The organism is Citrobacter sp. Cc139 (assembly GCF_030334645.1).
GTDB classification, from domain to species: Bacteria; Pseudomonadota; Gammaproteobacteria; order Enterobacterales; family Enterobacteriaceae; genus Citrobacter; species Citrobacter werkmanii.
The window spans coordinates 232,809-348,151 of the sequence record NZ_JAOWDM010000092.1; the positions used below are offsets into that span (position 1 = coordinate 232,809).

At 52.8% G+C, this 115,343-nt stretch carries 100 protein-coding genes, 1 tRNA gene and 1 pseudogene (2 of these 102 cut by a window edge); 51 read left to right on the top strand and 51 right to left on the bottom strand.

Features of this window, described 5'->3' with window-relative positions:
* The 5 genes from rpsA to OGV69_RS20315 all read right to left on the bottom strand — a co-directional run.
* Window positions 1-1,402: the 5' portion of a 30S ribosomal protein S1 gene (gene rpsA, locus OGV69_RS20295; protein WP_003035776.1), read on the bottom strand. Its footprint begins 272 nt before the window's first position; 1,402 of the gene's 1,674 nt are visible here — the first part of the coding sequence; the start codon lies at window positions 1,400-1,402; the stop codon falls past the left edge of the window.
* A gap of 113 nt (window positions 1,403-1,515) precedes the next feature.
* Complete coding sequence (cmk, locus tag OGV69_RS20300) at window positions 1,516-2,199, bottom strand: (d)CMP kinase (RefSeq protein ID WP_032939922.1); 684 nt, start codon at window positions 2,197-2,199, stop codon at window positions 1,516-1,518.
* 171 nt (window positions 2,200-2,370) lie between these two features.
* Entirely contained in the window at window positions 2,371-3,654 is a 1,284-nt protein-coding gene (aroA, locus tag OGV69_RS20305) for a 3-phosphoshikimate 1-carboxyvinyltransferase (RefSeq protein WP_069323247.1), read from the bottom strand.
* Window positions 3,655-3,722: 68 nt separating this feature from the next.
* Window positions 3,723-4,811: a 3-phosphoserine/phosphohydroxythreonine transaminase gene (gene serC / locus OGV69_RS20310; RefSeq protein ID WP_061381866.1), complete on the bottom strand. Its 1,089-nt coding sequence runs from the start codon at window positions 4,809-4,811 to the stop codon at window positions 3,723-3,725.
* Window positions 4,812-5,024: 213 nt separating this feature from the next.
* Window positions 5,025-5,717, bottom strand: coding sequence for a DUF421 domain-containing protein (locus OGV69_RS20315; protein ID WP_038639302.1), 693 nt, complete (start codon window positions 5,715-5,717; stop codon window positions 5,025-5,027).
* Between the two features lie 135 nt (window positions 5,718-5,852).
* Between OGV69_RS20315 and ycaO the strand changes: the two genes are divergently transcribed.
* From ycaO to pflA, 4 genes are all read left to right on the top strand, one after another.
* Window positions 5,853-7,613 (top strand): 30S ribosomal protein S12 methylthiotransferase accessory factor YcaO, encoded by a 1,761-nt coding sequence (gene ycaO, locus OGV69_RS20320; protein ID WP_069323361.1) that lies wholly within the window; start codon window positions 5,853-5,855, stop codon window positions 7,611-7,613.
* A 404-nt stretch (window positions 7,614-8,017) separates the two neighbouring features.
* Complete coding sequence (gene focA, locus OGV69_RS20325; RefSeq protein WP_032939923.1) at window positions 8,018-8,875, top strand: formate transporter FocA; 858 nt, start codon at window positions 8,018-8,020, stop codon at window positions 8,873-8,875.
* A gap of 59 nt (window positions 8,876-8,934) precedes the next feature.
* The gene (gene pflB / locus OGV69_RS20330) at window positions 8,935-11,217 is read left to right on the top strand and encodes a formate C-acetyltransferase (protein ID WP_006685273.1); all 2,283 of its coding nucleotides are present in this window, start codon (window positions 8,935-8,937) and stop codon (window positions 11,215-11,217) included.
* Window positions 11,218-11,402: 185 nt separating this feature from the next.
* Window positions 11,403-12,143: a pyruvate formate lyase 1-activating protein gene (pflA, locus tag OGV69_RS20335; protein ID WP_003035751.1), complete on the top strand. Its 741-nt coding sequence runs from the start codon at window positions 11,403-11,405 to the stop codon at window positions 12,141-12,143.
* Between the two features lie 123 nt (window positions 12,144-12,266).
* On the opposite strand, the gene OGV69_RS20340 is transcribed toward pflA, so the two are convergent.
* The gene (locus OGV69_RS20340; protein WP_038639295.1) at window positions 12,267-13,415 is read right to left on the bottom strand and encodes an MFS transporter; all 1,149 of its coding nucleotides are present in this window, start codon (window positions 13,413-13,415) and stop codon (window positions 12,267-12,269) included.
* A gap of 385 nt (window positions 13,416-13,800) precedes the next feature.
* On the opposite strand from OGV69_RS20340, the gene ycaC reads away from it, so the two are divergent.
* Entirely contained in the window at window positions 13,801-14,427 is a 627-nt protein-coding gene (gene ycaC, locus OGV69_RS20345; RefSeq protein ID WP_016152433.1) for an isochorismate family cysteine hydrolase YcaC, read from the top strand.
* Window positions 14,428-14,535: 108 nt separating this feature from the next.
* Here the strand turns inward: ycaC and OGV69_RS20350 are convergent, their stop codons facing one another.
* The 8 genes from OGV69_RS20350 to lrp form a co-directional block, all read right to left on the bottom strand.
* Window positions 14,536-15,399, bottom strand: a complete 864-nt coding sequence (locus OGV69_RS20350) for a dimethyl sulfoxide reductase anchor subunit family protein (protein ID WP_038639293.1) — start codon at window positions 15,397-15,399, stop codon at window positions 14,536-14,538.
* Between the two features lies 1 nt (window position 15,400).
* Window positions 15,401-16,018 carry a DMSO/selenate family reductase complex B subunit gene (locus OGV69_RS20355; protein WP_038639290.1) on the bottom strand — a complete coding sequence of 206 codons (618 nt, stop codon included), beginning with the start codon at window positions 16,016-16,018 and terminating at the stop codon, window positions 15,401-15,403.
* A 10-nt stretch (window positions 16,019-16,028) separates the two neighbouring features.
* Window positions 16,029-18,473: a dimethylsulfoxide reductase subunit A gene (gene dmsA / locus OGV69_RS20360; RefSeq protein ID WP_069323246.1), complete on the bottom strand. Its 2,445-nt coding sequence runs from the start codon at window positions 18,471-18,473 to the stop codon at window positions 16,029-16,031.
* Window positions 18,474-18,679: 206 nt separating this feature from the next.
* The gene (serS, locus tag OGV69_RS20365) at window positions 18,680-19,972 is read right to left on the bottom strand and encodes a serine--tRNA ligase (RefSeq protein WP_003836908.1); all 1,293 of its coding nucleotides are present in this window, start codon (window positions 19,970-19,972) and stop codon (window positions 18,680-18,682) included.
* 91 nt (window positions 19,973-20,063) lie between these two features.
* The gene (gene rarA / locus OGV69_RS20370; protein ID WP_038639284.1) at window positions 20,064-21,407 is read right to left on the bottom strand and encodes a replication-associated recombination protein RarA; all 1,344 of its coding nucleotides are present in this window, start codon (window positions 21,405-21,407) and stop codon (window positions 20,064-20,066) included.
* Between the two features lie 10 nt (window positions 21,408-21,417).
* Window positions 21,418-22,029: an outer membrane lipoprotein periplasmic chaperone LolA gene (gene lolA, locus OGV69_RS20375; RefSeq protein WP_085049191.1), complete on the bottom strand. Its 612-nt coding sequence runs from the start codon at window positions 22,027-22,029 to the stop codon at window positions 21,418-21,420.
* Between the two features lie 111 nt (window positions 22,030-22,140).
* Complete coding sequence (gene ftsK, locus OGV69_RS20380; RefSeq protein ID WP_069323244.1) at window positions 22,141-26,118, bottom strand: DNA translocase FtsK; 3,978 nt, start codon at window positions 26,116-26,118, stop codon at window positions 22,141-22,143.
* Between the two features lie 134 nt (window positions 26,119-26,252).
* Entirely contained in the window at window positions 26,253-26,747 is a 495-nt protein-coding gene (lrp, locus tag OGV69_RS20385; protein WP_002439523.1) for a leucine-responsive transcriptional regulator Lrp, read from the bottom strand.
* A 547-nt stretch (window positions 26,748-27,294) separates the two neighbouring features.
* Between lrp and trxB the strand changes: the two genes are divergently transcribed.
* The 5 genes from trxB (at window position 27,295) to infA (ending at window position 33,119) form a co-directional block, all read left to right on the top strand.
* Window positions 27,295-28,263, top strand: a complete 969-nt coding sequence (gene trxB / locus OGV69_RS20390; RefSeq protein ID WP_003831889.1) for a thioredoxin-disulfide reductase — start codon at window positions 27,295-27,297, stop codon at window positions 28,261-28,263.
* 114 nt (window positions 28,264-28,377) lie between these two features.
* Window positions 28,378-30,144, top strand: a complete 1,767-nt coding sequence (gene cydD / locus OGV69_RS20395; protein WP_150344853.1) for a heme ABC transporter permease/ATP-binding protein CydD — start codon at window positions 28,378-28,380, stop codon at window positions 30,142-30,144.
* Window positions 30,145-31,866: a heme ABC transporter ATP-binding protein/permease CydC gene (gene cydC / locus OGV69_RS20400; protein ID WP_069323242.1), complete on the top strand. Its 1,722-nt coding sequence runs from the start codon at window positions 30,145-30,147 to the stop codon at window positions 31,864-31,866. It begins immediately after the preceding gene.
* 44 nt (window positions 31,867-31,910) lie between these two features.
* A complete protein-coding gene (aat, locus tag OGV69_RS20405) occupies window positions 31,911-32,615 on the top strand; it encodes a leucyl/phenylalanyl-tRNA--protein transferase (protein ID WP_038639268.1) in 705 nt (234 codons plus the stop codon).
* Window positions 32,616-32,900: 285 nt separating this feature from the next.
* A complete protein-coding gene (gene infA, locus OGV69_RS20415) occupies window positions 32,901-33,119 on the top strand; it encodes a translation initiation factor IF-1 (protein ID WP_002211347.1) in 219 nt (72 codons plus the stop codon).
* Window positions 33,120-33,200: 81 nt separating this feature from the next.
* On the opposite strand, the gene OGV69_RS20420 is transcribed toward infA, so the two are convergent.
* On the bottom strand, window positions 33,201-34,112 hold the full coding sequence (locus OGV69_RS20420) for a LysR family transcriptional regulator (protein ID WP_069323241.1): 912 nt from the start codon (window positions 34,110-34,112) through the stop codon (window positions 33,201-33,203).
* Window positions 34,113-34,220: 108 nt separating this feature from the next.
* On the opposite strand from OGV69_RS20420, the gene OGV69_RS20425 reads away from it, so the two are divergent.
* The 3 genes from OGV69_RS20425 to OGV69_RS20435 all read left to right on the top strand — a co-directional run bounded on the left by OGV69_RS20425 (window position 34,221) and on the right by OGV69_RS20435 (window position 36,011).
* Window positions 34,221-35,081, top strand: coding sequence for a pirin family protein (locus OGV69_RS20425; protein ID WP_038639258.1), 861 nt, complete (start codon window positions 34,221-34,223; stop codon window positions 35,079-35,081).
* A gap of 16 nt (window positions 35,082-35,097) precedes the next feature.
* Entirely contained in the window at window positions 35,098-35,775 is a 678-nt protein-coding gene (locus OGV69_RS20430) for an isochorismatase family protein (protein WP_032939929.1), read from the top strand.
* A gap of 148 nt (window positions 35,776-35,923) precedes the next feature.
* Window positions 35,924-36,011: transfer RNA gene (locus tag OGV69_RS20435), tRNA-Ser, on the top strand.
* A 142-nt stretch (window positions 36,012-36,153) separates the two neighbouring features.
* On the opposite strand, the pseudogene rlmC reads toward OGV69_RS20435, so the two are convergent.
* From rlmC to OGV69_RS20485, 10 genes and pseudogenes are all read right to left on the bottom strand, one after another.
* Window positions 36,154-37,299: pseudogene (gene rlmC, locus OGV69_RS20440) on the bottom strand (23S rRNA (uracil(747)-C(5))-methyltransferase RlmC); the annotation flags it as partial.
* Window positions 37,300-37,465: 166 nt separating this feature from the next.
* Complete coding sequence (locus tag OGV69_RS20445; protein WP_038639250.1) at window positions 37,466-37,954, bottom strand: YbjO family protein; 489 nt, start codon at window positions 37,952-37,954, stop codon at window positions 37,466-37,468.
* A 59-nt stretch (window positions 37,955-38,013) separates the two neighbouring features.
* Entirely contained in the window at window positions 38,014-38,859 is an 846-nt protein-coding gene (gene potI / locus OGV69_RS20450) for a putrescine ABC transporter permease PotI (protein WP_038639247.1), read from the bottom strand.
* A complete protein-coding gene (gene potH, locus OGV69_RS20455; RefSeq protein ID WP_069323239.1) occupies window positions 38,856-39,809 on the bottom strand; it encodes a putrescine ABC transporter permease PotH in 954 nt (317 codons plus the stop codon). Before potH ends, potI begins: the two co-directional genes overlap by 4 nt.
* Window positions 39,810-39,818: 9 nt before the next feature.
* Entirely contained in the window at window positions 39,819-40,952 is a 1,134-nt protein-coding gene (potG, locus tag OGV69_RS20460; protein WP_069323238.1) for a putrescine ABC transporter ATP-binding subunit PotG, read from the bottom strand.
* A gap of 138 nt (window positions 40,953-41,090) precedes the next feature.
* On the bottom strand, window positions 41,091-42,203 hold the full coding sequence (gene potF, locus OGV69_RS20465) for a spermidine/putrescine ABC transporter substrate-binding protein PotF (RefSeq protein WP_038639239.1): 1,113 nt from the start codon (window positions 42,201-42,203) through the stop codon (window positions 41,091-41,093).
* Between the two features lie 433 nt (window positions 42,204-42,636).
* Window positions 42,637-43,113 (bottom strand): type III secretion system chaperone family protein, encoded by a 477-nt coding sequence (locus OGV69_RS20470; RefSeq protein WP_038639236.1) that lies wholly within the window; start codon window positions 43,111-43,113, stop codon window positions 42,637-42,639.
* Window positions 43,114-43,203: 90 nt separating this feature from the next.
* Window positions 43,204-44,106, bottom strand: a complete 903-nt coding sequence (gene rimK / locus OGV69_RS20475) for a 30S ribosomal protein S6--L-glutamate ligase (protein ID WP_038639233.1) — start codon at window positions 44,104-44,106, stop codon at window positions 43,204-43,206.
* A gap of 57 nt (window positions 44,107-44,163) precedes the next feature.
* Window positions 44,164-44,886: a nitroreductase NfsA gene (gene nfsA, locus OGV69_RS20480; protein ID WP_069323237.1), complete on the bottom strand. Its 723-nt coding sequence runs from the start codon at window positions 44,884-44,886 to the stop codon at window positions 44,164-44,166.
* Window positions 44,870-45,160, bottom strand: coding sequence for a YbjC family protein (locus tag OGV69_RS20485; RefSeq protein WP_069323236.1), 291 nt, complete (start codon window positions 45,158-45,160; stop codon window positions 44,870-44,872). Before OGV69_RS20485 ends, nfsA begins: the two co-directional genes overlap by 17 nt.
* Window positions 45,161-45,333: 173 nt before the next feature.
* Here OGV69_RS20485 and OGV69_RS20490 point away from each other — a divergent pair, with 173 nt between their 5' ends.
* Complete coding sequence (locus tag OGV69_RS20490; RefSeq protein WP_016152408.1) at window positions 45,334-45,597, top strand: GrxA family glutaredoxin; 264 nt, start codon at window positions 45,334-45,336, stop codon at window positions 45,595-45,597.
* A gap of 34 nt (window positions 45,598-45,631) precedes the next feature.
* On the opposite strand, the gene OGV69_RS20495 is transcribed toward OGV69_RS20490, so the two are convergent.
* Window positions 45,632-46,012, bottom strand: coding sequence for an inner membrane protein YbjM (locus OGV69_RS20495; RefSeq protein ID WP_061388467.1), 381 nt, complete (start codon window positions 46,010-46,012; stop codon window positions 45,632-45,634).
* 269 nt (window positions 46,013-46,281) lie between these two features.
* Between OGV69_RS20495 and OGV69_RS20500 the strand changes: the two genes are divergently transcribed.
* Together OGV69_RS20500 and OGV69_RS20505 are read left to right on the top strand one after the other, a co-directional pair.
* Complete coding sequence (locus OGV69_RS20500; protein ID WP_038639225.1) at window positions 46,282-47,967, top strand: aspartate:alanine antiporter; 1,686 nt, start codon at window positions 46,282-46,284, stop codon at window positions 47,965-47,967.
* A gap of 267 nt (window positions 47,968-48,234) precedes the next feature.
* Complete coding sequence (locus tag OGV69_RS20505; RefSeq protein WP_069323235.1) at window positions 48,235-49,032, top strand: SDR family NAD(P)-dependent oxidoreductase; 798 nt, start codon at window positions 48,235-48,237, stop codon at window positions 49,030-49,032.
* A 13-nt stretch (window positions 49,033-49,045) separates the two neighbouring features.
* Here OGV69_RS20505 and OGV69_RS20510 read toward each other — a convergent pair whose 3' ends face one another.
* On the bottom strand, window positions 49,046-49,960 hold the full coding sequence (locus OGV69_RS20510; RefSeq protein ID WP_069323234.1) for a DMT family transporter: 915 nt from the start codon (window positions 49,958-49,960) through the stop codon (window positions 49,046-49,048).
* A 102-nt stretch (window positions 49,961-50,062) separates the two neighbouring features.
* On the opposite strand from OGV69_RS20510, the gene OGV69_RS20515 reads away from it, so the two are divergent.
* Complete coding sequence (locus OGV69_RS20515) at window positions 50,063-50,977, top strand: LysR family transcriptional regulator (RefSeq protein ID WP_038639218.1); 915 nt, start codon at window positions 50,063-50,065, stop codon at window positions 50,975-50,977.
* Between the two features lie 5 nt (window positions 50,978-50,982).
* Here OGV69_RS20515 and OGV69_RS20520 read toward each other — a convergent pair whose 3' ends face one another.
* The gene (locus tag OGV69_RS20520) at window positions 50,983-51,531 is read right to left on the bottom strand and encodes a TetR/AcrR family transcriptional regulator (RefSeq protein WP_069323233.1); all 549 of its coding nucleotides are present in this window, start codon (window positions 51,529-51,531) and stop codon (window positions 50,983-50,985) included.
* An 85-nt stretch (window positions 51,532-51,616) separates the two neighbouring features.
* On the opposite strand from OGV69_RS20520, the gene OGV69_RS20525 reads away from it, so the two are divergent.
* From OGV69_RS20525 to OGV69_RS20535, 3 genes are all read left to right on the top strand, one after another.
* Window positions 51,617-52,825, top strand: coding sequence for an MFS transporter (locus OGV69_RS20525; RefSeq protein WP_069323232.1), 1,209 nt, complete (start codon window positions 51,617-51,619; stop codon window positions 52,823-52,825).
* Entirely contained in the window at window positions 52,825-53,640 is an 816-nt protein-coding gene (locus OGV69_RS20530; RefSeq protein WP_069323231.1) for a Cof-type HAD-IIB family hydrolase, read from the top strand. The genes OGV69_RS20525 and OGV69_RS20530 overlap by 1 nt, the downstream gene beginning before the upstream one ends.
* Before the next feature lie 108 nt (window positions 53,641-53,748).
* Complete coding sequence (locus OGV69_RS20535) at window positions 53,749-54,030, top strand: hypothetical protein (RefSeq protein WP_038639207.1); 282 nt, start codon at window positions 53,749-53,751, stop codon at window positions 54,028-54,030.
* Window positions 54,031-54,057: 27 nt separating this feature from the next.
* On the opposite strand, the gene OGV69_RS20540 is transcribed toward OGV69_RS20535, so the two are convergent.
* Window positions 54,058-55,290 carry an MFS transporter gene (locus OGV69_RS20540; RefSeq protein ID WP_038639204.1) on the bottom strand — a complete coding sequence of 411 codons (1,233 nt, stop codon included), beginning with the start codon at window positions 55,288-55,290 and terminating at the stop codon, window positions 54,058-54,060.
* A gap of 296 nt (window positions 55,291-55,586) precedes the next feature.
* On the opposite strand from OGV69_RS20540, the gene ybjG reads away from it, so the two are divergent.
* Window positions 55,587-56,195: an undecaprenyl-diphosphate phosphatase gene (gene ybjG, locus OGV69_RS20545; RefSeq protein WP_038639201.1), complete on the top strand. Its 609-nt coding sequence runs from the start codon at window positions 55,587-55,589 to the stop codon at window positions 56,193-56,195.
* A gap of 63 nt (window positions 56,196-56,258) precedes the next feature.
* Complete coding sequence (deoR, locus tag OGV69_RS20550) at window positions 56,259-57,017, top strand: DNA-binding transcriptional repressor DeoR (RefSeq protein WP_038639198.1); 759 nt, start codon at window positions 56,259-56,261, stop codon at window positions 57,015-57,017.
* A 48-nt stretch (window positions 57,018-57,065) separates the two neighbouring features.
* On the opposite strand, the gene dacC is transcribed toward deoR, so the two are convergent.
* On the bottom strand, window positions 57,066-58,268 hold the full coding sequence (gene dacC / locus OGV69_RS20555) for a serine-type D-Ala-D-Ala carboxypeptidase (protein WP_032940149.1): 1,203 nt from the start codon (window positions 58,266-58,268) through the stop codon (window positions 57,066-57,068).
* 329 nt (window positions 58,269-58,597) lie between these two features.
* On the opposite strand from dacC, the gene OGV69_RS20560 reads away from it, so the two are divergent.
* Window positions 58,598-59,224, top strand: a complete 627-nt coding sequence (locus tag OGV69_RS20560) for a glutathione S-transferase family protein (protein ID WP_069323230.1) — start codon at window positions 58,598-58,600, stop codon at window positions 59,222-59,224.
* A 5-nt stretch (window positions 59,225-59,229) separates the two neighbouring features.
* Here OGV69_RS20560 and OGV69_RS20565 read toward each other — a convergent pair whose 3' ends face one another.
* Entirely contained in the window at window positions 59,230-60,327 is a 1,098-nt protein-coding gene (locus OGV69_RS20565) for a PQQ-dependent sugar dehydrogenase (RefSeq protein ID WP_069323229.1), read from the bottom strand.
* 102 nt (window positions 60,328-60,429) lie between these two features.
* Complete coding sequence (gene bssR / locus OGV69_RS20570) at window positions 60,430-60,813, bottom strand: biofilm formation regulator BssR (RefSeq protein WP_069323228.1); 384 nt, start codon at window positions 60,811-60,813, stop codon at window positions 60,430-60,432.
* A gap of 278 nt (window positions 60,814-61,091) precedes the next feature.
* On the opposite strand from bssR, the gene rimO reads away from it, so the two are divergent.
* Complete coding sequence (gene rimO / locus OGV69_RS20575; protein WP_069323227.1) at window positions 61,092-62,399, top strand: 30S ribosomal protein S12 methylthiotransferase RimO; 1,308 nt, start codon at window positions 61,092-61,094, stop codon at window positions 62,397-62,399.
* Window positions 62,400-62,453: 54 nt separating this feature from the next.
* Here the strand turns inward: rimO and gsiD are convergent, their stop codons facing one another.
* The 6 genes from gsiD to OGV69_RS20605 all read right to left on the bottom strand — a co-directional run bounded on the left by gsiD (window position 62,454) and on the right by OGV69_RS20605 (window position 69,703).
* Complete coding sequence (gene gsiD / locus OGV69_RS20580) at window positions 62,454-63,365, bottom strand: glutathione ABC transporter permease GsiD (protein ID WP_069323226.1); 912 nt, start codon at window positions 63,363-63,365, stop codon at window positions 62,454-62,456.
* 2 nt (window positions 63,366-63,367) lie between these two features.
* Entirely contained in the window at window positions 63,368-64,288 is a 921-nt protein-coding gene (gene gsiC, locus OGV69_RS20585; RefSeq protein ID WP_069323225.1) for a glutathione ABC transporter permease GsiC, read from the bottom strand.
* A gap of 46 nt (window positions 64,289-64,334) precedes the next feature.
* Complete coding sequence (gene gsiB / locus OGV69_RS20590) at window positions 64,335-65,873, bottom strand: glutathione ABC transporter substrate-binding protein GsiB (protein WP_038639178.1); 1,539 nt, start codon at window positions 65,871-65,873, stop codon at window positions 64,335-64,337.
* Between the two features lie 28 nt (window positions 65,874-65,901).
* Window positions 65,902-67,773, bottom strand: a complete 1,872-nt coding sequence (gene gsiA, locus OGV69_RS20595; protein WP_286469455.1) for a glutathione ABC transporter ATP-binding protein GsiA — start codon at window positions 67,771-67,773, stop codon at window positions 65,902-65,904.
* Window positions 67,760-68,725, bottom strand: a complete 966-nt coding sequence (iaaA, locus tag OGV69_RS20600) for a beta-aspartyl-peptidase (RefSeq protein WP_069323360.1) — start codon at window positions 68,723-68,725, stop codon at window positions 67,760-67,762. Before iaaA ends, gsiA begins: the two co-directional genes overlap by 14 nt.
* A 189-nt stretch (window positions 68,726-68,914) precedes the next feature.
* Window positions 68,915-69,703, bottom strand: coding sequence for an aminoglycoside adenylyltransferase family protein (locus OGV69_RS20605; RefSeq protein ID WP_174331241.1), 789 nt, complete (start codon window positions 69,701-69,703; stop codon window positions 68,915-68,917).
* A gap of 176 nt (window positions 69,704-69,879) precedes the next feature.
* Between OGV69_RS20605 and moeA the strand changes: the two genes are divergently transcribed.
* Both moeA and moeB read left to right on the top strand, forming a co-directional pair.
* Window positions 69,880-71,115: a molybdopterin molybdotransferase MoeA gene (gene moeA / locus OGV69_RS20610; RefSeq protein WP_069323223.1), complete on the top strand. Its 1,236-nt coding sequence runs from the start codon at window positions 69,880-69,882 to the stop codon at window positions 71,113-71,115.
* Window positions 71,115-71,864, top strand: coding sequence for a molybdopterin-synthase adenylyltransferase MoeB (gene moeB / locus OGV69_RS20615; protein WP_069323222.1), 750 nt, complete (start codon window positions 71,115-71,117; stop codon window positions 71,862-71,864). The genes moeA and moeB overlap by 1 nt, the downstream gene beginning before the upstream one ends.
* Before the next feature lie 48 nt (window positions 71,865-71,912).
* On the opposite strand, the gene OGV69_RS20620 is transcribed toward moeB, so the two are convergent.
* Window positions 71,913-72,854 carry an Rpn family recombination-promoting nuclease/putative transposase gene (locus OGV69_RS20620; RefSeq protein ID WP_069323221.1) on the bottom strand — a complete coding sequence of 314 codons (942 nt, stop codon included), beginning with the start codon at window positions 72,852-72,854 and terminating at the stop codon, window positions 71,913-71,915.
* Window positions 72,855-73,028: 174 nt separating this feature from the next.
* Window positions 73,029-73,691: a fructose-6-phosphate aldolase gene (gene fsa, locus OGV69_RS20625; RefSeq protein WP_069323220.1), complete on the bottom strand. Its 663-nt coding sequence runs from the start codon at window positions 73,689-73,691 to the stop codon at window positions 73,029-73,031.
* A 132-nt stretch (window positions 73,692-73,823) separates the two neighbouring features.
* Between fsa and OGV69_RS20630 the strand changes: the two genes are divergently transcribed.
* The 4 genes from OGV69_RS20630 (at window position 73,824) to OGV69_RS20645 (ending at window position 79,613) form a co-directional block, all read left to right on the top strand.
* Entirely contained in the window at window positions 73,824-74,723 is a 900-nt protein-coding gene (locus OGV69_RS20630) for a glycyl-radical enzyme activating protein (RefSeq protein WP_204563356.1), read from the top strand.
* A gap of 5 nt (window positions 74,724-74,728) precedes the next feature.
* Entirely contained in the window at window positions 74,729-77,161 is a 2,433-nt protein-coding gene (locus OGV69_RS20635) for a glycyl radical protein (RefSeq protein WP_069323218.1), read from the top strand.
* Window positions 77,162-77,383: 222 nt separating this feature from the next.
* Complete coding sequence (locus tag OGV69_RS20640) at window positions 77,384-78,196, top strand: Cof-type HAD-IIB family hydrolase (RefSeq protein WP_069323217.1); 813 nt, start codon at window positions 77,384-77,386, stop codon at window positions 78,194-78,196.
* A gap of 154 nt (window positions 78,197-78,350) precedes the next feature.
* Complete coding sequence (locus OGV69_RS20645) at window positions 78,351-79,613, top strand: DUF1479 domain-containing protein (RefSeq protein ID WP_069323216.1); 1,263 nt, start codon at window positions 78,351-78,353, stop codon at window positions 79,611-79,613.
* Here OGV69_RS20645 and OGV69_RS20650 read toward each other — a convergent pair.
* Window positions 79,610-80,683 carry a LacI family DNA-binding transcriptional regulator gene (locus OGV69_RS20650; RefSeq protein WP_038643091.1) on the bottom strand — a complete coding sequence of 358 codons (1,074 nt, stop codon included), beginning with the start codon at window positions 80,681-80,683 and terminating at the stop codon, window positions 79,610-79,612. The two genes, OGV69_RS20645 and OGV69_RS20650, sit on opposite strands and share 4 nt — an antisense overlap.
* Before the next feature lie 288 nt (window positions 80,684-80,971).
* On the opposite strand from OGV69_RS20650, the gene OGV69_RS20655 reads away from it, so the two are divergent.
* A complete protein-coding gene (locus OGV69_RS20655; protein ID WP_069323215.1) occupies window positions 80,972-82,273 on the top strand; it encodes an MFS transporter in 1,302 nt (433 codons plus the stop codon).
* Window positions 82,274-82,290: 17 nt separating this feature from the next.
* Entirely contained in the window at window positions 82,291-84,654 is a 2,364-nt protein-coding gene (locus OGV69_RS20660; protein ID WP_069323214.1) for a glycoside hydrolase family 31 protein, read from the top strand.
* A 187-nt stretch (window positions 84,655-84,841) separates the two neighbouring features.
* Here OGV69_RS20660 and OGV69_RS20665 read toward each other — a convergent pair whose 3' ends face one another.
* Complete coding sequence (locus tag OGV69_RS20665) at window positions 84,842-86,437, bottom strand: ABC-F family ATPase (RefSeq protein ID WP_038639134.1); 1,596 nt, start codon at window positions 86,435-86,437, stop codon at window positions 84,842-84,844.
* Between the two features lie 232 nt (window positions 86,438-86,669).
* Between OGV69_RS20665 and ldtB the strand changes: the two genes are divergently transcribed.
* Entirely contained in the window at window positions 86,670-87,590 is a 921-nt protein-coding gene (gene ldtB, locus OGV69_RS20670) for a L,D-transpeptidase (protein ID WP_038643088.1), read from the top strand.
* Between the two features lie 94 nt (window positions 87,591-87,684).
* Here ldtB and OGV69_RS20675 read toward each other — a convergent pair whose 3' ends face one another.
* Both OGV69_RS20675 and mntR read right to left on the bottom strand, forming a co-directional pair.
* Window positions 87,685-88,794 (bottom strand): anion transporter, encoded by a 1,110-nt coding sequence (locus OGV69_RS20675; RefSeq protein WP_069323213.1) that lies wholly within the window; start codon window positions 88,792-88,794, stop codon window positions 87,685-87,687.
* Complete coding sequence (gene mntR, locus OGV69_RS20680; protein WP_038639127.1) at window positions 88,791-89,264, bottom strand: manganese-binding transcriptional regulator MntR; 474 nt, start codon at window positions 89,262-89,264, stop codon at window positions 88,791-88,793. The genes OGV69_RS20675 and mntR overlap by 4 nt, the downstream gene beginning before the upstream one ends.
* A 186-nt stretch (window positions 89,265-89,450) precedes the next feature.
* Here mntR and mntS point away from each other — a divergent pair, with 186 nt between their 5' ends.
* Together mntS and OGV69_RS20690 are read left to right on the top strand one after the other, a co-directional pair.
* Window positions 89,451-89,579 (top strand): manganase accumulation protein MntS, encoded by a 129-nt coding sequence (gene mntS / locus OGV69_RS20685; protein ID WP_003831584.1) that lies wholly within the window; start codon window positions 89,451-89,453, stop codon window positions 89,577-89,579.
* Between the two features lie 276 nt (window positions 89,580-89,855).
* On the top strand, window positions 89,856-91,442 hold the full coding sequence (locus OGV69_RS20690; RefSeq protein WP_069323212.1) for a phosphoethanolamine transferase: 1,587 nt from the start codon (window positions 89,856-89,858) through the stop codon (window positions 91,440-91,442).
* Window positions 91,443-91,505: 63 nt separating this feature from the next.
* On the opposite strand, the gene ompX is transcribed toward OGV69_RS20690, so the two are convergent.
* Window positions 91,506-92,021, bottom strand: a complete 516-nt coding sequence (gene ompX, locus OGV69_RS20695) for an outer membrane protein OmpX (RefSeq protein WP_003035257.1) — start codon at window positions 92,019-92,021, stop codon at window positions 91,506-91,508.
* Window positions 92,022-92,421: 400 nt separating this feature from the next.
* Here ompX and rhtA point away from each other — a divergent pair, with 400 nt between their 5' ends.
* The 6 genes from rhtA (at window position 92,422) to ybiO (ending at window position 99,098) form a co-directional block, all read left to right on the top strand.
* Complete coding sequence (rhtA, locus tag OGV69_RS20700; RefSeq protein WP_038639121.1) at window positions 92,422-93,309, top strand: threonine/homoserine exporter RhtA; 888 nt, start codon at window positions 92,422-92,424, stop codon at window positions 93,307-93,309.
* Window positions 93,310-93,612: 303 nt separating this feature from the next.
* Complete coding sequence (gene dps, locus OGV69_RS20705; protein WP_038639118.1) at window positions 93,613-94,116, top strand: DNA starvation/stationary phase protection protein Dps; 504 nt, start codon at window positions 93,613-93,615, stop codon at window positions 94,114-94,116.
* 365 nt (window positions 94,117-94,481) lie between these two features.
* A complete protein-coding gene (gene glnH / locus OGV69_RS20710; protein WP_038639115.1) occupies window positions 94,482-95,228 on the top strand; it encodes a glutamine ABC transporter substrate-binding protein GlnH in 747 nt (248 codons plus the stop codon).
* 136 nt (window positions 95,229-95,364) lie between these two features.
* Window positions 95,365-96,024: a glutamine ABC transporter permease GlnP gene (gene glnP, locus OGV69_RS20715; protein WP_006685364.1), complete on the top strand. Its 660-nt coding sequence runs from the start codon at window positions 95,365-95,367 to the stop codon at window positions 96,022-96,024.
* Window positions 96,021-96,743 carry a glutamine ABC transporter ATP-binding protein GlnQ gene (gene glnQ / locus OGV69_RS20720; RefSeq protein ID WP_042309588.1) on the top strand — a complete coding sequence of 241 codons (723 nt, stop codon included), beginning with the start codon at window positions 96,021-96,023 and terminating at the stop codon, window positions 96,741-96,743. Before glnP ends, glnQ begins: the two co-directional genes overlap by 4 nt.
* 117 nt (window positions 96,744-96,860) lie before the next feature.
* On the top strand, window positions 96,861-99,098 hold the full coding sequence (ybiO, locus tag OGV69_RS20725; protein ID WP_038639109.1) for a mechanosensitive channel protein: 2,238 nt from the start codon (window positions 96,861-96,863) through the stop codon (window positions 99,096-99,098).
* Here ybiO and rlmF read toward each other — a convergent pair.
* Window positions 99,095-100,021: a 23S rRNA (adenine(1618)-N(6))-methyltransferase RlmF gene (gene rlmF, locus OGV69_RS20730; RefSeq protein ID WP_038639107.1), complete on the bottom strand. Its 927-nt coding sequence runs from the start codon at window positions 100,019-100,021 to the stop codon at window positions 99,095-99,097. The genes ybiO and rlmF overlap by 4 nt on opposite strands.
* 211 nt (window positions 100,022-100,232) lie before the next feature.
* Here rlmF and mcbA point away from each other — a divergent pair, with 211 nt between their 5' ends.
* The 3 genes from mcbA (at window position 100,233) to ybiJ (ending at window position 101,465) form a co-directional block, all read left to right on the top strand.
* Window positions 100,233-100,493, top strand: a complete 261-nt coding sequence (mcbA, locus tag OGV69_RS20735) for a DUF1471 family periplasmic protein McbA (RefSeq protein WP_069323210.1) — start codon at window positions 100,233-100,235, stop codon at window positions 100,491-100,493.
* A gap of 143 nt (window positions 100,494-100,636) precedes the next feature.
* Entirely contained in the window at window positions 100,637-100,903 is a 267-nt protein-coding gene (locus tag OGV69_RS20740; RefSeq protein WP_003831562.1) for a DksA/TraR family C4-type zinc finger protein, read from the top strand.
* Between the two features lie 301 nt (window positions 100,904-101,204).
* Window positions 101,205-101,465, top strand: a complete 261-nt coding sequence (gene ybiJ / locus OGV69_RS20745) for a DUF1471 family protein YbiJ (protein WP_006685371.1) — start codon at window positions 101,205-101,207, stop codon at window positions 101,463-101,465.
* A 52-nt stretch (window positions 101,466-101,517) separates the two neighbouring features.
* On the opposite strand, the gene OGV69_RS20750 is transcribed toward ybiJ, so the two are convergent.
* The 4 genes from OGV69_RS20750 to rhlE all read right to left on the bottom strand — a co-directional run bounded on the left by OGV69_RS20750 (window position 101,518) and on the right by rhlE (window position 107,396).
* Window positions 101,518-102,648 (bottom strand): malate/lactate/ureidoglycolate dehydrogenase, encoded by a 1,131-nt coding sequence (locus OGV69_RS20750; RefSeq protein ID WP_051594512.1) that lies wholly within the window; start codon window positions 102,646-102,648, stop codon window positions 101,518-101,520.
* 163 nt (window positions 102,649-102,811) lie between these two features.
* On the bottom strand, window positions 102,812-103,780 hold the full coding sequence (ybiB, locus tag OGV69_RS20755; protein WP_069323209.1) for a DNA-binding protein YbiB: 969 nt from the start codon (window positions 103,778-103,780) through the stop codon (window positions 102,812-102,814).
* Window positions 103,781-103,808: 28 nt separating this feature from the next.
* Window positions 103,809-105,959 carry an ATP-dependent DNA helicase DinG gene (gene dinG / locus OGV69_RS20760; protein WP_069323208.1) on the bottom strand — a complete coding sequence of 717 codons (2,151 nt, stop codon included), beginning with the start codon at window positions 105,957-105,959 and terminating at the stop codon, window positions 103,809-103,811.
* A 96-nt stretch (window positions 105,960-106,055) separates the two neighbouring features.
* Window positions 106,056-107,396: an ATP-dependent RNA helicase RhlE gene (gene rhlE / locus OGV69_RS20765; RefSeq protein ID WP_069323207.1), complete on the bottom strand. Its 1,341-nt coding sequence runs from the start codon at window positions 107,394-107,396 to the stop codon at window positions 106,056-106,058.
* A 221-nt stretch (window positions 107,397-107,617) separates the two neighbouring features.
* Here rhlE and cecR point away from each other — a divergent pair, with 221 nt between their 5' ends.
* The 5 genes from cecR to OGV69_RS20790 are packed head-to-tail and all read left to right on the top strand — an operon-like array spanning window position 107,618 to window position 113,259.
* Complete coding sequence (gene cecR, locus OGV69_RS20770) at window positions 107,618-108,295, top strand: transcriptional regulator CecR (RefSeq protein ID WP_061381910.1); 678 nt, start codon at window positions 107,618-107,620, stop codon at window positions 108,293-108,295.
* Window positions 108,292-109,287 carry a secretion protein HlyD gene (hlyD, locus tag OGV69_RS20775; protein WP_069323206.1) on the top strand — a complete coding sequence of 332 codons (996 nt, stop codon included), beginning with the start codon at window positions 108,292-108,294 and terminating at the stop codon, window positions 109,285-109,287. Before cecR ends, hlyD begins: the two co-directional genes overlap by 4 nt.
* Window positions 109,280-111,016, top strand: a complete 1,737-nt coding sequence (locus tag OGV69_RS20780) for an ATP-binding cassette domain-containing protein (protein ID WP_085047471.1) — start codon at window positions 109,280-109,282, stop codon at window positions 111,014-111,016. The genes hlyD and OGV69_RS20780 overlap by 8 nt, the downstream gene beginning before the upstream one ends.
* A complete protein-coding gene (locus tag OGV69_RS20785; RefSeq protein ID WP_038639081.1) occupies window positions 111,009-112,142 on the top strand; it encodes an ABC transporter permease in 1,134 nt (377 codons plus the stop codon). Before OGV69_RS20780 ends, OGV69_RS20785 begins: the two co-directional genes overlap by 8 nt.
* A gap of 10 nt (window positions 112,143-112,152) precedes the next feature.
* On the top strand, window positions 112,153-113,259 hold the full coding sequence (locus OGV69_RS20790; RefSeq protein ID WP_003831543.1) for an ABC transporter permease: 1,107 nt from the start codon (window positions 112,153-112,155) through the stop codon (window positions 113,257-113,259).
* Here OGV69_RS20790 and OGV69_RS20795 read toward each other — a convergent pair.
* Entirely contained in the window at window positions 113,221-113,631 is a 411-nt protein-coding gene (locus tag OGV69_RS20795; protein ID WP_006685384.1) for a YbhQ family protein, read from the bottom strand. The genes OGV69_RS20790 and OGV69_RS20795 overlap by 39 nt on opposite strands.
* Window positions 113,632-113,763: 132 nt before the next feature.
* Between OGV69_RS20795 and OGV69_RS20800 the strand changes: the two genes are divergently transcribed.
* Window positions 113,764-114,525: an endonuclease/exonuclease/phosphatase family protein gene (locus tag OGV69_RS20800; RefSeq protein ID WP_069323204.1), complete on the top strand. Its 762-nt coding sequence runs from the start codon at window positions 113,764-113,766 to the stop codon at window positions 114,523-114,525.
* A protein-coding gene (clsB, locus tag OGV69_RS20805; protein ID WP_038639075.1) for a cardiolipin synthase ClsB crosses the window boundary here: on the top strand, window positions 114,522-115,343 show its 5' portion. It continues 420 nt past the right edge of the window; only the first 822 of its 1,242 coding nucleotides appear in the window; the start codon lies at window positions 114,522-114,524; the stop codon falls past the right edge of the window. The genes OGV69_RS20800 and clsB overlap by 4 nt, the downstream gene beginning before the upstream one ends.

Below are 115,343 nucleotides of genomic sequence, written 5' to 3' on the forward strand. Positions count from 1 at the left end.
CGGTTGCGCCTTTAGCGTCAACTGCAGTGACTTTACCGTTTACGATTGCGCCTTTCTTGTTCAGTGCAACCCAGTTGTTGAACGGATCTTCTGCGAGCTGTTTAACGCCCAGAGAGATACGCTCACGCTCTGCGTCAACCTGCAGAACAACTGCTGCGATTTCGTCGCCTTTTTTGTATTCACGAACTGCTTCTTCGCCTGCAACGTTCCAGGAGATGTCAGACAGGTGAACCAGGCCGTCGATGCCGCCGTCCAGGCCGATGAAGATACCGAAGTCAGTGATAGACTTGATTTTACCTTCAACACGGTCGCCCTTGTTGTGGGTTTCTGCGAACTGCTGCCATGGGTTGTTTTTGCACTGCTTCAGACCCAGGGAGATACGACGACGTTCTTCGTCGATATCCAGAACCATAACTTCCACTACATCGCCAACGTTAACAACTTTGGACGGGTGGATGTTTTTGTTGGTCCAATCCATTTCGGAAACGTGAACCAGGCCTTCAACGCCTTCTTCGATTTCAACGAAGCAGCCGTAGTCGGTCAGGTTGGTCACGCGACCAGTCAGTTTGGTACCTTCCGGATAACGCTTAGCGATAGCTACCCATGGATCTTCGCCCAGCTGTTTCAGGCCCAGAGATACACGAGTACGCTCGCGGTCGAACTTCAGCACTTTAACAGTGATTTCGTCGCCAACGTTTACGATTTCGCTCGGATGCTTAACGCGTTTCCATGCCATGTCGGTGATGTGCAGCAGGCCGTCAACGCCACCCAGATCAACGAATGCACCGTAGTCAGTGAGGTTCTTAACGATACCTTTAACTTCCATGCCTTCCTGCAGGTTTTCCAGCAGCTGATCGCGTTCTGCGCTGTTTTCGGATTCGATAACGGCACGACGGGAAACAACAACGTTGTTACGCTTCTGATCCAGCTTGATGACTTTGAACTCAAGCTCTTTGCCTTCCAGGTGCAGCGTGTCGCGGACCGGACGAACGTCTACCAGGGAACCCGGCAGGAACGCGCGAATACCATTCAGCTCAACAGTGAAGCCACCCTTGACTTTGCCATTGATAACACCAGTAACGGTTGCAGCTTCTTCGTAAGCTTTTTCCAGCGTGATCCAAGCTTCGTGACGTTTAGCTTTCTCACGGGACAGCAGGGTTTCACCGAAGCCGTCTTCTACTGCATCCAGAGCAACGTCAACTTCGTCACCAACCTGGATTTCCAGCTCGCCCTGGGCGTTTTTGAACTGCTCTGCCGGAATGGCGGACTCAGATTTCAGACCAGCGTCAACCAGTACTACGTCTTTGTCGATAGCAACAACAACACCACGAACGATGGAACCCGGACGGGTTTCGATTTCTTTTAAGGATTCTTCAAACAGTTGAGCAAAAGATTCAGTCATGTTTAATCTTCAGGTTTCATATTTAACGTCCACCTGGCTCCATGCCGGATGGGGTTGTTTAACATACCCGCTGTCAGTCCATTGCAACGGGGGTACTGCAAATTCGGTCGCACTTAAGCGAGTGCCAGTTTTTGGCGCGCATATTGTAACGCTTTTTCAATCACTTGCTCAATGCTTAATCGGGTTGAATCCAAAACTAAAGCATCAGCAGCGGGAACCAGCGGCGCTACAGCACGGTTACGATCGCGGTAATCGCGTTCCTCGATCTCGGCCAAAAGGCGTTCAAAGTTAACACTAAAGCCCTTCTCCTGCAACTGTAGCATACGTCTATGCGCACGTTCGTGCGAGGAGGCGTCCAGAAAAATTTTCACCGGCGCATCCGGGAACACGACGGTTCCCATATCGCGTCCGTCGGCAATCAGGCCAGGCGCTTCGCGAAACGCGCGTTGACGACGTAAAAGCGCTTCGCGCACGCGGGGAAAAGCAGCCACCTGGGATGCGGCATTCGCCACTTCCTGAGTGCGGATTTCGCCACTAACATCTTCACCTTCCAGAATGACTTCCAGGTTGCCGTCCGTTGAGATAAAACGCACATCCAGGTGTGAGGCAAGCGGTACCAGAGCATCTTCAGAGGTGACATCGACATGGTGATGTAACGCTGCGAGCGCCAGTACGCGATAGATCGCGCCTGAATCTAACAGATGCCACTGCAATGCTTCCGCCATTGCCTTGCACAAGGTGCCTTTACCTGCACCGCTTGGGCCATCAATGGTAATAACCGGGGCAATTGCCGTCATCTTTTTCTCCTTAAACGGGCATACGTTAACGTGAACGCCGCGCATTATACGCGCCAACGACAACGATCGTTATCTTTGTGTGAAAAATGCAGAATCATTGAAGCTGAGTGTAGAAGAAATAGACAATCGGAGATGGCAGAATGTGCCGCACCGGGTAGTGCGGCAATAAAATCAGGCAGGTGTACTAATACGCGCCAACTGTTCGAAATAATCCGGGAAAGTTTTGGCGGTACATTTGGGGTCAAGAATGGTCACCGGGGTATCAGACAGCGCCACCAGCGAGAAACACATCGCCATACGGTGATCGTTATAGGTTGCGATATCCGCAAACTGCAGCGTCGCTGGTGGTGTGATGCGGATGAAGTCATGCCCCTCTTCAACTTCCGCGCCCACTTTGCGTAATTCCGTCGCCATCGCAAACAGACGGTCGGTCTCTTTGACGCGCCAGTTATAGATGTTGCGTAGGGTCGTGGTGCCTTTAGCAAACAGCGCGGCCGTGGCAATAGTCATCGCCGCGTCGGGAATATGGTTCATATCCATATCCACTGCGTTCAATTCGCCGTGAGTACAGGCAATAAAATCATCACCCCAGGTAATGGTCGCGCCCATTTTCTCCAGTACATCAGCAAAGCGAATATCGCCCTGCATACTGTTGCGGCCAATCCCGGTGACTATAACCGTGCCGCCTTTAATGGCGCCCGCCGCGAGGAAGTATGAAGCAGAAGAAGCATCGCCCTCAACCAGATAGGCGCCCGGAGACTGATACTGCTGCTGCCCCTGCACGACAAAGCGCTGGTAGTTCTGATTCTCAATTTCAACACCAAACGTCTTCATCAGATTCAGGGTGATATCAATATAAGGTTTAGATACCAGCTCGCCTTTAATGGCGATCGTTGTATCCTGCGGCGCCAGCGGTGCAGTCATCAGTAGCGCAGTAAGGAACTGGCTGGATACGCTGCCGTCTACCTCAACCTGACCGCCGCTAAAACCACCGCGCAAACGAAGTGGCGGATAGTTTTCCTGCTCCAGGTACTCAATGTTGGCTCCCCCCTGGCGCAGCGCATCAACCAGATGGCCAATCGGGCGCTCCTTCATGCGCGGTTCGCCTGTCAACACGATGTCATTGCTGCCAAGGCACAGCGCAGCGGCCAGCGGACGCATTGCGGTTCCGGCATTGCCAAGAAACAGTTCCACTGCCCTTTCGGCATGTAATGCGCCGCCGTTGCCGATAATCTCGCAGCGGGTGCGATCGGCGGAAAGGGTATAGCTAATCCCTAACGCATTGAGTGCATTGAGCATATGACGGACATCGTCGCTGTCCAGCAGGTTGGTCAGGACAGTGGTGCCATTTGCTAATGCGGCCAGCAGCAAAGCGCGGTTAGAAACACTTTTGGATCCAGGCAGATTGATGGTGCCATCCACCCGCGCAATGGGTTGTAACGTCAGGGATTCCATGAAACTCAACTCTCAAAACAGATATAAAAACCCCACAGGCGAGCTGTGGGGATGAAAAGTACAGCAGATTAACCGCGGCGGCGTTCGAAATCGACCATGAAATCGGTCAGTGCTTTTACGCCTTCAAGCGGCATCGCATTATAGATAGACGCACGCATACCGCCGACCACACGGTGCCCTTTCAGCGCATGCAGCCCCGCAGCGAAAGACTCCTCCAGGAAGAGTTTATCCAGGGCGCTGTCAGCCAGTTGGAACGGGACGTTCATACGTGAACGGTTCGACTTCGCGACATCGTTACGATAGAAGTCGCTGTTGTCGATCACGCCATACAACAGCTCTGCTTTTTGCTGGTTAATTTTATTCATCGCATTAACACCGCCCTGCTCTTTGAGCCACTTAAAGACCAGGCCAGACAGATACCAGGCAAAGGTTGGCGGCGTGTTGAACATGGAGTCGTTGTCATTTAGCACGGTATAGTCAAGGATTGACGGGCATGAAACATGCGCTTTACCCAGCAGATCTTCGCGTACAATGACAATCGTCAGTCCCGCAGGACCAATGTTTTTCTGCGCCCCGGCATAGATTACGCCATAGCGGCTAACATCAAGCGGCGCGGAGAGGATGGTAGAAGAGAGATCCGCCGTAACCACCACATTGCTGGCAAAGTTCGGCGTTTCATCAATCGCAATGCCATCGATGGTTTCATTCGGGCAATAGTGCAGGTACGCGGCGTTGTCAGAAAGCTGCCATTCGCTCATTGGCTTAACAGCGCGCAGACCGTCAACGGTGACTTTGGCATCGATAACGTTCGGCGTGCAGTACTTTTTCGCTTCTTTAATCGCACTGGCGGCCCAGTAACCGGCATCGACGTAATCCGCTGTCGTTTTATCACCGAGAATATTTAACGGGATACCGGCGAATTGCCCACGGCCACCGCCATGACAGAACAACACTTTATAGTTAGAGGGGATGCTGAGGAGATCGCGAAAATCCTGCTCTGCTTCCTCTGCCACCTGGATAAACTCTTTGCCCCGGTGGCTAATTTCCATGACCGACGTGCCAAGACCGTTCCAGTCGCGAAGATCCTGTTGAGCCAGTTTAAGTACTTCCGCCGGTAGCATTGCCGGACCTGAACTAAAATTGAAGACCTGAGCCATTTCCCCTCACCACGTTGTGTTGTTATCCAATCAACATCCTGTCATTGACGATAATCCTGTGACAGACATTGGGTATAAGTTATTCCTGTGGATATCGGTTTTATCATTCAGTGACACGCGCCGCAATGGGTAAAACGGAGCGGGGTAAAAATGAGTCATAGGTCACACAACAGAATCTATCGGATTGACGGGTAAAAACCGAGATTTTCGCTATCAGGTGACCCGTTTTGCCCGACTGGCCTTCGACCATTCTGGATTTGCGCAGCGCGGACATAATTGATGATCCCCCGCGCTCATTTGCACCACTTCACTACACCGTACACATGCATAGTCGCCTGTTTCAGGTACCACCTTAAATCGCTGTGTACAGTGTTTAGGCAGAATGCTGAGTCCCGGTTTTACGTCTTCATCGGCAAAGAAGTAAACGCTGATCTGCCCATTCGTCTCCAGAATAGCGAGTTTCACCTGCCCCAGTTGCTCTACGCCGTTCAAACGCAGCTCCATAAAGAATTCGAATTCCGTCATATTGGCGCGATTAAGCTTTGACCATGACAATTCACCGTCTTCAATGATGACCACTGGCTTACCTTCCAGTAGATCTTCCAGCTTTTCGCTGTGTGACATCAGCCACATGACAAGACGATAAAGCAGCGCCAGGGTAATAAAAACCACCAGCACCGGAATCATCGGCACATCGTCATAAAACGCCACATCGCCCGCCGCAGAGCCCAGCGTAAGAATAATCAGCACTTCAAAAAGCGACATCTGCCGTACGCCACGCCGCCCCGTTAGCTTTAAAAACAGAAAAACCAATATAAAGGTATAGAGACTGCGCAGCGCAACCTCGCCAAGAAACTCCATTGGCACCTTATCCAGTGCCATACGCTGTAAATCGAATGCTTTCATTTTGTGCTCTTAACATTGTTGACTGTGTGAAAGCATAGCCAATAGTTTTATTTACGCCTGGGCTCCGGCGGCGATAGCGCCGTTCATTGAAAACCCGTATCATTGCGCGCTTTCCGTACGACAAAAGTGATTTTCATGACGCAAACATTTATTCCCGGCAAAGATGCCGCTCTGGAAGACTCCATCGCTCGCTTCCAGCAAAAATTACTCGACCTTGGTTTTCAGATTGAAGAAGCCTCCTGGTTGAACCCTGTGCCTAACGTTTGGTCTGTGCATATTCGCGACAAAGAATGCGCGCTGTGCTTTACCAACGGTAAAGGTGCGACGAAAAAAGCGGCGCTGGCCTCCGCGCTGGGCGAATATTTTGAGCGTCTGTCTACGAACTACTTCTTTGCGGATTTCTGGCTGGGCGAAACCATCGCCAACGGCCCGTTCGTGCATTATCCAAACGAAAAATGGTTCCCGCTGACGGAAGACGATGACGTGCCGGAAGGTCTGCTGGATGCGCGTCTGCGCGCATTTTACGATCCAGAAAACGAATTGACCGGAAGCATGCTTATCGACCTGCAATCCGGAAATGAAGATCGTGGCGTCTGCGGCCTGCCGTTTACCCGTCAGTCTGATAACCAGACTGTCTATATTCCGATGAATATTATCGGCAATCTGTACGTTTCTAACGGTATGTCTGCGGGTAACACGCCTAACGAAGCACGCGTTCAGGGCCTGTCTGAAGTCTTTGAACGTTATGTGAAGAACCGCATTATCGCGGAAAGCATCAGCCTGCCGGAAATCCCGGCTGAGGTGATGGCGCGTTACCCGGCGGTAGTGGAGTCCATCGCCACACTGGAAGCGGAAGGTTTCCCGATTTTCGCCTACGATGGCTCGCTGGGCGGCAAATACCCGGTGATTTGCGTTGTCCTGTTCAACCCGACCAACGGTACCTGCTTTGCGTCCTTCGGCGCGCACCCGGATTTCGGCGTTGCGCTGGAGCGTACCGTTACCGAACTGCTGCAGGGTCGTGGTCTGAAAGATCTTGATGTCTTCACCCCGCCAACCTTCGACGATGAAGAAGTGGCTGAACACACTAACCTTGAAACCCACTTCATTGATTCCAGCGGTCTGATCTCCTGGAATCTGTTCAAGCAGGATGCTGATTATCCGTTCGTTGACTGGAATTTCTCCGGCACTACGGAAGAAGAGTTCGCCACCCTGATGGCCATCTTCAATGCAGAAGATAAAGAAGTGTATATCGCCGACTACGAACATCTGGGGGTATACGCCTGCCGCATTATCGTTCCGGGGATGTCTGACATCTACCCGGCTGAAGATCTGTGGTTAGCCAACAACGCAATGGGTACGCATCTGCGCGAAACGATCCTCTCTCTGCCAGGCAGTGAGTGGGATAAAGAAGACTATCTCAATCTGCTCGAACAACTGGATGAAGAAGGTTTTGACGACTTCACCCGCGTACGCGAACTGCTTGGTCTGGCGACCGGCGCAGATAACGGTTGGTATACCCTGCGCATTGGCGAGCTTAAAGTGATGCTGGCGCTGGCCGGTGGTGACCTGGAGCAAGCGCTGGTATGGACAGAATGGACGATGGAATTCAACGCCTCCGTCTTTAGCGCTGAACGTGCAAACTACTACCGTTGCCTGCAAACGCTGCTGCTATTGTCGCAGGAAGAGGAGCGTCAGCCGCTGCAATATCTGAACGCGTTTGTCCGCATGTACGGCGCCGATGCGGTTGAAGCGGCAAGTGCGGCATTGAGTGGTGAAGCCGCATTTTATGGTCTTCAGCCAGTAGACAACGATCTGCACGCATTCCCGGCGCATCAGTCTCTGCTGAAAGCCTATGAAAAACTGCAGCGCGCGAAAGCAGCGCACTGGTCAAAATAGTGCCAAACAGCCTGCGTTAAGTAGGCTAAATGTATTGTCTGGGCTATATTACGGGGCGCTTTAAGCGCCCTGTTTTTTATTTTGGTCAAATCAAAAAATAAATGTAAAAGCAAGGTTAAATATTAGTAGTTGATATTAAAAAAATTAGCTTATTAATGTGGCTTTTTAACTCAATTACTCCATATTAATTAACTGTCCAGCAGGAGGCTGAAAGAAAAAATTCAACTCACTTTATAATTTTTAAAATTTATTTTTATATGGATAATCAATAAGTTACTCCGCATTTGCATAAAAACCATGCGTCTTGCGGGCCTATAAGCCAGGCGAGATATGATCTATATCAAATTCTCATCTATAATGCTTTGTTAGTATCTCGTCGCCGACTTAATAAAGAGAGAGTTAGTGTGAAAGCTGACAACCCTTTTGATCTTTTACTTCCTGCTGCAATGGCCAAAGTTGCCGAAGAAGCAGGCGTCTATAAAGCAACGAAACATCCGCTTAAGACGTTCTATCTGGCAATTACTGCCGGTGTATTCATTTCAATTGCCTTTGTTTTCTATATCACCGCCACAACCGGTACCGGCACCATGCCTTTTGGCATGGCAAAATTAATAGGTGGTATCTGCTTTTCCCTGGGGCTGATCCTTTGTGTTATCTGCGGTGCAGACCTCTTCACCTCAACCGTACTGATTGTTGTTGCTAAAGCCAGTGGTCGTATTACCTGGGGACAGTTGGCTAAAAACTGGCTTAACGTTTATGTCGGCAACCTGATTGGCGCCCTGATCTTCGTGTTACTTATGTGGCTTTCCGGCGAGTATATGACCGCCAACGGCGCGTGGGGACTCAACGTCCTGCAAACAGCCGACCACAAAGTACACCATACTTTTGTTGAAGCGGTGAGCCTCGGTATCCTGGCTAACCTGATGGTGTGTCTGGCCGTATGGATGAGCTACTCAGGTCGCAGCCTGATGGACAAAGCGTTTATCATGGTATTACCGGTCGCAATGTTTGTTGCCAGCGGTTTTGAGCACAGTATCGCAAACATGTTTATGATCCCTATGGGTATTGTAATACGCGATTTCGCCACCCCGGAATTCTGGACCGCTGTCGGTTCTTCTCCGGAGAATTTTTCTCACCTGACCGTGATGAATTTCATCACCGATAACCTGATTCCGGTTACGATCGGTAATATTATCGGCGGCGGTTTGTTGGTCGGGTTGACATACTGGGTCATTTACCTGCGTGGTAACGATCATCATTAATCTGTTGATGCCCATTACACGCAGTAAATAAAAAATCCACTTAAGAAGGTAGGTGTTACATGTCCGAGCTTAATGAAAAGTTAGCCACAGCCTGGGAAGGTTTTACCAAAGGTGACTGGCAGAATGAAGTAAACGTACGTGACTTCATTCAGAAAAACTACACTCCGTATGAGGGTGACGAGTCCTTCCTGGCTGGCGCTACTGACGCGACCACCAAGCTGTGGGACAGCGTAATGGAAGGCGTTAAACAGGAAAACCGCACTCACGCGCCTGTTGACTTTGACACCTCCGTTGCTTCTACCATCACTTCTCACGACGCTGGTTACATCAACAAAGCGCTGGAGAAAATTGTTGGTCTGCAGACTGAAGCTCCGCTGAAACGTGCGATCATTCCGTTCGGCGGCATCAAAATGGTTGAAGGTTCCTGCAAAGCGTACAATCGCGAACTGGACCCGATGCTGAAAAAAATCTTCACCGAATACCGTAAAACCCACAACCAGGGCGTATTCGATGTTTATACCAAAGACATTCTGAACTGCCGTAAATCCGGTGTTCTGACTGGTCTGCCAGATGCGTATGGCCGTGGCCGTATCATCGGTGACTACCGTCGCGTTGCGCTGTACGGTATCGACTTCCTGATGAAAGACAAATACGCGCAGTTTGTTTCCCTGCAGTCTGACCTGGAAAACGGCGTAAACCTGGAAGCGACTATCCGTCTGCGTGAAGAAATCGCTGAACAGCACCGCGCGCTGGGTCAGATCAAAGAAATGGCAGCGAAATATGGCTGCGATATCTCTGGTCCGGCTACCAACGCTCAGGAAGCTATCCAGTGGACTTACTTCGGCTACCTGGCCGCGGTTAAATCTCAGAACGGCGCAGCAATGTCCTTCGGTCGTGTATCCACCTTCCTGGATGCATACATCGAACGTGATATCAAAGCAGGCAAAATCACTGAACAAGACGCTCAGGAAATGATTGACCACCTGGTCATGAAACTGCGTATGGTTCGCTTCCTGCGTACTCCGGAATATGATGAACTGTTCTCCGGTGACCCGATTTGGGCAACTGAATCTATCGGTGGTATGGGCGTTGATGGCCGTACTCTGGTTACCAAAAACAGCTTCCGCTTCCTGAACACCCTGTACACCATGGGTCCTTCTCCGGAGCCGAACATCACCGTTCTGTGGTCTGAAAAACTGCCTCTGAACTTCAAGAAATTCGCCGCTAAAGTGTCCATCGACACCTCTTCTCTGCAGTACGAGAACGATGACCTGATGCGTCCGGACTTCAACAACGACGACTACGCTATCGCTTGCTGCGTAAGCCCGATGGTTGTTGGTAAACAAATGCAGTTCTTCGGTGCGCGTGCAAACCTGGCGAAAACCATGCTGTACGCAATCAACGGCGGCGTTGATGAAAAACTGAAAATGCAGGTTGGTCCTAAATCTGAACCGATCAAAGGCGACGTTCTGAACTTCGACGAAGTGATGGACCGCATGGATCACTTCATGGACTGGCTGGCGAAGCAGTACGTCACCGCGCTGAACGTTATCCACTACATGCACGACAAGTACAGCTACGAAGCCTCTCTGATGGCGCTGCACGACCGTGACGTTATCCGTACCATGGCGTGTGGTATCGCTGGTCTGTCCGTTGCTGCTGACTCCCTGTCTGCAATCAAATATGCGAAAGTTAAACCGATTCGTGACGAAGACGGTCTGGCTATCGACTTCGAAATCGAAGGCGAATACCCGCAGTTTGGTAACAACGACTCTCGTGTAGATGACATGGCGGTTGACCTGGTAGAACGTTTCATGAAGAAAATTCAGAAACTGACTACTTACCGTAACGCTATCCCGACTCAGTCTGTTCTGACCATCACCTCTAACGTGGTTTATGGTAAGAAAACGGGTAACACCCCAGACGGTCGTCGTGCTGGCGCGCCGTTCGGACCGGGTGCTAACCCAATGCACGGTCGTGACCAGAAAGGTGCTGTTGCCTCTCTGACCTCCGTTGCTAAACTGCCGTTTGCTTACGCTAAAGATGGTATCTCTTATACCTTCTCTATCGTTCCGAACGCACTGGGTAAAGACGACGAAGTTCGTAAGACTAACCTGGCTGGTCTGATGGATGGTTACTTCCACCACGAAGCGTCCATCGAAGGTGGTCAGCACCTGAACGTGAACGTCATGAACCGTGAAATGCTGCTGGATGCGATGGAACATCCGGAAAAATATCCGCAGCTGACCATCCGCGTTTCTGGCTACGCAGTACGTTTTAACTCCCTGACTAAAGAACAGCAGCAGGACGTTATTACTCGTACCTTCACTCAGACCATGTAATTGGTTTTGACTGAAATCGTACTTTAAAAAGCGTACAATAAAGGCTCCACGTAAGTGGGGCCTTTTTAATAGCCTGCTTTGTCAGCTATCTATACTTATGGATAGCAGCCAAAACAGACTCGACACAGTTAATAACTGTGCACTAACACAGGCCCCGGATGGGCCACATCTGGAGAAACACCGCAATGTCAGTTATTGGTCGCATTCACTCCTTTGAATCCTGTGGCACTGTAGACGGCCCGGGCATCCGTTTTATTACCTTCTTCCAGGGCTGCCTGATGCGCTGCCTGTATTGCCATAACCGTGACACATGGGATACGCACGGCGGTAAAGAAGTCACTGTCGACGAATTAATGAAAGAGGTGGTGACTTATCGCCACTTTATGAACGCCTCCGGTGGCGGCGTGACGGCATCCGGCGGTGAAGCCATCCTGCAGGCTGAGTTCGTACGTGACTGGTTCCGCGCCTGTAAAAAAGAAGGCATTCACACCTGCCTGGACACCAACGGTTTTGTTCGCCGCTACGATCCGGTAATTGATGAACTGTTGGAAGTCACCGACCTGGTGATGCTCGATCTCAAACAGATGAACGACGAAATCCACCAGAATCTGGTCGGCGTGTCTAACCATCGCACGCTGGAATTTGCTCGTTACCTGTCGAACAAAGACATTAAAGTGTGGATCCGTTACGTGGTAGTGCCAGGCTGGTCTGACGATGACGACTCCGCGCACCGTCTGGGCGAATTTACCCGCGATATGGGCAACGTTGAAAAAATCGAGCTGCTACCTTACCACGAACTGGGCAAACACAAATGGGTAGCGATGGGTGAAGAGTACAAACTCGATGGTGTGAAGCCGCCGAAGAAAGAGACCATGGAGCGAGTGAAAGGCATCCTTGAGCAGTATGGTCATAAAGTGATGTATTAAGTCTTAAGGTGGGTAACAAACCAGTTACCCACCTCATGCCTTCTTAACGCCCTCTTCTCGCCAGCAGCAGGAAAATCAATCCCAGCCCAACAAGTACACCTGTTCGCATTCTGTTAAAACAGGTCAAATATGCGCAATAGAATTGGGCGTATGGCCCGTCTTGCGCAGCAGCATCAGTAAATAAATAAACGATACGCTGGCAATCATGATAAACAGCAAGCTATCTGAGTAATTCTGCATCAGCATTGCGGTAAACGAAGGGCCAAGCAGACTGCCAACGGTATAGCTTAATAGCAAAGCCTGATTCATGGCGACCAGTTGATGATGTTCCACCTTTTCACAGGCCCAGGCCATCGCGACCGGATAGAGAGTAAAACCTGCCGCACCCAACATAAATAATGCGGGGGCCATCGCCGCCTGATTCAGCATAGCAATACTACCGACGATCACCACAAACACCTGGACGCGTAAGACCAGCAGGCGTCCCAGCTTGTCCGCCAGGCGGCCAATCGGCCATTGCCCCAGAATACCGGCGCTAACCAGAACCGCCATCCAGAAACCAATGCTGGCATTGCTTACTCCCTGATGGTTCAGATACAGCGGCATCAGGCCGTACAAAGAGCCCAGCACAATCCCGGAAATAATGCAGCCATTAACGCCCAGACGCGCCTGTCGCAGCTTCAGCATCGATACAATAGGGGTTGAGTGCTGTTCATCACCCTGCTGATTGGCGATGCGCGCAAAGAGCAGCGGTAAAACCCCAGCCAGGATGGTTCCCGTCACCCACGGCAGCACGTTCATCAATTCTGTTGATACCTTACTGACCAGCAATTGTCCCAAGAACGTCCCCACGTAATAGATCATCATATAGGCGGCAAGCAAACGTCCGCGATTGCGCGAAGTCCCGCTGCACATCAGCGCACTTTCCACTACCACCCAAATCATGGCGCAGCCAACGCCGGCAATAAAGCGCCAGCTCATCCAGCTCCAGAATCCAACCATAACCCCCAGCCCAACACAGCCCGCGGCAAAAATAAACGAGGCGAGGTAATAGCTGCGGTTAAATCCAAGGCGTTTAATTAAATACCCGGTCAGCAACGTCCCTACCAAATTACCGGTAAAGTAGGACGAACTCACCATACCGACCTGCCAGGTTGGCAGATTTTCATGGGCGAGCCAAAGCGGGACGAGCGTGTTTAACACGGCGATCGCCAGGGTCAACAGAAGCAGCCCGCACAGCAGAAGCATGACGGGACGGGTATAGATGGACATGAATAAAAACCGTGAGGAAGTTCAAATTTCATGCGCATCATGCCACTGCCAAAAACATTGTCAATCGGCGTAATCAAAGGGCTGAGGCGCTTTTCTGACGATCGATTTGCATTACTGATTCTTAATGTGAATAGATAAAAAATACAAAAACACATCTGCTTGTTTTTATTGATCTAAAACAAAAATCTCACGTTACGTTCAGTCGAAAAATTTCATGGACTCCCCTTACTTTTATTTCTTACTAAACTCTATGCGAGATGCAGAGCGGTATTGTCTTCGAAATAGAACAGTCAGTTCTTATTTATATTTCCAGTCCGGATACCGTTCTTTCTCCAGACTTAAACTCATCAAATTTCCCGCACCGATGCCGAACAGGAGAAATATCATGACTAAACCTTACGTAAGACTTGATAAAGATAATGCGGCAGTATTGCTGGTCGATCATCAGGCTGGCTTGCTCTCTCTGGTTCGGGATATCGATCCCGATAAATTCAAGAATAACGTGCTTGCCCTGGGTGATCTGGCAAAATACTTCAAGCTCCCGACTATTCTGACCACCAGTTTTGAAACAGGACCGAACGGACCGCTGGTACCGGAACTAAAAGCTCAATTCCCCGATGCGCCTTATATTGCTCGCCCGGGAAACATCAACGCGTGGGATAACGAAGATTTTGTGAAGGCGGTGAAAGCGACTGGTAAAAAGCAGTTGATCATTGCTGGGGTCGTGACGGAAGTTTGTGTCGCCTTCCCTGCGCTCTCCGCGATAGAAGAAGGGTTTGACGTTTTTGTCGTCACTGATGCTTCAGGTACATTTAACGAAATCACCCGCCATTCAGCATGGGATCGGATGTCGCAGGCTGGCGCGCAATTGATGACATGGTTCGGCGTCGCGTGTGAACTACACCGTGACTGGCGTAACGATATCGAAGGGCTGGCGACGTTGTTCTCTAATCACATTCCCGATTATCGAAATCTGATGACCAGCTACGATACGTTAACGAAACAGAAATAAAAAACCGGGGAAAAACCTGGCGTAACATAATGCCTGATGGCGCGCGCGTTAAGGCCTACGGATCTGTAGGCCGGAGAAGGCACGAGCCGCCATCCGGCATATTATGAATTAGCTTGCAACCGCCATACCGACAGTCATATGCAGGCCATAGAACACGCCACGACCAATCAGCTCGCCGACTATCAACAGAATAAATGCGACGGAAAGCAGTGGTATTGCGGGTTGGTAACCTTTGACTTGCGGTACAATCCAGCAGCACAACGCTAACGCCAGTGCCACGATCCGCCAGGCCATCAGTGAGCCATAATCCGGAACCAGCGCAGACGCCTGTTGAATCGAACTGTGGATCGTCGCCAGTTCGGCCCCCTGCATTACAGACATAATGGCACTTATGACCAGAGCAAGAACCGAAATGGCAGGCAGCAGACGCATCGCCCAACCGTCAATACCGGCAATTCTCAATAGCAGATATCCCAGCAGCGGACCGCCCATAAACAGCGTCAGGAAGAAACCCAGCGGCGTCCAGACGCTGTACCAGGTCGGCACGGTATCAATGGTGTTATACACACGTACCATCATCCAGACAAAAACAACGCCCAGCACCATGGTGACAACTAACCACAGATTGCGTAGTGCGGGCGGCATTTTTTTCAACATCGCCAGCAGCCAGCCGATGCCGCCAATGGCAAAGAACACTGAACCACTGGCGATTTCATTGCTCAGCGCAGAAGCGCCTACGCGATTGAGCGAGTTAAAGGCACGCATCGGCGAGCCCAGATGGAGCATAGAAGCAATAAAGCCAATACCCATCAGTACCCACAGCCCGAACATGCAGGCGATTACCCGCTGCTGTGATTCAGGACGTAAGTCCCCTTTCATTAACGCCAACGCCAGAACGATAAAGCCACCAACCACACACTGTCCGAAGACCGTGAAGATCATCAGCGGCCATTCATGCCATCCACTTCCCATCTTACACCTCCTTCGGATTGGCCAGATAACCCGTGGTATCCCCGGTCGGGCGGCTATTGGCGTTAGGTTTGATAACAATGCTCGGTTTGGTGAAGTGCGCGCCCGGTAGTGGCGCAACCGCGGCCAGAGTACCGTGTTTTTTGCGCAGTTCGTCAATCGGACCGAAATCCAGCGCACGCAGTGGGCAGGACTCAACGCAGATAGGTTTCTTACCTTCAGCGACGCGCTCATGGCAGCCATCGCATTTGGTCATATGTCCTTTTTCAGCATTGTACTGGGGCGCACCGTAAGGACAGGCCATGTGGCAATACCGACAGCCAATGCACACATCTTCATCCACGACGACGAAGCCATCTTCACGTTTGTGCATCGCGCCGCTCGGACACACCTTGGTGCAGGCCGGGTCTTCACAGTGATTACAGGCAATAGAGAGGTAATAGGCAAAGACGTTTTGATGCCAGACGCCATTGTCTTCTTGCCAGTCGCCACCCGCGTACTCGTAAATGCGGCGGAAACTGACATCCGGGGTTAAATTTTTGAAGTCTTTGCAGGCCAGTTCGCAGGTTTTGCAACCGGTGCAACGGCTGGAATCAATAAAAAATCCATACTGGGTTGTCATCGGTTACTCCTTACACCTTTTCAACCTGAACAAGGTTCGTATGTGACGGATTCCCCTTCGCGAGAGGAGAAGGACGCTGAGTCGTCAGGACGTTAATACAGCCGCCCTGATCCACACGCTTCGTGTCCGGGTCGTACCAGGCCCCTTCGCCTAATGCCACCACGCCGGGCATCATACGCGGCGTCACTTTCGCTTCGATATGCACCTCGCCACGATCGTTAAAGATGCGTACCTTGTCGCCGTTGTTAATGCCACGTCGCTGCGCATCCAACGGATTGATCCACATTTCCTGGCGGCAGGATGCTTTCAGAACATCTACGTTGCCATAGGTCGAGTGGACGCGAGATTTGTAGTGGAAGCCGGTCAGTTGCAGCGGGAATTTCTCCACCAGCGGATCGTCTAAACTTTCAAAGCCAGGGGTATAAATCGGTAATGGATCGATCACATCCCCTTCCGGTAGCTCCCAGGTTGCCGCGATCTCGGCAAGCTGCTGCGAATAAATTTCGATCTTACCCGACGGCGTGGTGAGCGGATTGGCTTTGGGATCCTCACGGAACGCTTTGTACGCCACGTGGTGTCCTTCAGGGTCTCGCTGCTTAAAGATGCCTTGTTTGCGGAACTCTTCAAACCCAGGCAGTTCAGGAATGGCTTTACGCGACTGCTCATACAGATGACGCATCCACTCTTCCTGAGTACGACCTTCGGTAAACTGCTGCTCGACGCCAAGGCGTTTCGCCAGCTCGCTGGTCATCTGGTAGATAGTCTTGCATTCGAAACGTGGTTTGATCGCCTGATCGGTGAAAATCACATAGGACATGTTTCCGCAGGACGCATCCAGCGCGAAGTCCATCTGTTCGGAAGCGGTACAGTCTGGCAGCAAAATATCCGCATATTTCGCCGAGGAGGTCATATGGCAGTCGATGACCACGATCATCTCGCACTTTTTCTCATCCTGCAGGATTTCGTGCGTACGGTTAATATCGGAGTGCTGGTTAATCAGGCAGTTACCAGCATAATTCCAGATCATTTTAATCGGAACATCAAGCTTATCTTTGCCGCGAACGCCGTCACGCAGCGCCGTCATTTCCGGGCCACGCTCAATAGCGTCCGTCCACATAAACATTGAGATGCTGGTTTCAACAGGGTTTTCCAGCGTAGGCATACGCTCAAACGGCAGACTGTATGAACCCTCACGCGCACCGCTGTTGCCGCCGTTGATACCAACATTACCGGTCAGAATGGCCAGCATAGAAATAGCGCGGGTCGCTATTTCACCGTTAGCATGACGCTGCGGCCCCCAACCCTGGCTGATGTATGCCGGTTTAGCGCTGCCAATTTCACGCGCCAGTTTGATGATACGGTCAGCGGGAATACCGGTAATCTGCGCCGCCCATTCCGGGGTCTTGGCAATACCGTCTGTCCCCTGCCCAAGAATATACGCCTTATAGTGGCCATTCTTCGGCGCATCGGCCGGTAAGGTTTTCTCGTCGTAACCCACGCAGTATTTGTCGAGGAACGCCTGGTCCACCAGGTTTTCGGTGATCAGAACATACGCCAGACCATTAACCAGCGCCGCATCTGTACCAGGACGGATCGGGATCCATTCATCTTCACGCCCTGCGCCGGTGTCGGTATAGCGGGGATCGATAATAATCATCCGGGCATTGGATTTCTGGCGCGCCTGTTCAAGGTAGTAGGTTACCCCGCCCCCGCTCATACGGGTTTCACCAGGGTTATTACCGAACAGCACCACCAGCTTGCTGTTTTCAATATCGGACGGGCTGTTACCGTCGGCCCAGCCGCCGTAGGTATAGTTCAACCCGGCAGCGATTTGTGCCGAAGAGTAGTCCCCGTAGTGATTCAGGTACCCACCACAGCAGTTCATCAGACGTGCCACCAGGGTTTTACCCGGCGGCCAGGAGCGTGTCAGGGTGCCACCCAGCGTGCCGGTGCCGTAGTTCAGATAGATAGATTCGTTACCATAGTCTTTAATCAGACGCTGCATGTTGCTGGCAATGATCTCGTACGCCTCATCCCAACTGATGCGCTCAAATTTACCTTCGCCGCGCTTACCGACACGTTTCATCGGGTATTTCAGACGATCGGGATTATAAACGCGACGACGCATGGAGCGACCACGCAGACAAGCACGCACCTGGTGCAGGCCGTCATAGTTATCATCACCTGTGTTGTCGGTTTCGACATATTTTATTTCACCGTCTACCACATGCATCCGCAATGGACAGCGGCTACCGCAGTTCACCGTACACGCGCTCCAGATGACTTTCTCATTGCGCTGCGTGGGATTAATGGCTTCTGCAGCGTTTGCAATACGGGTAAATGGCAGGGTAAACGCGCTACTGGCCACCGCCAGCCCGCCTATCGCCGTCGTTTTTACCAAACCGCGGCGACTAACCTCAGCTGCCAGCAAGGCATCGGGGATCTTAGTTTTCATAGGGGCTCACTCTGCTGCTCACAATAAACAAAAAATAAATACTCGTTGTATATATTTTTATATATCGCTAGTATCACTTTACAGACTGGTAGATACTGACTTTCATTCGAAGGCAGTATTACTCCTATGTAGGTAAGGGTTATTGTCCAACGTCAAACGAGCATAAAAAAAGCGCCCTGAGGCGCTTTTTAGCATAGAAAGATAGGTTAGCCGATGAATTCCAGGCCATTCATGTACGGACGTAGTACTTCCGGAACCTGAATGCGGCCATCTGCCTGCTGATAGTTTTCCATTACCGCCACCAGCGTACGCCCAACTGCCAGACCGGAACCGTTCAGGGTATGCACCAGACGGGTCTTTTTGTCGGATTTGCTGCGGCAACGCGCTTGCATGCGACGCGCCTGGAAATCCCACACGTTGGAGCAGGATGAGATTTCGCGATAGGTATTCTGCGCTGGGATCCACACTTCCAGATCGTAGGTTTTGCATGCGCCGAAGCCCATGTCGCCTGTGCACAAAATGATCTTACGGTACGGCAGACCCAGCAGTTGAAGAACCTTCTCGGCGTGGCCGGTCATCTCTTCCAGTGCGTCCATTGAATCTTCCGGACGAACAATCTGCACCATCTCAACTTTATCGAACTGGTGCATACGGATCAGACCACGGGTATCACGACCGTAAGAGCCTGCTTCAGAACGGAAGCACGGCGTATGCGCGGTCATTTTGATCGGCAGCGCATCTTCGTCAATGATTTCGTCACGCACCAGGTTAGTCAGCGGAACTTCGGCCGTTGGGATCAGCGCATAATTGCTGCTGTCAGCTTCTTCGTCCAGCGGACGGGTATGGAACAGATCGCCAGCGAATTTCGGCAGTTGCCCGGTACCGTACAGCGTGTCATGGTTAACCAGATACGGAACATAGTTTTCGCTGTAACCATGCTGTTCGGTATGCAGATCCAGCATGAACTGAGACAGCGCACGATGCATACGTGCGATCTGCCCTTTCATGACCACGAAACGAGAGCCGGTAAGCTTCACCGCAGCGGCGAAATCAAGACCCGTGTGCATTTCACCCAGGGTAACATGATCGCGGACTTCGAAATCAAACTCACGCGGTGTACCCCAGCGGCTGACTTCGACGTTGTCATTTTCATCTTTACCCACCGGAACTTCATCCGCTGGCAGGTTAGGAATGGTCAGCGCAATGTCGCGGATCTCGGCCTGTAAGGTATCAAGTTCAGCTTTCGCGGCATCCAGCTCTTCGCCCAGTTTGTTCACTTCCAGACGTAAAGACTCGATATCTTCCCCGCGCGCTTTTGCCTGGCCAATGGATTTCGATCGAGAGTTACGCTCTGCCTGCAGGTTTTCAGTTTGTACCTGCAGAACTTTACGACGCTCTTCAAGAGCGCGCAGCTTATCTACATCCAGCTTAAAGCCCCGGCTTGCCAGTTTTTCTGCGACTGCGTCTGGCTCATTACGCAGCAGATTGGGATCGAGCATGCTTATCCTGTGCTTATCGAATTAAAATGGGAAAAGTGACCACAGCCTGCGGTCACAGGGATACAGAGACAACATTACCGCAACGATAACACTAACGGTAGCGTTTTATAGGGCTATTTTGATCCTGTCCGGCGAGCCAGGCGAGCTTTTCGCCAATCTTGCCTTCAAGACCTCTGTTTGTGGGGCGATAATAGCGCGTTTGTGCCATTTCCTGGGGGAAGTACTCTTCTCCGGCGGCATAGGCATTTGGTTCATCATGCGCGTAACGATACTCCTGACCGTAGCCCATCTCTTTCATCAGCTTAGTCGGCGCATTGCGCAGGTGAACGGGAACGTCGTAATCCGGACGTTCACGGGCGTCGGCCAGCGCGGCTTTAAAGGCGGTGTAAACCGCGTTACTCTTCGGCGCACAGGCCAGATAGACGATCGCCTGAGCGATTGCCCGCTCGCCTTCCGCGGGTCCCACGCGAGTGAAACAATCCCACGCGGAAATCGCCACCTGCATAGCGCGAGGATCTGCGTTGCCCACATCTTCAGAGGCAATCGCCAGGCAGCGACGGGCAACGTACAGCGGATCGCCACCAGCGGTAATGATTCGCGCATACCAGTAGAGCGCCGCATCCGGCGCGCTACCACGTACCGACTTGTGTAAGGCGGAGATGAGATCGTAAAAGCGATCGCCTTTATTATCAAAGCGCGCGCTGCGTTCACCGGCAATTTCGGTCAGTAATTCCGCTTTCAATACGCGCTTGCCGGAATCATCAACTTCGGCCATATCGGCCATCATTTCCAGCGTATTCAGCGCCCGCCGCGCATCACCATTAACCAGTTCAGCAATCGCCCGACGCGTCTCTTGTGGCAGAACAATATCCTGATCGCCGTAGCCACGCGCTTTGTCTGACATTGCCTGGTCAAGCACCTGTTCAATATCGTCGGTGGTTAACGATTTCAGCAAATAAACGCGTGCCCGCGACAGCAGCGCCGAATTCAATTCAAACGAGGGGTTTTCGGTGGTAGCGCCAATAAACGTAATTGTACCGTCTTCAATATGCGGTAAAAACGCATCCTGCTGGCTTTTATTAAATCGATGGACTTCGTCCACAAACAGTATTGTGCGTCGGCCAGCGTTACGGTTCTGACGCGCACGCTCAATCGCTTCACGAATTTCTTTTACGCCAGAGGTGACCGCCGAAATTCGTTCAACATCGGCGTTAGCGTAACGGGCAATAACTTCGGCAAGGGTGGTTTTACCCGTTCCCGGCGGTCCCCATAAAATCATAGAGTGCAGGTGCCCGGCCTCAATGGCGCGGGGCAAAGGCTTACCCGTAGCCAGCAGATGCTGCTGGCCGATATACTGCGCTAAATTTTCTGGCCGCATACGCGCGGCCAGTGGCTGAAAGGTATTATCAGAAAAGTCGAGCGACAGATTGCTCACTCACACGCCTCTACTTACGTTGATCGTCAACCGTTACACCTTGTGGCGGGGTAAAGGTGAATTTAGATGGTTCAATCGCGCCATTCTGCTGCGATTTCAGTTGATAGCTGCTGCGCTGATCGTCTTGCTCAACGGCGCTAAACTGATGGATCGTCCCGTCACGCCCAACATTGATCGTAAACTGTTTCAGGTTACCGTTGCTGGTTTTCGGCGTCAGCACGAAATCATCGCCGTTTTGCTTAATGTTGTACTGCTGCCAGTCGCTGGCCTGGTTACGCGCAATCAACATGAACGGCGTGTTGCCGGTGGCGTCTTTCAGCCAGGTTGCAGTAGCTTGTTCAACAAACGGGTTAAAGAACCACAGCGTTTTACCATCAGAGACCAGGATGCTCTCGTCAGGCTGCGTCATGTGCCAGTTAAACAGATTAGGACGTTTAACCCATAAATCACCCTGACCCTCCTGCACTGCCGCACCGCTACCGTCCGTAACCTTTTGCGTAAAGCTGGCATGGAAGCTACTGACTTTATCCAGGCGGCTTTTCAGGTCGCTGGCAGCATCAGCCCAGACGCTGCTCACCACAAAGCTCGACAGTAATGCACAGGTGATTGCGATTCTTTTCATCGTTATTCCTCAAAATACGTCACTCCCAACGGGGAGATCCCTCTGCTATCCATTTCAGGCCAAAAATCAGCATGAGGAAAGTAGAAAATACTGAATTACTTAACTTTGCAATTAATCGAAGGGCGGCGGAGCCAGCACTTCACGATTACCATTATGCCCTTGCTCGCTGACAATTCCCTGCGCTTCCATCTGCTCGATGATGCGCGCCGCTCGGTTGTAGCCGATACGGAACTGACGTTGAACACCGGAGATGGAAGCTTTGCGTTTCTGGGTAACAAAGTTCACCGCCTGATCGAACAACGGATCTAACTCTTCGCCGCCATCAAAGCCACCAGTGCCACCTTCGCTTTCGCTGTCTGAGGTAATGCCATCAACATATTGTGGACGACCGCGCGCTTTCCAGTCCTGCACCACCGCGTGAACTTCTTCATCGCGTACAAAGGCGCCGTGTACACGCACAGGGATCGTCGAGTTCGGTGCCGAATAGAGCATGTCGCCCATCCCCAGCAGCGATTCCGCGCCGCCCTGATCAAGGATAGTACGCGAGTCAATTTTGCTGGACACGGTAAAGGCAATACGCGTCGGGATATTCGCTTTAATCAGACCGGTAATGACGTCAACGGATGGTCGCTGGGTTGCCAGCACCAGGTGGATCCCCGCCGCACGCGCTTTTTGCGCCAGACGTGCAATCAGTTCTTCCACTTTCTTACCTACAGTCATCATCAGATCGGCGAATTCATCCACCAGAACAACGATATACGGCAGTTTTTCCAGCACTGGATGCTGAACGTCCATACTGTCGCCCGGCTTCCAGTACGGGTCCGGGATCGGACGTCCCATACGAGCTGCTTCGGCGATTTTCTCGTTATAACCGGCAAGGTTACGTACGCCGAGCGCCGACATCAGTTTGTAGCGACGTTCCATTTCATTGACGCTCCAGCGCAAAGCGTTGGCAGCATCTTTCATGTCGGTCACAACTTCAGTCAGCAGATGCGGAATGCCTTCATAAACCGACAGCTCCAGCATTTTCGGGTCAATCATGATAAAGCGAACGTCTTCTGGCTGCGCCTTATACAACATGCTGAGGATCATGGCATTCACCCCAACAGACTTACCGGAACCGGTAGTCCCTGCCACCAGCAGGTGCGGCATTTTCGCCAGATCGGCAACAACCGGTTCGCCCGCAATATCTTTACCCAGCACCACAGTCAACGGAGACGAGTTATCACGGAATTTCGCATTATCTAACACTTCGCGCAGATAAACGGTTTGACGTTTTTTATTCGGTAATTCCAGTCCGACATACGGTTTGCCAGGAATGACCTCGACCACGCGAACCGCAGCGGTCGACAACGAACGCGCCAGATCTCGTGACAGGTTGGAAATGCGCGCCGCTTTAACCCCTGGCGCCAGGTTTAGTTCAAAACGGGTAATGACCGGCCCTGGAGAGTAGTTCACTACATCAGCTTTAATACGGAAGTCCGCCAGACGCGCTTCCACCAGACGCGCCATTTGTTCCAGTGCAAAAGTATCAATCGGCTCAACTTCACTCGGCGGCGGCGTGAGCAGATCTAACGATGGCAGCGGCGTACTCGGACGCTGAACCGGACGGCTGTCGCCGTTACGCATCAAGAGTGGATGGATCAGGCTATCCTGCGGCGGCGGTGTAACAGGCTGTGCCGGCTGCTGATAATGCTGCTGTGGTGCGACAGACTGTGCTGGCTGCTGATAATGCTGCTGCGGTGCGACTGGCTGTGCCGGCTGCTGGTAATGCTGCTGCGGTGCGACTGACTGTGCCGGCTGCTGGTAATGCTGCTGCGGTGCGACTGGCTGTGCCGGCTGCTGATAATGCTGCTGCGGTGCGACTGGTTCCTGGTGCTGCGGCGCAGGCTCAGGCATCACGCCTGGCGTAAACAGCGGCTCATGCGGACCGTCATCCACCAGCGTTTTCATTGGCGAAAATTCAAAGTCATCAAGCGAGAACGGATTGGCCCCGGCAGGCTGTTCGCCAGAATAGCGCTGCTGCTGGGACGAGGCAAACTGGCGAGCCAGTTCCGCTTCTGCGGCCAAATCTTCTTCATCAGTCTGATGGGTATCGTCCTGATAATCATCGCCATAACGGTGCTGCTGAGACTGGGCAAACTGACGTGCCAGCTCATCCTGCTGCATTGCATCAATTTCATCGTCGCTGTACGCATTGGTATCAAGCTGCTCTTCGCGAGCTTTCTCTTCAGCCATACGCTGTGACGGCAGTTTTATGCCATACGATGCTAACTCCCGACGAGTAGGCACGCGCACACGATTCGGGCGCGGCAGTTGCGGGCCAATCCCTTCTTTCACCTGCGGACGCGGCGCACCGCTACCCGCAAGGCTAAACACAGGTGCTGCGGCAGCGGCATTTGCCCCAGAAGCGGCGCTTTTCACCCCGGCAGCCAGCGGCGCAACGGCAGCAACAGACTCCACGGGCGGAATGGAGGCAGCCGTCGGCATAGATGGCATAGACGGCTTAACACGCTCGGGCTCCTGAGCGGGTTCTGGAATAGGCTGATACCATGCGGCCAACTGCTCACGCTCGCGCGCTCGTTTCTCTTCGACTTCTTCAAAATAGTAGAGCGGCGGACGAGAGGGTTTCGTCTCCTCAACAACTGGCTCAGGTTCCACTACAGAAGGTTGTTCAACCACCGGTTGCTGGAACGCGGAAGGTTGTTGGAAGCCAGGCTCCTGCTGATAGACAGGTTGCGGCTCAGGCTCCGACTGATAAACAGGTTCCTGCTGCCAGTTTTGCTGCGCGGTGAATTCCTGCGGCTGCGGCGCGGCGGGTTGCGCATACACCGGTTCAGACGTTTGCGGTGCGTAATATTCCGGCTGAGGATTCTCCTGTGCAACTGGCTGTTGCCATGGCTCATACGGCTGCTGCACCGCAGGCTGAGCATATTCGGCTGACTGCGGATAACCTTCAGGCGCAGGCGCAATCACCGCATCACCGGTTTGCGGGCCAGGCGCGGATTGCCAGGCAACGGCTGGCGTCGATTGTTCCATAACGGTGCTGGTAACTGGCGACGTTTGCAACAGCGGATCAACCGGCGCGCTCCAGGCCTGAGATGCCGTTGTGGCTGCTGCTGCGGCAGCTACCGGCTCTGTCACCGAATGACCGTTCAGCAGTGGATCGAGTTCGTCGTATTCAGGCAATGTTGCCCGATTACCGGAAAACAGCACATCGTTCGGATCGGCGACCACGCCACGGGCGCTGTATTCAATGTCGTCTTCATCATCCATGCGTTTGCCGGAGAACAGCGCAGCATCAGTATGACGGCCCAGCGGATTGGTAAATTTCTCAGCAAGGCGTTTACGGCGCGCTAACGCACCGCGCAGAATTCGAGCCCGACGCGATTCATGGGGTTTACCATCAGCGGCGTCGACAAACTCTTCTTCATCTTCATATTCTTCGTCATCGACCCAGGTATCGTCGCGGCGGGTACGGTTGCTGGCAAATGTCAGGATATTAAGTAACCAGCCACCCAGTTTTTCCGCAATGCTCACCCATGACCAGCCGGTAAACAGCGTTAATCCCGCAGCCCAGATGCACAAAAGCGTAAGCGTACCGCCGCTACTGTGCAGTAATGGCTGCAGCGTAGTGCTGAGCAGGCTGCCAATCACCCCGCCAGAGGCGAAATACCAGATGTCATCGGCGTTAATTGCGGCCAGCCCGCAGGAGGTGAGGATCAGGGCCAGAACGCCAATAATGCGCAATGAAACAGCAAAATAATCGACGTATTCGTCGCTGGCCTGGTGTCGCCAGGCAAACCAGCAGCCGCCGACAATAATGACCGGAATGGTGTAGGCCATGACGCCAAAAATAAAGAACAGCGTGTCCGCCAGCCATGCACCGGGAATGCCTCCCAGGTTATGGATAGGTTCATGCCATGCGGTTTGCGACCAACTGGGATCCGAAGGGTTAAAGCTGAGTAAGGCAGCCATCAACCAGACGGCAAAAAGGGCAATAAGGATCAGTAGCGCTTCCAGAAGTCGGCGCCCGCTGCTTAACTTCGTCAATGTGACGTCTTTGTCTTCAGTGTATTCCTGGCTCAAAAACGGCTCTCCAGGTTTCAGGCTTTTCCTGCCCGATGCTAAAACGGACAACAGCACCGGGTTGCCCCGGCACTGTTGCTGTATGGATTAACAGGAGTGTAATCAAACTGCGTCGATTTTGCACCTGTTCCGTGTTAGCGCGTCTTAATTACCAGACGATTGCTCTGTTTGACTTCTTCCATTACTACATAAGTACGTGTGTCATTTACGCCAGGCAGACGCAGCAGGGTTTCCCCCAGCAGCTTACGGTATGCTGACATATCCGGTACGCGTGTTTTCAGCAAATAGTCGAAATCACCGGAAACTAAATGACACTCTTGAATTTCTTCAAGTTTTTGTACTGCAGAGTTAAATTGTTCAAACACATCCGGGGCGCCACGATTCAGAGTTATCTCAACAAAAACCAGAAGTGATGCATCCAGATAATGTGGGTTTAACAGCGCTGTATAGCCCTGAATGAAACCCTGCCTTTCCAACCGACGCACACGCTCAAGGCAGGGCGTCGGTGAAAGTCCCACACGTTTAGAAAGCTCGACGTTAGAAATACGCCCATCCTTTTGCAGCTCATTAAGAATGTTACGATCAATACGGTCGAGATCTTTGCCAGGGCGCTTCTTACTATCTACCATTATTATTGTCTCTCTGTATTCCTTCCCTACTCCTGCCTGACTCTACTAACATCACTGTTCAGAGTCGCTCCCCATCAAAATAAACCGCAGCCCAGAGGGATTTACGGCTTGCAATGTCTGGGTTTATGGTGAGAAGACCGTTGCCTGTCGGCGGCTATCGACATCACGAATGGCATCTGTCCACACCATGCGTAGATTTCGCTAACACGGTAAACATGGTATCTACATGCATGATTATGCAGCACATACATGACACAGTTTTTTTCTTCCTTGAATGTTTTCGCAAAACAGCAGGGGATTGTCAAAGCAAAACATCGATTTTTAGTACAACATGCCAGTTATTCAGTCGCAGTGATGGAAATTCGTCATTTTATCACCTTATAACTAACCGATTTTAAGTAGAAATCGTTATAGTATTACGACTCAATCTGTCGTTCATCGGTTTCCGCTATTACACATATTGTTAACAAAATCGCCATACTCTTTTTTTACGCCTGTAAATTCCCTACAATCCTGCTCATTGCCTGCCAACAACTATGGGGATCTCATGGGCGCAACCAAACACAGTAAACTTCTTATTCTGGGCTCAGGCCCTGCGGGATATACCGCTGCGGTCTACGCTGCACGCGCTAACCTGCAACCGGTACTGATTACCGGTATGGAAAAAGGTGGTCAGTTGACCACAACAACAGAAGTGGAAAACTGGCCTGGCGATCCGCACGATCTTACTGGCCCATTGCTGATGGAACGTATGCACGAACATGCGACCAAATTTGAGACAGAAATCATTTTTGATCACATCAGCAAAGTTGATCTGCAAAACCGTCCTTTCCGTCTGACCGGCGACAGCGGTGAATACACCTGTGACGCATTGATCATCGCCACTGGCGCGTCCGCACGCTACCTGGGCTTGCCTTCAGAGGAAGCATTTAAAGGCCGCGGCGTTTCCGCTTGCGCCACCTGCGACGGTTTCTTCTACCGTAACCAAAAAGTTGCGGTGATCGGCGGTGGCAATACCGCTGTTGAAGAAGCGTTGTATCTGGCAAATATCGCGTCTGAAGTACATTTGATTCACCGTCGCGACAGCTTCCGTGCTGAGAAAATTCTTATCAAGCGGTTGATGGATAAAGTGGAAAACGGCAACATCGTGCTGCATACGCACCGTACGCTGGAAGAAGTGACTGGCGATCAAATGGGCGTAACCGGACTGCGTCTGCGCGATACGCAAAATACTGACAACGTTGAATCACTTGACGTTGCGGGATTGTTTGTCGCCATCGGTCACAGCCCGAATACCGCCATTTTCGACGGTCAGCTCGAACTGGAAAACGGCTACATCAAAGTTCAGTCCGGTATTCACGGCAATGCGACGCAAACCAGCATTCCAGGCGTCTTCGCAGCGGGTGACGTGATGGACCATATTTATCGCCAGGCGATCACTTCTGCTGGCACGGGTTGTATGGCTGCGCTTGACGCAGAACGTTATCTCGACGGTCTGGCAGACGCTTGCAAATAAGTTTTACAAATCAGTAACAAAAGTAAAAAAGGCGACTATAAGTCGCCTTTATTTTTGCCTCGTTGTAACATTGTCCTGCCCAAAAATTCCAATAACTCACCTGCTAAGCGTGCAATGAATAAAACCCGTCAAAAAGAGCTGACCCGCTGGTTAAAACAGCAAAGTGTAATATCCCAACGATGGCTGAACATTTCACGCCTGCTGGGATTCGTGAGCGGCCTGTTAATTGTCGCTCAGGCCTGGCTCATGGCCCGAATTCTGGACCATATGATCATGGGCAATATCCCCCGGGAAGCGCTTCTGCTCCCTTTCATCGTGCTGATTTTGGTTTTCATCCTGCGCGCATGGGTCGTCTGGTTGCGCGAACGCGTCGGGTTTCACGCCGGGCAACATATTCGCTTTGAGATTCGTCGCCAGGTTCTCGATCGCCTGCAACAGGCGGGTCCGGCCTGGATACAGGGTAAACCAGCCGGGAGCTGGGCGACCCTGATCCTCGAGCAGATTGACGATATGCATGATTACTATGCGCGTTATCTGCCGCAAATGGCGCTGGCCGTATGCGTTCCCCTGTTGATTGTGGCGGCCGTTTTTCCGTCAAACTGGGTAGCCGCTCTTATTCTGCTCGGAACCGCCCCGCTAATCCCTCTGTTTATGGCGATGGTCGGTATGGGCGCAGCCGACGCTAACCGCCGCAACTTTCAGGCGCTTGCCCGACTAAGCGGTCATTTTCTCGATCGCCTCCGGGGTATGGAAACGCTGAGAATATTTGGCCGCGGTGAAGCCGAAACAGAAAGTATTCGCGCAGCATCACAGGATTTCCGCCAGCGTACGATGGAAGTCCTGCGCCTGGCATTCCTGTCATCCGGGGTCCTCGAGTTCTTTACGTCGTTGTCTATCGCTCTGGTCGCGGTTTACTTCGGTTTTTCCTACCTCGGCGAGCTCGACTTCGGCCACTACGGTATGGGCGTCACGCTGGCGTCCGGTTTCCTGGCGCTCATTCTGGCACCAGAGTTTTTCCAACCCCTGCGCGATCTCGGGACGTTTTATCACGCCAAAGCGCAAGCCGTTGGAGCAGCAGACAGTCTGAAAACCTTTATGGAAACCCCGCTGGCGCACCCTGAGCGTGGTGAGATTGAGCTGGCGACGAAAGATGCCGTTTCAATTGAGGCTGCTGGTCTGGTCATCACCTCGCCGGAAGGCAAAGTGCTTGCGGGACCGCTCAACTTTACCCTGGCAGCAGGTCAACGTGCGGTAGTGGTAGGACGTAGCGGCTCGGGAAAAAGTTCGCTGCTGAATGTTCTGTCCGGTTTTCTTTCTTATCAGGGATCGCTGCGGATCAATGGTTTTGAACTACGCGACCTGTCGCCTGATTCCTGGCGCAAACAGCTGTCGTGGGTTGGGCAAAACCCGCAGCTTCCTGCCGCCACGTTACGCGAAAACGTACTGCTGGCACGGCCCGATGCCAGTGAAGAACAGCTTCAGGCCGCACTCGACAGCGCCTGGGTGAGCGAGTTTTTACCGCTGCTGCCGCAGGGCGTAGATACGCCAGTCGGCGATCAGGCGGCCCGACTTTCTGTTGGTCAAGCGCAGCGCGTGGCCGTGGCGCGCGCGTTACTTAATCCGTGTCAGTTGCTTCTGCTGGACGAACCCGCAGCCAGCCTTGATGCCCACAGTGAACAACGCGTGATGCAGGCATTGAACGCAGCATCGCGCCGCCAGACCACGCTGATGGTGACGCACCAGCTTGAAGATCTTGCCGACTGGGATGCTATCTGGGTCATGCAGGATGGTCAGATCGTTGAACAAGGTAGCTGGGCTGAACTTAGCGCTGCCAACGGTGCTTTTGCAACACTACTGGCTCATCGTCAGGAGGATATCTAAATGCGCGCTTTGCTACCCTATCTGACGCTGTATAAACGTCACAAATGGATGTTAACGCTGGGCATCGTTCTGGCGATCGTTACGCTGCTGGCCAGTATTGGCTTGCTGACGCTCTCAGGTTGGTTCCTGTCTGCTTCTGCGGTGGTGGGCGTCACTGGAATTTACAGTTTTAACTATATGCTCCCCGCCGCGGGCGTACGTGGTGCGGCAATCACCCGAACCGCAGGCCGTTATTTCGAGCGCCTGGTCAGTCACGACGCCACGTTCCGAGTGCTGCAACACCTGCGGATTTATACCTTCAGCAAGCTGCTACCGCTCTCCCCTGCTGGCCTGTCCCGCTATAGACAAGGTGAATTACTTAACCGCGTCGTCGCTGATGTCGACACGCTCGATCATCTTTATTTACGCGTTCTGTCTCCGCTGGTGGGAGCGTTTGTCGTCATCATGGTGGTCACGCTGGGACTGAGCGTTCTCGATTTCACGCTGGCTGTCACCCTCGGCGGTATTATGCTGCTGACCTTATTCATTCTGCCCCCACTCTTTTATCAGGCCGGTAAAAGTACCGGGCAAAACCTGACGCATTTGCGTGGGCAATATCGTCAGCAATTAACCTCCTGGCTGCAGGGCCAGGCTGAATTAACTATCTTCGGCGCCAGTGAACGCTACCGGGCTCAAATGGAAGCCACCGAATTGCAGTGGCATGAAGCGCAGCGACGTCAGTCCGAATTAACGGCACTGTCGCAGGCGATCATGCTGTTAATCGGCGCGCTGGCGGTGATTATGATGTTATGGATGGCCTCAGGCGACGTGGGCGGAAATACCCAGCCAGGCGCGCTAATCGCGCTGTTTGTCTTCTGTGCGCTGGCTGCGTTTGAGGCATTAGCGCCTGTCACCGGCGCGTTTCAGCATCTCGGCCAGGTTATCGCCTCTGCATTACGCATCACCGAACTGACCGAACAGCAGCCAGAAGTCACCTTCCCGGATACCGAATCTCCGGTTTCTGAGCAGCTCACTCTTACCCTGCGTGAGGTCTCATTCAGCTATCCGGGGCAGACGCAAAAAGCACTCGACACCCTTTCTTTACTGGCAAAACCCGGTGAGCACATCGCTATTTTAGGTCGCACTGGCTGCGGAAAGTCAACGTTGTTACAATTGCTGACCCGCGCATGGGATCCGCAGAGTGGCGAAATCCTGATTAACGATCGACCGCTTTCAGCCCTGAATGAAGCCACATTGCGCCAAATCATCAGCGTCGTGCCACAGCGCGTACATCTGTTTAGCGCTACGCTTCGCGATAACCTGCTGCTGGCAGCTCCGCACGCCAGCGATGAAGCATTATCCGCGATCCTGCGCCGCGTCGGTCTGGAAAAACTGCTTGAAGACGATGGGCTCAACGCCTGGTTGGGCGAAGGCGGTCGTCAGCTTTCCGGCGGCGAGCTCCGCCGTCTGGCTATCGCCCGCGCCTTGCTGCATGATGCCCCGCTGATGCTGCTGGATGAGCCTACCGAAGGGCTTGATGCCACAACAGAAAGCCAAATGCTTGAATTAATTGGCGATGTGATGCGGGATAAAACCGTGCTGATGGTCACACATCGTCTGCGCGGATTGTCGCGTTTTGATCAAATAATAGTGATGGACAACGGACAAATTATTGAGCAAGGTAATCACGCAGATCTGTTAGCCAGGCAGGGGCGTTATTACCAGTTTAAGCAACGTCTGTAAGCTATTATTGAACGATCAAACTCGCGTAGTGGAGTTTCGCTGTCATGCGCCTGGTGCAACTGTCCCGCCATTCTATAGCCTTCCCATCACCGGAAGGCGCTTTACGCGAGCCTAACGGTTTACTGGCGCTGGGAGGCGATCTTAGCCCTGCCCGCCTGTTGATGGCCTACCAGCGCGGTATTTTCCCGTGGTTTTCTCCCGGTGACCCTATTCTCTGGTGGTCACCCGATCCGCGCGCCATTCTTTGGCCTGAGAACTTTCACCTCAGTCGCAGCATGAAACGCTTTCATAAAAATTCGCCTTATCGTGTGACGCTCAACTACGCGTTCGGTCAGGTGATTGAAGGCTGTGCGAACGATCGGGAAGAAGGCACCTGGATCACACACGATGTGGTGGACGCTTACCATCGGCTGCACGAACTGGGACATGCGCACTCAATTGAAGTATGGCGACAAAATGAATTAGTCGGCGGCATGTATGGCGTGGCGCAAGGTACGCTGTTTTGTGGCGAATCAATGTTCAGTCGTCAGGAAAATGCATCCAAGACCGCACTACTTGTTTTTTGCGCGGAATTTATCCGTCAGGGCGGAAAATTAATCGACTGCCAGGTGTTAAATAGCCACACAGCATCCCTGGGCGCCATCGAAACCCCGCGGCGGGAGTACCTTGAGCAGCTGAGCAGACTGCGTCAGCAGCGGCTACCGAGCCATTTCTGGATACCAAGGACGTTATTTTCGCCTCAGGGGTGAATGTTTTCGGCACATTTTTTGTCGGGGTGTTATAATTGTGCCGCAGAGTTGGTTTAGCCCATTACCCCGCCGCCGTTAAGGAACAGTTCGCGCCAGGCAACGCCTATCGTTTATCTCCTCGTTCCCTTATACGTTGCGCTTTACGTGCGGCTTTGCCGTGGGTGGTCAGAGTAATGCGCCAAACCCGATTTGCTGTGTTTTAAACGCACAAATCTTTACTTATTAAAAGAACTTCGGCATTATCTTGCCGGTTCAAATTACGGTAGTGATACCCCAGAGGATTAGATGGCCAAAGAAGACAATATTGAAATGCAGGGTACCGTTCTCGATACGTTACCTAATACCATGTTCCGCGTAGAGTTAGAAAACGGTCACGTGGTTACTGCACACATCTCCGGTAAAATGCGCAAAAACTATATCCGCATCCTGACGGGCGACAAAGTGACTGTTGAGCTGACCCCGTACGACCTGAGCAAAGGCCGCATTGTCTTCCGTAGTCGCTGATTGTTTTCACGCCACCATGATGGCGTCCAGATAATAAAAGGTCGGTTTAACCGGCCTTTTTTATAGGCTGAGGACAGGTATTTAATCCTCAATCATCCGCGCATATTCTTCTGTTAAGAAATCCACCAGGGCGCGTACCGAGGGCAGTAATCCCCGACGAGACGGAAAGACTGCGTGAATAATTTCCCGCTTGGGCTCCCAACCGTCGAGCAATGCCACCAGTTCACCCGCCGCTAATTGCTCTTTCACCATCAGTTGCGGAAGTTGTACAACCCCCACGCCGGCAATCGCGGCTTCACGTAACGCCAGCATATCAGTGGTGATCATTCGCGGCGTGAAATGCACCTCCGCCCGTGCGCCCTGTGGGCCGAATAACTCCCAGCGATGCACATGTTTACCCGATGCCAGACTCAGGCCCGGCCAACGGGTCAATTCCGCCGGGGAGTTAACCGCGCCCATTTGTTCAATTAATCGCGGGCTGGCATATAACCGGTGTCCCCTGTCTGCAAGTACCCGCATCACCAGGTCGCTATCCTCAAATGGACGAGGTCTGACGCGAATCGCCACGTCCAGACCTTCACCGATGACATCAACGCGACGGTTCGTCGCCTCAAGCTGCACGGATACATCGGGATAACGCGCCATAAATCGGGCAAGCATTGGCCCAATATGCACATGCAACAAGGTGACCGGACAAGTCAGCTTCACAACGCCACGCGGCTCAACCTGTAAAGCCGCAATGGCATCCTGCGCCGCCTGCGCTTCCACCAGCATCGCCTTACAGTGCTCGTAAAAGGTTTGTCCGACTTCAGTCACGTTAAACTGCCGGGTGGTTCGCTGAATAAGTCGAACCCCCAACCTCTCTTCAAGTTGCGCAATACGTCGGCTCAGTTTTGATTTCGGTTCATCAAGCGCACGCCCCGCCGCGGCGAAACCACCTTCCTCTACGACATGTACAAACCAAGCAAAATCATTGAGATCCGGCTTTGTCATTTTATTGTCCTATTAATGAGACAGTGAAGACCATTTTAGCGACTACTCAATTCGCTGTCATGAATATAAGCTTATTCACATCAAGATAACGCCACTGAGGAGACACAAATGAAACAAGTAACAGGCGTCTACACCGCACCTCGCCCGCACTGGGTTGGCGATGGATTTCCGGTTCGCTCAATGTTCTCTTACCAGTCTCATGCAGAGCAGTTAAGTCCATTCCTGCTGCTGGATTACGCCGGTCCGCATACGTTCACACCGGGTAACGAAAAGCGCGGCGTCGGCGAACACCCTCACCGTGGTTTTGAAACGGTGACCATCGTTTACAGCGGTGAAGTTGAACATCGTGATTCAACTGGTCGCGGCGGCATTATCGGTCCCGGCGACGTGCAGTGGATGACCGCAGGTGCAGGAATTTTGCACGAAGAATTCCATTCACCGGAATTTACCCGTCGGGGCGGCGAACTGGAAATGGTACAGCTGTGGGTCAACCTGCCGGCAAAAGACAAAATGGCCACGCCGGGTTATCAGAGCATCACCAGCGATGTTATCCCAACGGTTGCTCTCCCTGATGAAGCAGGAAGCGTTCGCGTTATTGCGGGTAGCTACGAGGAAACCAAAGGGCCTGCACATACTTTTTCGCCGCTGAACGTCTGGGATATGCGACTGCAACGTAATCATCAGCTCGCGTTGTCTCAGCCTGAAGGATGGAGCACCGCACTGGTGGTATTGAAAGGCAATATCACCGTAAACGGCACCACGCCAGCCAGCGAAGCGCAACTGGTGGTGCTAAGCCAGCAGGGGAAAACGCTGCACATTGAAGCCACCAGCGATGCCATCGTGCTGCTGCTGTCTGGCGAACCGTTGAACGAGCCAATTGTAGGTTACGGCCCGTTTGTCATGAACACGAAACAAGAAATCGCTGAAGCCGTACGCGATTTTAACTCCGGCCGTTTTGGCCAAATCTGAATCGAAGGAGAAGAATATGTCCAGTCCTGCAAACTTTAATGGTTCACGTCCGGTCATCGATGTGAATGATTCCGTCATGCTGCTTATCGACCATCAGAGCGGGCTTTTCCAGACCGTCGGCGATATGCCAATGCCAGAGCTGCGTGCGCGTGCTGCTGCGCTGGCTAAAATGGCCACCCTGGCGAAAATGCCGGTGATTACCACGGCGTCTGTACCGCAGGGACCTAATGGCCCGCTGATCCCTGAGATCCATGCCAATGCGCCCCACGCCCAATACGTGGCGCGTAAAGGCGAAATCAACGCCTGGGATAACGAAGACTTCGTTAAAGCGGTAAAAGCAACAGGTCGTAAGACGCTGATTATCGCCGGTACGATCACCAGCGTCTGCATGGCTTTCCCGGCCATCAGCGCAGTGGCTGAAGGTTATAAGGTCTTCGCGGTAATCGACGCCTCCGGCACCTACAGCAAAATGGCGCAGGAAATCACCCTGGCTCGCGTGGTTCAGGCTGGCGTCGTGCCGATGGATACCGCTGCCGTCGCTTCTGAAATTCAGGGGACATGGAACCGTGAAGACGCCGCTGAATGGGCTGAAGTGTATACCAAAGTCTTCCCGGCGTATCAGTTGCTGATAGAAAGTTATAGCAAAGCCCAGGAAGTCGTGACCAACGGCGAAAAACTGGACTCTCAGCGTTAATTATATCCTCCGCGCCAGTCCGGGCGGAGGAATATGTACACTGCGTAACCAAACAACAGTGAACATGTAAATTCTGCTTGACCGTTTTAGCGCAACTCCCTATAGTAGCGCCCCGTTGCCCCCAAGCGGTCAGGCAGCAATACAATATGGTGAGGTGTCCGAGTGGCTGAAGGAGCACGCCTGGAAAGTGTGTATACGGCAACGTATCGGGGGTTCGAATCCCCCCCTCACCGCCATATTTTAAGAAGAGCTCGTACGCAAGTACGGGCTTTTTTTTCGCATATTGCATTTGCCGGATGCGGCGCAAGCGCCTTATCCGGCCTACAGTCATGCCCCTCCTCGTAGGCCTGATAAGCGAAGCGCCATCAGGCATATCCGTTATTGTCTGCTGAGTAGCGTTAACACTTCGTAATGCGCGGTATGTGGGAACATGTCGAAAAGCTGAACGCGGTCAATGCGATACCCTGGCAACTCGTGAATATCCTTCGCCATGGTTTGCGCATTGCAGCTTGAATAGACAATAAAACGTGGCGCCATGCGGGAAAGAAAATCGCACAGCGGTTTGCCAATCCCGCGACGCGGTGGGTTCACCAGAACCAGATCGGGTACTTCGTCCTGGGCGGTAGCAAACTGAGTCGAATCCAGCGCCTGAAAACGCAGATTTTGCAACCCAAGCTCCTGCGCCGACTGTTTCGCACAGGTAATCGCCTCTGGCGCGATTTCAATACCTGTCAGTTTCATCTGCGGCGTGGCGCAATGCAGACCAAACCCTCCTACGCCGCAAAACAGATCCCACATATGATTAACCGGAAGCTGGCGCACCCAGTCGCGTGCGGTGGCATATAAATGTCCAGCCACCACTGGGTTGGTCTGGAAAAAGCTCTGCGGACGTATCCACAGCGGCACATCATTAAAGCGTTCCGCCAGCGCCTGTTGTTCGGTGAGGAAGATTTCTGTCTCCCCTTCCATAATCGCCATATGCACCGGTTGAATATTCACAGTGATCACTTTTAACTGTGGCAACCGTTCCTGCAACCACGGTAGCGCTGCACGCAACTGCGCCAGTTTGGCGTCTGAACGCAGGACAAAGCGCAGCATCATACCGCCATCAAACCGGCTTTCCGTTAACAGCAGATATTTAAGCTCCCCGCGTTTACGCGCCACGTTATAGGGCGTTAACCCCGCACGGGCGATAAACGGTTTGAGCGCGGCAAATACGGGCGAAAAAGACGCAGGATAGAGCGGACAATCACACAAATCCTCCGGCGTACCGTCACGATGCAGCATCCCAAGCAGTGGTTTTTCCACGCTGCCGCTGACCACCATTTTGGCTTTATTGCGAAAAGCGCGTTCCGGGCCGCTAACCGGCGCGCGCCACTCCGCCACCGCATGTTCAGCAAGCAGTTGGCGTAAATCGGCCATTTTGGCGGTGAGTTGGTGGGAAACCGGCTGTTCAATCCACTGACAGGAACGACAGCGACCGGCGTCATAGAGTGCGCACTGCATACAAAAACCTTTACGTGATCGAGGGCGGAGATTATATACGTAAAATCATTCGGGATGCATATCAGGCCTGAGCTTTCGTAGGCCTGATAAGACGCGTTTGGGTCGCCATCAGGCAATTGTGCGGCGTCGGTGCCGGATGGCGACCCAAACGCCTTATCCGGCCTACAAACAACACCGACCACATTTACTGCAAACGGAAGAACCGCCGACTGGACGCGGGAACAAACAGTAGCAGCAACACCAGCATATCCGGCAACTTTTGCATCACCAGCGTACGCAGGATCTCACGTCTGGACTCTCCCGCAATGCTGAACAGTTCCGGATAACCATAACCCAACGAGGCCGCCCACAGATAAACGCTGGCGATAATCTGGGTCAACAGATAGACCCAACGCGCCCAGTTACGTCCTTTCACCAGCGAAAATGCGCAGTAGATTTCAATAAACAGCAGCGCCAGGCTGCCCAGAAACACCAGCGTCAAATTCCAGGTCTGCACGCTGCGATGAATAAATTCGCTGGTTCCACGCAACCCTAGCGTATTAAAAATCATCAACAGATCGAGACAGCGGATCATGATAATAGCCAGCGCCGCCACCTGCACCAACGCAGGGACGTTTAAGCGAGCATGTGATGTGGATGATTTCTTAAAAAATCCCAACGCGTCGTCTTCCATGAAAACGGCGCAGCCACCACAGCGGCGCCGTATAGACAGGTTGGCAGATTTTAGTTTTTTCAGCCGCGTCTTGCACGTTGGATATCGCGAATCCGTTGTTTTTCTGTTCGCGCCATCAGATACCACGCGATAAATCCGATGATTCCTACCACGCCAAGAATCAGCGTCGCCAGCGCGTTGATCTCCGGGTTAACCCCCATACGTACGCTGGAGAACACCAGCATCGGTAATGTTGTGGCGCCAGGACCAGAGACAAAGCTGGCGATAACCAGATCATCAAGCGACAACGTGAAGGCCAGTAACCAGCCGGAGATCACCGCAGGCATAATCATCGGCAGCGTGATAACGAAAAAGACCTTCAGCGGCGTGGCGCCAAGATCCATTGCCGCTTCCTCAATGGAGTGATCCAGTTCGCGCAACCGTGAGGAAATCACCACCGCCACGTACGCCGTACAGAAGGTGACGTGCGCCAGCCAGATGGTCAACATACCGCGATCCGCAGGCCAGCCGATGGCATGCGCCAGCGCCACAAACAGCAGCAGCAGTGATAAACCGGTAATGACATCCGGCATAACCAGCGGTGCGGTAATCATAAAAGCAAACCCATTCGATCCGCGAAAACGGCCAAAACGCACCATTACCACGGCGGCTATAGTGCCGAGGATTGCCGCCATCGTCGCCGCACCCGCAGCAATCGTTAAGCTCATGCCAACGGCGCTTATCATCGCGGTATCGTGGAAAAGTTCACCATACCAACGCGTTGACCACCCCGCCCAGACCGTTACCAGCTTCGAACTGTTAAACGAATAGATAACCAGCATCAGCATCGGCGCGTACAGGAAGGTAAAGCCCAGCACCAGGATAAAAATACGCCACGGCGAACGCACGACCGGTAAGTTATTCATCCGTGTTCCCCCATGCTTTTTTGCTGATATTTGTGGAACCACATGATTGGCACAATCAGTAACAGCAGCATAATAATGGCAACGGCAGATGCCACCGGCCAGTCGCGGTTGTTAAAGAACTCCTGCCACAGCACGCGACCAATCATGATGCTATCCGGGCCGCCCAGCAGTTCCGGAATTACAAACTCACCCACAGCCGGGATAAACACCAACATCGATCCGGCGATAATCCCGCCTTTGGTCAATGGCACAATCACGCTAAAGAAGGTTTTCAACGGTCGGGCGCCCAAATCCAGCGCCGCCTCTACCAGCGAATAATCAATACGCGTCAGCGCGGTGTAAATCGGCAGCACCATAAAGGGTAAATAGGCATAAACAATACCGATATAGACTGCCAGATTGGTGTGCAGAATCGTCAATGGTTGATCGATAACGCCCAGCCACATCAGAAAGTTATTCAGTACACCGTTATTTTTCAGGATCCCCATCCAGGCGTACACGCGAATCAAAAACGACGTCCAGGACGGCAGAATCACCAGCAACAACAGAATATTGCGTGTCGAGGGTTTACTGTGTGCGACGGCCCACGCCAGCGGATAGCCCAACAGCAGACAACAGATCGTCGAAATCCCCGCCACCTGCAAAGATTGCAGGTAGGCATCAAAATAGAGCGGATCGTCCGTTAGTTGCAGGAAGTTGGCTAAGTTGAGCGTGATGGATAGCTGATCGTCAGCCCATGAAACGAGGTCAGTATACGGTGGAATAGCCCGCGCCATTTCAGCCAAACTGATTTTGAAGACGATCAGAAACGGCAGAAGAAACAGGAGCAGCAGCCACACATACGGCAGCGCAATCACCAGCTTGCGCCCGTGGTTCATTTGCAGCCGCGACATAAGCAGCGTGAATCGCCCTGCTTTATCCACGCGCGCCGGAGGTTCAAGTGTACTCATCTTCGCTCCTTAAACCGTCAACACCACACAGCTGTCTGCATCCCAGCACAAACGGACCTCGTCACCCCAGGTTGGTAATCCCTTGCGATAACGATGTTCATTTTGTAGCTGAGCGCTCAGCATCTGGCCGCTTTTCAAACGTACGTGATACACCGACAAATCGCCCAGATAGGCAATGTGCACCACTTCACCTACCGCGAAGTTATAACCGTCTGGGGGAGGAGCCTCACAGAGCATGATTTTTTCCGGGCGCAGCGCAACATACACAGGGACGTTATCGACAATAGACGCATCTGCATCTACTTTCAGCGGATGCACCAGTCCAGGAGACTCAATAATCAGCCCATCTTCCTGGCGTTCTTTCAGTAGTCCTTCAAAGACGTTAACCGAACCGATAAACTCGGCGCTATAGCGCGTAGTCGGATGCTCGTAGATCTCTTCCGGTTCGCCGATCTGCACAAATTTTCCGCGGTTCATGATCGCAATGCGCCCTGCCATCGTCATGGCTTCTTCCTGATCGTGCGTTACCATCACGCAGGTCACGCCGACGCGTTCAAGGATATCCACCACTTCCAGTTGCATGCGGTCACGGAGCTTTTTGTCCAGCGCCCCCATCGGTTCATCCAGTAGCAGCAACTTCGGCCGTTTCGCCAGGCTACGCGCCAGCGCCACACGTTGACGCTGACCGCCGGAAAGCTGATGCGGTTTGCGTTTTGCAAATTCCTGCATGTGCACCAGGCCCAGCATCTCATTCACCCGGCTGGCAATTTCAGCTTTTGGCAGCTTGTCCTGCTTGAGGCCAAAGGCAATGTTCTGCTCTACCGTCATGTGCGGAAACAGGGCATAGGATTGAAACATCATATTGATCGGGCGCAGATAAGGCGGGACGTGCGCTAAATCGACGCCATCAAGCATAATTTGCCCGGTTGTCGGCTGTTCAAATCCCGCTAACATGCGCAGCAGAGTCGATTTGCCACAGCCGGATGCGCCGAGCAGGGCAAATATTTCACCTTTGTAGATCGTAAGATTGACGTCATCGACGGCATGTTGCCCGTCGAAAGACTTGGTCAGGTTGCGAATTTCAAGCAGCGGGGTCAGCGCCTTGCGGATTTTCGCGTGTGGGCGTGGGGTTGCATCATTCACTCAGGTGCTCTCCGGCATAAAACAAAGAAACGGTGCAAATAACGCACCACGGTGGTGCGTATTGCCGGGTTAGGTGTGTTTAGGATCAACACTGCCCGGCAGGCATAAATCCTGCCGGGTCATGTCCCAAACATCAGGTTATTTTCCGCTTTTTACCTTCGTCCACGCTCGGGTACGGACACGGTCGATCTTCGGATCCTGTACTTTCAGCGTGAACAGCTTGGCGCGCACATCCGCAGGCGGGTAGATACCAGGGTTATCACGAACTTCCTGACTGACCAGAGCCGTCGCTTCTTTGTTGGCATTGGCATAGAACACGTGGTCGGAAATATGCGCAATCACATCAGGACGCAGCAGGTAGTTGAGGAACTGATAGGCTTCTTCTTTGTTTTTGGCATCGGCTGGCATTGCAAACACGTCAAAGAACGCCATCGCCCCCTCTTTAGGAATTGAGAAAGAGATATTGACGCCATTTTTCGCTTCTTTTGCACGGTTCGCCGCCTGCCATACGTCCCCCGCCCAACCAATTGCTACACAGGTATCTCCGTTTGCCAGGTCGTTAATATATTGCGAAGAGTGGAAATAGCGAATATTCGGACGCAGTTTCAACAGCAGGTCGGTCGCCGGTCCGGTGTAATCATCTGCTTTGGTACTGTTGGGATCTTTACCCAAATAGTTCAGTACGGTAGCAAACACCTCTTCAGGCGCATCAAGGAAAGAGACACCGCAACTTTTGAGTTTTTCCAGATTTTCCGGTTTGAGGATCAGATCCCAGCTATCAACCGGCGCATCTGGCCCCAGCACCGCTTTCACTTTGTCCACGTTATAGCCAATGCCGGTCGTTGCCCACATATACGGCATCGCAAACTTGTTGTCCGGATCGTGTTTACCCACCAGCTTCAGCAGCTCAGGATCGAGGTTTTTCCAGCCCGGTAGTTTGCTCTTATCCAGCGGCTGGAAGACGCCAGCGGTCAGTTGACGTTCGAGGAAACTGGCGGAAGGAACAACCAGGTCAAAACCGGTGCTACCCGCCATGAGCTTACCTTCCAGTACTTCATTGGAATCAAATACGTCATAGATAACTTTAATTCCGGTCTCTTTTTCAAAGTTAGCCACCGTATCCGGAGCAATATAATCAGACCAGTTATAAATATGCAGCGTTTTTTGTTCAGCAGCGAGCGTGCCGGCAGAGATGGACATCAGAGCACCCACAACCAGGCCTGATAACCATTTTTTATTTAAGGCGGTCATAATCTCTTTCCTTCTGAAAGTTCGTTAACAAACGAACAAAAATGTCACACTCTAATGATATGCAAGAAACGTGCATATTCTTTCATGCGGCATCAATGAAAAGAGAGTCCTCTCCCGATGCCGCTATCGCGCGCAGATATCCGCTCACTCATTCACCACGTATTGTAGTCACAGCTCTGGTCACACGGGGCAGTTCGAGAATTGACGTCTATATGCTTCGCAAGAATAACTTTAGCCAGGTTTTGTGGATATAGCCCAGATTAAAAAACGTCTTTTATCAATTTTTTATGCAGGAATTGTCTATGACATAAAGCGGAAGGAGCAGAATGGAAGTGAATAATTCTTTAATAAAAGGTTAAACGCAGAATAAAAACAGGCAGTACGCAACCGCTCTGGTAGCGGCTGCGCAAAATGTGTCCAGATTCAGGGGGAATTAATGGAGGAAATGGACTTCAGCATTGCTGTTTTGCGTATCGTCTTCAGCGTTAAATAACAGCTGATGCGCCCCGGCTTCGAGGATCACCATCGATATCTGCTCTTCGCTCTGGCGAACAAAACACTCAAACTGTTCAAACGTTACGCCCGGCGTAACGGATAAAGACTGGCAAACCACCAGCTTTGGCAGATTATCATCCTGCATATCCAGAAATGCTTTTACCGTCAGCGAACTGGCATTAATCGCGGACAAATCGGCGGCCAGTGGCAGCAGTGCGGAAGGTCTGACTTCCGCCATTGCAGAAAACAGGATGACGTTATCCACCAAATCAACTTTTGCATCAAAGATGCCGTCAAAGTTCTGCATATGAGGTAAATGCAGCGCCTGACAGGTATCGCATTCAAAAAAACTCATGCCCAGGTCGTCGAGCCATTGACGCAACGTATCCAGAGTGGGAACGACCAGTGATGTCATAATAATGTGCGACCTCTATTGATGAAAAAAATACCGGCACAGCTTACGCAAAAAGAGCGTGTCATACCACGATCGCAATCGATATTGTGTTTAGCCGCCGATTTTAAGACAAAATTCAGGCGTAGCATGGCGCTCGATCCACTGGATCATCTTGCCGGCAATGTCTATCCCGGTGGTTTTCTCGACCCCTTCCAGTCCCGGAGAAGCGTTAACCTCCATGACCAGCGGCCCACGTTCTGCACGCAAAATATCCACACCTGCAACATCCAGCCCCATAGTCTGAGCGGCTTTGAGCGCAATTTTTCTTTCGCGCGGCGTGATATTCGCAATAGTGGCAACCCCGCCGCGATGGAGATTAGAACGAAAATCGCCCTCTTTCGCACGGCGTTCAATGGCGGCCACCACCTCGTCTCCCACCACGAAACAGCGAATATCCCGCCCTTGCGCTTCTTTGATATATTCCTGAACCAGAATATGAGCATTCAGCCCACGAAACGCATCCACGACGCTTTCCGCGGCCTGCCGTGTTTCCGCCAGCACCACGCCAATCCCCTGTGTACCTTCAACCAGTTTCACCACCAGCGGCGCGCCGCCGACCATATCAATCATGTCGCTGGTATCGTCCGGGGAGTGAGCAATCCCGGTAATGGGTAAATCGATTCCCTGACGCGCCAGCAACTGCAGCGAACGCAGCTTATCGCGCGCGCGCGTAATCGCTACCGATTCATTTAACGGATAGCTACCCAACATTTCAAACTGACGCAGCGCCGCCGTACCATAAAAGGTAATCGCTGAACCAATCCGTGGGATCACCGCGTCAAAATGAGGAAGCTGGCGGCCCTTGTAATGAATAGATGACGCCGCCGGGCTGATGTTCATATAGCAAGAAAGCGGATCGATAATTTCAACCAGGTGACCGCGCTGCATCGCCGCTTCACGCAGGCGCTTACAAGAATAGAGCGTTCCGTCCCGGGACAAAATGGCAATTTTCACCCTGCACCTCTCAATGACCTGGTAAAAGCAGGCGTATCATACACTGGGTTGAAATCTTTAGCGCGTGGCCCATCCCTGTTTATGCAAATATTCCAGGATAAAGGGACGACTTTCTTTAATGATGGTTCGACGAATGTGATCGCTCCAGGTGTCACGACGCGTATTACTGCCGCGGGTCAGATAGTACTGCGCAAGCTGTTCGTCATACTGCGACAAAACGTCTGTATCAAGCGGCTGATACTGGTTTTCGTGCACAACCAGCGACGCAGGCAGGCGCGGCTTGATATCCGGGTTATCCGCAGGCCAGCCAAGGCACAAACCAAACAGCGGCAGAACGTGCTGAGGCAACTTCAATAATTCCGTGACCGACTCAATATTGTTACGCAACCCACCTATATACACACCGCCAAGTCCCAGCGATTCTGCCGCCGTCAGCGCATTTTGCGCCATCATCGCCGTATCAACCACGCCCAGCAGCAGTTGTTCTGCCAGCCCCAACTGCGCGTCAGGGCAAATCTGCAAATGACGGTTAAAATCAGCGCAAAACACCCAGAATTCAGCAGCCTGCGCCACGTGCTTTTGACCACCAGATAAGGTAGCCAGCGATTCACGCAGGGTTTTATCGGTTATCCGAACAATCGTTGTGCACTGTAAAAAACTGGAGCTTGAGGTGCCCTGAGCGGCGGCAATGATTGCCTCTCGCTGTGCGTCAGAAATAGCTTCATCGGTGAAATGGCGAATGGAACGGTGGCTGCGGATTAAATCAATAGTTGGCGTCATCTCTTTTTTCTCTGTCTGAACGGGAAGAATCGTCGGGAGCGCGCGACAGGAGCTGCGGCGCCAGCAGTTGAGCAATGCGCCACATCAACATCACCGCGGCGGGGAGCATCAGCAGTACGCCCAAAAATATCATCACAACCCAGGCGAGCGGGCTGTTAAGCGGCGCGGGTAAGGTCAGGTAATCGTTAAGCGACAGCAGCGCCAGCGATAACAAAACCATCCCCATTATTTCCAGCATCAATACGCTTTTCGGTAATACACCAATGGTGCGCATAAGCGGTCTCCCGGCGAAATGGCTTTCATTATAAAACGTTCCGGCTCGTCGTGTTTAACAGTTATAGCTTGAGGATATCAAAGCAACAGGCCGAACCTGCTTTCCATCCGTCACAAATCGCGGCATCATAATAAGTATTCGCCATCCGGCCTGATAAGTTCGAGGAGAGAGAGATGTTTGCCGTTATTTTTGGTCGTCCAGGGTGCCCGTATTGCGTGCGCGCAAAAGAATTAGCAGAAAAATTAAGCAATGAGCATGACGATTTTAACTTCCGCTACATTGATATTCATGCCGAAGGTATTACGAAAGCCGATCTGGAAAAGACGGTAGGTAAGCCAGTAGAAACCGTTCCGCAAATTTTTGTTGATCAAAAACACATCGGCGGCTGCACGGATTTTGAGGCGTGGGCAAAAGAGAATATGAATCTGTTCGCCTGACAGCTGTTTCTACGCCCTCCGCGGGAGGGCGTGATCAGTTCTTTTTCCGTCGTTGATGCTGATTGAACAAGCTACTGATAAACAAAAAACACAATGCGCCAAGCGCGCACCAAAACACCGCACTGAATAACCACGCCAGTTCTTGCCACAATGAACGCGTCGGCATAAAAACGAACCGCATTAGCAACAGACAGCATGGCGCCGCCAACATTGCACCAAGAAGAGGTCTGAGCACCTCCCGACGGTGGGAGAAAAAGCTTGCTGCAGCACCAGGCAAGATAAAAAACAACAACCCGACCTCAGGATGCCCTGCCGCTCTGAATGCCCCTTTCACGTTTAGCGTTAATGAAAGACACACCACAATAAAGAGCACAAAGCAGCAGATCGCCCCCGCCCAACTTTGCTTATGTTTCAATCGTTCCTCCTGACACATTCTCTATCGAACACTCTTTTCGCCCGCAGGCGTCCAGTCAGATAAAGTAACTCGGCATTCCATGCCAAAAACACACCCACACGATTCTTATAGCCGTTGATACGTAATGAGATTAAACTATCCGCATATATTGTTATGCTGCATTAATCGGGGCTGTGTGCGGTGCTGTCGCCCCTTAATTTCTGGCAAAAACATTAGCGTAAATTGCCATTTTTTTCAATAGCTTACTAGTAAACAAGAAGTTAGCCTCAGTGAATATAAACGTCGCAGATTTGTTAAATGGGAATTACATCCTGTTATTATTTGTGGTCCTGGCTCTGGGCCTCTGCCTGGGTAAATTACGCCTGGGTTCAGTCCAACTCGGTAATTCCATTGGCGTTTTAGTGGTGTCCCTATTATTAGGTCAGCAGCACTTTAGTATTAACACCGATGCATTAAATCTCGGCTTTATGCTGTTTATTTTTTGTGTCGGCGTCGAAGCCGGCCCCAACTTTTTTTCGATTTTTTTTCGCGATGGGAAAAATTATCTAATGCTTGCTCTGGTGATGGTCGGTAGCGCAATGCTGATCGCCCTGGGGCTGGGTAAGCTATTTGGCTGGGACATCGGCCTGACGGCGGGTATGCTGGCTGGTTCGATGACCTCCACGCCGGTGCTGGTCGGCGCAGGCGATACCTTGCGCCATTCCGGAATGGCAGGCGCGCAGCTTTCCACTGCCCTTGATAACCTGAGTCTGGGTTACGCCCTCACCTATTTGATTGGACTGGTCAGTCTGATTGTCGGTGCGCGCTACCTGCCGAAACTTCAGCATCAGGACCTGCAAACCAGCGCCCAACAAATTGCGCGTGAACGAGGTCTGGACACTGACGCCAACCGTAAGGTTTATCTGCCAGTGATCCGCGCCTACCGCGTGGGCCCGGAGCTGGTAGCATGGGCTGATGGTAAGAACCTGCGCGAGTTAGGTATTTATCGTCAGACCGGCTGTTACATTGAACGCATCCGCCGCAACGGCATCCTGGCTAACCCGGACGGTGACGCAGTGCTGCAAATGGGCGACGAAATAGCCTTAGTAGGTTATCCAGACGCGCATGCCCGCCTCGATCCCAGTTTCCGTAACGGCAAAGAAGTGTTCGATCGCGATCTGCTCGATATGCGTATCGTCACGGAAGAGATTGTGGTGAAAAACCACAATGCCGTTGGCCGTCGCCTGGCCCAGTTGAAACTGACCGACCACGGCTGTTTCCTCAACCGCGTGATCCGCAGCCAGATCGAAATGCCTATTGATGACAACGTCGTGCTCAATAAAGGTGACGTGTTGCAGGTGAGCGGTGATGCCCGTCGCGTTAAAACGATCGCAGATCGTATCGGCTTCATTTCCATTCACAGTCAGGTGACCGATCTGTTGGCCTTCTGCGCCTTCTTTATCATTGGTCTGATGATTGGAATGATCACCTTCCAGTTCAGCAATTTCAGCTTCGGCATCGGGAATGCAGCTGGATTACTGTTCGCCGGGATTATGCTGGGCTTCCTGCGTGCCAACCATCCTACGTTTGGCTATATCCCGCAGGGCGCGCTGAACATGGTGAAAGAGTTTGGTTTGATGGTATTCATGGCAGGCGTCGGTTTAAGCGCGGGTAGCGGCATTGGCAATGGCCTTGGCGCCGTGGGTGGTCAAATGCTGATTGCCGGTCTGATTGTAAGCCTGGTTCCGGTTGTTATTTGTTTCTTGTTTGGCGCTTACGTATTGCGCATGAACCGCGCCCTGCTGTTTGGCGCCATGATGGGCGCGCGTACCTGCGCTCCGGCAATGGAAATCATCAGCGACACGGCCCGCAGCAACATCCCGGCATTAGGCTATGCTGGCACCTACGCCATTGCCAACGTTCTGCTGACCCTGGCGGGAACACTCATCGTCATCGTCTGGCCTGGCCTTGGTTAGCACTGAAAATTACCCTTAAAAGAAAATTTTTTGCAGTTCAGCAGAACTTTTCTTCAAGGTGTCAGTCATAACTATTGCCACTGCTTTTCTTTGATGTCCCCAATTTGTGGAGCCCATCAACCCCGCCGTTTTGGTTCAAGGTTGATGGGTTTTTTGTTGCCTGAAATTTGCTATCCCCCCTTCTCCCCGTAATTCCTCCCCAAATTTGCAGCACGCCGGTTATGGCACATACTTTTAATCGGTGCTTAAAGGTGACGGGAGTTTACTATGTGGCTTACTGGAAAGGTTGCGGTGATCTTCGGCGGCAGCGGTGCTATTGGTAGCGCGGTTGCACAGGCGATGGCACGCGAAGGTGCCCATGTATGCCTGGGCGCGCGCTGTCAGGAAAAGCTTGATTGGGCGGCCAGTCACCTGCGAATGGCGGGGGGTACCGTCGATACGTTTATCACCGATGTGCTCGACGAGCACGACACCTCAACACAAGTTACCCGCCTGGTACAGCAAACCGGTGGAATTGATGTGGTGGTTAACGCGACCGGCTTTATGCATGAACAGGGCAAGCGCATCGACGCATTATCCCTCTCTGAGTTTATGAGCGGTATCACCCCTTTCCTTGCGGCGCAGTTCAATATCGCAAAAGCCGTAACACCGCACATGGGCGGCGATCGAGCAGGCGTCATTCTCACCATCGTTGCGCCCGCCGCCCCGATGGCGATGCCCGGGCATCTCGGCCATATCGTCGGCTGTGCAGGAACAGAAGCGTTTATTAAAGCGCTTGCCAGCGAGACGGGACCAAAAAACATTCGTGTCGTCGGCGTGCGCTCGCATGCGATTGCGGACGCGGTAGCGGCCGGTTCCTATACCGGGGAGATTTTCACCGCGAAAGCACAGTCAATGGGTTTAACCGTCGAACAATGGTTAGGCGGTGCGGCACAAGGCACCATGATCGGACGCCTGCCTACGCTGGCACAAATCGCTGAGATTACAACCTTTCTGGCTTCAGACCATGCCGGAGCAATAACCGCCACAGTGGTAAATATTACCGGGGGCGCAACTGTAAGCTAATTTACTCGCTTTTTTACGCCGCGCGCTGCTGCGAGCCTTTTTTTGCACTCGGGCGGGAACACAATGCTATACCGAACATAATAACCAACGCGCTTACCAGATGATATGAATGCAGAGTGACGTGCAAAAATATAACGCTAAATAATCCGCCACTCAGTGGGATCAAGTGTGAATATATCTCTCCGCGGGTTGCGCCAATGGCACTAATCCCTTTGTTCCATAACAAATATGACAGCCAGGAAGGAAAAATAACAAGGTATGCCAGCCCAGTAATAACACCTGTATTGGTATAGCTATCCCAGCCCGGCATACCATTGCGCATCAGCGCCACAGCCAGTACCGGAATAAGCACCATCGCACCGAGCAGCGCGCTCACGGCGACAAAGGCGTTTCCCTTCACCTCACGCGGTTTAATGCGCAAAAAAGCACAATAAACAGCCCAACTTACCGCCGACCCCATGGTCCAGACATCGCCCTGATTCAGATGTGCAAATACCCGCGCGTGTATCATATCGCCCTGCGACACCAGCCAGATAACACCAACAGTACTCAGGATCACACCGGCTATATTTCGCGCAGAAATCCGTTCTTTAAAAAAGAACTTATTGATTAACAGAACGAGCGCCGGGGTGGTGGACATATAAATCGCCGCATTGAGCGAGGTTGTATATTGCAGGCCGATATACAGCGTTAAGGGAAAAAGAACCTGACCACAAAGCGCGAGGAAGACGATAGTACCAAAGGATTTTTTCATCACCGGCCATTGCTCTGCGACCTGACGAAAATAGAGCGCCATCAATAATAACGCGGTAAATATCCAGCGTGCCGCTGATAAAACAATGGGATCAACTTCAGCGACCAATAGATGACCAATCACATAATTTCCACCCCAAAAACAGGCGGCCAGACTGAGTAAAAGATAGGGCATATATGCGCCTTATTGTCAGTTGTACGGTATGACCACAAGGCTACGGCGGCGTGAGAATGAATGCTAATATAACGTTTTTATCCATGTGCATAGATTAAAACTATGAAATTTACGCTAAGGCAACTTGAGTTTTACATCGCGCTTGCAGAAACATTACAAATTTCCAAAGCTGCTGCGCGCTGTCATATTTCTCAGTCATCAATGACTATTGCCATGCGGAATCTGGAAGAAGCATTAGACGTGCAGCTATTTGTACGTTACCCCAAAGGGGTGAAGCTCACCGCCGAGGGCGAGCGCTTTCTGGCACATGCCTGCAACATCATCAACAGTAGCCACTCGGCTGTTGACGACCTGCATGACAGGAGTGAAATTCTTACCGGCACGGTGCGCATAGGCATTGCCGAAACGCTCTCTGCTTATCTTATCCCGGATATACTCAACGATATTGAACGACGTTTTCCTTTGCTGGAGATCGTGTTTTATGAAGCTACAGCACCGGAACTGGTACAGGCGCTACGGGAACACAAGGTCGATTTTTGTCTGCTTCTGACCTCAAACATCAGCCATGATAACGACCTGGAGATCGAAACATTTATTCGTTCACAGCGCCGCCTGTGGACGTCTATTGGGCATCCGCTACAGAGCAAATCTTCGATCCGTTTAAAAGACGTCGAGAAGCTTCCATTTTTACTGCTGGAAACCGATAAGTACCCTGACGTAATCATCGATTACTGGCAGCAGCGTGGTTATACGCCCAATATCAGTTTTCGCAGCAACTCTTTTGAAGCCATAAGAAGCCTGGTTGCAAAAGGCAGAGGCATAACCATTTTATCCGACCTGGTGTATCGCCCGTGGTCACTGGATGGTCTGCGCGTTATGCACAGAACGATTGATGATTTTATTACTTATATGGATGTCGGGACGGTAAAAATAGCCGCCCGACCATTGACGCCAGCGGCGATGAAAGTCATCGATTTTTTACGTCAGGCCGTTACCCGCCTCGACAAACCATTTTGATAATGTTATCTCTGCGGCAATCCGGCAATACGCTCCACCATCACCAGAATATCCTCCCGCGACAGCGGTTTTTTGTCGGTGACAAAATGCAGCGTCATTCCTTCGAGAAATGCATCCAGCGCCCGCGCAGTTACCGGTTCAAACCATTGTTCCAGCGTTTGTTGACTGCGTAACATCCAGTTTTGCATCACCATTTTCAACGTCGGTTTGCGACTGGCGAAAGCATACAGCTGGTACATAAGTTCCATATTATCGGGCGTCGTAACCTGGGAGCTGTAAATCATCTCGGTAATGGCATGGCAGGCTGCCTGCGCATCCGCAACGTCGGCAAAAAAAGCCTGATACTGCTGAGACATTGTGTCAGTAAAGCGCCCGAACGCCTCCATTAAAAGCTCATCTATTCCTGAGAAATAATAGGTCATTGAACCCAGCGGCACCCCGGCAATCATGGCGATTTTTCGGTGCGTAACCCCATGGACACCGTAGGCGATTACCGCCTCCAGGGTGGCCTGAACTATCTTTTCCCGCCGTAGCGGATCGTTCGCGCGTCGCACTGCATTTCCTCTCCTTGCATTTGTGTACAAATGTACACAGTCTTGCTAATGTTGTCTTCTTCCCTCTTTTCTTTGGCTCGAATTCATGACTGGCACCTCACCACGCAAAGCCTTAAGACGTCGCACCTGGGCGCTTTTCACGTTTTTCTTTTTACCCGGATTACTAATGGCTTCCTGGGCAACGCGTACTCCTGCCATCCGAGATATCCTCTCCATCTCCACCGCCGAAATGGGCGCGGTATTGTTTGGACTCTCTGTTGGTTCGATGAGTGGCATTCTTTGTTCGGCCTGGCTGGTGAAACGATTTGGCACGCGTAAAGTGATCCGCACCACCATGTCCTGTGCAGTCCTCGGGATGGCTATCCTCAGCGCGGCGCTCTGGTTGCATTCCGCATGGCTTTTCGCGTTTGGCCTGAGCGTGTTTGGCGCCAGCTTTGGCGCGGCGGAAGTCGCCATCAACGTCGAAGGCGCGGCAGTTGAGCGCGAAATGAACAAAACCGTGCTGCCGATGATGCATGGTTTTTACAGTCTGGGAACGCTGGCAGGAGCCGGGGTCGGGATGATGCTTACCGCCCTCAGCGTTCCAGCGACTTTACATATTTTACTGGCGGCAATGGTGGCAATCACTCCTATCTTTATCGCCATCAAGGCCATTCCAGACGGCACGGGCAAGAATGCCTCTGACGGCGCTCACTCCAGCGAAAAAGGCGTGCCTTTTTATCGCGACATTCAGTTGCTGCTGATTGGCGTCGTAGTGCTGGCAATGGCGTTTGCTGAAGGTTCGGCCAACGACTGGCTGCCACTGCTAATGGTGGATGGCCACGGGTTTAGCCCGACATCAGGCTCGCTGATTTATGCTGGTTTTACGCTGGGGATGACCGTGGGTCGATTCACCGGCGGCTGGTTCATCGACCGCTACAGCCGCGTCGCGGTAGTGCGTGCCAGCGCGCTGATGGGTGCGCTTGGCATCAGTCTGATTATTTTTGTCGATAGCACATGGGTAGCAGGTGTTTCCGTTATTCTCTGGGGGCTTGGCGCATCGCTCGGCTTCCCGCTGACCATTTCAGCCGCCAGCGACACCGGTCCCGATGCGCCAACCCGCGTCAGCGTTGTGGCGACCACCGGCTACCTGGCGTTCCTGGTAGGGCCGCCGCTGCTCGGCTATCTGGGTGAACACTACGGCCTGCGCAGCGCTATGCTGGTGGTGCTGGCGCTGGTGCTTATCGCCGCCATCGTCGCGAAAGCGGTGGCGAAACCGGATCTCAAAAATCCCCCTGTGATGGAGAACAGCTAATGAGCATCAAATTAATTGCGGTCGACATGGACGGCACTTTTTTAAGCGACCAAAAAACCTATAACCGTGAGCGGTTTATGGCGCAATACCAGCAGATGAAAAAACAAGGCATCCGTTTTGTCGTCGCCAGCGGCAACCAGTATTACCAGCTCATCTCCTTTTTCCCTGAACTGGCCAATGAAATCTCATTTGTCGCTGAAAACGGCGGTTGGGTAGTCAGTGAAGGGAAAGATATTTTTAACGGTGAACTGGCAAAAGACGATTTCAGGGCCATCGTGGATCATCTGTTGACCCGTACGGACATCGACATTATCGCCTGCGGTAAAAACAGCGCCTATACGCTCAAAAAATACAGCGATGAGCATAAATCCGTTTCCGCCATGTACTATCATCGTCTTGAATTTGTAGATAATTTTGACAACCTCAACGACGTTTTTTTCAAATTCGGGCTGAATATTTCAGACGACCGTATCCCGCAGGTGCAGGCCGATCTCCATGAGGCAATTGGCGATATCATGGTACCGGTGCATACCGGCTACGGCAGCATCGATTTAATTATTCCAGGTGTGCATAAGGCAAACGGTCTGCGCCTGCTGCAACAACGCTGGAATATTAGCGACGACGAGGTTGTTGTGTTTGGCGATGGCGGAAATGATATTGAGATGCTGCGTCAGGCGGGATTTAGTTTCGCAATGGCCAACGCTCACGAACCGGTTGTCCAGGCGGCAAAATATCGCGCGGGATCGAACAATGAAGAGGGTGTGCTGGATGTTATCGACCGCGTATTAAAAAACGAAGCGCCGTTTACGCATTAACACCTCAGCACAGACGGCAACAAAATGATGATATGATCTATTCATAATCCGCCTCAAATTAACTCCACTGGATTATTACCTCCGGTGATTACTTCAGGCGAGCGGATCATGAAGAAAAGTGTACTGATGGCAACATTGTTGCTGGGCTTTACCGGAACAGCATTTGCGCAAAGCGTTACCGTGGATGTACCAAGCGGTTATAAAGTGGTGGTCGTGCCCTCTTCCGTCAGCGTTCCGCAGGCGGTCAGCGTGACGACCGCGCCGCAAACGGTGTATGTTGCCCCGGCACCTGCCCCGGCCCCTGTCTATCGCGCGCATCCTTATGCGCGACATGTTGCCAGCGTAGGTGAAGGGATGATCATCGAACATCAGATTGACGATCACCACTAAGTTTTGCGAAGCCCGGGTAACCGGGCTTCAGCCTTCCCGGGAATTCCCTACCCGTTTATCTTTCAGAAAGATAACCATCAATATCAGCCACAGTACGCCGCTTGCCAGATTAAACAGGCTGAACAAGCCGTTTCCTCCCAGCAGATAAGCATGTTTGCTCAACTCAATACCGACGGTAAAAATCAGCATCTGCAACATGCCCATGGCGGCAGAAACCGTACCCTTACTCATTTCACTGGCAAACAACGTCAGGCGGACCAGCCCCGCATTCGCCACGCCAATGCCAAACGCATAGATACTCAAACCCGCCGTCATCCACAAATACGCATGGGATGACACCACCGTGGCCGCCGCGGCAATCACCAGCCCGACGGCGATAGGCCAGCCGCCCATGATAATCAGCGAACGCACGGTCTTGCGCGAAGTCAGACGCGCCAGCACCAGATTACCAGCAATCAGCGCCCCAAAAATCGGCACCTGCAACAGGCCATATTCGTAACTGCTGAGGTGTTCTCCGCTGATGATAATAATCGGCGACTGGGCAATCCACGCCAGTAACGGCAGGCTGACAAAACCCAACGCCAGCGCGCCGGCAACAAAACGCCCATTTTTTAGCACCAGCTTATAATCTTTACCCAGATCTTTAATGGACAGTTTTTCACCAAGCCGGGTCGCCGTTTCCGGCATCGCGCGTTGCAGGCCAAAAAAGGAGATAGCTGCGAGGGCGGCAAACAGGATAAACATTCCTTCCCACGGCAGAACATGCACCCAGGCCGCGCCAACTAACGGTCCCAGCAGCGGCGCAATCAGCGCCACGTTTGCCATCAGCGCGGTAATTTTAATGCATACCGCTTCCTCAAAAGATTCCTGAATTGCGGCGTAACCCACCGCGCCAATAAAGCACAGGCTTATCCCCTGCAAGAAACGCAGAAAGGTAAATTGCTCAATATTCTGTGCCAGCAGAGTCGCAAGGCAGGTCACAATGAACCACAGCACACCGGTTAACATCACCGGGCGACGACCAATACGATCCGACAGCGGTCCTAACAGCCACTGTAAAAACATGCCACCCGCCAGATAGGCAGTCATGGAAGTGGGTACCCAGTCTAATCCGGCCTGATATTGCTCCACCACCGCCAACATTCCAGGTTGGATCATATCGTTACCGATATAAGTAGAGAATTCGTAAAGCACCAGACAGAGAGGAAAAAGTAATGCCTGACGCCCCAACCGGGCGCCTGAAGATAAACGGTTTTGCATGCAGTCTCTTAGCAAAGGAAAAAACGCGCAAAGTGTAATAAATGCGCCGTACCGGTGATAGTGAATTATGTGATTTGAAAGCAAAATGCGCACATTTTTACATTCATTTGCTCAAGAACATTTTGCTTTAAGGTTAATTTAAGTTGAGGCCGCTATCATGCTCAATAAGTCCCATTAATTGTCTTAAAAATAGTCATTTAGCAGACAAATAAGACAAGACCGCTTTTTATCCTGTAACAGCAATTTTATGCTCTCCCCCTATGGGCCTTTTAACAATTACACTGAGTCTGGACGTTATGCTGGAAAATCTGAACAACTCGCTTTTTTATCTCATCAATGCCACGCCGGACTCAGCGCAATGGGCTATCTCGCTCGCCATATTTATTGCCAAAGATTTAATCAGCATTGTCCCGCTGTTAGCCGTTATTCTCTGGCTTTGGGGACCGCGCGCTCAGGTTACTCTCCAGCGCCAGTTGGTCATAAAAATGGCGATAGCGCTGGCAGTCGGCCTGACTATTTCATGGCTGATGGGGCATCTGTTCCCCCACGATCGTCCGTTCGTTAACCACATTGGGTACAACTTCCTCCACCATGCGGCGGATGACTCTTTCCCGAGCGATCACGGCACGGTTATCTTTACTTTTGCTCTGGCTTTCCTGTTCTGGCATCGTCTGTGGACTGGCGCGCTGCTGATGGTTGTCGCCGTGGCGATTGCATGGTCGCGCGTTTACCTTGGCGTGCACTGGCCGCTGGATATGCTGGGCGGATTCCTGGCTGGGCTGATCGGCTGCCTGAGCGCCCAGATGATCTGGCAACGGTTCGGCGCCACCCTATATTTCGGCTTGCAGACCTGCTATCGCACCTGTTTCGCTCTGCCCATCCGTAAAGGCTGGGTGCGTGACTAACCCACGGTAAAAAGAGTAGTATTAGGCGCAATACGAGCACTTATACTACTCTCCAGGGGAACTATGGAAACTCGACGCGACGAGCGTATTGGTCAGTTGCTACAGGCGCTGAAACGCAGCGATAAATTACACCTCAAAGAAGCCGCGACGCTGCTGGGCGTATCTGAGATGACCATTCGTCGCGACCTGAATAATAACAATGCGCCTGTCGTCTTGCTCGGGGGCTATATTGTTCTGGAGCCCCGCAGCGCCAACCACTATTTAATCAGCGATCAAAAATCCCGTCTGGTTGATGAAAAGCGCCGTGCCGCCCAGCAGGCGGCGAGCCTCGTACAGGCGCATCAGACCATCTTTTTCGACTGCGGCACGACCACGCCGTGGATTATTGAGGCTATCGACAATGAACTGCCTTTCACCGCAATCTGCTACTCGCTAAATACATTTCTGGTATTGCAGGAAAAACCACAGTGTCGCGTCATTCTGTGTGGCGGGGAATTTCATGCCAGTAACGCCATCTTCAAACCGCTCGATTTTCAGGAAACACTGAATAATCTGTGCCCGGATATCGCCTTTTATTCCGCGGCAGGCGTGCACATTGAGAAAGGCGTGACCTGTTTTAATCTGGAAGAGTTAGCAGTAAAACACTGGGCAATGTCGATGGCGCAGCATCACGTTCTGGTGGTCGACCACAGCAAGTTTGGGAAGGTACGTCCTGCGAGGATGGGGGAATTAAAACGTTTTGATACCATCATCAGTGATAGCCGCCCCGACGATGAGTTTGTGGAATACGCTAAGGCGCAACGCATAAAGCTGTTGTATTAAGTGATACTGCCGGACAGCGATAGTAGCGCCATCCGGCAATCGGTTAGATTAAGAGAACCAACCGCCAAACCACTGGTGGAACTTCATCATCACAAAATCCCACATCCGGCTAAAGAAACCACCCTCTTCCACCGCTTCCATCACCATCAACGGACGCTGCTCGATAGATTTACCGTTCAACTGGAAGTCGATAGTCCCCACAACCTGCCCCTTTTTCAGCGGCGCGGTTAACTGTGGCTCAGTCAGCGTAAAGCTGGCTTTCAGGTTCTTAAGCTGACCGCGCGGGATGGTAACCGAACCCGCTTCCCCGGCACCCAAATTGACTTCGCTCTTATCGCCAAACCAGACGCGCTGAGTCACGAAGGTGGCATCCGGCTTGATCGGCGTAACGGTTTCAAAGAAGCGGAAGCCCCAGGTCAGCAGCTTTTCGGACTCATTAAAACGGATACGGTCGGTTTTTGCTCCCAGCACGACGGAGATCAGGCGCATATCCCCCTGGGTAGCGGAAGCGACGAGGTTATAACCTGCGCCCGCTGTGGTACCGGTTTTCATTCCGTCCACGTTCAGGTTGGTGCTCCACAACAGACGGTTGCGGTTCGGCTGGCGAATTTTATTAAAGGTAAACTCTTTCTCTTTGTGAATCGCGTACTCTTCGGGCACATCGTGGATTAACGCCTTGCCGAGCAACGCCATATCACGCGCGGTACTGAACTGCCCTGCCGCATCCAGGCCATGCACCGTCTGGAACGTGGTATTGGTCAGTCCCAGCTTTTTCGCGTAACCGTTCATCAGACCGATGAAGGACTCCTGGCTCCCGGCAACGTAATCAGCGAGTGCGATACAGGCATCATTACCAGACTGAATGATAACGCCTTTGTTCAGATCGGATACCGCAACCTGATCGCCAGGTTTGAGGAACATAACCGACGAACCGCGCAGGGCCGGATTACCGGTCGCCCAGGCATCTTTGCCCACGGTGACCATGTCGTTGAGGTTAATTTTTCCGGCCTTCAGCGCCTGACCGACCACATAGCTGGTCATAATCTTGGTCAGACTGGCAGGATCCAGTTTCTCATCAGCATTACCTTCCGCCAGCACCTTGCCGCTGGCGTAATCCATCAGGATCCATGCACGCGCGTCCACGCTCGGCGGAGCCGTGGGTTGCTCCGCCGCCTGTACGGTCGGCGCCAAAAGGATTAAGAGTGCAGAACCTGCAGCAAAGCTGCGAAGTGAAGAGAAGTATTGCGTCATAAATGCCACCCGAGTATCCATTCTAAAAAACCACGTCATACCACACCGTGTTTACACAAAACTGGCCAGACAACCTCGGCCAACCCATTGCAGAAAAAGTCTGATGGATGACGTGTAAAATAAGTGCGGTGAGTAATAACGCACTAACGAGCTTAAAGAAACCGTAAGTTGGTAAAGTTTTTAAAGTTTATGCAATAACGCCGCGCAGCGCTGCCCCTGGCGCGATTTTTTTAGACGTTGTTGCGTAAATATTAGGTTTACCCCACCATGTGAGCGAGTCAGAGGGTATCTGCAGCCATGAAGCTGCTCAATTAATTTGCGGGGTTACTATGATTACACTGTGGGGTCGCAATAACTCGACCAACGTAAAAAAAGTATTGTGGACGCTTGAAGAACTGGAACTGCCGTACAACCAAATTCTGGCGGGCGGGCAGCATGGCGGTAACCGCGACGCCGACTATCTGGCGATGAACCCGAACGGGTTGGTCCCACTGCTACGCGATGATGAAACGGACGTTGTCCTGTGGGAATCCAATACTATTGTCCGTTATCTGGCGGCTCAGTACGGACAAAATCGCTTATGGATTGACGCCCCGGCCGCGCGTGCCGTCGGCGAAAAATGGATGGATTGGGCGAACCAGACGCTGAGTCCTACGCACCGGGTTATCTTATTTGGTCTGGTCCGAACACCGGCCGATCAGCGCGACATGGCAGCCATTGAAGCAAGTACTCAGGTTTGCGATAAGCTGTTTGCTATTCTGGATAACGCGCTGGCGGACCAGCCGTGGTTCTCCGGAGCTGAATTCGGCACGGCGGATATCGCCATTGCGCCATTCGTCTATAACCTGTTCAACGTTGGTCTCACCTGGACCCCGCGGCCACACCTGGAACGCTGGTATCAGCAACTGACTGAACGCCCGGCATTTCAAAAAGTGGTAATGATCCCGGTCAGCTAATCAGCTCAGGGACTCACTTTCAATAATTCCCCGTCGGACTCGTCGGTTAACACGTACAAATAGCCGTCTGGTCCGACGCGCACATCGCGGATCCGCTGCCCTCTATCCTGTAAAATGCGACCATCCTCCGTGACCGCATTCCCTTTGACGCTCAGCACGATCACCTCTTTATCTTTCAATGCGCCAATGAATAACTTTTGCCGCCACTGCGGGAAGGTATCGCTATGATAAAAAGCCATTCCGCTGACCGCCGGTGACTTTTCCCAGTAAAAAATGGGTTGCTCAGTACCCGCAACAATTTGGCCTTTTGCTTCGGGAATTTTAAGACCACTGTAATTAACGCCCCAGGTCGCGATCGGCCAACCGTAGTTTTTGCCTCTTGCGGGGATATTAATTTCATCGCCTCCGCGCGGACCATGCTCATTGAGCCACAGCGCATCACTCCACGGATTCATCGCCATACCTTGTGGATTACGGATGCCATACGACCAAATTTCTGCCCGCGCCCCCGCCTGATTCACAAACGGATTATCCGGCGGTGTTTTGCCCTCGTCGGTCAGACGTACCACCTTGCCCTGCAATTTATCCAGATCCTGCGCGGTTGCACGTTGGTTATTTTCACCCAAGCCAATAAACAGATAGCCATGGCCATCAAACACCATGCGCCCGCCAAAATGGTTTCCGGTTGAGAGTTTCGGCTGTTGGCGAAAAACGGTCTGGAACGCTTGCAGGTGTTTGAGATCATCGCTCAGGCGTCCGTAACCTACCGCCGTGCCGGCTTTACCTTCACTGTCGGCTTCAGCAAAGCTGAGCCACACTCGCCGGGATTGTGCAAAATCAGGCGCTAACGCCACATCCAACAATCCTCCCTGACCATTCGCCCAGACTTTAGGTACGCCGGTCAGCGGGTCGGAAAGCCCCTTATCAGGTTGCCAAAGTCTAAGCTGGCCGCCTTTAAGGGTAATTAATATACCGCGATTATCGGGTAAAAAAGCCAGCGACCACGGGTGATCAAGTTTGGTTTGCAGCACCTCCACCTTTACCGCGGCGGCATAAGAGGAAAATAGCGCAAGTGGGATAGCACAGAGAAAGAGTCGACGCATAACACCTCCTTAATGGCTCTGCATAAAGCGTAGCCAGCAGGGGGAATTACCCCGTCACATTTACATAATCTTAACAAAAAGGGGGAGCGCCCTCCCCCTGATTCAGACGTGTTCCAGCTTTGGATAAGATTGCAAACACTGGATGCTCAGCGTCAGCGTTGTCAGGCAGTTTTCCAGTTTATCTGCGTTAACGGCAATAAAAGTTGGACAATCGTGATGTCCACTCATAAGACAAACAGCGGCGGCGGCTAACGCCCCTTCAGCACGATGAAGGGCATTCCACTCTTCCTGATCAAGATGCATACCGTGAAGCTGTGATTGCTCGTGCAATTCGCGATTCAGCACAAAAAAATTATCACGCAGACGATCGCTCTCGCTGACTGACATGTAGCCTTTCGCTTTTCTCAACAGCAGATAAGCGGCAAGTTCGATACGGGCGTTTATCAATTTGTTGAGAAGATCGGTTCTCAGTCTGTCAACAACCATACTTTGTTCCTCCTCTTTCCAACCATGGTGCAACTTAATAGTATGGTTGTTTTTTGAACAAATAGATGTCCTACATCAACAAAGCTCAATTGATTAACATAATTTACAATGTTACAACCCTCGGCAAGTTACTCTGCCGCTAAGACAAGCAAATCTGGCTGCGACAATATGCAAAATGAGAAGCCAGTCTTCCCTGCGCCTTATACCGATCAGATATAGATGTACCGTGACGGCATCTGTATAATCCCCCGATTACGAGCAATGTACAGTATAAGAAAATGGCAAAAATTGGTTTTATATCACTAGGTTGTCCGAAAAACCTCGTCGATTCTGAGCGCATCCTGACCGAACTTCGTACCGAAGGCTATGATGTTGTGCCAAGCTACGACGACGCGGATATGGTTATCGTTAACACTTGCGGCTTTATCGACAGCGCGGTTCAGGAGTCCCTGGAAGCAATCGGCGAAGCGTTGAACGAAAACGGCAAGGTGATCGTTACCGGCTGTCTGGGCGCGAAAGTCGATCAGATCCGTGAAGTCCACCCGAAAGTGCTGGAAATCACCGGTCCGCACAGCTATGAACAGGTTCTGGAGCACGTTCACCACTATGTGCCAAAACCAAAGCATAACCCGTTCCAGAGTCTGGTTGCTGAGCAGGGCGTCAAGCTGACTCCGCGCCATTATGCCTATCTGAAAATTTCTGAAGGCTGCAACCACCGCTGCACGTTCTGCATTATTCCGTCGATGCGTGGCGATCTGGTGAGTCGTCCGATCGGCGACGTACTCAGCGAAGCCAAGCGTCTGGTAGATGCGGGCGTGAAAGAGATACTGGTCATTTCTCAGGATACGTCCGCATACGGCGTGGATGTGAAGCATCGCACCGGTTTCCATAACGGCGAGCCGGTCAAAACCAGCATGGTTGATCTGTGCGAACAGTTATCAAAACTGGGGATCTGGACGCGTCTGCATTACGTCTATCCCTACCCGCACGTTGATGACGTGATCCCGTTGATGGCGGAAGGCAAAATTCTGCCGTATCTGGACATCCCGCTGCAGCATGCCAGCCCGCGTATTCTCAAGCTGATGAAACGCCCAGGCTCCGTGGACAGACAGCTGGCGCGCATCAAGCAGTGGCGTGAAATCTGTCCTGAACTGACGCTGCGCTCCACCTTCATTGTCGGTTTCCCGGGTGAAACAGAAGAAGACTTCCAGATGTTGCTCGACTTCCTGAAGGAAGCACGCCTGGATCGCGTCGGCTGCTTTAAGTACAGCCCGGTAGAAGGCGCTGGCGCCAATGACCTGCCGGATCAAATCCCGGAAGAGGTGAAAGAAGAACGCTGGAACCGCTTTATGCAGTTGCAACAGCAGATCTCTGCTGAACGCTTGCAGGAGAAAGTGGGCCGCGAAATTCTGGTTATCGTTGATGAAGTTGACGAAGAAGGCGCGATTGGTCGCAGTATGGCTGACGCCCCGGAAATCGATGGCGCGGTATACCTGAATGGCGAAACCAAGGTGAAACCTGGCGATATCATCCGCGTGAAGGTCGAAAACGCAGATGAATACGATCTGTGGGGCACCCGCGTTTAAATAGCGTAACCCAACGTAGGCCGGATAAGCGTTACGTCTTATCCGGCCTGTGGTTTATCCTTTTATCTTCGGGTCCAGCGCGTCGCGCAGGCCATCGCCCAGTAAGTTAAACGCCAGCACCGTCAGAAATATCGCCACCGCCGGGAAAATCGCCACATGCGGCGCAATCACCATATCGGCCCGCGCCTCATTGAGCATTGCCCCCCACTCCGGGGTCGGCGGCTGCGCGCCCAATCCCAGAAATGACAAGCTCGCGGCAGAGATAATCGACGTGCCAATTCGCATGGTAAAAAAGACCACAATCGATGAGACCGTTCCCGGCAGAATATGGTTAAAGATGATGGTTGCATCGCTGGCGCCAATACTGCGCGCAGATTCAATAAAGGTCTGCTGCTTCAGCACTAGCGTATTCCCACGCACCAGACGCGCGAAGGCCGGAATAGAAAAAATAGCCACGGCAATAATCACGTTGGCAATACCGCTGCCCAGCACTGCCACCACAGCGATCGCCAGCAAAATACCCGGAAAGGCGAACAGTACATCGCAGATGCGCATAATCAGTCGATCCCACCAGCCTTCGTAGTATCCCGCCAGTAACCCCAGCACGGTGCCAATCGTCGCGCCAATAAATACGGCAAAGACCCCTGCCGCCAACGAGATTTGCGCCCCAACCAGCACACGGCTAAAGATATCCCGTCCCAGGGAGTCAACGCCGAACCAGTGCAGCATCGACGGCCCGTCATTCAGACGGTCATAATCGAAGTAGTTTTCGGCATCAAATGGCGTCAGCCAGCGGGCAAAAATCGCCACCATAATCAGGATAAGGACAAACAATCCCGCGATCATCGCCATGCGCTGGCGGCGGAAACGACGCCAGAACTCATGCCACGGCGTGCGAATCTGCTCTGGCTTAACAAGGGGCATCGCATTTAAAATCGCCTGTCGGCGCCAGTTAAAAAATCGCATCCTTACTTGTACCTGATAGCCGGATTAATGGCGGCGTAGAGTACATCCACCACTAAATTAATAAGAATAAACTCCAGAGAGAATAACAGCACCTCGGCCTGTATCACCGGGTAGTCGCGCATTTCGACTGAGTCCACTAACAGTCGTCCAAGCCCTGGCCAGTTAAACACCTTCTCAACCACGATTGAGCCGCCGAGTAAAAAACCAAACTGTAGCCCCATCATGGTAACCACCGGGATCATCGCGTTACGCAGACCATGTTTCAACACCACCCAGGTTTCACTCACCCCTTTAGCTCGCGCGGTGCGCATATAATCTTCACTGAGCACATCGACAAACGAAGCACGGGTAAAGCGGGCCAGCACCGCAGCCACCGCCGCCCCCAGCGTAATAGACGGGAGGATATAGTGCAGCCAGGTGTCAGCGCCCACGGTGGGCAACCAGCCGAGTTCAACGGAAAATATCTGCATAAGCAGCATGCCGAGCGCAAAAGCCGGAAAAGAGATTCCGGTGACCGCCAGCGTCATACTTAACCTGTCCGGCCAGCGATTACGCCACACGGCGGCGATAATCCCCGCCGTCATGCCAAATAACACTGCCCAGGCCATACTGGCAATTGTCAGCCATAGCGATGGCATAAAACGGCTGGCAATCTCTTCCGCAACCGGGCGGCGAGAAACCATCGAGGTTCCAAAATCGCCCTGCAACACGTTGGTCATGTAATGCCAGAACTGAATATGCAGCGGTTGGTCCAGACCCAGTTGCTTACGCACCAGTTCAATCACCTCAGCGTCAGCCTCCGGTCCGGCAATCAGCCGGGCCGGATCGCCGGGTAGCAGGTGAACAAATAAAAACACCAGCACCGCCACAATCAACAGCGTTGGGATCAACCCCAGCAGGCGCTTGAAAACATAGTTAAGCATCACGCTCCCTTCGCCGGCCCCTGCATTACGGGGCCGAATGCATCGCTTATTTTAAATCCGCATCATCAAAGCTAAATCCGGTATCCGGCATGATCCAGAATCCCGTCAACCTGGTGCTGTGCGCCGAAATCAGTTTTTCAACCACCAGCGGGATCCACGGCGACTCTTTCCAGATGATATCCTGCGCATCTTTGTACAGCTTCGCTTTCTGCGCCGGATCGTTGGTTTGCAGAGCCGCGGCTAAATCACTGTCCACCTGCTTATTACTGTAGAACGCCGTGTTAAACAGCGTCGGCGGCCAGTTTTGTGATGCAAATAGCGGCGACAGCGCCCAGTCCGCTTCACCTGTAGAAGCAGACCAGCCGGTGTAGAACATCCGCACTCCGCTCTCTTTCTGCGCTTTACCTTCAACTTCCGCCGCTCGCTGACCAGCGTCCATCGCCGTTACCTGCGCCTTAATGCCCACCTGTGCCAACTGCTGCTGGGTAAATTGCAGTACTTTCTGCGCGGTACTGTGGTTATGCGAAGACCATAGCGTGGTGGTAAAACCATTAGGGTAACCCGCTTCTTTCAGCAACTCGCGCGCTTTCGCCGGATCGTAAGGCCACGGCGTATAGCTTTGCGCATAGGCAATCGATGGCGGGAGAACACCGGTGGCAGGCGTCGCGTACCCGGCAAAAGCGACTTTCACCAGCGCCTGACGGTTGATGGCATAATTCAGCGCCTCACGCACCTTCGGGTTATCGAATGGTTTTTGCGTGACGTTCATACTGATATAACGCTGCATGATAGACGGGCTGGCCACCAGTTCCAGGTTTTTGTTCTTCGCCAGTAGCGCCGCCTGCTCGTAAGGGATCGGGAAGGCAAACTGCGCCTCCCCGGTCTGCAGCATGGCCGCTCGCGTGTTGTTGTCGGTCACCGGACGCCAGGTAATCGTGTCAAGCTTTGGCAACCCTTGCTGCCAGTAGCCCGCGAACTTCTTAACCTTGACAAAATCCGTCTGATTCCAGGTTTCAAGCTGATACGGTCCGGTGCCGACAGGATGAAAGCCGATCTCCTTACCGTATTTCTCCAGCGCGGCAGGCGAAATCATCGCCGTTGCCGGGTGCGCCAGAATATTGATGAATGCCGAGAACGGTTGCTTCAGCGTAATCTTCACCGTCGACGGGTCGACAACCTCGGTTTTATCAATATTCTTATACAGGTTGTAGCGTTTCAGATGGTTTTCCGGATTACTGGCCCGATCGAGGTTAGCTTTGACCGCATCGGCGTTGAAGTCAGTGCCATCCTGAAACTTCACGCCCTGACGCAGCTTAAGGGTGTAAGTCAGGCCATCATCAGAAACCGTATAACTCTCCGCCAGCACATTTTTCAGCTTCATCTCTTTATCAAGGCCAAACAGTCCTTGATAAAACGACTTTGCTACCGCCTGCGACAACGTGTCGTTCGCGTCATAGGGGTCGAGCGTGGTGAAGTTAGATCCCACTGCCACCACCACGTCTTTGGCGGCCCAGCCCGGTGCGGCGGCCAGCGCCGAGGCCACTCCCACAGCAACCAGCCATTTTCGAGCAACAATTTTTGTCATGTTATTCTCCTTAAACCCTGTCTGCCTGTTATAAACGCGAAAGCGCATTTTCTGGTTGTGGACGCGCGACATAATGCCCCGGGCCAACTAACTGTAGTGACACGGGGGAAATCTCTTCGCCGCGCTTGCGGATATTGCTGGGGATATCATCCGATAACAGCACGCGCTGGGGCCGATGATGTGATGGATCGGCAACCGGTACTGCCGCCATCAGTTTGCGCGTATACGGATGCTGTGGATTTTCAAATACCGCCCGCCGGGTGCCGATCTCGACAATCTGCCCCAGATACATCACCGCCACACGGTGACTGATCCGCTCCACTACCGCCATATCGTGGGAAATAAACAGATATGCGATCCCCATTTCGCGCTGCAGGTCGAGCAACAAGTTGATAATTTGCCCACGAATCGAGACATCCAGCGCCGAGACCGACTCATCGGCAATAATTACCTTGGGATTGAGCGCCAGCGCCCGGGCAATGCAGATACGCTGACGCTGACCGCCGGAAAACTCGTGCGGATAGCGCCAGGCATGCTCAGGGAGCAATCCTACGCGCTCCAGCAGCCAGGCAACCCGTTTTGCCGCCGCATCACCTTGCAGTAATCCATGCACCCGTAACGGCTCTAAAATGGAATATCCCACCGTCTGGCGAGGATCGAGCGATGCATAAGGGTCCTGGAAGATGAACTGAATGTCCCGGCGCAGCGGCTGCAGTTTGCTGGCGGCGAGGGTATCAATCCGCTGTCCGTTGAAGATGATCTCTCCACGCTGAGACTCAACCAGGCGCAGCAACGCCCGCCCTGTGGTGGACTTGCCGCAGCCCGACTCGCCCACCAGCGAGAGCGTTTCTCCCGGCCACAGGTCAAAGCTGACGTTTTCCACCGCATGCACCTCACGGGTTACCCGGTTAAGAATGCCGCTGCGCAGAGGAAAACGCGTCACCAGATTGCGTACCCGTAGAATAGGCTCGCCTCCAACCACGGTGTCCTGCTCGGTTTGCGGTTCAACATGACTGGGATCGTGTAAAGAAATAAGTGGGAAACGGCGCGGATACTCTTGTCCGCTCATGGCGCCAAGCTGCGGTACGGCTGCCAGCAACGCTTTAGTATAGGGATGCTGGGGAGCATGAAAGATCTGCTCAACGCTGCCGGTTTCAACCGCCTCACCCTGATACATTACCAGCACACGGTCGGCAATATCCGCCACCACGCCCATATCGTGGGTAATAAAGATCACCCCCATCGACATATCCTGCTGCAACACTTTTATGAGTTGCAGGATCTGCGCCTGAATAGTGACATCCAGCGCGGTGGTCGGCTCATCGGCAATCAGCACCGCAGGGCGGCACGACAACGCCATAGCGATCATCACGCGCTGGCGCATGCCGCCGGAAAGCTGGTGCGGATAACGCGATAAAATCGCCTTCGCCTCAGGAATACGGACCTGATCGAGCATCCGTTTAGCTTCCAGCATCGCCTCTTCATGACTGGCCCCCTGGTGTAAGCGGATAGACTCGGCAATCTGCTCACCCACGGTAAACACCGGATTTAGCGATGTCATCGGCTCCTGAAAGATCATCGCGATATCCGCGCCGCGCACGTGGCGCATCTGTGATGCGCTCTGTTCACCCAGCTCAATAACCTGGCGGTTGCGGCGTCGGAGGAGCATTTCATCACAGCTCACCTCGCCGCCAGCCTGTTCTATCAGACGCATCAGCGACAAAGCCGTGACCGACTTTCCTGAACCGGACTCGCCAACTATCGCCAGCGTTTCGCCACGCTTCAGACGAAATGACAGATTACGCACCGCACTTACGCGCTGCTGTTCCTGTTCAAAGGCAATGTTCAGGTTACTCACTGCCAGCACGTCACTGACGTCAAGCTCATCACTGTGTGGCAACGGTATCTCCTTTTTCCCGATAAATACCGGTGGTTGGCGTATCGCCCGCGTATCCCCAGGCACGGTACATGCCTTCACTGTTAAACGGTAAGGCGACATTGCCCTCATGATCGATAGCAATTAAGCCGCCACTGCCGCCCAACGCCGGTAATTTTTCCATCACCACACGCTCGCACGCCTCAGATAAACTCAGGCCGCCATAATCCATCAATGCCGCAATGTCATAAGCCGCCAGCGCACGAATAAAGACTTCTCCGGTTCCGGTGCAGGAAACCGCCACGTTTGCGTTATTGGCATAACAGCCTGCGCCAACCAGTGGACTGTCACCCACCCGGCCCGGCAATTTGTTGGTCATCCCGCCGGTCGATGTCGCCGCCGCCAGATTACCAGACATATCCAGCGCAACCGCCCCCACGGTACCCATTTTGTTGTTCTCATCCAGTGGGGTAGCGTTATGATCCAGCACCATTTCACCCGCCGTTCGCGCCGCCAGCAGTTGAGCGTAGCGTTCTGGCGTCGAGAAAATATCCGCCGAAACGCGCTCCATACCCTGCGCAATGGCAAAATTCTCTGCCCCCTCACCTATCATCATGACGTGTGGGCTGTGTTCCATCACCAGGCGTGCCGCGAGAACTGGATTTCGCAGATGACTGACTCCCGCGACGGCTCCCGCTTTCAGGGTATTACCGTCCATCACGCAGGCGTCCAGCTCATGGGTTTCATCACGGGTATATACTGCGCCAATTCCGGCATTAAACAGCGGGCACTCTTCCAGCAGACGCACGGCCTCGGTCACCACATCCAGTGCGCTACGCCCCTCTTCGAGCATCCGCTGACCGGTTTCGACAACATCTGACAGCGCCTGTATATAACGCAACTCCTGCTCCTGGCTCAGCTGCGCACGGGTAATAGCCCCGGCGCCGCCGTGAATTGCAATAACTGCTTTACCCATTTTTTCGTCCATTAAGGTGACCGGTTCCGGGGTTATAAATATCAGAATTTCGGTGACTTATTGATTCGATTTTTGAATATAGAAAGATGCAGACGTCATGTAAAGGTAAAGGCCTGCCTCTCATAATCGATGCTGTCAGGTCATTCAGATGGAGTTAACAGGAATGAATCCCCGACGACGTTGAATAACCTATTCAAGCAGATCGGTAATCTGTTTTTTTGCATACCATACAAACCGTTGTACTGACGGCATGGATTCAGCCCAGTTCGTTTTGGCCACCCCCAGATATTCCGCACATGCAGCTTGCAGCGTGTCAGCATGCTCAACGGGCAATTTAGGCATGAGCCACGACGCGGCCTCATCCTTAGCGACAATATCGCCGGTCACGACGCTGTACCAGATGCGCGCCAGAGCCAGAATGATATTGCGCTCATCACCCTCTAAATCTGCGGGTTCTTGCCACTGTTCAAGAGTATGTCGAAACGTTTTCAAGACATCATTGGCAGGAATGGCGTTGAATAATATATCAGCGGGTTCACCGAACAACGGTACGCTGGCGCGCCGGGCCTGGGTCAGCAAAATGGCAAGATCAGCATCCGCCAGCGCCGGTTCAAACACGCCGGCGTCGATCTCCTCACGCAACCACTCGCCAAACTGCATTTCTCTTACGGGTGGGAATTGCCACGGTACGATCAGCGAGTACACAACAACGGTGACTTCCAGCGCGCGATAACGCTCTGAAGTCCCGGGCGGCGCTGAAATGGTCAGCAATTCCCGCATTACGGTTTCTCTTAACCGGGCATCCATTGGTTCCCGTATGGTGACCAACAAATCAATGTCGCTGAGAGGTTTTAAGCCGCTGTCGACAGCAGAACCATACAGATGAATAGCCACGAGATTCTCTTCGAAAAGCTGGCGGATGAGCGCACTGGCGGCATTCACCTGTCGTCGAATTGCGTCCGGAATAGGAGTAGCCATTTAGCCCCCTGGGGAAAAAGAGCGGAAATATTGAGTCTATACTGCATTTTTCCTGTGGCGCTATCCTCTGGCATGAAACCTTGACCAGATCTGATTCTAAGCCTGAGGTAGCATACTGTCCGCGGCCATTTTCTGACATAATGGCCGGATTCGATTTTGCCCGCAGGAGTCTTCTCATGGAATTTACCGCCGGACTGATGCCGCTTGAAACGGCTCTCTCTCAGATGCTGTCGCGTATTACCCCGCTCACCGCCGTCGAAACGCTGCCGCTGGTTCAATGCTTTGGCCGCATTCTGGCCGCCGACGTCGTTTCCCCCATTGATGTACCAGGATTCGATAATTCGGCAATGGATGGCTATGCGGTACGATTAGACGATTTACGCTCGGGTCTGCCGCTTGTGGTAGCAGGCAAAGCCTTTGCCGGACAGCCTTTTCACGGCGAATGGCCCGCGGGGACCTGTATCCGCATCATGACCGGCGCCCCGGTGCCTGCCGGTTGTGAAGCGGTAGTCATGCAGGAACAAACGGAACAAACCGATGACGGTGTACGTTTTACCGCCGAAGTCCGCGGCGGACAAAATATTCGTCTGCGCGGTGAAGATATTGCAAACGGTGCAGTCGTCTTCCCCGCCGGGACTCGCCTGACAACCGCCGAGCTCCCGGTTCTGGCTTCGCTCGGTATTGCTGATGTGCCTGTTGTGCGTAAAGTCCGCGTGGCGTTGTTCTCCACCGGTGATGAACTGCAACTGCCGGGTCAACCGCTGAGCGACGGACAGATTTATGACACCAACCGTCTGGCCGTTCACCTGATGCTGCAACAGTTGGGCTGCGAGGTGATCAACCTTGGGATTATTCGCGACGATCCCAACGCGCTACGCGCGGCGTTTATTGAAGCCGACAGCCAGGCCGATGTCGTTATCAGCTCCGGTGGCGTTTCAGTCGGTGAAGCGGATTACACCAAAACCATTCTGGAGGAACTGGGAGAAATTGCCTTCTGGAAGCTGGCCATCAAACCGGGCAAACCGTTCGCCTTTGGCAAACTAAGCAACAGTTGGTTTTGCGGCCTGCCGGGTAACCCGGTGTCAGCAGCCCTCACCTTTTATCAACTGGTGCAACCAATGCTGGCGAAGCTTAGCGGCAACACGGGCTGTGGGTTGCCTCCTCGCCAACGCGTACGCACCGCGTCACGTCTGAAGAAAACGCCAGGCCGTCTGGATTTTCAACGCGGCGTATTGCAGCGTACCGCAGAAGGCGAACTGGAAGTCACCACCACCGGACACCAGGGTTCGCATATTTTTAGCTCCTTTAGCCTCGGCAACTGTTTTATCGTGCTGGAACGCGATCGTGGTAACGTTGAAGCCGGAGAGTGGGTTGAAGTCGAGCCGTTTAACGCGCTGTTTGGAGGTCTGTAATGGCGGAACTCAGCGACCAGGAGATGATGCGCTATAACCGGCAAATCATTCTGCGCGGCTTCGATTTTGAAGGTCAGGAAGCGCTGAAGGAGGCGCGGGTACTGGTCGTTGGTCTGGGGGGACTTGGCTGCGCCGCGACCCAATACCTGGCAGGCGCTGGTGTCGGGCATTTAACGCTGCTCGACTTTGACACCGTTTCCGTGTCGAACCTCCAGCGCCAGACGCTGCACAGCGATGCAACCGTAGGGCAACCGAAAGTGCTATCCGCCCGCGACGCGCTGGCGCGGATTAACCCTTATATCGCCATTACGCCAGTGAACGCACTGCTGGATGATAGCGAAATTCACGCGCTGATCGCCAAACACGATTTGGTGCTGGACTGTACGGATAACGTCAGCATCCGCAATCAGCTTAATGCCGGATGCTTTAGCGCAAAGGTTCCGCTGGTTTCCGGGGCGGCAATTCGCATGGAAGGACAAATTACCGTCTTTACCTATCAGGAAGGCGAACCTTGCTACCATTGCCTGAGCCGCCTGTTCGGTGAAAATGCCCTCACCTGCGTGGAAGCTGGCGTAATGGCTCCGCTAATCGGCGTGATCGGCTCATTACAGGCCATGGAAGCCATTAAATTATTGGCAAACTACGGTAAACCCGCATCTGGAAAAATCGTCATGTACGACGCCATGACCTGCCAGTTTCGCGAAATGAAGCTGATGCGTAACCCGGGATGTGAGGTGTGCGGGCAGTAACGGTAAGCCCCGGCGGCATTTATTTTCCGGGGCTGTATTAACATACATTCAATGCGTCAAAGAGTTAATATCTTCCTCAGATAGCCCAGTGATTCTCACGATAAGCTCCCGTGGGAGACCATCGGCCAGCATTGAGTGGGCAATGCGCTGCGCTTCCTCGCGACGACCTTCAGCTAAACCTTTTTCATGACCGCGCTCCATGCCTTTCCGTAGCCCCTTTCGCTCCCCTGCCCTACGTATTTTTTCAACAATATTCATTGTACTCTCCTTGTGTTCGGGTACCTGCTGCGCCAGCTTACGCATAAATCGCCCAAAGCGCGGTTTGTGACCATGCTGGATTAGCAGATAATTAAACAGCGCTTTTAGCTGGCTGTCATTAGCACTTCCTGTAACCAGCAGCGTAGCCAGATTGTCCACCAGTCCTAATAAATCGCGCTGGCGAATATGCTTTTGAATCAGTTCCAGCAGTGCGATACGCCGGTGCTGCATAATTTCTTCATCCGGGATCACGGTAATATCCACCAATGGAAATGCCGACAGATAAAGCTGGCGCGCCAGGAGCGGATTATCAAACTCATCCAGCCAGCATAAAGAGAAGGGATAAGGCGTATCGACGCCATGATAAAACAACATCGGCACGACTAACGGTAAGCGGGTATGCCCGGCGTCAAGGTGGCTTTGCATTGCCGCTATCGCATAACGCATCAGGCGAAACGACATATGCACATCAGGACGACTTTGATGTTCAATCACAACATAGATATAACCCTCCCCTTCACTGGTTTTCATCGACCAAAGCACATCTGAATAATATGCGCGTAAGTTTTCTTCAATAAAACTGGTGGGTTGCAGTTCTAATGTCGCCAGATCACAAAGCGCCCGTAGCGTGGGAGGAAGATGAATTTCAATAAAATCACGGGCTGTGGCAGGGTATTTTAAAAATGTTTTAAACAGCGCATCGTGCGGTGTGGTTGTAGGTGTTTTTTTCATGGCGGTCCGTCACCTGATAAACATGATGACGTGAATGTACCCGTCGCGATGACGGGTAGCATGCAGGCTTTACCGGTTTTACGAGGGGGATTCGCAGTTTATTGCTCTTAACTGCAACAGATTCATTTTAACGGAATCACCTACGCAAATATGCCGGAGTAATCCGACCTAAAACTAGATCGACGTCCGTCCAAACGCCCTCTGCCAGTCCTGCTCAAACTTCACAATCGCCGCATCCACAGCCGGAGAGGTCATAAACTGCTGCGCCACGTCCAGCGGCAGCGTGATAGACTCGCAGCCTGCCAGCAGGCAATCCAGCGCCTGACGCGGCGTTTTGAAGCTGGCTGCCAGTACTTTGGCGTGCGGCGCATGCATGTTCAGTAAGGTTTGCAGATCGGTCACCGTCTGAATACCATCTCCCCCCTGCGCATCCACGCGGTTTACGTATGGCGCAACATATTCCGCTCCTGCCAGCGCCGCTAACAGCCCTTGAGCAGCACCGTATACTGCGGTACCCAGCGTCGGGATCCCTTCTTCTTTCAGTAGCTTAATTGCCGCCAGACCTTCAGCCGTCACCGGTACTTTGACCACGATATCCGCGATAATTGCCCGCAGTTTACGCGCATCATTGACCATGCCTTCGGCGGTCGTCGCCATCACCTGTGCAAACAGACGGCCTTGTCCCCCCATCGCTTCCTGCAGTTGCGGCAGCAACACTTCCAGCCTCTCTTTACCAGCCGCCACAATGCTCGGGTTAGTGGTAACCCCAGCCAACGGCAAAACACGCGCCAGAGCTTTGACAGCGGCAACATCAGACGTATCTAAATAGAGTTCCATAACCTTTCCTCAAACGAATAATTAGCATGAATAAAAGGTAGCACGGCGAAACCTCACGGTTAGTTGACGCACGTCAATATAACTTTCATTCGAAAGTAATTTAATCTTTATACGAAAGAAAAGAGGCCACTTATGATTTTCAATATCCAGCGCTATTCCACGCATGATGGTCCCGGTATCCGTACCGTGGTGTTCCTTAAGGGATGCTCCCTGGGCTGTCGTTGGTGTCAGAATCCGGAAAGCCGCGCCCGCACACAGGATCTGCTCTACGACGCACGGTTGTGTCTCGACGGTTGCGATCTCTGTGCTCAGGCGGCACCTGCGGTGATTGAGCGAGCGCTGAGCGGTCTGCTTATTCATCGCGAAAAACTGACCGATGACGCTTTCGCCGCCCTGACGGACTGCTGTCCAACCCAGGCGTTGACCGTCTGCGGAGAGGTAAAAAGCGTGGACGACATCATGGCGACCGTATTGCGCGATAAACCGTTTTACGATCGTAGCGGTGGGGGTCTCACCCTCTCCGGTGGCGAACCGTTTATGCAGCCAGAACTGGCGGCAGAATTATTCAAGGCCAGCCACGATGCGGGTATTCATACGGCGGTCGAAACCTGTCTGCATGTACCGTGGAAGTATATCGAGCCGTCATTACCTTACGTTGATCTGTTCCTGGCTGATTTAAAACATGTCGCCGACGCGCCGTTTAAGCAGTGGACCGATGGCAGTGCCTCTCGTGTATTAGACAATCTGAAAAAATTGGCCGCTGCGGGTAAAAAAATGATTATCCGCGTACCGCTGATTCAGGGTTTCAACGCTGACGAAGCCGCCATCCAGGCTATTACCGATTTTGCTGCCGACGAGCTTCACGTCGGTGAGATCCATTTTTTGCCCTATCACACCCTGGGCATCAATAAATACCACTTACTCAGTCAACCCTACAACGCACCGGATAAACCGCTTGAGGCGCCTGCCCTGCTCGAATTTGCTCAGCAGTATGCCCGCCTTAAAGGTTTAACCGCGACCCTACGAGGATAATCGCCATGACCACTCTGAAACTGGACACACTCAGCGACCGTATCAAAGCGCATAAAACAGCCCTGATCCACATCGTGAAACCGCCGGTTTGCACCGAGCGCGCCCAGCACTATACCGAGATGTATCAACAACATCTGGATAAGCCGATCCCGGTACGCCGTGCGCTGGCGCTGGCCCATCATCTGGCGGAACGTACTATCTGGATCAAGCATGACGAACTGATTATCGGTAACCAGGCGAGCGAAGTGCGCGCTGCACCAATCTTCCCGGAATACACCGTCTCCTGGATTGAAAAAGAGATCGATGACCTCGCCGACAGGCCGGGCGCTGGCTTTTCGGTAAGTGAAGAGAACAAACGCGTATTGCACGAGGTGTGCCCGTGGTGGCGCGGCCAGACTGTACAGGATCGCTGCTACGGGATGTTTACCGATGAGCAGAAAGGTCTGCTGGAAACCGGCATTATCAAAGCCGAAGGCAATATGACCTCCGGCGACGCACACCTGGCAGTGAACTTCCCGCTGCTGCTGGAAAAAGGTCTCGACGGCCTGCGCCACAAAGTCGATGAACGTCGCTCCCGCATCAATCTGACTTGTCTGGAAGACCTCCATGGCGATCAGTTCCTGAAAGCGATTGATATCGTGCTGGAGGCCGTCAGTCTGCATATTGAGCGCTTTGCCGCTCTGGCACGAAAAATGGCGTCCACGGAAACCCGCGCCAGCCGTCGCGAGGAACTCCTGACCATGGCGGAAAACTGTGATGTGATTGCCCATGAGCCGCCTAAAACGTTCTGGCAGGCGCTGCAGTTGTGCTACTTCATCCAGTTGATCCTGCAAATTGAGTCGAACGGCCATTCAGTGTCGTTTGGTCGCATGGACCAGTATCTCTATCCTTTCTACCGTCGTGATGTGGAGCTGAATCAATCGCTGGATCGCGAACACGCCATTGAGCTGCTGCACAGCTGCTGGCTGAAGCTGCTGGAAGTGAACAAAATCCGCTCCGGCTCCCACTCCAAAGCATCGGCAGGTAGCCCGCTGTATCAGAATGTGACCATTGGCGGACAGAATCTGGTTAACGGTCAGGCGGTGGATGCCGTCAACCCGCTCTCCTACGCCATTCTCGAATCCTGCGGCCGCCTGCGCTCTACTCAGCCTAACCTGAGCGTGCGCTATCATGCGGGGATGAGTAACGATTTCCTTGATGCCTGTGTGCAGGTCATTCGCTGCGGCTTCGGGATGCCAGCCTTTAACAACGATGAAATCGTCATACCTGAATTTATTAAGCTTGGCATTGAACCGCAGGATGCCTACGACTATGCGGCCATTGGTTGCATCGAAACCGCCGTTGGCGGCAAATGGGGCTATCGTTGTACCGGTATGAGCTTTATTAACTTTGCCCGTGTGATGCTGGCGGCGCTGGAAGGCGGACGCGATGCCACCAGCGGCAAAGTCTTCCTGCCGCAGGAAAAAGCGCTCTCGGCCGGCAATTTCAACAATTTCGATGAAGTGATGGACGCCTGGGATACACAGATTCGCTACTACACGCGTAAATCCATCGAAATCGAGTATGTCGTCGACACCATGCTGGAAGAAAACGTACACGATATTCTCTGTTCGGCGCTGGTAGACGACTGTATCGAACGCGCGAAAAGCATTAAGCAAGGCGGCGCGAAGTATGACTGGGTATCAGGTTTGCAGGTGGGTATTGCCAACCTCGGCAACAGCCTGGCGGCTGTGAAGAAACTGGTCTTCGATCAAGGCGCTATCGGCCAGCAGCAATTAGCTGCGGCACTGGCTGATGATTTTGACGGTCTGACTCACGAGCAATTACGCCAACGACTGATCAACGGCGCGCCGAAGTACGGCAACGATGACGATTCCGTTGATACGCTGCTGGCCCGCGCTTATCAGACCTATATTGATGAACTGAAACAGTACCATAATCCACGTTATGGTCGCGGTCCGGTTGGCGGCAATTACTACGCCGGGACCTCTTCTATCTCCGCCAACGTGCCGTTTGGCGCGGCAACCATGGCAACGCCGGATGGCCGTAAAGCACACACCCCGCTGGCTGAAGGCGCAAGTCCGGCTTCCGGGACGGACCATCTCGGCCCGACGGCGGTAATTGGCTCAGTGGGTAAACTGCCTACCGGCTCCATTCTCGGCGGTGTGTTGTTAAATCAGAAGCTGAATCCGGCCACGCTGGAGAATGAATCAGATAAACAAAAGCTGATGATCCTGCTGCGCACCTTCTTTGAAGAGCACAAAGGCTGGCATATTCAGTACAACATTGTGTCCCGTGAAACGCTGCTGGAAGCAAAAAAACACCCGGATCAATACCGTGACCTGGTGGTGCGTGTCGCAGGCTATTCCGCCTTCTTCACCGCCCTGTCTCCGGATGCGCAGGACGATATCATCGCGCGTACTGAGCACATGCTGTAAGCAATATTGTAGGCCGGATAAGGCGTTCACGCCGCCATCCGGCACGCTACCCTCCCCATTGCCGGATGCGCTGACACTTATCCGGCCTACAACTGCTCTCCCCTTAGCCGGGTAAGGCGAAGCTGCCACCCGGCCTTTTACTTTCATTCGAAATTAAATTTGTGCTTCAGGTCACATTGTTATTAGAATGTTTCTGGTCGCAGTTATGAGCCAGGAGCAAGTATGACCATCAAAGTTATCGTCACCGATATGGACGGAACTTTTCTCGACGACGCCAAGAAATACGATCGTGCACGTTTTATGGCGCAGTATCAGGAACTGAAAAAACGAGATATTGAATTTGTCGTAGCCAGCGGCAACCAGTATTTCCAGCTGATCTCCTTTTTCCCGGAGCTTAAAGACGAAATATCGTTTGTCGCTGAGAATGGCGCGCTGGTTTATGAGCATGGCAAACAGCTGTTTCACGGCGAGCTTACCCGTCACGAATCACGCATTGTTATTGGCGAACTCCTCAAAGACAAGCAGCTCAATTTTGTTGCCTGTGGTCTGCAAAGCGCCTACGTCAGTGAGAATGCTCCTGAGTCTTTCGTGGCATTGATGTCGAAACACTACCATCGCCTGAAACCGGTGAAGGATTATCAGGACATTGATGATGTGCTGTTTAAGTTTTCGCTGAACTTACCCGACCAACAAATCCCGTTGGTTATCGATCACCTGCATACCGCTCTGGATGGCATAATGAAGCCCGTCACCAGCGGCTTTGGGTTTATCGATTTGATTATTCCGGGCTTACATAAAGCCAACGGTATCAGCCGCCTGCTGAAACGCTGGAACCTGTCTCCACAAAACGTCGTCGCCATTGGCGATAGCGGCAACGATGCAGAAATGTTGAAAATGGCGCATTACTCTTTCGCCATGGCCAATGCGGCGGAGAGCATCAAAGCGATTGCCCGCTATCAGACCGATGACAATAACCATCAGGGCACGCTGAATGTGATTCAGGCGGTGCTGGATAACACCTCTCCTTTTAACTAACGTCTAATCCTGCTAACCGGGGCGTGCTCCGGTTCTCACGCTTAATGCATTCCGTGCACACCATCAAGTTTTTAAACTTGCATTAACCTATTTTTAACTTATATTGCATGTGTAAGATAAATTAGTTTCGAATGAAAGTTAATGCGAGGTGGTTATGGCTTTTACGTTTACCAGCGACACATTGCCCGTCGATCACAAAGCGGCAATCCGTCAGATGAAACAGCAATTGCGGGCACAGCTTGGGGATGTTCAGTTGATTTTCAATCAGCTGAGCGATGCCATTGCCACTCGCGTGGCGGAAATCAACGCCCTCAAAGCGCAAGGTTCCCCAGTTTGGCCAACGTTGTCCTATGCGGATATCAAGGCGGGACGCGTAAACGCAGAGCAGCGTGAAGAGATTAAGCGTCGCGGATGCGTGGTCATCAAGGGACATTTCCCCCGCGAACAGGCGCTGGCATGGGATCAGTCGATGCTCGATTACCTGGATCGAAACCATTTCGATGAGGTCTACAAAGGCCCCGGTGATAACTTCTTTGGCACCCTCAGCGCATCCCGCCCGGAGATCTATCCCATCTACTGGTCCCAGGCGCAAATGCAGGCGCGCCAGAGCGAAGAAATGGCCAATGCGCAGTCATTCCTTAATCGCCTGTGGACGTTTACAAGCGAAGGGAAACAATGGTTTAACCCGGACGTCAGCGTCATCTATCCTGACCGCATACGTCGTCGTCCGCCGGGAACAACGTCCAAAGGGCTGGGCGCGCATACGGATTCCGGCGCGCTGGAGCGCTGGCTTCTGCCGGCATATCAGCAGGTCTTTGCTAATGTTTTCAATGGCAAGCTGGAAGATTACGATCCATGGCAGGCGGCGCATCGCACAGAAGTTGAAGAGTACACGGTAGATAACACCACTAAATGTTCAGTATTTCGTACCTTCCAGGGCTGGACGGCACTCTCCGATATGTTGACTGGTCAGGGATTATTGCACGTAGTCCCGATTCCTGAAGCGATGGCCTATGTGCTATTACGTCCATTGCTTGACGATGTGCCGGAAGATGAGCTTTGCGGCGTCGCGCCCGGCAGAGTTCTGCCGATTTCCACGCAATGGCATCCGCTGCTGATAGAGGCGTTAACCAGTATTCCGCAACTGGACGCCGGAGACTCCGTCTGGTGGCATTGCGATGTGATCCACTCCGTCGCGCCGGTGGAAAATCAGCAGGGCTGGGGCAATGTGATGTATATCCCTGCCGCGCCGATGTGCGAAAAGAATCTGGCCTACGCCCACAAAGTGAAGGCCGCGCTGGAAAAAGGCGCGTCGCCGGGGGATTTCCCGCGCGAGGATTATGAAACTGACTGGGAAGGACGCTTCACGCTGGAGGATTTGAATATCCACGGTAAACGCGCGCTGGGTATAGCTTAGCTGTCGTACAGTCCTTCCCGATCAACGGCGGTGCGTCGTTTCCCCTGACGTATCCGCCGTACTGATTCCCGTACGGCCAGCGTGCCGTTAAGCAACAACGTCCCCACCGGCGCATCCGGGCGCATCAGCCGCTGCTGGAGCATATATACCGCTTCCGTTCCAAGTTCATCGCGGGGAACATGCACTGCGGTTAAGGGTACATCCTGAATCGCCGCCAGATTAAAGCCGTCGATGCTCATGACAGAGACGTCCTGAGGTACGCGCAGGCCGTGTTTTTGCAGGGCACTGATGGTACCCGCCGCCATAAAATCGCCGCCAACTAAAAATGCAGTCGGCAGATCCTTACCCTGCCGCTCAATAAGCCAGGCATTTACCAGCTCCTCCGTTTCACGAGCGCTAAAGCTCGGCACCACCAGCAGATCGCGCAGGTCATTAAATTTCAGGTTGTGTGACTGCCACGCGTCGCGGATCCCCGACAGGCGCAGCTCCATAGTGTAGCGGCGCAGACACATTACATTCAGCACCTCCCGGTGCCCCATTTCGAACAGATATTCCGCCGCCCGTTCGCCAATGGCGCGGTGATCGGGCGTGACGGCGGGCAGGCGCATGTGCCGGTCCCGGCAGTTAATTAATATGCAGGGTTTAGCGACATCCACCGCCAGATCGTGGATATGAGGATCGTCGATACCGAGAAGAATGGCGGCCTGGGTGTCCGGCTCGTTCATTCGCGTCAGAAACAACTGCGCATCGCTATCATTCTCTTCCAGCGCGCAGTAGCGCAGGCGAACCTCGTGGGATGCCAGGCCTTTACTCACGCTCTGGATCACGCGGTAGTAAAAGATGTCGGACCGCTCGTCAAACGCCCGCTGCGGCGCAAAAACCACCAGAGTGTTAAGCAGCAAACGCCCGGCCGCCATGCCGTCAATCACCCCCAACTCCCGCGCGCATGCCAACACCTTTGCCCGTGCTTTCTCACTGGTGTTGGCCTTCCCCGCCAGCACGCGGGAAACCGTGCTGATAGAGAGCTGAGTACGGGCTGCGATTTCGGTAATTTTTAGCCTTTTGTCCATTTTGTGATCTGGCTCCATTTGCAAAATGAAAAAATTTTCATGGCGTATTTATCAGTAAATAACTGGCATGGGAGCCATCATGCCAAATGACTTACGTTATTTATGAGAAATTTTGCACAAAAACGACTATTTCCCGCTCATGTTCTCCCTTAAGGTGAACTTGTCACACCACTTCCATACTAGTTGTATATCAACTTTCGTATTTAAAACGTACAGAAATCAAAGCTATAAAAATTTGTGTGACACCTGAACCTCCGTCCCCTTACCGTCCGTCTTGTGGAGAGTAAAATGAGTCAGGACATCAATAACACCGTTGCGATAAGCAAAACCCGTCGCGTCATTAAGAACTTGCGCTGGTACATCCTGGTGCTGTTCTTACTTGGCGTCACCGTTAACTACATCACCCGAAACTCGTTAGGTATTCTCGCTCCGGAGTTGAAAGAGAGCCTCGGGATCACCACCGAACAATACTCCTGGATCGTCGGCGCGTTTCAGATTGCCTACACCATTTTCCAGCCCCTGTGCGGCTGGCTGATCGACGTTATCGGCCTGAAGATTGGCTTTATGATCTGCGCCGCGATCTGGGCGCTGATGTGTATTTTCCACGCGGGCGCCGGAAGTTGGCTACACCTGGCCATTCTTCGCTTCTTTATGGGAGCGACCGAAGCGGCTGCGACCCCGGCGAACGCCAAAACCATTGGCGAATGGTTCCCGAAATCAGAACGCCCTGTTGCTGCCGGTTGGGCGGGTGTGGGTTTCTCCATCGGCGCGATGCTGGCGCCGCCTATCATCTACTTTGCTGACGCCTCGTTCGGCTGGCAGGGCGCGTTTATGTTTACCGGCGTGCTGGCGCTGCTATGGGTGATCCTGTGGTGGGCGTTCTACCACAATCCGGAACAGCACCCGAATCTGAGTAAGGACGAGCTGGCGTTTATTAAGCAGGATAACGAACCGCCAGCGGTCAAACTGCCCTTCCTGACTGCGCTAAAGACCGTCTCAAAAAACAAACGCTTCTACGGCATCGCCATCCCGGCCTTTATGGCGGAGCCCGCATGGGCAGTGCTGAGCTTCTGGGTGCCGCTGTACCTTGCCAAAGAGCACGGTATGGATTTGAAGCAGATTGCGATGTTTGCCTGGCTGCCGTTCCTCGCCGCCGACCTCGGTAGCGTGGTGAGCGGTTACCTGACGCGTCTGTATACCCGTCTGTTCGGCTGCTCCCGCGTTAACTCTGTGGTAGCAAGCTCCGTGACGGGCGCGTTCCTGATGATCTCTCTGGGCATCGTAGCCATCACCCGCGACCCGTATATCACCATCGTGCTGATCTCCATCGGCGGCTTCGGGCACCAGATCATCTCCTGCATGCTGAGCGCCCTGGTCGTGGAGTCGTTCGACAAAGGCCAGATGGCGACTGTCAACGGCATGCGCGGCTCTGCTGCGTGGATCGCCAGCTTCCTGTTCTCGCTGTTAATCGGCGTAACCGCCGACAAAATCGGCTTTAACCCGCTGTTTATTGCCATGGGCTTCTTTGACCTGATTGGCGCTGTCTTCCTGGTAGCATTTATTGCTGAACGTCGCGCTAAACGCGCCTGATAGTGGATGTATTGCATATGAAAACCCTGAAAAACTGGATCGTAGATAAGCAGTCAGCAAACCATCTTGAACTGCTGGTCGATAACCAGCACCGTCTGTGTCTGTATGTGCTGGAAGAGAATCTTTTTCGCGTGCTGGTTAAGCGCAAAGGCGAGCTGGCGCTGGACCGCACCTGGAGCATCGCACCGGAAAAAGACGTGCCGTGGGAAGGCCGCCATCGTGACGACATAAGCGGTTTCTCCTGCCCGGCCTGGAACCTGACGCAGCAGGGTGGTGCGCTAACCGTGGCAACCGAACAGCTACGCGTGACCGTCCACCAGCCGCTGTGGCTGGAGTGGCACTACCGCAATGAGGCGGGCGAGTGGCAGCCGCTGGTCAATGACCGACCAACCAGCGCCTACCTGCTGAATGCCCACGGCGACGGCGTGGCGCACTATCTGAGCCGCTCTAAGGATGAGCGTTTCTACGGCCTGGGCGAGAAAGCGGGCAATCTGCAGCGCAACGGTAAACGCTATGAAATGCGCAACCTCGATGCGATGGGCTATAACGCAGTCAGCACTGACCCGCTGTACAAGCACATCCCGTTCACTATCGCCCGCCGCCATGATGTGAGCTACGGCCTGTTCTACGACAACCTGAGCAGTTGCTGGCTGGATTTGGGTAACGAAATCGATAACTACCACACCGCCTATCGCCGCTGGCAGGCGGAAGCCGGTGATATTGATTACTACATCTTTACCGGCAAGCGCGTGCTGGACGTCACCAAAGCCTTTGTCCGTCTGACCGGCAAAACGCTTTTCGGACCCAAATGGAGCCTGGGCTACAGCGGCTCGACCATGCATTACACCGACGCACCGGACGCGCAGAACCAGCTCATGAACTTCATCCGCCTGTGCGCAGACCACGCTATTCCGTGCGACTCGTTCCAGCTCTCGTCCGGCTACACCTCGATCAACGGCAAGCGCTACGTCTTTAACTGGAACTACGACAAAGTGCCGCAGCCGAAGGTGATGAGCCAGGCGTTCCACGACGCGGGGCTGAAACTGGCGGCCAATATCAAACCGTGTCTGTTGCAGGATCACCCGCGTTATAACGAAGTGGCAGAACGCGGCCTGTTTATTCGCGATTCAGAAACCGATGCGCCAGAACGTTCCAGCTTCTGGGATGACGAAGGCTCTAACCTTGACTTTACCAACCCGCAGACTATCCAGTGGTGGCAGGAAGGCGTGACCACGCAGTTGTTGGAGATGGGGATCGACGCCACCTGGAACGACAACAACGAGTTTGAAGTGTGGGACGGCGAAGCGCGCTGCCATGGCTTCGGCCAGGAGATCGCTATCAAACACATTCGCCCGGTAATGCCGCTGCTGATGATGCGCGCCTCGCTGGAAGCGCAGCAGCGTTTCGCCCCGGAGAAGCGCCCGTATCTCATCTCCCGTTCCGGCTGCGCCGGGATGCAGCGCTACGTGCAGACCTGGAGCGGTGATAACCGCACCAGTTGGGACACCCTGCGCTTCAATACCCGCATGGGGCTGGGGATGAGCTTGTCCGGGCTGTTCAACGTCGGTCACGACGTCGGCGGTTTCTCCGGCGACAAACCGGACGCCGAGCTGTTTGTCCGCTGGGTACAAAACGGCGTGATGCATCCGCGCTTTACCATTCACTCATGGAATGATGACCACACGGTGAACGAGCCGTGGATGTATCCGGGCGTGACGCCTGCCATTCGTGGTGCCATTGAACTGCGCTATCGCCTGCTGCCGTATCTTTACACCCTGCTCTGGCAGGCGCATGCCGACGACGAGCCGATGCTGCGCCCGACCTTCCTCGATCACGAGCACGATGCGCAGACCTTTGAAGAGTGCGATGACTTCCTGCTGGGCCGCGACCTGCTGGTGGCAAGCGTCGTCGAAGCCGGGCAGCGCGAGCGTCGCGTCTGGCTGCCGGATAACGAAACCGGTTGGTACGATTTTTACACCAACGAGTGGTTCGCTGGCGGGCAATCGATCGTTCTCGACGCGCCGCTGGAAAAACTGCCGCTGCTGGTACGCGCAGGTGCTGCTCTTCCGCTAAGCGAACGCATTACCCACGTGTCCGCTGAAAAAGACAACACCCGTGAGCTGAAGCTGTTCCCGGTGAAAGGCGTCGGCACAACCTCCGGCCTGCTGTTTGAAGATGACGGCGAAAGCTGGGGCTACCAGAATGGCAATGCGCTGTGGGTGGAATGGGAGATGGTGTGTGATGGCGCAGCGATCAATCTGAAGGTCAACGCGCGTGGGGATTATCATCCGGCGTGGAAGGCGCTGAAGGTGTCGTTACCGGCGGGGGAAAAACGTAAGCTGCTGGTGAATGGGGTTGAAGGGGGCGAGTGGCTGGTGTAGTGCTGCCTGATGCCCTCACCCTACCCCTCTCCCACAGGGAGAGGGAATAAAGGCTCGACGCCTTTCCCTAAGTATTTCGCGCTGCAGGAAGGCGGCAAACCTGTGAATCCCCGGGAGCTTACATTAGTAAGTGACCGGGGTGAACAGGTGAAGCCAACACATCTGCAGCGTGAAAGACGACGGGAAATTAGCCGTCGATACCTTTACTACGCAGGTAATCTTCGTAGTTACCGGTGAAGTCGATCACGCGCTCCGGCGTAATTTCAATCACACGGGTTGCCAGAGAACTGACGAACTCACGGTCGTGAGAAACGAAAATCAACGTGCCCTGATACATTTCCAGCGCCATGTTCAGCGACTCAATCGATTCCATATCCAGGTGGTTAGTTGGTTCATCCATTACCAGAATATTCGGTTTCTGCATCATCAGCTTACCGAACAGCATGCGCCCTTTTTCACCACCAGAGAGCACTTTTGCAGGCTTCTTGATATCGTCCTGGCTGAACAGCAGACGACCGAGGAAGCTGCGCACAACCTGTTCATCATCGCCTTCTTGTTTCCACTGGCTCATCCACTCGAATACGGTCAGATCGTTTTCGAACTCATATTCATGATCCTGCGCGTAGTAACCAACTTGCGCGTTTTCGGACCACTTCACGGTACCGTTATCCGGCTGCAAATCACCGACCAGCGTTTTCAGCATAGTGGATTTACCCACGCCGTTGGCGCCCAGAATGGCAATCTTCTCACCCACTTCGAGCAGCAGATTGAAGTTTTTAAACAGCGGGCCTTCATCAAAACCTTTAGTAAGCGCTTCCACTTCCAGCGCGTTACGGAACAGTTTCTTATCCTGTTCGAAGCGAATGAACGGGTTCTGACGGCTGGAAGCTTTAACTTCTTCCAGTTTAATTTTATCGATCTGACGGGCGCGGGAAGTCGCCTGACGAGATTTTGAGGCGTTGGCGCTAAAGCGGCTGACGAAAGATTGCAGGTCAGCAATCTGCGCTTTCTTCTTGGCATTATCGGCCAGCAGACGTTCACGCGCCTGGGTGGCCGCCGTCATGTATTCGTCGTAGTTCCCCGGATAAACACGCAGTTCGCCGTAGTCCAGATCCGCCATGTGCGTGCAGACCATGTTCAGGAAGTGACGGTCGTGCGAAATGATGATCATGGTGCTGTCACGTTCGTTCAGCGTCTGCTCCAGCCAGCGGATGGTGTCGATATCCAGGTTGTTCGTTGGTTCGTCGAGCAGCAGAATGTCCGGGTTAGAGAATAGCGCCTGCGCCAGAAGCACACGCAGCTTCCAGCCGGGTGCGACTTCGCTCATCGGCCCGTAATGTTGTTCTACCGGAATACCCACGCCCAGCAGCAGTTCGCCCGCACGCGCTTCAGCAGAATAACCGTCCATTTCACCGTACTGAACTTCGAGGTCAGCCACTTTATAGCCGTCTTCTTCACTCATTTCGGCCAGCGCGTATATACGATCGCGCTCCTGCTTCACTGCCCACAGTTCAGCATGCCCCATGATCACGGTGTCAAGCACGGTGAACTCTTCAAAGGCGAACTGATCCTGACGCAGCTTACCGATGCGCTCATTCGGATCGAGGGAAACGTTACCCAGCGTCGGTTCGAGATCACCGCCGAGAATTTTCATAAAAGTGGATTTACCGCTACCGTTCGCGCCAATCAGGCCGTAACGGTTGCCGCCGCCAAATTTGACGGAAATATTTTCAAACAGCGGCTTACTGCCAAACTGCATGGTGACGTTGCTGGAAACTAACACTGGCGTATCCTGAAAGAGAAAGAAATATGTGACAAACCGCTTATTATGCCATAAGTCTACGATAAGATCGCCCCTTCATGCTGAAGGGGGAAAGTGAAAGCAAAAGGAAAAAAATGTGATTTAGTACACATCCGAATTCCTTGTTGCTCAGATTGCACATATAATGCGTGCCCAACACTACATAAATCTCAACCCACTCGCCTGCCTGGCACTGAATCTCGCATACATGAAGATGAATATGAAATTGACAACGCTTTTCGCGGCGGCACTTGCGGTAGTTGGTTTTTGCAACACTGCCTCAGCCGTCACGTACCCGCTGCCTACCGATGGTAGCCGTTTGATTGGCCAAAACCAGGTCATCACCATTCCTGAAGGCAATACCCAACCGCTGGAGTATTTTGCGGCAGAATATCAGATGGGTCTGTCTAACATGCTGGAAGCGAACCCTGGCGTGGATACTTTCCTGCCGAAGGGCGGCACCGTACTGAACATTCCTCAGCAGTTGATCCTGCCGGATACCGTGCATGAAGGTATTGTTATCAACAGCGCTGAAATGCGTTTGTACTACTACCCGAAAGGCACCAACACCGTTATCGTTCTGCCGATCGGTATCGGCCAGTTAGGCAAAGACACGCCAATCAACTGGACCACCAAAGTAGAACGTAAGAAAGCGGGCCCAACCTGGACGCCAACGGCGAAAATGCATGCGGAATACCGCGCTGCGGGCGAACCGCTGCCAGCCGTGGTTCCGGCAGGCCCGGATAACCCGATGGGGCTGTACGCACTGTATATCGGCCGTCTGTATGCTATTCACGGCACCAATGCTAACTTCGGCGTTGGCTTACGTGTCAGCCACGGTTGTGTCCGTCTGCGTAACGACGACATCAAATTCCTGTTTGAAAATGTGCCGGTCGGCACTCGCGTACAGTTTATCGATGAGCCGGTGAAAGCCACTACCGAACCAGACGGCAGCCGCTACATCGAGGTACACAACCCGCTGTCCACCACGGAAGCACAGTTTGAAGGCGGGGAAATCGTACCGATTACGCTGAACAAGAGCATTACCAGCGTCACCGGTCAGTCTGATGTCGATCAGTCCGTCGTTGAGCAGGCGGTACAGAACCGTTCTGGTATGCCGGTTCGTCTGAACTAATCTGCTATACATGCCCGATGGCGCTACGCTTATCGGGCCTACCAACGCAGTAGGCCGGATCAGGCGCCAGCCGCCATCCGGCACACCATATCAATTACATCATCTGCAGCAAAACATACCCTACCAGCGCCGCCCATATCAGCATCGGCAACGAATACCAATGAAAACGCCACCAGATCCGTCGATCGTTTGCCATGCGTAAAGCGATAAGATTCGCCAGCGATCCCGGCAGCAGCCCGAAGCCGCCCACATTAACCGCCCAGGCCAGCAGCAGCGTCGGCGGAACGTAGTTCAGCAACAAAATCGTACTGGGAACATTACTGATAAACTGCGACAGGCCAATGGCCGTCAACCAGAGACCCGGCGCTGAGAGCGTGCCAATCTGGTGCGTTATCCCCTGCAATGCCGGTAGCTGCGTCAGCAAATACACATCGATAAACATCGCCATAAATACCAGCAGCAGCGTCCAGTCCACGCTGAGGATGACGCGACGCGCCAGAACAATGAACCCCGCCGCCACAATCGCCAGACCCCACAGCTCTTGTTTTAACTCCAGCGCCGTCAGAAAGATGATATACAGCGCAAGACAGCTCCACACCAGGCGTGGTTGCCAGTCTGGCGCGCGCGTCCCGGTATGATAGTGCAATGCTTTGTTCGGGAAACTGAACCAGCACAGCACCACCAGCGTCAGCATCATGGCACCCGCGAGCGGCGCCATTTGCCAGGTAAACGCGGTAAATGACAACCCGGAGCGCCCCCACATCAGGATATTTTGCGGATTGCCGATTGGCGTCAGCAACGATCCGGCGTTTACCGCCAGCGCCTCAAAGATAATCAGGCGATTCACCGGAATGGCGCACAATTTTTTCAGGGTGATGGTCAGCGGGACAACAATAAACAACGCAACATCGTTGGTCAGAAACGTCGACAGCAGCGCCGCCGCCAGCACCATAAATATCGCCAATTGGCGTTCAGTGTGAAAGCGGCGGGTCATCTTGCGCCCTAACACATCGAAGTAACCGCTTAATTCTACGCCTTTGGTCAGTAACATCAGGCCGCTAAGCGTAATAATGGTGTGCCAGTCAATCGCTCCAGGCCAGGAACGGGGCGTAAATGGCGTGAACACGCTCAGTACAACCCCGACGATGATTAACAGCTGGAAAAAACGATCGCGCTGCAAGGCGCGTAGTAAAGGAAAACTCATTCAGAGCCAGATCCTTGCTGTTGCGTAAAACGGCTAAAAGCCTCCAGCGTTTCCTTACTGACGTGGTGCTCCATTCCCTCTGCGTCACGGCGGGCAATTTCCGGGCTGATACCTAACATCAACAGGAAATTTTCCACAATCTGATGACGCTCCCGGCTCTCCTGGGCCAGACGTTCGCCTTCTGCGGTTAAAAACACACCGCGCCAGGGGATCATTTCAATCAACCCGACGGAAGCAAGGCGCTTCAACATTTTGGCAACCGTCGGCTGGGAAACCCCGAGTCGGGCAGCCATGTCCACCTGGCGCGCTTCACCTACCTCAATAATGAGATCGGAAATCAGCTCTACGTAGTCATCAATCAGCTCGCGGCGATGCGCCTCCCGGACCTGACGAAATCCTTCAACGTGTTCTTCGACATTCACCAATTGCGTCACTTTTTTTGTTGTTGGCGTACCTGCGCGACGACTCATTCTGCTTCCTCGTTACTGTGACGCGTTAACGGCATCTGATTAGAGAGCGCTCATTGTAAACCAGAGTTGCGTGGGCACAAAAAATTAACGTTTTAGCAATAGCTATATAATATAGCCTGTGCTATATCTGTATATAATAAAGACATCCCTCAAGGACTGATGGGATCGTGAAGTCAGGAGGTTTATATGAATGAATTTAAGAGGTGTATACGCGTGTTTAGCCATTCTCCCTTTAAAGTACGGTTGATGCTGATCTCTATGCTGTGTGACATGATCAACAGCAAACCAGAGCAGGATAAACCTTCAGAAAAATAATGCGGCGTCGCGGTACGCCGCTTCCTTTCCCTGCTGTCATCTGGGTACAGTAGTGTTTTTCGTCCCAATAACCCTGCTTTTTGTCAGTTTTGCCACCTCTCTCGCAAAACAATTTCCTTGTAGTAGTTGACCTTCTCTCATGCACACTCTATCTTTTCGCAGCCCTGCGTATATTGCGGCTCGCGGATGCGGACCCTATCCCTCTTCTCGCACTCTCAGGCAGGCAATGACCCTTAACGCCAGGGTAAGCACATGGCGTTTTTGCATTAGTGGCGTATGAATTTAACCCTCAAAGATTCAATCATTGCTCGTAGCCGGGCCATTAGTCCGTGGACTGGCCTCTATTTCTTACAGTCTATGCTGATCAACCTGGCGTTGGGCTATCCGCTTAGCTTGCTCTACAGCGTTGCTTTCACCTGTATATTAATACTGCTGTGGCGCAGCGCGCCGCGCGCGCAGAAAGTGCTGATCGGCATTTGCTCACTTATTGCGGCGATGTACTTTCCGTTTGGTCAGGCTTACGGTTCGCCTAACTTCAATACGTTGCTGGCGCTGCATTCAACCAATATGGAAGAGTCCACCGAGATCCTGACCATCTTCCCCTGGTACAATTATCTGGTTGGGGTATTTATTTTTGCCCTCGGCGTTATCGCCGTACGCCGTAAAAAAGAAGCGCAGAAGCGCAGTTGGAATAAGTACGACAGTCTGTGTTTGTTGTTTAGCGTCATCGCGTTTTTTGTTACCCCGGTACAAAACCTGGCCTGGGGCGGCGTGTTCAAGCTTAAGGACACCGGTTATCCGGTTTTCCGCTTCGCCAAAGACGTGATCGTCAATAATAACGAAGTGCTCGATGAACAGGAGCGCATGGCGAAGCTGTCGAGTGTGAAAGACAGCTGGACAGTAACCGCCGTGAAGCCAAAGTATCACACCTATGTCGTGGTCATTGGTGAAAGCGCCCGCCGCGATGCCTTAGGCGCGTTTGGCGGTCACTGGGATAACACCCCGTTTGCCAGTTCCGTTAACGGCTATCTGTTCGCAGATTACATTGCCGCAAGCGGTTCAACGCAAAAATCGCTTGGCTTAACGCTTAATCGGGTCGTTGATAATAAGCCCCAGTTCCAGGATAACTTTGTCACTCTGGCTAACCGCGCGGGATTCCAGACGTGGTGGTTTTCCAATCAGGGGCAGATTGGTGAATACGATACGGCTATCGCCAGTATCGCAAAGCGGGCTGATGAAGTGCACTTCCTCAAAAATGGTGATTTCGAAGCGGATAAAAATACCCGTGACGAAGAACTGTTAAAGATGACCGCCCAGGTACTGGCAACCGAGCGCACTCAGCCGCAGCTCATCGTGCTGCATTTAATGGGTTCACATCCCCAGGCCTGCGACCGTACGCAAGGAAAATACGAGACCTTCGTTCAGTCAAAAGAGACATCTTGTTATCTGTACACCATGACGCAGACGGATGACCTGCTGCGCCAGCTTTACGAGCAATTACGTAACAGCGGCAATAGCTTCTCGATGGTCTATTTCTCCGATCATGGCCTCGCCTTTAAAGAGCGGGGAAAAGAGGTGCAGTACCTGGCGCATGACGATCGGTTCCAGCAGAATTTCCAGGTGCCTTTTATGGTGCTGTCGAGCGATGATAAAGCGCATCGGGTGATCAAAGCCCGTCGCTCTGCCAATGATTTCCTCAGCTTTTTCTCTCAATGGACGGGGATCAGCGCGAAGGAAATTACCAACAGCTACCGTTTTATCTCAGAGAAGAAAGCCGGACCGGTGTATATCACCAACTTCAAACTGCAGAAGGTGGATTACAACCATCTGGGTAGCGATATCTTTGAGACCAAATCTCGTTAATCTCTAAATTACACGCAAAAAAAATCCGCCTCAAAAGGCGGATTTTTTATATCACCGAAGTGATTAGAAGCGGTAACCCACGCCAGCGATCCAGGTGCCAACGTCAACGCTACGAATACGGCTCTGCTCATAGGAGAAGTCCAGAGCAACGTTTTCGATCGGGTTGAACTGCAGACCAGCACCGTAAGAGAAACCGTAGTCGCTGGTGGTGTGGTTGTCAGCCGGAGATGCTGCGTTCTGGAATTTACCGTAACCAACACCCACTACACCGTAGATGCTTGCCCAGTCGTTCAGACGGTAAGCCGGACCCGCAGTGATGCCGTAGTACTGGGTTTTGTTGTAGTCGCCAGAAGCATCGGTACGGTCTTTTTCAGTGTAAGTGAAGGAACCGATTACACCCAGCGGGTTGTTGTCCTGCTCGTAGCGATACTTCAGGTTGAAACCGTTCATTTTGTTCGCTGCGCCCTGAGCATCACTCTGAGCGTAACCACCAGTAACGGTAGAAGTAGCAGCTACAGCAGTACCTGCGGAGAAAGCCAGAACAGCGGCCAGTGCTGAAAGACATGCAATTTTTTTCATAACCACCTCAAATGTGCTTCAAGTAAATCCTAAGTTTTAAATATAACAAAAATTGATGGGAAACTCTTTGCGATTCGCGGTGTCTAACGGGCTCTTTCATGTAACAAAACATTTCACAAACCAGCTATACCTTTCAATTTACACCACTTTTTTAAGCTAATGAGCCATTATTGCGCGCACAATACGACACATTCATCCAGATAATTCCTAATCACGCAGATTATTAATCCACCAATTTCGTACCATTGTACGGATCTGAAGAATTTTTTTTTCAACCAATACTCAACCAGTTGAGTGTATTTCCATTACACTCGCTGTTTTACTTTTCTATACATTTTGCCATCCGCGTCGCAACGCCGCGCAGATGAAGAGATGTAACCATCATTTGTCAGGAGAAAGGATGCCGGGGTCGTTACGAAAAGCGCCAGTTTGGTTACCTATTTTAGTTTTGCTTATTGCTATGTCCTCCATTCAAAGCGGAGCATCTCTGGCAAAATCGCTGTTCCCTCTCGTCGGTGCGCCTGGCGTTACCGCGCTGCGCCTCGCACTGGGCACGCTCATCCTTATCGCCTTCTTTAAACCCTGGCGTTTACGTTTTGCCAAAGAACAGCGCCTGCCGCTGCTGTTTTATGGTCTGTCTCTTGGCGGGATGAACTACCTCTTTTATCTGTCTATTCAGACTGTCCCGCTGGGAATTGCCGTGGCGCTGGAGTTTACCGGCCCGCTTGCAGTGGCGCTGTTTTCATCCCGACGCCCTGTAGATTTTATTTGGGTTGCGCTGGCCGTTCTTGGGCTTTGGTTCCTGTTACCGCTTGGCCAGGACGTTTCTCATGTGGATTTAACCGGCGCAGCGCTGGCGCTGGGAGCTGGCGCCTGTTGGGCCGTTTATATTCTCACCGGGCAGCGTGCCGGCGCGGAACACGGTCCGGCAACCGTAGCGGTTGGTTCATTAATCGCTGCGCTGATTTTTGTTCCCATTGGCGCGATTCAGACCGGCGATGCCCTGTGGCACTGGTCAATACTGCCGTTGGGACTGGCCGTGGCCGTACTCTCCACCGCGCTCCCCTACTCATTAGAGATGATCGCACTAACGCGATTGCCAACGCGGACTTTTGGTACGTTAATGAGCATGGAGCCCGCGCTGGCTGCGGTTTCGGGAATGATCTTCCTCGGTGAAACGCTAACGCTTATCCAGACGCTGGCCCTGGGGGCTATTATTGCCGCATCAATGGGTTCTACACTCACTATTCGCAAAGAACCGCAAATTAAGCAAGTTGACGTGAATTAACCCCTTAATATTCTGCATGGTTTGCATAATCATGCAGAATATCCAATTGTAAATCTTCGTGATAATTTTTCTAATAAATAGATTTTTCTTATTCGCCTATTTCTTTTAATTTCCACATTAACATAAAAATAACATTGCGCGACAATCAAACCAGTTATGCTAATGATTTTAATAGATTTTTATTATCCGCTCCTCTCTTCGCTATTAAAGTAATAGGTAACACCGGAAAAATAAATCCAAAATTAGCGCTATACTTATTTCCGTTGAAGAGTTGGGACATAAATATCAAGAGGATATGAAAATATGAGTACCGCAAAACTGGTAAAAACAAAAGCATCCGCCCTCGTTTATACTCGCAACGATGTGACAGACAGTGAAAAGAAAGCAACGGTAGAACTGTTGAATCAGCAAGTGATCCAGTTCATCGACCTGTCGTTGATCACTAAACAGGCTCACTGGAACATGCGCGGCGCGAACTTTATTGCTGTCCATGAAATGCTGGATGGCTTCCGTACTGCCCTGACCGATCATCTCGATACCATGGCTGAGCGCGCCGTACAGTTAGGCGGTGTGGCATTGGGTACAACCCAGGTCATTAACAGCAAAACGCCGCTGAAAAGCTATCCGCTGGATATCCATAGCGTACAGGACCACTTAAAAGAGCTGGCCGATCGTTATGCAGTGGTCGCCAACAGCGTACGTAAAGCCATTAGCGAAGCAAAAGACGAAGATACAGCGGATATCTTCACCGCTGCGTCACGCGATCTCGACAAATTCCTGTGGTTTATCGAAGCCAACATTGAATAACTGTAGTCATAAGAATTACCTATAAAACCCTCGCTCCGGCGGGGGTTTTGCACATCTATGGTGCATAACATTGATCATTCGTCACCCCAAAGTAAATTAATTGTAATAATCACCTCACACAATCGTTAACGAAAGATTGTTTTATCAACAATTTTTACGCTAAATAGTCATACCGTTTGCACCGTGTCAGGTACGCACCAAATGAGTGCCCCAAAATAGTGCAGATTATCCGCTTTGCCCTACTTATTGTGCAGAGAAAAGAAATACCTTCTTTTTAAAACAATGAGTTGCAAAAGTGGCACGATTTTTTCATTAAGCCATATGTTCTCGCAGGGGATCGCCCCGTGGATATAAAAGGAAATCCTATGAAGTCTGTATTAAAAGTTTCACTGGCTGCACTTACCCTGGCTTTTGCGGTGTCCTCCCATGCCGCAGATAAGAAACTGGTTGTCGCAACTGACACCGCGTTTGTTCCATTTGAATTCAAACAGGGTGACAAATACGTTGGATTTGATGTGGATCTGTGGGCTGCCGTCGCCAAAGAATTGAAGCTGGATTATGAACTGAAACCAATGGATTTCAGCGGCATCATCCCTGCTCTGCAAACCAAAAACGTCGACCTGGCACTGGCGGGTATCACCATCACCGACGAGCGTAAAAAAGCGATCGACTTCTCTGACGGCTACTACAAAAGCGGTCTGTTAGTGATGGTCAAAGCGAATAATAACGACGTTAAAAGCGTGAAAGACCTGGATGGTAAAGTCGTTGCTGTGAAGAGCGGCACCGGTTCCGTTGATTACGCAAAAGCTAACATCAAAACCAAAGACCTGCGTCAGTTCCCAAATATCGATAACGCCTATATGGAACTGGGCACCAACCGCGCAGACGCCGTGCTGCATGACACGCCAAACATTCTTTATTTCATCAAAACCGCGGGTAACGGCCAGTTCAAAGCCGTAGGGGACTCGCTGGAAGCTCAGCAGTACGGTATCGCCTTCCCGAAAGGCAGCAATGACCTGCGTGAGAAAGTGAACGGCGCGCTGAAAACGCTGAAAGAGAACGGCACTTATAACGAGATCTACAAAAAATGGTTCGGTACTGAACCTAAATAATAACTGGCAGTGATGCCCGGTGGCGCGATGCATACCGGGCCTTTCCCAGGATTTTTGAGACCTGTAACCGGATAAGCACAGCGTATCTGGCAAAACGGGCATTTGAATATTTACACCACGGTAACAGGAACGACATATGCAGTTTGACTGGAGTGCCATCTGGCCCGCCATCCCGCTTTTGATTGAAGGCGCCAAAATGACCTTATGGATCTCGATCCTCGGTCTGGCTGGCGGCCTGGTAATCGGGCTTGCAGCAGGGTTTGCGCGTACTTTCGGCGGTTGGATAGCCAACCACGTAGCGCTGGTGTTTATCGAAGTCATTCGCGGTACACCAATCGTTGTGCAAGTGATGTTTATCTACTTCGCTCTGCCAATGGCGTTTAACGATTTACGTATTGACCCCTTTAGCGCCGCCGTTGTCACCATTATGATCAACTCCGGTGCCTATATTGCGGAAATCACCCGCGGTGCGGTGCTCTCAATCCATAAAGGATTCAGTGAAGCCGGACTGGCGCTTGGACTTTCACGTACAGAGACTATCCGTCACGTTATTTTGCCTCTCGCGCTGCGTCGTATGCTGCCGCCGCTGGGCAACCAGTGGATCATCAGCATTAAAGATACCTCGCTGTTTATCGTCATTGGCGTCGCTGAACTGACCCGCCAGGGCCAGGAAATCATTGCCGGTAACTTCCGCGCACTGGAAATCTGGAGCGCCGTTGCGGTGTTCTATCTGATCATTACACTGGTGCTGAGCTTCATTCTGCGTCGTCTGGAAAGAAGGATGAAAATCCTGTGATTGAATTTAAAAATGTTTCTAAGCACTTTGGTCCTACCCAGGTGCTGCACAATATTGATCTGAACATTAAGCAGGGCGAAGTCGTGGTCATCATCGGGCCGTCCGGCTCCGGTAAATCTACTCTGCTGCGCTGCATTAACAAGCTGGAAGAGATAACCTCTGGCGATCTGATCGTCGACGGTCTGAAAGTCAACGATCCCAAGGTCGATGAGCGGTTAATTCGCCAGGAAGCCGGGATGGTGTTTCAGCAGTTCTACCTGTTCCCCCACCTGACGGCGCTGGAAAACGTCATGTTTGGACCGCAGCGCGTACGCGGGGCGAATAAAGAACAGGCAGAGAAGTTGGCGAAAGAATTGCTGGCGAAGGTCGGCCTGGCCGAGCGCGCGCATCACTACCCTTCTGAACTGTCCGGCGGTCAACAACAGCGTGTGGCTATCGCCCGTGCACTGGCAGTGAAGCCGAAAATGATGCTGTTTGATGAGCCAACCTCGGCGCTTGACCCTGAACTGCGTCACGAAGTTCTGAAAGTCATGCAGGATCTGGCGGAAGAAGGAATGACCATGGTGATTGTGACCCACGAAATCGGCTTTGCCGAAAAAGTGGCCTCACGTCTGATTTTCATTGATAAGGGACGTATTGCCGAAGACGGTAATCCGCAAGCCCTGATTGAAAATCCCCCTAGCCAGCGTTTACAGGAGTTCTTGCAGCACGTCTCCTGATGCATTGACCTCCCTTCGCCCGAAGGGAGGTTTTCACCAGAATCCTCTCATTTCCATTCTCTTACGCTCTGGCATCTATACTTATCCTTTTGAATTTATTTTCTCATGGGAGGAGTCATGCGCTGGATCCTGTTGGTCTTCTTTTGTCTGCTGAGCATACCGTCTCACGCGGTGACAATACCCGGCGTCACAACCTCGACTTCAGCCGACCCGCAAGCCACCCCCGCAAAAGAGCCTGATGTTGAGCAAAAGAAAGCCGCTTACGCCGCGCTGGCTGACGTACTGGACAATGAAGCATCGCGCCAGGAGTTGATTGGTCAATTGCGCAAAGTCGCGGCAACGCCTCCTCCCGAACCCGTGCCGGTGATTGTCCCCCCCACGCTAACTGAAGAAAAAACGGTATTGGAAAACGTGACAGATGTCAGTCGTCACTATAGTGAAGTTCTTTCCGACCGCTTTGCCCAGCTTTACCGCAACATCACCGACGCCCCGCATAAAACCTTTAACCCGCAAACCTTCACCAATGCCCTGACCCATTTTTTAATGCTGGCAGCGTCAGTGTTTGGGTTTTACTGGCTGATCCGCCTGTGCGCGCTGCCGCTGTATCGCAAAATGGGGCAATGGGCACGACGGAAAAACCGCGAACGCAGCAACTGGCTACAGCTTCCGGCAATGATCGTCGGCGCATTTATTATCGATTTATTACTGCTGGCGCTAACGTTGTTTATAGGGCAGATTCTGAGCGATCGAATGAACGCCGGGAGCCGCACCATCGCTTTCCAGCAAAGTCTGTTCCTCAATGCCTTTGCGTTGATTGAGTTCTTCAAAGCGATTTTACGTCTGATATTTTGCCCGACCGTAGCGGAGCTACGCCCGTTTAACATTCAGGATGACGGCGCGCGCTACTGGAATCGCCGTTTGAGTTCATTAAGCAGCCTGATTGGTTACGGACTGATTGTTGCCGTTCCTATTATCTCAAATCAGGTTAACGTGCAGGTCGGTGCGATGGCAAACGTCATCATCATGCTGTGTATCACGCTATGGGCGCTGTATCTGATTTTCAGAAATAAGAAAGAGATCACGCAGCATTTGCTCAATCTGGCGGAAAGATCGTTAGCCTTTTTCAGCCTGTTTATCCGCGCCTTCGCGCTGGTATGGCATTGGCTGGCCAGCGCTTACTTCATTGTGCTGTTTTTCTTTTCGCTGTTTGACCCTGGCAACAGTCTGAAATTCATGATGGGCGCAACGTTACGCAGCCTGGTGATTATCGGCATTGCCGCCTTTGTTTCCGGCATGCTTTCGCGTTGGATAGCCAAAACGATTACCCTGTCGCCACATACCCAGCGCAGCTACCCGGAATTACAAAAACGGCTGAATGGCTGGCTGTCGACGGCGTTAAGCGTGGCCCGGATCCTGACGGTGTGCGTCGCGGTGATGCTGCTGCTCAATGCCTGGGGATTGTTCGACTTCTGGAACTGGCTGCATTACGGTGCCGGAGAGAAAACGGTGGATATCCTGATTCGTATCGCGCTGATTCTTTTCTTCTCCGCCATTGGCTGGACGATCCTTGCCAGCCTGATTGAAAATCGTCTGGCTTCCGATATTCACGGTCGCCCATTGCCCAGTGCCCGTACCCGCACGCTGTTAACGCTGTTCCGCAATGCGCTGGCGGTGATTATCAGCACTATTACTATCATGATTGTGCTGTCCGAAATTGGCGTCAATATCGCCCCCTTGCTGGCCGGGGCCGGGGCGCTGGGGCTGGCGATCTCTTTCGGCTCGCAAACGCTGGTAAAAGACATTATCACCGGGATCTTCATTCAGTTCGAAAATGGTATGAACACCGGGGATTTAGTCACTATCGGCCCACTCACCGGTACGGTTGAAAGGATGTCCATTCGTTCTGTGGGGGTGCGTCAGGATACCGGGGCGTACCATATTATTCCCTGGTCATCGATAACCACCTTCGCCAACTTTGTGCGTGGCATTGGCTCAGTCGTCGCCAATTACGATGTCGACCGTCATGAAGATGCGGATAAAGCCAATCAGGCGTTGAAAGACGCTGTCGCTGAGCTGATGGAAAAGGACGATATTCGCGGGCTTATTATCGGCGAGCCGTCGTTTGCCGGGATCGTGGGGTTAACCAATACGGCTTTCACGCTACGGGTCTCATTTACGACCCTGCCGCTGAAACAGTGGACGGTACGTTTCGCGCTCGACAGCCAGGTGAAAAAACACTTCGATCTGGCCAACGTACGCGCCCCGGTACAGACGTATCAGGTCTTGCCTGCACCGGTGAATGGCCCTCCGTCGGCGGCAAGCGAACAACTGCCGCCAGGGGAGCCAACGCTCTAGCGTTTACGCGCCATAAAACGACGACGCTGATCGTTATCCATAAAGGTCCAGGCAATAAAGCGGCTCTGCTTTTGCCCCTGGGCCATCTCTTTCTTAACCACTTTCACCGCGCCCGCATCCGTTAATGCGTGATACAGCGGAGGTAAATTCTCACCGCGCGAAACCAGCGTGGTAAACCACATCACCTGACGGCCAAAGGCCTGGCTTTCGGCGATCATTTTCTTGATGAACGCCACTTCGCCGCCTTCACACCACAGCTCCTGCTGCTGTCCGCCAAAGTTCAGCGCATCATCTTTGTCCTGACCCAGATTACGACGCTTACGTTCGCTTCCGGCGCGGGCTGAGGCCGCAGAATCATGGAATGGCGGGTTACATACTGTGGCTTCATACTGCTCATTTTTATGAATGATACCGTTGAAGATTGACGCTGCATCTTTTTGCCGGCGCAAACGAATTGCGCGAGTCAACCCCGGATTGGCGTTAACAATCGCCTGAGCGCTGTTAAACGCTTCGCTACTGGTTTCGCTACCGGTGAATCGCCAGCCGTATTCATGCACGCCAATCAGCGGATAAATGCAGTTTGCCCCAACCCCTACATCCAGCACGCTCGCATTTACCGGAATAGTTCCTGTCGTTTCACCTAACAGGTCGGCCAGATGGTGAATGTAGTCCGCACGACCAGGAACTGGCGGACACAGAAAACCGTCTGGAATATCCCAGTTTTTCACCGCATAAAAATGCGCCAGCAGTGCTTTATTGAGCGCCTTCACTGCCTGCGGATTGGCGAAGTTAACGCTCTGCTCGCCGCCGGGCGTGAGGGTGAGAAATTGCGTCAACTCGGGTGTAACCTGGCATAAAGTCGCAAGATCATAACGGCCATTGTGGCGGTTACGCGGGTGTAATCCCGGTTTCTGGGGGGACATAGCATTCTCCTTTTAACAGCGGCGTAAGATACCCGCATAACGCCACGCGGTAAACACACACAACAAGGATATTTGATTTTTTATGCCTGTACGTTGCCTTACCGATTGTTCAAAAAACAGATATGTTATCACCAGTTTTTTGCGGTTAATGTCTTCCGCTGGCGGCCTAAACTTATCAGGCACCACCTGTTGTTTCTCAGAGGATATCACCATGAAGAAATGCCTCACATTACTTGCCGCTACCGTACTAACCGGTATGACGTTCGCGTCCTTTGCCGCACAGCCCAACACCAGCCCAGCAACCGGTCAGCTCCAGGCCTCAGGTACAGTATTCGCTACCGGCGCCACTAACCTGAGCGATCTCGAAGACAAGCTGGCAGAGAAAGCAAAAGAACAAGGCGCAAAAGGCTTTGTCGTTAACTCTGCGGGCGGTAAAAACCAGATGTACGGTAGCGCCACTATCTATAAGTAACCCCTCCACTTCAGCCCAACTGCATTCATCCCGAATGCAGTTTCCTGCGCGAATGGTCTGAAATCTGATACCGCTGATGTGGGGTCGTTTCTCAGCCATCATATTCGCTATACTAATTCTGTAGACAATAACAGGAGGTACATATGGCATCCGGATGGGCAAATGACGACGCAGTTAACGAGCAGATCAACAATACTATTGAAGATGCTGTTGCCCGTGCCCGTGGTGAATTACCGACCGGGGAAAGTCTGTATGAATGCGAAGAGTGCGGTAATCCTATTCCGCAGGCCAGACGTGAGGCAGTGCCAGGCGTACGCTTATGCATAGCCTGTCAGCAGGATAAAGATTCACATAACTCAGCATTTTCAGGATATAATCGCAGAGGTTCGAAAGACAGCCAGTTACGTTGACTTATCTTTACCAAACGTTTCAGCGCAGATAATTTCCTTTACGAGCACGCTTTTTCGCATGCTGTGTAGCAAAATGTGCCGTTGTCGCTTTCACTGTAAAGCGCAGTGACAAGAACTGTAAACCCCTCTTTCGAATTTATTAATATTCAATATGTTATTTGTCATTCAATTTTTTTGATTGACGCCGTCAATTCTATTCGATTTTCTCTCGCATAAAAAAACGTGATACTTCTCACATCGACGAAACAACGTCTTCTTACCAGAACACTGACTAACAGAACAAACCTGCGAGAGATTAATCATGAAAAATATTAAATTTGCCGTTGCCGCCATCGCCCTTTCTACCCTGTCATTTGGCGTTTTCGCTGCCGAGCCAGTTTCCTCCACTCAGGCACAAAGCATGAATAAAATTGGTGTGGTATCTGCTGATGGCGCCACCACGCTGGATGGTCTGGAAGCAAAACTGGCTGAGAAAGCCGCCGCTGCCGGCGCAACGGGCTACAACATCACCTCCGCTGTCGGCAACGACAAAATGAGCGGCACCGCGGTTATCTATAAATAACCGAAAGATTACCTGTACGACCCAATGCTCCAACCCTCATTGACCCTGTTTGTTACCCTTTGTTTGCCCGTCCGCCACTGGACGGGCTTTTTTTTGCCTGGTGTTTCAGCCGTTCACGGAATTCCTGTAACACGGTGTCGGGCATCCCTATTTGCAACGCCGCCTCGCAGATTGCCTGCCAGCTTCCGGCATCCAGCGGAATACCTTGTTCCAGCCTTTCATCACGAGTATTCACCTCCCACTCACCAGGCAACAGGATCGGGGCGTCATCGGCATGTGGGGACGCTTTTACCCACTCAGTAAATGCCGCGACCTGGTTATCGCAATCCGGCGCGCCGAACAGTTCCGGATTAATAATAAGGGTGGTCATACAGTTAATGATGGCGTCCGCACTGGTCTGCAGGCTCTCCTCATGTGTGGTTTTACCACCAGAAAGCGCGCCGCCCATAATTTCGCACATCGCCGCCAACGCATAACCCTTGTGTTGAGCGAAGGTCAGCAACGACCCCAGCGGAGAGACCTGCATCACAGCAGGATCGGTTGTCGGCGCTCCTTCGGCATCAATAAGACATCCCGGAGCCACCGGTTCCCCCTTATGCCATGCCACGCGGGTTTTGCCAAAAGCGATGGCGCTGGTTGCATAGTCCAACAACAACGGGAAAGTATCTTTACGCGGAAAAACGACGCAGAAAGGGTTGGTGCCAAAACGGCTATCGCGGCCGTGGAACGGCGCGACCATCGGGATGCCCACCACATTCACAAAGTGTACCGAGACAAAACCTGCCGCCGCACATTGTTCCGCCCAGTAACCAATACGTCCGATATGGTGCGAATTGTGTAACGCCACGGCGGCGATACCGTACTGGCGCGCTTTTTCAATCCCAAGCGTCATTGCCTCGTGCGCCGCCACCTGACCAAATGCGCAATCGCCATCAAGCGTAATCACCGCCCCCGCATCTTTAACCACTTTGGCATGACGGTTGATCTGCAGATGTCCCTGCGAGAAGGAGCGAATATAGCTTGGGATCATGCCGATGCCGTGGGAGTCGTGCCCGGCGAGGTTAGAGGCAATCAGATGATCGGCCACCAGCCGCGCTTCCTGCTCGTTACTCCCCATCTGGTGAAAAACGGCCTGAATAAAGGCGTGCAGCGTTGGCACATGGAAGCGATGTCCACTGTTCATTGTTATCTCCTGTTGTGTCGCGTGTTTGTTGTGTTTCTTATTTTTCAACAAACTATGCTGCGCCACAGCAGTCAGGAGATCAATAAACGTGCAGAAATTTCACGTTGATGCAAAGGATGAACCGACAGGCCTGGTAAATGACCTGTCGGGGGGAACAAGAAAATTAGAAGCTTTGCCCGACGCGAGCAAGGCCTTCAGCCAGCGAGGAAGATTCGCCGGTTGCGACCAGACAGCAGGCCATCTGAATTTTCAACGAGGCCGGAACAGGCTCGCTACCGGCCAGACAACGTTCAATCCAGCGCGCGGTAGTTTCCGGATCTTTTGCCACTGGCAGCGGTACCGGCTCGTCGGGCATCTCACTCTGACGCTCCTGCAACACTCGCACACCGGATGAATCGATCAGGCTTATCTGCGGACAGCGCTGCGGGTTGGCATACACCTCGCCTTCTGTACCGTGCATCAACAGGCCACGGCCACCGATGTCGCTAAAGAATTTCGCCACGCGCGATACATATTCCGGATGCGACACGCTGGCAAGACGCAGCGCGGCATCTTCAGCAAACGGCGTGGCGAGTTTAGCCAGCGTATGCGCGCTGTTACGCACGCCCATTCTCCAGCGCATCGCCAGCTGTTTCTCCAGCGGAGGACACAGCGCGCTCACCGGGATAAACACCGGCTCATGACCATCGAGTTTTGCCTGTGCCTGCCCCGCATGCCGCGTTGGCGTAATGCCCATCAGTTCGAAAATGGTTTCTGTCAGCACGCGGGTTGGATCTTCACTGACGCCGTGCACCACTACCGGGAAGCCCAGCTTGTGCAGTAAAATTGCCAGCAACGGAGTCAGATTCGCCTGCTTGCGTGCGCCATTATAGCTGGGAATAACAATGGGCATGGGTTTAGCAACCGGCGGCGTCAAGCGAATAGTATGGTTCTGCATCGCTTCGTAAAAGCCCAGCATCTCCGCTTCACCCTCGCCTTTAATACGTAGCGCAATCAGTACGCCGCCCATCTCAAGCTCCGGTACATCGCCGTTCAGCATATGGGTATACAGTCCGCGAGCAGTATCCTTATCCAGGTCACGCGCGTGATTTTTCCCTCGCCCAATCTCTTTGATGATTTTGCGGTAATCCATCGATAACTCCTTGCTGTTGCTCACATCGTTAACGCCTGCGGCGGCGCGTGGGTTTCGCTTTTTCTTTTGGTTTTACTATAACGTCTGGCACAGCAGGTTGCTCTATCGGAAATATGGGTAACGCATTCAGTAAACGCTTGCCGTAGTTTTTGGTCAATAAACGCTTGTCATAAATAACCACTTCCCCCCAGCAGCCGTGGCTACGGATGAGTCGCCCGACCTGCTGGATTAAATTAAACGATGCGGCCGGTAAACTCTGTACTTCGAAAGGATAACGATTCAGGCTTTTCAGCCACTCACCCTCGGTGATCACTACCGGGCTGTCGATTGGCGGAAAGGCGATTTTATGAATATGCACCTGCGTCAGCAGGTCGCCTTTCAAATCCAGACCTTCGGCAAAAGATTGCAGACCCACCAGCACGCTACGCTCACCGTTTTGTATCCGTTTGCGGTGTAGCTCCACCAGACGATAACGCGGCTGATCGCCCTGGACCAGCAACAGCAGACGTAGATCGGCGACGTGCTCAAGAAAACGCTGCATCGCCCGACCGCTGGCAAACAGCACCAGCATGCCCTGATGCTTTTTGCTTTCCAGCTGTTCGCGAAAATAGGCAGCCATTTCCGCAATATGCTGCTCTTCGTTCTCTATCAACGGTTCGTAGCGCATCTGAGGAATAACAATTTTGCCTTGCTCAACATGATTAAACGGAGAATCCAGCGCGACGAAGCGGTCACCGGCCTTTTCTTTGAGGCCGCTCATCTCCTGTAGACGCGAAAAGCTGTTGAGCGAGCGCAGTGTGGCGGAGGTAACGATAATATGTGGTACGCTGCGCCACAGCAGTCTTTCCAGTTGATCGCTCACGCGGATCCCCACGCAGTGGAACCAGACGTGGATCTGCCCGTCACGCACTTCACGCGTCGCCCATTTACTCACCGGAGCGCCTGACGACTGCGCCAGCGAGGCCAGCCGCCACAGCTTGCTTTGCGCTTCGAACATACCCAGCGCCCGGTTCATCTGCAAAATAACCCGATGCAGACGCACAATATCGTGAGTGCCGGTTTTTTCGCTGAGATCGTTGAGGAACAGTTCAGCCAGACCGCGCAGCATTTCTGTGAGCTTCGCCAGGCGCTGACATATCTCCATTACTTCCGCTGGCAGTTCACCCATCGCAAAACGGTGTTCTGCTTCCTGGGTGGCAGGCATATACAGATTAAGAATATTGTTAAGTGAAGAAATCAGTTCATACAGTTCTTCGCAGTGGCCGTTCAGACGCTCAGCATTTGCCAACGGCGGCGTGGTTTTGGGGCGAAACTGCTCAAGGCAGGTAGCCACAAACTTACAAAACAGATCCAACTGCAGTCGATACCAGGGAGCGCTGATTTCCGCACTCATCTCCAGCGCATCGCGCGCAACGTCCGGCAAGTGGTGTCCTTCATCAAGCACCAGCAGCAGGTTTTTCGGCTCCGGCAAAACAGCTTCACTTTCCATGGCGGCCATCACCAGCGCATGGTTGGCAACCACCACTTCGGCTTCCTGAATCTCACGGCGGGCGACAAAAAAAGGACATTCACGATAATAGTGACAATTACGATTCAGACAGCTGGCCTTATCGGTGCTCAGGCGTTGCCAGAGTCCGTCATCAATAGCGATATCCGTGTGATCGCGCAGCCCGTCCCATTTATAGGTGTCGAGGTCGCCTTTCAGCCTGGCGCAGCGCTTTTGCTCTTCCTGGTTATTTGGCGTCAGGTCATCGTCGAGAAAAGCCAGCAGATCCTGCTGATTAGGTTCGGTACTGGCAAGCGCCGCTAAGTTACGCGGGCAGACATAGCGCCCACGACCGAACGCGGCGGTAAAACGCAGGTCAGGAATAATTTTGCGCAGTAACGGCAGATCTTTGCTGTAGATCTGATCCTGCAAGGCGACGTTGGCGGTACTCACCACCAGCGTTTTTTGTTCTTCCCGGGCAATGGCGATTCCCGGAATTAAATAGGACAGGGTTTTCCCCACCCCTGTCGGCGCTTCAATCGCCAGATGCCGCCCTTCTTCCCCGGAGAGCGTTTTCGCAACGTCAGCAATCATCTGCCGCTGCGGTGCGCGGGGGATAAAGTCGGGGATCTGTTCCTGAAGCGCCTTGTACCAGGCGGCAATTTGCGCTTTCAGCGCAGCCGTAAGTGCCATGAGAAAACCTGAAATACTGTATAAACAGCCACTATTGTGGCACTTTCTGAAACGTGTCGCAAAAAGAAAAGCCCGACCTTTCGGCCGGGCTCGCAATTACTGCGCTGAAGACGGTCTGCGCGGACGGCGCGGTGGACGAGGTTTATCGCCTGCCGGTTTGCCTTCGCCGCTACGCGGTTTCGCTTTTGGCGCACCGCCATCCTGACGACGCGGCTGCTGGCCACGTCCTGCTCCGCCCTGGCCGCGACCGCCGCCACGCTGCTGGCGACCGTTCTGAATCGGCTCAGCTTTGATAGACGGGTCTGGCTCGTAGCCTGGCGTTGCAATACGCGGGATCTCTTTTTTCAGCAGCTTCTCGATATCACGCAACAGTTTGTGTTCATCGACGCACACCAGAGACAACGCTTCGCCGGTGGCGGCGGCGCGGCCGGTACGACCAATACGGTGCACGTAATCTTCCGGGACGTTTGGCAACTCGTAGTTCACCACGTGCGGCAGCTCTTCAATATCCAGCCCGCGCGCGGCAATATCGGTCGCCACCAGCACGCGAATATCACCGGATTTAAAATCGGCCAGCGCACGCGTACGCGCCCCCTGAGATTTGTTACCGTGGATCGCCGCGCTGCGGATGCCGTCTTTATTCAGTTGTTCCGCCAGATGGTTCGCACCGTGTTTGGTACGGGTAAACACCAGCACCTGCTGCCAGTTGCCCTGACCAATCATCTGCGACAACAGTTCACGTTTGCGTTTTTTATCCACGAAATGCACATGCTGAGTCACCTGCTCGGACGCGGTATTACGACGCGCCACTTCAATTTCCAGCGGGTTGTGCAGCAGCTTTTCGGCCAGCGATTTAATATCGTCAGAGAACGTTGCCGAGAACAGCAGGTTCTGGCGTTTTGCCGGCAGTTTCGCCAGAACGCGACGAATGTCATGAATAAAGCCCATATCCAGCATGCGGTCAGCTTCATCCAGCACCAGGATCTCAACCTGATCCAGTTTCACCGCATTCTGGTGTTCCAGATCGAGCAAACGACCCGGGGTGGCAATTAGCACATCTACGCCGCCACGCAGCTTCATCATCTGTGGGTTAATGCTGACACCGCCGAAAACCACCAGCGAGCGAATATTGAGATACTTACTGTAATCACGTACGTTTTCGCCAATCTGAGCCGCCAGTTCGCGAGTGGGCGTGAGGATCAGCGCGCGAACCGGACGACGGCTTTTACCATGCGGCTGATGAGTCACAAGATGCTGCAACAACGGCAGGGTAAAGCCTGCTGTTTTCCCCGTACCGGTCTGGGCGCTGGCCATCAGATCGCGGCCTTCCAGCACGGCGGGGATCGCCTGCTGCTGAATAGGGGTAGGTTCACGGTAACCCTGCTCGGCAACGGCACGTAAAATCTCAGGGTTCAAACCAAGGGAATCAAAAGACATAACAACTCCGAACCGCCCTGACCGTTACCGGTGTCGTTTTCAGGGAGATACACACAATAGAGATGACAAAAACCACAATGTCATGAAGGGGCGGAGTGTAGCAGTTTTTGTGATGTACCGCATAAATTATCCCTTCAACAGAAATTAACCTCGCGGACTGGACAAGGTTGCACATCAGTCATAATCTTAATCAATCGATTGATTAAGATCAGAGCCGCGCAATGAATACACCCACCATGACAACCAAAGGCGAACAAGCGAAAAACCAGCTCATTGCCGCCGCGCTGGCGCAGTTTGGCGAGTATGGTCTGCACGCCACAACGCGCGATATCGCCGCGCAGGCCGGACAAAACATTGCGGCCATCACCTACTATTTTGGCTCAAAAGAGGATTTATACCTCGCCTGCGCCCAGTGGATTGCCGATTTTATTGGCTCACAGTTTCGCCCGCACGCGGAAGAAGCCGAGCGTCTGTTTGCTCAGCCGGAGCCCGATCGTGGCGCGATGCGCGAACTTATCCTGCGCGCCTGTAAAAATATGATCATGCTGTTAACCCAGGACGACACCGTTAACCTGAGCAAATTTATCTCGCGCGAACAGCTTTCACCCACCGCGGCTTATCAACTGGTGCACGACCAGGTTATCAATCCGCTGCATACCCACCTGACGCGCCTGATTGCTGCCTATACTGGTCGCGATGCCAACGATACCCAAATGATTCTGCACACCCACGCCATACTTGGCGAGGTGCTGGCCTTTCGTCTGGGGAAAGAAACTATTCTGTTGCGTACGGGCTGGTCACAATTTGATGAGGATAAAACCGCGCTGATTGAGCACACCGTTACCTGTCACATCGATCTTATTCTGCAAGGTTTAACGCAAAGGAGTCTGGAGTCATGAAAAAACCTGTCGTTCTCGGGCTGGTTATCGCGGCCCTCGTTGCCGTGATTGCTGGTGGAACGTGGTGGTATCAAAGTCGGCAAGATAACGGTCTGACGCTCTACGGCAACGTCGATATCCGTAGCGTCAATCTGAGTTTTCGCGTCGGCGGCAGGCTGGCCTCGCTGGCGGTTGACGAAGGCGACGCCATTACCGCCGGTCAGGTGCTGGGCGAACTGGACCACGCGCCGTATGAAAACGCGCTAATGCAGGCAAAAGCGAATGTTGCCGCCGCCCAGGCACAGTACGATCTGATGCTGGCCGGTTATCGTGAAGAAGAGATTGCGCAAACCGCAGCGGCGGTCAAACAGGCGCAGGCCGCCTATGATTATGCGCAAAACTTTTACAATCGACAGGTAGGACTGTGGAAAAGCCGCACCATCTCCGCTAACGATCTGGAAAACGCCCGTTCATCACGTGACCAGGCGCTGGCCTCACTGAAATCCGCGCAGGATAAACTAGCCCAGTATCGCAGCGGTAATCGTGTGCAGGATATTGAACAGGCGAAAGCCACGCTCGAACAAGCACAAGCTGAGCTGGCGCAGGCTGAACTGAATTTGCATGACACCACGTTAACCTCTCCGTCTGACGGCACGATTCTCACCCGGGCGGTTGAACCGGGTAGTATGCTGAACGAAGGAGGCACGGTACTGACGCTATCACTCACGCGTCCGGTCTGGATTCGCGCCTACGTTGACGAACGAAATCTGAGCCAGGCGCAGCCAGGACGCGAAATCCTGCTCTACACCGATGGCCGCCCGGACAAGCCTTATCACGGTAAAATTGGCTTCGTGTCGCCTACCGCCGAGTTTACCCCGAAAACGGTCGAGACCCCTGACCTGCGCACCGACCTGGTTTATCGTCTGCGCATTGTGGTGACCGACGCAGACGATGCGCTGCGCCAGGGGATGCCGGTAACAATAAAGTTTGGCGATGAGGCACGGCATGACTGACGCCGTCATTACGCTGAATGGGTTGACGAAAAACTTTGCCGGAATGGAAAAACCGGCCGTCGCCCCGCTCGACTGTACCGTTCATGCCGGCTACGTGACCGGGCTTGTCGGGCCGGACGGCGCGGGCAAAACCACGCTGATGCGGATGCTGGCGGGTTTGTTAAAACCCGACGCCGGAAGTGCGGCGGTAATTGGCTTTGATCCCATCAAAGACGACAGCGCCCTCCACGCCGTGCTGGGTTATATGCCGCAGAAATTTGGCCTGTACGAAGATTTGACGGTCATGGAGAACCTCAATCTCTATGCCGATTTGCGCAGCGTCACCGGCGACGTGCGAGAAAAAACCTTTGCCCGGTTACTGGAATTTACCTCGCTGGGTCCGTTTACCGGACGACTGGCAGGCAAGCTTTCCGGAGGCATGAAACAGAAGCTCGGGCTTGCCTGTACGCTGGTGGGCGAGCCCAAAGTGTTGCTGCTGGATGAACCCGGCGTGGGCGTCGACCCGATATCCCGCCGCGAGTTGTGGCAAATGGTCCATGAACTGGCGGGCGACGGGATGCTGATCCTCTGGAGTACCTCCTATCTGGATGAAGCCGAACAGTGTCGTGATGTGCTGCTGATGAATGAAGGCGAATTGCTGTATCAGGGCGATCCGACCCAGCTTACGCAGACGATGGCCGGACGCAGTTTTTTAATGAGCAGCCCGCAGGAAAATAACCGCCGACTGTTGCAACGCGTGTTAAAACTGCCGCAGGTCAGCGACGGGATGATTCAGGGGAAATCCGTCCGTTTGATCCTGAAAAAAGAGGCCACGGCCCAGCAGATTCAAGACGCGAACGGTATGCCGGAGATAACCATCAACGAAACCGCTCCCCGTTTCGAGGATGCTTTTATCGATCTACTCGGCGGTGCCGGAACATCAGAGTCACCGCTGGGCGCCATCCTGCATACCGTGGAAGGCACGCCTGGCGAAACGGTGATCGAAGCCAAAGCGTTGACCAAAAAGTTTGGCGATTTTGCCGCTACCGACCATGTAGACTTTGCCGTGCAGCGCGGCGAGATTTTTGGCCTGTTAGGCCCCAACGGCGCCGGGAAATCCACCACCTTTAAAATGATGTGCGGTCTGCTGGTTCCTACCTCCGGCAAAGCGCTGGTGCTGGATATGGATCTCAAGGTTAGCTCCGGCAAAGCGCGTCAGCATCTGGGCTATATGGCGCAGAAATTCTCCCTGTACGGCAACCTGACGGTTGAACAGAATCTGCGTTTTTTCTCCGGCGTTTACGGCCTGCGCGGTCGGACGCAGAAAGAGAAGATCGATCGCATGAGTGAGGCATTTGGCCTGAAAAGCATCGCCTCCCACGCTACCGACGAGCTACCGCTGGGCTTTAAACAACGTCTGGCGCTGGCCTGCTCGCTGATGCATGAGCCAGATATCCTGTTTCTCGATGAACCCACTTCCGGGGTTGACCCCCTTACCCGTCGAGAATTCTGGTTGCATATCAACAGTATGGTGGAAAAAGGCGTCACGGTAATGGTGACGACCCACTTTATGGATGAGGCGGAATATTGCGATCGCATCGGACTGGTTTATCGCGGCAAACTGATCGCCAGCGGCACGCCGGACGACCTGAAAGCAAAGGCTGCCGATAACGACACGCCGGACCCCACCATGGAGCAGGCGTTTATTACGCTCATCAATGACTGGGATAAGGAGCATACGCATGAGTAACTCCGCGCTCTCATGGCGACGCGTACGCGCGCTGTGCGTAAAAGAGACGCGCCAGATCGTCCGTGATCCCAGCAGTTGGCTGATTGCGGTGGTGATCCCGTTGTTGCTGCTGTTTATCTTCGGCTACGGGATCAACCTCGACTCCAGCAAGCTGCGAGTGGGAATTTTGCTCGAACAGCAGAGCGAAGAGGCGCTGGATTTCACCCACACCATGACCGGTTCGCCGTACATTGACGCCACCATCAGCGATAACCGTCAGGAATTGATTGAGAAAATGCAGGCCGGACGCATTCGCGGGCTGGTGGTGATCCCGGTAGATTTTGCCCAACAAATGGCGCGACCTGGCGACACAGCCCCTATTCAGGTAATCACTGACGGCAGCGAACCGAATACCGCCAACTTTGTGCAGGGTTATGTCGAAGGCATCTGGCAGATTTGGCAGCAACAGCGGGCTGAGGATCGCGGGGAATCATTTAAGCCGTTAATCGATGTGCAGACCCGCTACTGGTTTAACCCGGCGGCTATCAGCCAGCACTTTATTATTCCCGGGGCGGTAACCATCATCATGACGGTGATTGGCGCGATCCTCACCTCGTTAGTGGTGGCGCGTGAATGGGAGCGCGGCACCATGGAAGCGCTGTTGTCTACCGAAGTTACCCGCGTCGAGCTGCTGCTGTGCAAACTGATCCCCTATTACTTTTTAGGCATGCTGGCGATGCTGCTGTGTATGCTGGTGTCGGTGTTTATTCTTGGCGTGCCCTATCGCGGCTCGTTGTTAATCCTGTTTTTTATCACCAGCCTGTTCCTGCTCAGTACGCTCGGCATGGGCCTGCTTATCTCCACCATCACCCGTAATCAATTTAACGCCGCGCAGGTTGCGCTGAACGCCGCTTTCCTGCCCTCGATTATGTTGTCGGGGTTTATCTTCCAGATAGACAGCATGCCGGCGATTATCCGCGCGGTGACTTACATTATTCCGGCGCGCTATTTCGTCAGCACCCTGCAAAGCCTTTTTTTGGCGGGCAACATTCCGGTGGTGCTGATTATCAACGTGCTGTTTTTAATCGCTTCGGCGGTAATGTTTATTGGCCTGACGTGGCTGAAAACCAAACGTCGGCTGGATTAAGGGGACGGGCATGTTTCATCGCTTATGGACATTAATTCGTAAAGAGCTGCAATCGCTATTACGCGAGCCGCAGACGCGAGCCATTCTGATTTTACCGGTGCTGATTCAGGTCATTCTGTTCCCGTTCGCCGCGACGCTGGAAGTGACCAACGCCACTATCGCTATCTATAACGAAGACAATGGCAAACACTCGGTGGAGCTTACCCAGCGCTTCGCCCGCGCCAGCGCCTTTACGCATGTCCTGTTACTGAAAAGCCCACAGGAGATCCAGCCCACCATCGACACGCAAAAAGCGCTGCTGCTGGTGCGCTTCCCGGCCAACTTTTCGCGGAATCTGGATACCTTCCAGCAAGCGCCCATGCAAATTATCCTCGATGGACGTAACTCGAACAGCGCGCAAATTGCCGCCAATTACCTGCAGCAGATCGTGAAGGAGTACCAGCAGGAGCTGATGGACGGCAAGCCAAAACCGAACAACAGCGAACTGGTGGTGCGTAACTGGTATAACCCGAATCTGGACTACAAATGGTTCGTGGTTCCGTCGCTGATCGCCATGATCACCACCATCGGCGTAATGATCGTCACCTCGCTGTCGGTGGCCCGCGAGCGCGAACAGGGCACGCTCGATCAACTGCTGGTCTCCCCGCTCACCACCTGGCAGATTTTCATCGGCAAGGCAGTGCCCGCGCTGATTGTGGCCACTTTTCAGGCCACCATTGTGCTGGCGATCGGCATCTGGGCTTATCACATTCCGTTTGCCGGTTCACTGGGGCTGTTCTATTTCACGATGGTGATTTATGGGCTGTCGCTGGTCGGTTTTGGTCTGCTGATTTCATCGCTGTGCGCCACCCAGCAGCAGGCGTTTATCGGCGTATTTGTCTTTATGATGCCGGCGATATTGCTCTCAGGCTACGTCTCGCCGGTCGAAAATATGCCGGTATGGTTACAGAATCTGACGTGGATAAACCCGATCCGCCATTTTACGGACATCACGAAACAGATTTACCTGAAGGATGCGAGTCTGAAGATTGTCTGGGGAAGTTTGTGGCCGCTGTTGGTGATCGCGGCCACAACCGGCTCAGCGGCGTATGCGATGTTTCGACGCAAGGTGATGTAGCTTTTTGTCTTTCGCCAGCAGCGACACCACGGCGGGTCCGGCAAGGATCACCAGCCCCGCCAGAGCCAGCAAGACGTTGTTTTGCAGCACGCGCGACAGCAGCCACAGTACAATCATCGCGGCACCGAAATACCACGTCGTAGTGAGTTCTTCCAGCACATCCGCCACGTCGCGCCAGCGCTGTTCATGGTGACGTTGTAAGGCCAGCATTAATAAAACCGTTACGCCGTAAACGACGCATAATCCCAGGCCGACGTGCACCAGCGTGCCGCTCATCCAGCCCATTACCAGCAATGCCACTACCAGTAAATGCAACACAATCTGCCAGCAACTTAGACCCGTTGCGACACGAACACGTTGTTGCCACCTCATGGCTTTTCTCCTGAAGGATTTTCGACTAATTGTTCAGAGTACCGGACTTTACGGAAAATTCCGCAACACCGCATCTTTTTGTGACGACGACTACACTATTTTAATCAGGAAAGTGATGCCAACGGGAGAATCATGGCCAGACAAACAGAACGGTTTTCATTCAATGTGCTCACCATTAATACTCATAAAGGGTTTACCGCCTTCAATCGGCGTTTTATTTTGCCTGAGCTGCGAGAGGCCGTCAGAACGGTCGGTGCGGATATTGTGTGCCTGCAAGAGGTCATGGGCGCGCACGAGGTGCATCCTCTGCATGTGGAAAACTGGCCGGACACCACGCACTACGAATTTCTGGCGGATACCATGTGGAGCGACTTCGCTTATGGACGTAACGCCGTGTATCCGCAGGGGCATCACGGTAACGCTGTGCTGTCGCGCTATCCTATTGAACATTATGAAAATCGCGATGTGTCGGTCGGCGCGAGTGAAAAACGCGGGGTCCTGTACTGCCGCATCGTGCCGCCGATGCTCTCCCACCCGGTTCACGTGATGTGTGTCCATCTCGGTTTGCGTGAAGCCCACCGTCAGGCCCAACTCGCTATGCTGGCAGAGTGGGTGAATGCCTTACCTGAGGGTGAGCCCGTCGTGGTCGCCGGTGATTTCAACGATTGGCGACAAAAAGCTAATCATCCGTTGAAAGCCAATGCCGATCTTGACGAGATCTTTACCCGCGCCCACGGTCGCCCGGCGCGGACGTTTCCGGTGCAGTTTCCCCTGCTGCGTCTCGACAGGATCTATGTGAAAAACGCGAATGCCAGTACCCCAACGACGCTGGCGCTGCGTCACTGGCGACATTTGTCCGATCATGCCCCTCTGAGTGCGGAGATTCATTTATGAAATTTGGCTGGCGTGAAGGCAATCAAATTCAACTGCTGGAAAACGGCGATCAATACTACCCCGCCGTGTTTGACGCCATTGAACAGGCACAACAAAAAATTATCCTCGAGACCTTCATCTGGTTTGAAGATGCGGTCGGAAAACAGCTGCATGCCGCGCTGCTGAGTGCAGCACGTCGCGGTGTTAAAGCCGAAGTGCTGCTGGATGGCTATGGCTCGCCGGACCTCAGCGACAGTTTCGTTAATGAGCTAACCGCAGCCGGCATTGTTTTCCGCTATTACGATCCGCGCCCGCGTCTGTTCGGCATGCGCACCAATCTCTTTCGCCGTATGCATCGCAAAATTGTGGTCATTGATGACCGTGTCGCTTTCGTCGGCGGCATCAATTATTCCGCTGAACATATGTCGGATTACGGCCCTGAGGCCAAGCAGGATTACGCCGTACGCGTTGAAGGCCCCATCGTGGCCGACATCCTGACATTCGTACTGGAAAATCTGCCGGGCCAGAGCGCCGTACGTCGCTGGTGGCGACGTCATCATCGCGCAGTCGAAAATCATCGGCCTGGCGAAGCGCAGGTGCTGTTTGTCTGGCGCGACAACGAAGAGCATCGCGATGATATTGAACGTCATTATTTGAAAATGCTTACCCAGGCCAGACGGGAAGTGATCATTGCCAATGCCTACTTCTTTCCCGGTTATCGCTTTCTGCATGCCCTGCGTAAAGCGGCCCGACGCGGCGTTCGGGTAAAACTCATTGTGCAGGGTGAACCGGATATGCCGATTGTGAAAGTGGGCGCCCGTCTGCTGTACAACTATCTG

Bases quoted from the DNA above. Each gene is read 5' to 3' on its own strand.
- cmk (WP_032939922.1), bottom strand. From the start codon at position 2,199: ATGACGGCAATTGCCCCGGTTATTACCATTGATGGCCCAAGCGGTGCA.
- aroA (WP_069323247.1), bottom strand. From the start codon at position 3,654: ATGGAATCCCTGACGTTACAACCCATTGCGCGGGTGGATGGCACCATC.
- serC (WP_061381866.1), bottom strand. From the start codon at position 4,811: ATGGCTCAGGTCTTCAATTTTAGTTCAGGTCCGGCAATGCTACCGGCG.
- OGV69_RS20315 (WP_038639302.1), bottom strand. From the start codon at position 5,717: ATGAAAGCATTCGATTTACAGCGTATGGCACTGGATAAGGTGCCAATG.
- ycaO (WP_069323361.1), top strand. From the start codon at position 5,853: ATGACGCAAACATTTATTCCCGGCAAAGATGCCGCTCTGGAAGACTCC.
- pflB (WP_006685273.1), top strand. From the start codon at position 8,935: ATGTCCGAGCTTAATGAAAAGTTAGCCACAGCCTGGGAAGGTTTTACC.
- pflA (WP_003035751.1), top strand. From the start codon at position 11,403: ATGTCAGTTATTGGTCGCATTCACTCCTTTGAATCCTGTGGCACTGTA.
- OGV69_RS20340 (WP_038639295.1), bottom strand. From the start codon at position 13,415: ATGTCCATCTATACCCGTCCCGTCATGCTTCTGCTGTGCGGGCTGCTT.
- ycaC (WP_016152433.1), top strand. From the start codon at position 13,801: ATGACTAAACCTTACGTAAGACTTGATAAAGATAATGCGGCAGTATTG.
- OGV69_RS20350 (WP_038639293.1), bottom strand. From the start codon at position 15,399: ATGGGAAGTGGATGGCATGAATGGCCGCTGATGATCTTCACGGTCTTC.
- OGV69_RS20355 (WP_038639290.1), bottom strand. From the start codon at position 16,018: ATGACAACCCAGTATGGATTTTTTATTGATTCCAGCCGTTGCACCGGT.
- dmsA (WP_069323246.1), bottom strand. From the start codon at position 18,473: ATGAAAACTAAGATCCCCGATGCCTTGCTGGCAGCTGAGGTTAGTCGC.
- serS (WP_003836908.1), bottom strand. From the start codon at position 19,972: ATGCTCGATCCCAATCTGCTGCGTAATGAGCCAGACGCAGTCGCAGAA.
- lolA (WP_085049191.1), bottom strand. From the start codon at position 22,029: ATGAAAAGAATCGCAATCACCTGTGCATTACTGTCGAGCTTTGTGGTG.
- lrp (WP_002439523.1), bottom strand. From the start codon at position 26,747: ATGGTAGATAGTAAGAAGCGCCCTGGCAAAGATCTCGACCGTATTGAT.
- trxB (WP_003831889.1), top strand. From the start codon at position 27,295: ATGGGCGCAACCAAACACAGTAAACTTCTTATTCTGGGCTCAGGCCCT.
- cydD (WP_150344853.1), top strand. From the start codon at position 28,378: ATGAATAAAACCCGTCAAAAAGAGCTGACCCGCTGGTTAAAACAGCAA.
- cydC (WP_069323242.1), top strand. From the start codon at position 30,145: ATGCGCGCTTTGCTACCCTATCTGACGCTGTATAAACGTCACAAATGG.
- aat (WP_038639268.1), top strand. From the start codon at position 31,911: ATGCGCCTGGTGCAACTGTCCCGCCATTCTATAGCCTTCCCATCACCG.
- infA (WP_002211347.1), top strand. From the start codon at position 32,901: ATGGCCAAAGAAGACAATATTGAAATGCAGGGTACCGTTCTCGATACG.
- OGV69_RS20420 (WP_069323241.1), bottom strand. From the start codon at position 34,112: ATGACAAAGCCGGATCTCAATGATTTTGCTTGGTTTGTACATGTCGTA.
- OGV69_RS20425 (WP_038639258.1), top strand. From the start codon at position 34,221: ATGAAACAAGTAACAGGCGTCTACACCGCACCTCGCCCGCACTGGGTT.
- OGV69_RS20430 (WP_032939929.1), top strand. From the start codon at position 35,098: ATGTCCAGTCCTGCAAACTTTAATGGTTCACGTCCGGTCATCGATGTG.
- OGV69_RS20445 (WP_038639250.1), bottom strand. From the start codon at position 37,954: ATGGAAGACGACGCGTTGGGATTTTTTAAGAAATCATCCACATCACAT.
- potI (WP_038639247.1), bottom strand. From the start codon at position 38,859: ATGAATAACTTACCGGTCGTGCGTTCGCCGTGGCGTATTTTTATCCTG.
- potH (WP_069323239.1), bottom strand. From the start codon at position 39,809: ATGAGTACACTTGAACCTCCGGCGCGCGTGGATAAAGCAGGGCGATTC.
- potF (WP_038639239.1), bottom strand. From the start codon at position 42,203: ATGACCGCCTTAAATAAAAAATGGTTATCAGGCCTGGTTGTGGGTGCT.
- OGV69_RS20470 (WP_038639236.1), bottom strand. From the start codon at position 43,113: ATGACATCACTGGTCGTTCCCACTCTGGATACGTTGCGTCAATGGCTC.
- nfsA (WP_069323237.1), bottom strand. From the start codon at position 44,886: ATGACGCCAACTATTGATTTAATCCGCAGCCACCGTTCCATTCGCCAT.
- OGV69_RS20485 (WP_069323236.1), bottom strand. From the start codon at position 45,160: ATGCGCACCATTGGTGTATTACCGAAAAGCGTATTGATGCTGGAAATA.
- OGV69_RS20490 (WP_016152408.1), top strand. From the start codon at position 45,334: ATGTTTGCCGTTATTTTTGGTCGTCCAGGGTGCCCGTATTGCGTGCGC.
- OGV69_RS20505 (WP_069323235.1), top strand. From the start codon at position 48,235: ATGTGGCTTACTGGAAAGGTTGCGGTGATCTTCGGCGGCAGCGGTGCT.
- OGV69_RS20510 (WP_069323234.1), bottom strand. From the start codon at position 49,960: ATGCCCTATCTTTTACTCAGTCTGGCCGCCTGTTTTTGGGGTGGAAAT.
- OGV69_RS20515 (WP_038639218.1), top strand. From the start codon at position 50,063: ATGAAATTTACGCTAAGGCAACTTGAGTTTTACATCGCGCTTGCAGAA.
- OGV69_RS20525 (WP_069323232.1), top strand. From the start codon at position 51,617: ATGACTGGCACCTCACCACGCAAAGCCTTAAGACGTCGCACCTGGGCG.
- OGV69_RS20530 (WP_069323231.1), top strand. From the start codon at position 52,825: ATGAGCATCAAATTAATTGCGGTCGACATGGACGGCACTTTTTTAAGC.
- OGV69_RS20535 (WP_038639207.1), top strand. From the start codon at position 53,749: ATGAAGAAAAGTGTACTGATGGCAACATTGTTGCTGGGCTTTACCGGA.
- OGV69_RS20540 (WP_038639204.1), bottom strand. From the start codon at position 55,290: ATGCAAAACCGTTTATCTTCAGGCGCCCGGTTGGGGCGTCAGGCATTA.
- ybjG (WP_038639201.1), top strand. From the start codon at position 55,587: ATGCTGGAAAATCTGAACAACTCGCTTTTTTATCTCATCAATGCCACG.
- deoR (WP_038639198.1), top strand. From the start codon at position 56,259: ATGGAAACTCGACGCGACGAGCGTATTGGTCAGTTGCTACAGGCGCTG.
- dacC (WP_032940149.1), bottom strand. From the start codon at position 58,268: ATGACGCAATACTTCTCTTCACTTCGCAGCTTTGCTGCAGGTTCTGCA.
- OGV69_RS20560 (WP_069323230.1), top strand. From the start codon at position 58,598: ATGATTACACTGTGGGGTCGCAATAACTCGACCAACGTAAAAAAAGTA.
- OGV69_RS20565 (WP_069323229.1), bottom strand. From the start codon at position 60,327: ATGCGTCGACTCTTTCTCTGTGCTATCCCACTTGCGCTATTTTCCTCT.
- bssR (WP_069323228.1), bottom strand. From the start codon at position 60,813: ATGGTTGTTGACAGACTGAGAACCGATCTTCTCAACAAATTGATAAAC.
- rimO (WP_069323227.1), top strand. From the start codon at position 61,092: ATGGCAAAAATTGGTTTTATATCACTAGGTTGTCCGAAAAACCTCGTC.
- gsiD (WP_069323226.1), bottom strand. From the start codon at position 63,365: ATGCGATTTTTTAACTGGCGCCGACAGGCGATTTTAAATGCGATGCCC.
- gsiC (WP_069323225.1), bottom strand. From the start codon at position 64,288: ATGCTTAACTATGTTTTCAAGCGCCTGCTGGGGTTGATCCCAACGCTG.
- gsiB (WP_038639178.1), bottom strand. From the start codon at position 65,873: ATGACAAAAATTGTTGCTCGAAAATGGCTGGTTGCTGTGGGAGTGGCC.
- iaaA (WP_069323360.1), bottom strand. From the start codon at position 68,725: ATGGGTAAAGCAGTTATTGCAATTCACGGCGGCGCCGGGGCTATTACC.
- OGV69_RS20605 (WP_174331241.1), bottom strand. From the start codon at position 69,703: ATGGCTACTCCTATTCCGGACGCAATTCGACGACAGGTGAATGCCGCC.
- moeA (WP_069323223.1), top strand. From the start codon at position 69,880: ATGGAATTTACCGCCGGACTGATGCCGCTTGAAACGGCTCTCTCTCAG.
- moeB (WP_069323222.1), top strand. From the start codon at position 71,115: ATGGCGGAACTCAGCGACCAGGAGATGATGCGCTATAACCGGCAAATC.
- OGV69_RS20620 (WP_069323221.1), bottom strand. From the start codon at position 72,854: ATGAAAAAAACACCTACAACCACACCGCACGATGCGCTGTTTAAAACA.
- fsa (WP_069323220.1), bottom strand. From the start codon at position 73,691: ATGGAACTCTATTTAGATACGTCTGATGTTGCCGCTGTCAAAGCTCTG.
- OGV69_RS20630 (WP_204563356.1), top strand. From the start codon at position 73,824: ATGATTTTCAATATCCAGCGCTATTCCACGCATGATGGTCCCGGTATC.
- OGV69_RS20635 (WP_069323218.1), top strand. From the start codon at position 74,729: ATGACCACTCTGAAACTGGACACACTCAGCGACCGTATCAAAGCGCAT.
- OGV69_RS20640 (WP_069323217.1), top strand. From the start codon at position 77,384: ATGACCATCAAAGTTATCGTCACCGATATGGACGGAACTTTTCTCGAC.
- OGV69_RS20645 (WP_069323216.1), top strand. From the start codon at position 78,351: ATGGCTTTTACGTTTACCAGCGACACATTGCCCGTCGATCACAAAGCG.
- OGV69_RS20650 (WP_038643091.1), bottom strand. From the start codon at position 80,683: ATGGACAAAAGGCTAAAAATTACCGAAATCGCAGCCCGTACTCAGCTC.
- OGV69_RS20655 (WP_069323215.1), top strand. From the start codon at position 80,972: ATGAGTCAGGACATCAATAACACCGTTGCGATAAGCAAAACCCGTCGC.
- OGV69_RS20660 (WP_069323214.1), top strand. From the start codon at position 82,291: ATGAAAACCCTGAAAAACTGGATCGTAGATAAGCAGTCAGCAAACCAT.
- ldtB (WP_038643088.1), top strand. From the start codon at position 86,670: ATGAATATGAAATTGACAACGCTTTTCGCGGCGGCACTTGCGGTAGTT.
- OGV69_RS20675 (WP_069323213.1), bottom strand. From the start codon at position 88,794: ATGAGTTTTCCTTTACTACGCGCCTTGCAGCGCGATCGTTTTTTCCAG.
- mntR (WP_038639127.1), bottom strand. From the start codon at position 89,264: ATGAGTCGTCGCGCAGGTACGCCAACAACAAAAAAAGTGACGCAATTG.
- mntS (WP_003831584.1), top strand. From the start codon at position 89,451: ATGAATGAATTTAAGAGGTGTATACGCGTGTTTAGCCATTCTCCCTTT.
- OGV69_RS20690 (WP_069323212.1), top strand. From the start codon at position 89,856: ATGAATTTAACCCTCAAAGATTCAATCATTGCTCGTAGCCGGGCCATT.
- ompX (WP_003035257.1), bottom strand. From the start codon at position 92,021: ATGAAAAAAATTGCATGTCTTTCAGCACTGGCCGCTGTTCTGGCTTTC.
- rhtA (WP_038639121.1), top strand. From the start codon at position 92,422: ATGCCGGGGTCGTTACGAAAAGCGCCAGTTTGGTTACCTATTTTAGTT.
- dps (WP_038639118.1), top strand. From the start codon at position 93,613: ATGAGTACCGCAAAACTGGTAAAAACAAAAGCATCCGCCCTCGTTTAT.
- glnH (WP_038639115.1), top strand. From the start codon at position 94,482: ATGAAGTCTGTATTAAAAGTTTCACTGGCTGCACTTACCCTGGCTTTT.
- glnP (WP_006685364.1), top strand. From the start codon at position 95,365: ATGCAGTTTGACTGGAGTGCCATCTGGCCCGCCATCCCGCTTTTGATT.
- ybiO (WP_038639109.1), top strand. From the start codon at position 96,861: ATGCGCTGGATCCTGTTGGTCTTCTTTTGTCTGCTGAGCATACCGTCT.
- rlmF (WP_038639107.1), bottom strand. From the start codon at position 100,021: ATGTCCCCCCAGAAACCGGGATTACACCCGCGTAACCGCCACAATGGC.
- mcbA (WP_069323210.1), top strand. From the start codon at position 100,233: ATGAAGAAATGCCTCACATTACTTGCCGCTACCGTACTAACCGGTATG.
- OGV69_RS20740 (WP_003831562.1), top strand. From the start codon at position 100,637: ATGGCATCCGGATGGGCAAATGACGACGCAGTTAACGAGCAGATCAAC.
- ybiJ (WP_006685371.1), top strand. From the start codon at position 101,205: ATGAAAAATATTAAATTTGCCGTTGCCGCCATCGCCCTTTCTACCCTG.
- OGV69_RS20750 (WP_051594512.1), bottom strand. From the start codon at position 102,648: ATGAACAGTGGACATCGCTTCCATGTGCCAACGCTGCACGCCTTTATT.
- ybiB (WP_069323209.1), bottom strand. From the start codon at position 103,780: ATGGATTACCGCAAAATCATCAAAGAGATTGGGCGAGGGAAAAATCAC.
- dinG (WP_069323208.1), bottom strand. From the start codon at position 105,959: ATGGCACTTACGGCTGCGCTGAAAGCGCAAATTGCCGCCTGGTACAAG.
- rhlE (WP_069323207.1), bottom strand. From the start codon at position 107,396: ATGTCTTTTGATTCCCTTGGTTTGAACCCTGAGATTTTACGTGCCGTT.
- cecR (WP_061381910.1), top strand. From the start codon at position 107,618: ATGAATACACCCACCATGACAACCAAAGGCGAACAAGCGAAAAACCAG.
- hlyD (WP_069323206.1), top strand. From the start codon at position 108,292: ATGAAAAAACCTGTCGTTCTCGGGCTGGTTATCGCGGCCCTCGTTGCC.
- OGV69_RS20780 (WP_085047471.1), top strand. From the start codon at position 109,280: ATGACTGACGCCGTCATTACGCTGAATGGGTTGACGAAAAACTTTGCC.
- OGV69_RS20785 (WP_038639081.1), top strand. From the start codon at position 111,009: ATGAGTAACTCCGCGCTCTCATGGCGACGCGTACGCGCGCTGTGCGTA.
- OGV69_RS20790 (WP_003831543.1), top strand. From the start codon at position 112,153: ATGTTTCATCGCTTATGGACATTAATTCGTAAAGAGCTGCAATCGCTA.
- OGV69_RS20795 (WP_006685384.1), bottom strand. From the start codon at position 113,631: ATGAGGTGGCAACAACGTGTTCGTGTCGCAACGGGTCTAAGTTGCTGG.
- OGV69_RS20800 (WP_069323204.1), top strand. From the start codon at position 113,764: ATGGCCAGACAAACAGAACGGTTTTCATTCAATGTGCTCACCATTAAT.